Annotated in this window: 98 protein-coding genes, 1 tRNA gene, 2 pseudogenes and 1 riboswitch (2 of these 102 running past the window's edge); of the genes and pseudogenes, 52 read left to right on the top strand and 49 right to left on the bottom strand. The window is 50.5% G+C overall.

What is annotated here, in order from left to right:
* Positions 1 to 1,031 carry the final stretch of a hypothetical protein gene (locus P4D80_RS02690; protein WP_421657312.1) on the top strand. 2,557 nt of this gene lie to the left of the window's left edge, so the window shows 1,031 of its 3,588 coding nt (coding positions 2,558-3,588); its start codon lies off the left edge, out of view; it ends in the stop codon at positions 1,029 to 1,031.
* 134 nt (positions 1,032 to 1,165) lie between these two features.
* Positions 1,166 to 2,956 carry a hypothetical protein gene (locus P4D80_RS02685; RefSeq protein ID WP_421657311.1) on the top strand — a complete coding sequence of 597 codons (1,791 nt, stop codon included), beginning with the start codon at positions 1,166 to 1,168 and terminating at the stop codon, positions 2,954 to 2,956.
* 184 nt (positions 2,957 to 3,140) lie between these two features.
* On the opposite strand, the gene P4D80_RS02680 is transcribed toward P4D80_RS02685, so the two are convergent.
* Positions 3,141 to 4,475 (bottom strand): hypothetical protein, encoded by a 1,335-nt coding sequence (locus P4D80_RS02680; RefSeq protein WP_421657310.1) that lies wholly within the window; start codon positions 4,473 to 4,475, stop codon positions 3,141 to 3,143.
* A 281-nt stretch (positions 4,476 to 4,756) separates the two neighbouring features.
* Here P4D80_RS02680 and P4D80_RS02675 point away from each other — a divergent pair, with 281 nt between their 5' ends.
* Complete coding sequence (locus P4D80_RS02675) at positions 4,757 to 6,112, top strand: cytochrome P450 (RefSeq protein ID WP_421657309.1); 1,356 nt, start codon at positions 4,757 to 4,759, stop codon at positions 6,110 to 6,112.
* 204 nt (positions 6,113 to 6,316) lie between these two features.
* Here P4D80_RS02675 and P4D80_RS02670 read toward each other — a convergent pair whose 3' ends face one another.
* The 3 genes from P4D80_RS02670 to P4D80_RS02660 all read right to left on the bottom strand — a co-directional run bounded on the left by P4D80_RS02670 (position 6,317) and on the right by P4D80_RS02660 (position 9,956).
* Positions 6,317 to 6,916: a DUF4126 domain-containing protein gene (locus tag P4D80_RS02670; RefSeq protein ID WP_421657308.1), complete on the bottom strand. Its 600-nt coding sequence runs from the start codon at positions 6,914 to 6,916 to the stop codon at positions 6,317 to 6,319.
* 289 nt (positions 6,917 to 7,205) lie between these two features.
* Entirely contained in the window at positions 7,206 to 8,234 is a 1,029-nt protein-coding gene (locus P4D80_RS02665; protein ID WP_421657307.1) for an isochorismatase, read from the bottom strand.
* 108 nt (positions 8,235 to 8,342) lie between these two features.
* The gene (locus P4D80_RS02660) at positions 8,343 to 9,956 is read right to left on the bottom strand and encodes a B12-binding domain-containing radical SAM protein (protein ID WP_421657306.1); all 1,614 of its coding nucleotides are present in this window, start codon (positions 9,954 to 9,956) and stop codon (positions 8,343 to 8,345) included.
* Positions 9,957 to 10,883: 927 nt separating this feature from the next.
* Between P4D80_RS02660 and ilvC the strand changes: the two genes are divergently transcribed.
* Complete coding sequence (gene ilvC / locus P4D80_RS02655) at positions 10,884 to 11,879, top strand: ketol-acid reductoisomerase (protein WP_421657305.1); 996 nt, start codon at positions 10,884 to 10,886, stop codon at positions 11,877 to 11,879.
* Between the two features lie 276 nt (positions 11,880 to 12,155).
* On the opposite strand, the gene P4D80_RS02650 is transcribed toward ilvC, so the two are convergent.
* The gene (locus tag P4D80_RS02650; RefSeq protein ID WP_421657304.1) at positions 12,156 to 13,526 is read right to left on the bottom strand and encodes an HlyD family type I secretion periplasmic adaptor subunit; all 1,371 of its coding nucleotides are present in this window, start codon (positions 13,524 to 13,526) and stop codon (positions 12,156 to 12,158) included.
* Between the two features lie 339 nt (positions 13,527 to 13,865).
* On the opposite strand from P4D80_RS02650, the gene P4D80_RS02645 reads away from it, so the two are divergent.
* Both P4D80_RS02645 and P4D80_RS02640 read left to right on the top strand, forming a co-directional pair.
* Positions 13,866 to 14,180, top strand: coding sequence for a hypothetical protein (locus P4D80_RS02645; RefSeq protein WP_421657303.1), 315 nt, complete (start codon positions 13,866 to 13,868; stop codon positions 14,178 to 14,180).
* A gap of 9 nt (positions 14,181 to 14,189) precedes the next feature.
* Positions 14,190 to 14,552: a cupin domain-containing protein gene (locus tag P4D80_RS02640; protein WP_421657302.1), complete on the top strand. Its 363-nt coding sequence runs from the start codon at positions 14,190 to 14,192 to the stop codon at positions 14,550 to 14,552.
* A 148-nt stretch (positions 14,553 to 14,700) separates the two neighbouring features.
* Here the strand turns inward: P4D80_RS02640 and P4D80_RS02635 are convergent, their stop codons facing one another.
* Entirely contained in the window at positions 14,701 to 15,015 is a 315-nt protein-coding gene (locus tag P4D80_RS02635) for a DUF6679 family protein (RefSeq protein WP_421657301.1), read from the bottom strand.
* A gap of 623 nt (positions 15,016 to 15,638) precedes the next feature.
* Here P4D80_RS02635 and P4D80_RS02630 point away from each other — a divergent pair.
* The 3 genes from P4D80_RS02630 to P4D80_RS02620 all read left to right on the top strand — a co-directional run bounded on the left by P4D80_RS02630 (position 15,639) and on the right by P4D80_RS02620 (position 17,920).
* Entirely contained in the window at positions 15,639 to 16,385 is a 747-nt protein-coding gene (locus P4D80_RS02630) for a creatininase family protein (protein ID WP_421657300.1), read from the top strand.
* A gap of 134 nt (positions 16,386 to 16,519) precedes the next feature.
* Positions 16,520 to 17,101: a helix-turn-helix domain-containing protein gene (locus P4D80_RS02625; protein WP_421657299.1), complete on the top strand. Its 582-nt coding sequence runs from the start codon at positions 16,520 to 16,522 to the stop codon at positions 17,099 to 17,101.
* Positions 17,102 to 17,104: 3 nt separating this feature from the next.
* Entirely contained in the window at positions 17,105 to 17,920 is an 816-nt protein-coding gene (locus P4D80_RS02620; protein WP_421657298.1) for a transposase, read from the top strand.
* Positions 17,921 to 17,948: 28 nt separating this feature from the next.
* Here the strand turns inward: P4D80_RS02620 and P4D80_RS02615 are convergent, their stop codons facing one another.
* Together P4D80_RS02615 and radA are read right to left on the bottom strand one after the other, a co-directional pair.
* A complete protein-coding gene (locus P4D80_RS02615; protein WP_421657297.1) occupies positions 17,949 to 18,470 on the bottom strand; it encodes a DUF2141 domain-containing protein in 522 nt (173 codons plus the stop codon).
* 29 nt (positions 18,471 to 18,499) lie between these two features.
* Positions 18,500 to 19,984 carry a DNA repair protein RadA gene (radA, locus tag P4D80_RS02610; RefSeq protein WP_421657296.1) on the bottom strand — a complete coding sequence of 495 codons (1,485 nt, stop codon included), beginning with the start codon at positions 19,982 to 19,984 and terminating at the stop codon, positions 18,500 to 18,502.
* Between the two features lie 221 nt (positions 19,985 to 20,205).
* Here radA and rpaB point away from each other — a divergent pair, with 221 nt between their 5' ends.
* The 5 genes from rpaB (at position 20,206) to ftsH3 (ending at position 27,207) form a co-directional block, all read left to right on the top strand.
* Complete coding sequence (gene rpaB / locus P4D80_RS02605) at positions 20,206 to 20,943, top strand: response regulator transcription factor RpaB (RefSeq protein ID WP_421657294.1); 738 nt, start codon at positions 20,206 to 20,208, stop codon at positions 20,941 to 20,943.
* A 92-nt stretch (positions 20,944 to 21,035) separates the two neighbouring features.
* Entirely contained in the window at positions 21,036 to 22,217 is a 1,182-nt protein-coding gene (locus tag P4D80_RS02600) for a cysteine desulfurase family protein (protein WP_421657293.1), read from the top strand.
* 164 nt (positions 22,218 to 22,381) lie between these two features.
* Positions 22,382 to 23,620, top strand: a complete 1,239-nt coding sequence (locus P4D80_RS02595) for an efflux RND transporter periplasmic adaptor subunit (protein WP_421657292.1) — start codon at positions 22,382 to 22,384, stop codon at positions 23,618 to 23,620.
* Positions 23,621 to 23,933: 313 nt separating this feature from the next.
* Positions 23,934 to 25,109 (top strand): ABC transporter permease, encoded by a 1,176-nt coding sequence (locus P4D80_RS02590; protein ID WP_421657291.1) that lies wholly within the window; start codon positions 23,934 to 23,936, stop codon positions 25,107 to 25,109.
* A 256-nt stretch (positions 25,110 to 25,365) separates the two neighbouring features.
* Positions 25,366 to 27,207, top strand: coding sequence for an ATP-dependent zinc metalloprotease FtsH3 (gene ftsH3 / locus P4D80_RS02585; protein WP_421657290.1), 1,842 nt, complete (start codon positions 25,366 to 25,368; stop codon positions 27,205 to 27,207).
* Between the two features lie 312 nt (positions 27,208 to 27,519).
* On the opposite strand, the gene P4D80_RS02580 is transcribed toward ftsH3, so the two are convergent.
* Positions 27,520 to 27,756 (bottom strand): hypothetical protein, encoded by a 237-nt coding sequence (locus P4D80_RS02580; protein WP_421657288.1) that lies wholly within the window; start codon positions 27,754 to 27,756, stop codon positions 27,520 to 27,522.
* Positions 27,757 to 27,939: 183 nt separating this feature from the next.
* On the opposite strand from P4D80_RS02580, the gene P4D80_RS02575 reads away from it, so the two are divergent.
* Complete coding sequence (locus P4D80_RS02575; protein ID WP_421657287.1) at positions 27,940 to 28,461, top strand: hypothetical protein; 522 nt, start codon at positions 27,940 to 27,942, stop codon at positions 28,459 to 28,461.
* Positions 28,462 to 28,825: 364 nt separating this feature from the next.
* Here the strand turns inward: P4D80_RS02575 and P4D80_RS02570 are convergent, their stop codons facing one another.
* Positions 28,826 to 30,187 (bottom strand): efflux RND transporter periplasmic adaptor subunit, encoded by a 1,362-nt coding sequence (locus P4D80_RS02570; protein ID WP_421657286.1) that lies wholly within the window; start codon positions 30,185 to 30,187, stop codon positions 28,826 to 28,828.
* Between the two features lie 64 nt (positions 30,188 to 30,251).
* Entirely contained in the window at positions 30,252 to 31,040 is a 789-nt protein-coding gene (locus tag P4D80_RS02565) for a metal-binding protein (RefSeq protein ID WP_421657285.1), read from the bottom strand.
* A 150-nt stretch (positions 31,041 to 31,190) separates the two neighbouring features.
* Here P4D80_RS02565 and P4D80_RS02560 point away from each other — a divergent pair.
* A tRNA-Val gene (locus tag P4D80_RS02560) sits at positions 31,191 to 31,262 on the top strand.
* A complete protein-coding gene (locus P4D80_RS02555) occupies positions 31,262 to 32,683 on the top strand; it encodes an MFS transporter (protein ID WP_421657284.1) in 1,422 nt (473 codons plus the stop codon). Before P4D80_RS02560 ends, P4D80_RS02555 begins: the two co-directional genes overlap by 1 nt.
* Positions 32,684 to 32,855: 172 nt before the next feature.
* Here P4D80_RS02555 and P4D80_RS02550 read toward each other — a convergent pair whose 3' ends face one another.
* Together P4D80_RS02550 and P4D80_RS02545 are read right to left on the bottom strand one after the other, a co-directional pair.
* Complete coding sequence (locus P4D80_RS02550; protein ID WP_421657283.1) at positions 32,856 to 33,386, bottom strand: class I SAM-dependent methyltransferase; 531 nt, start codon at positions 33,384 to 33,386, stop codon at positions 32,856 to 32,858.
* Positions 33,298 to 34,002, bottom strand: coding sequence for a YidH family protein (locus P4D80_RS02545; protein ID WP_421657282.1), 705 nt, complete (start codon positions 34,000 to 34,002; stop codon positions 33,298 to 33,300). Before P4D80_RS02545 ends, P4D80_RS02550 begins: the two co-directional genes overlap by 89 nt.
* 164 nt (positions 34,003 to 34,166) lie before the next feature.
* Between P4D80_RS02545 and P4D80_RS02540 the strand changes: the two genes are divergently transcribed.
* Entirely contained in the window at positions 34,167 to 34,445 is a 279-nt protein-coding gene (locus P4D80_RS02540) for a hypothetical protein (RefSeq protein WP_421657281.1), read from the top strand.
* A gap of 2 nt (positions 34,446 to 34,447) precedes the next feature.
* Here the strand turns inward: P4D80_RS02540 and P4D80_RS02535 are convergent, their stop codons facing one another.
* Together P4D80_RS02535 and P4D80_RS02530 are read right to left on the bottom strand one after the other, a co-directional pair.
* Positions 34,448 to 34,699 (bottom strand): hypothetical protein, encoded by a 252-nt coding sequence (locus P4D80_RS02535; protein WP_421657280.1) that lies wholly within the window; start codon positions 34,697 to 34,699, stop codon positions 34,448 to 34,450.
* A gap of 388 nt (positions 34,700 to 35,087) precedes the next feature.
* Positions 35,088 to 36,464 carry a GH1 family beta-glucosidase gene (locus tag P4D80_RS02530; protein ID WP_421657279.1) on the bottom strand — a complete coding sequence of 459 codons (1,377 nt, stop codon included), beginning with the start codon at positions 36,462 to 36,464 and terminating at the stop codon, positions 35,088 to 35,090.
* Positions 36,465 to 36,800: 336 nt separating this feature from the next.
* Between P4D80_RS02530 and pip the strand changes: the two genes are divergently transcribed.
* The 3 genes from pip (at position 36,801) to P4D80_RS02515 (ending at position 39,221) form a co-directional block, all read left to right on the top strand.
* Positions 36,801 to 37,751: a prolyl aminopeptidase gene (pip, locus tag P4D80_RS02525; RefSeq protein ID WP_421657278.1), complete on the top strand. Its 951-nt coding sequence runs from the start codon at positions 36,801 to 36,803 to the stop codon at positions 37,749 to 37,751.
* A gap of 382 nt (positions 37,752 to 38,133) precedes the next feature.
* Positions 38,134 to 38,289: a hypothetical protein gene (locus P4D80_RS02520; RefSeq protein ID WP_421657277.1), complete on the top strand. Its 156-nt coding sequence runs from the start codon at positions 38,134 to 38,136 to the stop codon at positions 38,287 to 38,289.
* Positions 38,290 to 38,831: 542 nt separating this feature from the next.
* Entirely contained in the window at positions 38,832 to 39,221 is a 390-nt protein-coding gene (locus tag P4D80_RS02515) for a hypothetical protein (protein WP_421657276.1), read from the top strand.
* A 132-nt stretch (positions 39,222 to 39,353) separates the two neighbouring features.
* On the opposite strand, the gene P4D80_RS02510 is transcribed toward P4D80_RS02515, so the two are convergent.
* Positions 39,354 to 40,343: a glycosyltransferase gene (locus P4D80_RS02510; protein WP_421657275.1), complete on the bottom strand. Its 990-nt coding sequence runs from the start codon at positions 40,341 to 40,343 to the stop codon at positions 39,354 to 39,356.
* A gap of 249 nt (positions 40,344 to 40,592) precedes the next feature.
* Here P4D80_RS02510 and P4D80_RS02505 point away from each other — a divergent pair, with 249 nt between their 5' ends.
* From P4D80_RS02505 to P4D80_RS02480, 6 genes are all read left to right on the top strand, one after another.
* On the top strand, positions 40,593 to 42,230 hold the full coding sequence (locus P4D80_RS02505) for a cyclic peptide export ABC transporter (protein ID WP_421657274.1): 1,638 nt from the start codon (positions 40,593 to 40,595) through the stop codon (positions 42,228 to 42,230).
* 19 nt (positions 42,231 to 42,249) lie between these two features.
* On the top strand, positions 42,250 to 43,494 hold the full coding sequence (locus P4D80_RS02500) for a glycosyltransferase (protein ID WP_421657273.1): 1,245 nt from the start codon (positions 42,250 to 42,252) through the stop codon (positions 43,492 to 43,494).
* A gap of 1,016 nt (positions 43,495 to 44,510) precedes the next feature.
* Complete coding sequence (locus tag P4D80_RS02495; protein WP_421657272.1) at positions 44,511 to 46,583, top strand: BamA/TamA family outer membrane protein; 2,073 nt, start codon at positions 44,511 to 44,513, stop codon at positions 46,581 to 46,583.
* Positions 46,584 to 46,656: 73 nt separating this feature from the next.
* Positions 46,657 to 48,354: a serine/threonine protein kinase gene (locus P4D80_RS02490; RefSeq protein ID WP_421657271.1), complete on the top strand. Its 1,698-nt coding sequence runs from the start codon at positions 46,657 to 46,659 to the stop codon at positions 48,352 to 48,354.
* Positions 48,355 to 48,403: 49 nt separating this feature from the next.
* On the top strand, positions 48,404 to 49,228 hold the full coding sequence (tatC, locus tag P4D80_RS02485; protein WP_421657270.1) for a twin-arginine translocase subunit TatC: 825 nt from the start codon (positions 48,404 to 48,406) through the stop codon (positions 49,226 to 49,228).
* A 123-nt stretch (positions 49,229 to 49,351) separates the two neighbouring features.
* Positions 49,352 to 49,651: a hypothetical protein gene (locus P4D80_RS02480; protein WP_421659473.1), complete on the top strand. Its 300-nt coding sequence runs from the start codon at positions 49,352 to 49,354 to the stop codon at positions 49,649 to 49,651.
* Here P4D80_RS02480 and P4D80_RS02475 read toward each other — a convergent pair.
* The 4 genes from P4D80_RS02475 to P4D80_RS02460 all read right to left on the bottom strand — a co-directional run bounded on the left by P4D80_RS02475 (position 49,571) and on the right by P4D80_RS02460 (position 54,849).
* Positions 49,571 to 51,514 (bottom strand): hypothetical protein, encoded by a 1,944-nt coding sequence (locus P4D80_RS02475; protein ID WP_421657269.1) that lies wholly within the window; start codon positions 51,512 to 51,514, stop codon positions 49,571 to 49,573. The genes P4D80_RS02480 and P4D80_RS02475 overlap by 81 nt on opposite strands.
* A 324-nt stretch (positions 51,515 to 51,838) precedes the next feature.
* Entirely contained in the window at positions 51,839 to 52,441 is a 603-nt protein-coding gene (hemJ, locus tag P4D80_RS02470; protein WP_421657268.1) for a protoporphyrinogen oxidase HemJ, read from the bottom strand.
* A 104-nt stretch (positions 52,442 to 52,545) separates the two neighbouring features.
* A complete protein-coding gene (locus P4D80_RS02465; RefSeq protein ID WP_421657267.1) occupies positions 52,546 to 52,746 on the bottom strand; it encodes a DUF2811 domain-containing protein in 201 nt (66 codons plus the stop codon).
* Between the two features lie 537 nt (positions 52,747 to 53,283).
* On the bottom strand, positions 53,284 to 54,849 hold the full coding sequence (locus P4D80_RS02460) for a cryptochrome/photolyase family protein (protein ID WP_421657266.1): 1,566 nt from the start codon (positions 54,847 to 54,849) through the stop codon (positions 53,284 to 53,286).
* A 119-nt stretch (positions 54,850 to 54,968) separates the two neighbouring features.
* Here P4D80_RS02460 and P4D80_RS02455 point away from each other — a divergent pair, with 119 nt between their 5' ends.
* A complete protein-coding gene (locus P4D80_RS02455) occupies positions 54,969 to 56,315 on the top strand; it encodes a four-carbon acid sugar kinase family protein (RefSeq protein WP_421657265.1) in 1,347 nt (448 codons plus the stop codon).
* Between the two features lie 7 nt (positions 56,316 to 56,322).
* Here P4D80_RS02455 and P4D80_RS02450 read toward each other — a convergent pair whose 3' ends face one another.
* From P4D80_RS02450 to P4D80_RS02435, 4 genes are all read right to left on the bottom strand, one after another.
* Positions 56,323 to 58,074, bottom strand: a complete 1,752-nt coding sequence (locus P4D80_RS02450; protein ID WP_421657264.1) for a serine/threonine protein kinase — start codon at positions 58,072 to 58,074, stop codon at positions 56,323 to 56,325.
* Positions 58,075 to 58,304: 230 nt separating this feature from the next.
* On the bottom strand, positions 58,305 to 59,021 hold the full coding sequence (locus tag P4D80_RS02445) for a YdcF family protein (RefSeq protein ID WP_421657263.1): 717 nt from the start codon (positions 59,019 to 59,021) through the stop codon (positions 58,305 to 58,307).
* 47 nt (positions 59,022 to 59,068) lie between these two features.
* Entirely contained in the window at positions 59,069 to 61,315 is a 2,247-nt protein-coding gene (locus tag P4D80_RS02440; protein WP_421657262.1) for a GumC family protein, read from the bottom strand.
* Between the two features lie 147 nt (positions 61,316 to 61,462).
* On the bottom strand, positions 61,463 to 62,932 hold the full coding sequence (locus tag P4D80_RS02435) for a polysaccharide biosynthesis/export family protein (RefSeq protein ID WP_421657261.1): 1,470 nt from the start codon (positions 62,930 to 62,932) through the stop codon (positions 61,463 to 61,465).
* 503 nt (positions 62,933 to 63,435) lie between these two features.
* Here P4D80_RS02435 and P4D80_RS02430 point away from each other — a divergent pair.
* Positions 63,436 to 63,960: a GIY-YIG nuclease family protein gene (locus P4D80_RS02430; RefSeq protein ID WP_421657260.1), complete on the top strand. Its 525-nt coding sequence runs from the start codon at positions 63,436 to 63,438 to the stop codon at positions 63,958 to 63,960.
* 21 nt (positions 63,961 to 63,981) lie between these two features.
* Here P4D80_RS02430 and P4D80_RS02425 read toward each other — a convergent pair whose 3' ends face one another.
* The 4 genes from P4D80_RS02425 to P4D80_RS02410 all read right to left on the bottom strand — a co-directional run bounded on the left by P4D80_RS02425 (position 63,982) and on the right by P4D80_RS02410 (position 66,741).
* Complete coding sequence (locus tag P4D80_RS02425; RefSeq protein WP_421657259.1) at positions 63,982 to 64,401, bottom strand: pYEATS domain-containing protein; 420 nt, start codon at positions 64,399 to 64,401, stop codon at positions 63,982 to 63,984.
* A 399-nt stretch (positions 64,402 to 64,800) separates the two neighbouring features.
* The gene (locus tag P4D80_RS02420) at positions 64,801 to 65,775 is read right to left on the bottom strand and encodes a cysteine synthase A (protein ID WP_421657258.1); all 975 of its coding nucleotides are present in this window, start codon (positions 65,773 to 65,775) and stop codon (positions 64,801 to 64,803) included.
* A gap of 125 nt (positions 65,776 to 65,900) precedes the next feature.
* Complete coding sequence (locus tag P4D80_RS02415) at positions 65,901 to 66,071, bottom strand: hypothetical protein (protein WP_421657257.1); 171 nt, start codon at positions 66,069 to 66,071, stop codon at positions 65,901 to 65,903.
* A 34-nt stretch (positions 66,072 to 66,105) separates the two neighbouring features.
* Positions 66,106 to 66,741, bottom strand: a complete 636-nt coding sequence (locus tag P4D80_RS02410) for a peroxiredoxin (RefSeq protein ID WP_421657256.1) — start codon at positions 66,739 to 66,741, stop codon at positions 66,106 to 66,108.
* A gap of 421 nt (positions 66,742 to 67,162) precedes the next feature.
* On the opposite strand from P4D80_RS02410, the gene P4D80_RS02405 reads away from it, so the two are divergent.
* From P4D80_RS02405 to P4D80_RS02395, 3 genes are all read left to right on the top strand, one after another.
* On the top strand, positions 67,163 to 67,933 hold the full coding sequence (locus tag P4D80_RS02405) for a peptidyl-prolyl cis-trans isomerase (RefSeq protein ID WP_421657255.1): 771 nt from the start codon (positions 67,163 to 67,165) through the stop codon (positions 67,931 to 67,933).
* Positions 67,934 to 68,047: 114 nt separating this feature from the next.
* A complete protein-coding gene (locus tag P4D80_RS02400) occupies positions 68,048 to 70,621 on the top strand; it encodes a peptidase domain-containing ABC transporter (RefSeq protein ID WP_421657254.1) in 2,574 nt (857 codons plus the stop codon).
* 127 nt (positions 70,622 to 70,748) lie between these two features.
* On the top strand, positions 70,749 to 70,982 hold the full coding sequence (locus P4D80_RS02395) for a helix-turn-helix domain-containing protein (protein ID WP_421657253.1): 234 nt from the start codon (positions 70,749 to 70,751) through the stop codon (positions 70,980 to 70,982).
* A 989-nt stretch (positions 70,983 to 71,971) separates the two neighbouring features.
* Here P4D80_RS02395 and P4D80_RS02390 read toward each other — a convergent pair.
* Together P4D80_RS02390 and P4D80_RS02385 are read right to left on the bottom strand one after the other, a co-directional pair.
* Complete coding sequence (locus P4D80_RS02390) at positions 71,972 to 80,200, bottom strand: cadherin-like domain-containing protein (protein WP_421657252.1); 8,229 nt, start codon at positions 80,198 to 80,200, stop codon at positions 71,972 to 71,974.
* 360 nt (positions 80,201 to 80,560) lie between these two features.
* The gene (locus P4D80_RS02385) at positions 80,561 to 82,015 is read right to left on the bottom strand and encodes a DUF3370 domain-containing protein (protein WP_421657251.1); all 1,455 of its coding nucleotides are present in this window, start codon (positions 82,013 to 82,015) and stop codon (positions 80,561 to 80,563) included.
* A 451-nt stretch (positions 82,016 to 82,466) separates the two neighbouring features.
* On the opposite strand from P4D80_RS02385, the gene P4D80_RS02380 reads away from it, so the two are divergent.
* The 5 genes from P4D80_RS02380 to P4D80_RS02360 all read left to right on the top strand — a co-directional run bounded on the left by P4D80_RS02380 (position 82,467) and on the right by P4D80_RS02360 (position 85,670).
* Positions 82,467 to 83,213, top strand: coding sequence for an MORN repeat-containing protein (locus P4D80_RS02380; protein ID WP_421657250.1), 747 nt, complete (start codon positions 82,467 to 82,469; stop codon positions 83,211 to 83,213).
* Positions 83,214 to 83,227: 14 nt separating this feature from the next.
* Entirely contained in the window at positions 83,228 to 83,662 is a 435-nt protein-coding gene (locus P4D80_RS02375; protein WP_421657249.1) for a DUF1036 domain-containing protein, read from the top strand.
* Between the two features lie 247 nt (positions 83,663 to 83,909).
* Positions 83,910 to 84,191, top strand: coding sequence for a hypothetical protein (locus P4D80_RS02370; RefSeq protein WP_421657248.1), 282 nt, complete (start codon positions 83,910 to 83,912; stop codon positions 84,189 to 84,191).
* Entirely contained in the window at positions 84,148 to 84,855 is a 708-nt protein-coding gene (locus P4D80_RS02365; protein WP_421657247.1) for a phosphodiester glycosidase family protein, read from the top strand. Before P4D80_RS02370 ends, P4D80_RS02365 begins: the two co-directional genes overlap by 44 nt.
* Positions 84,856 to 85,175: 320 nt before the next feature.
* The gene (locus tag P4D80_RS02360; RefSeq protein WP_421657246.1) at positions 85,176 to 85,670 is read left to right on the top strand and encodes a (2Fe-2S) ferredoxin domain-containing protein; all 495 of its coding nucleotides are present in this window, start codon (positions 85,176 to 85,178) and stop codon (positions 85,668 to 85,670) included.
* Between the two features lie 64 nt (positions 85,671 to 85,734).
* Here the strand turns inward: P4D80_RS02360 and P4D80_RS02355 are convergent.
* A pseudogene (locus P4D80_RS02355) lies at positions 85,735 to 86,310 on the bottom strand (transposase); the annotation flags it as partial.
* Positions 86,311 to 86,343: 33 nt separating this feature from the next.
* Positions 86,344 to 86,934, bottom strand: a complete 591-nt coding sequence (locus P4D80_RS02350) for a helix-turn-helix domain-containing protein (protein WP_421657245.1) — start codon at positions 86,932 to 86,934, stop codon at positions 86,344 to 86,346.
* Between the two features lie 311 nt (positions 86,935 to 87,245).
* Between P4D80_RS02350 and larB the strand changes: the two genes are divergently transcribed.
* The 3 genes from larB to P4D80_RS02335 all read left to right on the top strand — a co-directional run bounded on the left by larB (position 87,246) and on the right by P4D80_RS02335 (position 89,240).
* Positions 87,246 to 88,040 carry a nickel pincer cofactor biosynthesis protein LarB gene (gene larB, locus P4D80_RS02345; protein ID WP_421657244.1) on the top strand — a complete coding sequence of 265 codons (795 nt, stop codon included), beginning with the start codon at positions 87,246 to 87,248 and terminating at the stop codon, positions 88,038 to 88,040.
* Positions 88,041 to 88,294: 254 nt separating this feature from the next.
* Positions 88,295 to 88,636: a photosystem II reaction center protein Psb28 gene (psb28, locus tag P4D80_RS02340; protein ID WP_421657243.1), complete on the top strand. Its 342-nt coding sequence runs from the start codon at positions 88,295 to 88,297 to the stop codon at positions 88,634 to 88,636.
* 97 nt (positions 88,637 to 88,733) lie between these two features.
* A complete protein-coding gene (locus P4D80_RS02335; protein WP_421657242.1) occupies positions 88,734 to 89,240 on the top strand; it encodes a MogA/MoaB family molybdenum cofactor biosynthesis protein in 507 nt (168 codons plus the stop codon).
* Between the two features lie 86 nt (positions 89,241 to 89,326).
* On the opposite strand, the gene rsmD is transcribed toward P4D80_RS02335, so the two are convergent.
* Positions 89,327 to 89,878, bottom strand: coding sequence for a 16S rRNA (guanine(966)-N(2))-methyltransferase RsmD (rsmD, locus tag P4D80_RS02330; protein ID WP_421657241.1), 552 nt, complete (start codon positions 89,876 to 89,878; stop codon positions 89,327 to 89,329).
* Positions 89,878 to 90,522, bottom strand: coding sequence for an imidazole glycerol phosphate synthase subunit HisH (gene hisH / locus P4D80_RS02325; RefSeq protein WP_421657240.1), 645 nt, complete (start codon positions 90,520 to 90,522; stop codon positions 89,878 to 89,880). Before hisH ends, rsmD begins: the two co-directional genes overlap by 1 nt.
* 410 nt (positions 90,523 to 90,932) lie before the next feature.
* Between hisH and P4D80_RS02320 the strand changes: the two genes are divergently transcribed.
* From P4D80_RS02320 to P4D80_RS02295, 6 genes are all read left to right on the top strand, one after another.
* Positions 90,933 to 91,439 (top strand): peptidase C15, encoded by a 507-nt coding sequence (locus tag P4D80_RS02320; protein WP_421657238.1) that lies wholly within the window; start codon positions 90,933 to 90,935, stop codon positions 91,437 to 91,439.
* 205 nt (positions 91,440 to 91,644) lie between these two features.
* Entirely contained in the window at positions 91,645 to 91,824 is a 180-nt protein-coding gene (locus P4D80_RS02315) for a hypothetical protein (RefSeq protein ID WP_421657237.1), read from the top strand.
* The gene (locus P4D80_RS02310; protein WP_421657236.1) at positions 91,802 to 92,095 is read left to right on the top strand and encodes a DUF3370 family protein; all 294 of its coding nucleotides are present in this window, start codon (positions 91,802 to 91,804) and stop codon (positions 92,093 to 92,095) included. The genes P4D80_RS02315 and P4D80_RS02310 overlap by 23 nt, the downstream gene beginning before the upstream one ends.
* Positions 92,092 to 92,748: a DUF3370 family protein gene (locus tag P4D80_RS02305; protein ID WP_421657235.1), complete on the top strand. Its 657-nt coding sequence runs from the start codon at positions 92,092 to 92,094 to the stop codon at positions 92,746 to 92,748. The genes P4D80_RS02310 and P4D80_RS02305 overlap by 4 nt, the downstream gene beginning before the upstream one ends.
* Positions 92,699 to 92,890, top strand: coding sequence for a hypothetical protein (locus P4D80_RS02300; RefSeq protein ID WP_421657234.1), 192 nt, complete (start codon positions 92,699 to 92,701; stop codon positions 92,888 to 92,890). The genes P4D80_RS02305 and P4D80_RS02300 overlap by 50 nt, the downstream gene beginning before the upstream one ends.
* Entirely contained in the window at positions 92,829 to 93,278 is a 450-nt protein-coding gene (locus P4D80_RS02295; protein WP_421657233.1) for a DUF3370 family protein, read from the top strand. The genes P4D80_RS02300 and P4D80_RS02295 overlap by 62 nt, the downstream gene beginning before the upstream one ends.
* Here the strand turns inward: P4D80_RS02295 and P4D80_RS02290 are convergent.
* The 12 genes and pseudogenes from P4D80_RS02290 to P4D80_RS02235 all read right to left on the bottom strand — a co-directional run bounded on the left by P4D80_RS02290 (position 93,275) and on the right by P4D80_RS02235 (position 104,631).
* The gene (locus P4D80_RS02290) at positions 93,275 to 95,266 is read right to left on the bottom strand and encodes an FG-GAP-like repeat-containing protein (RefSeq protein ID WP_421657232.1); all 1,992 of its coding nucleotides are present in this window, start codon (positions 95,264 to 95,266) and stop codon (positions 93,275 to 93,277) included. The two genes, P4D80_RS02295 and P4D80_RS02290, sit on opposite strands and share 4 nt — an antisense overlap.
* Positions 95,267 to 95,467: 201 nt before the next feature.
* Positions 95,468 to 95,719, bottom strand: coding sequence for a hypothetical protein (locus P4D80_RS02285; protein WP_421657231.1), 252 nt, complete (start codon positions 95,717 to 95,719; stop codon positions 95,468 to 95,470).
* A gap of 640 nt (positions 95,720 to 96,359) precedes the next feature.
* Positions 96,360 to 96,707: a ribulose bisphosphate carboxylase small subunit gene (locus P4D80_RS02280; RefSeq protein WP_421657230.1), complete on the bottom strand. Its 348-nt coding sequence runs from the start codon at positions 96,705 to 96,707 to the stop codon at positions 96,360 to 96,362.
* 95 nt (positions 96,708 to 96,802) lie between these two features.
* A complete protein-coding gene (rcbX, locus tag P4D80_RS02275) occupies positions 96,803 to 97,192 on the bottom strand; it encodes a RuBisCO chaperone RbcX (RefSeq protein ID WP_421657229.1) in 390 nt (129 codons plus the stop codon).
* A gap of 87 nt (positions 97,193 to 97,279) precedes the next feature.
* Entirely contained in the window at positions 97,280 to 98,710 is a 1,431-nt protein-coding gene (locus tag P4D80_RS02270; RefSeq protein WP_421657228.1) for a form I ribulose bisphosphate carboxylase large subunit, read from the bottom strand.
* A gap of 472 nt (positions 98,711 to 99,182) precedes the next feature.
* Complete coding sequence (locus P4D80_RS02265; protein ID WP_421659472.1) at positions 99,183 to 100,625, bottom strand: WD40 repeat domain-containing protein; 1,443 nt, start codon at positions 100,623 to 100,625, stop codon at positions 99,183 to 99,185.
* A pseudogene (locus tag P4D80_RS02260) lies at positions 100,620 to 100,688 on the bottom strand (hypothetical protein); the annotation flags it as partial. The pseudogene P4D80_RS02260 and the gene P4D80_RS02265, both read right to left, overlap by 6 nt.
* Positions 100,689 to 100,692: 4 nt before the next feature.
* Entirely contained in the window at positions 100,693 to 100,899 is a 207-nt protein-coding gene (locus P4D80_RS02255; protein ID WP_421659471.1) for a WD40 repeat domain-containing protein, read from the bottom strand.
* Between the two features lies 1 nt (position 100,900).
* Entirely contained in the window at positions 100,901 to 102,469 is a 1,569-nt protein-coding gene (locus tag P4D80_RS02250; RefSeq protein WP_421659470.1) for a TIR domain-containing protein, read from the bottom strand.
* 7 nt (positions 102,470 to 102,476) lie between these two features.
* Positions 102,477 to 102,656: a toll/interleukin-1 receptor domain-containing protein gene (locus P4D80_RS02245; protein WP_421657227.1), complete on the bottom strand. Its 180-nt coding sequence runs from the start codon at positions 102,654 to 102,656 to the stop codon at positions 102,477 to 102,479.
* Positions 102,657 to 102,790: 134 nt separating this feature from the next.
* The gene (gene thiC / locus P4D80_RS02240) at positions 102,791 to 104,164 is read right to left on the bottom strand and encodes a phosphomethylpyrimidine synthase (protein WP_421657226.1); all 1,374 of its coding nucleotides are present in this window, start codon (positions 104,162 to 104,164) and stop codon (positions 102,791 to 102,793) included.
* Positions 104,165 to 104,171: 7 nt separating this feature from the next.
* A riboswitch (TPP riboswitch) is annotated at positions 104,172 to 104,293 on the bottom strand.
* A 152-nt stretch (positions 104,294 to 104,445) separates the two neighbouring features.
* On the bottom strand, positions 104,446 to 104,631 hold the full coding sequence (locus tag P4D80_RS02235; protein ID WP_421657225.1) for a PCP reductase family protein: 186 nt from the start codon (positions 104,629 to 104,631) through the stop codon (positions 104,446 to 104,448).
* Between the two features lie 48 nt (positions 104,632 to 104,679).
* Here P4D80_RS02235 and P4D80_RS02230 point away from each other — a divergent pair, with 48 nt between their 5' ends.
* From P4D80_RS02230 to P4D80_RS02205, 6 genes are all read left to right on the top strand, one after another.
* A complete protein-coding gene (locus tag P4D80_RS02230) occupies positions 104,680 to 104,919 on the top strand; it encodes a TIGR02450 family Trp-rich protein (protein ID WP_421657224.1) in 240 nt (79 codons plus the stop codon).
* A 227-nt stretch (positions 104,920 to 105,146) separates the two neighbouring features.
* Positions 105,147 to 105,944, top strand: coding sequence for a pentapeptide repeat-containing protein (locus tag P4D80_RS02225; RefSeq protein ID WP_421657223.1), 798 nt, complete (start codon positions 105,147 to 105,149; stop codon positions 105,942 to 105,944).
* A 484-nt stretch (positions 105,945 to 106,428) separates the two neighbouring features.
* The gene (locus P4D80_RS02220; protein WP_421657222.1) at positions 106,429 to 106,737 is read left to right on the top strand and encodes a hypothetical protein; all 309 of its coding nucleotides are present in this window, start codon (positions 106,429 to 106,431) and stop codon (positions 106,735 to 106,737) included.
* Positions 106,738 to 107,133: 396 nt separating this feature from the next.
* Positions 107,134 to 111,138, top strand: coding sequence for a GAF domain-containing protein (locus tag P4D80_RS02215; RefSeq protein ID WP_421657221.1), 4,005 nt, complete (start codon positions 107,134 to 107,136; stop codon positions 111,136 to 111,138).
* 38 nt (positions 111,139 to 111,176) lie between these two features.
* Positions 111,177 to 112,061, top strand: coding sequence for a 2-hydroxy-3-oxopropionate reductase (locus tag P4D80_RS02210; protein ID WP_421657220.1), 885 nt, complete (start codon positions 111,177 to 111,179; stop codon positions 112,059 to 112,061).
* Positions 112,062 to 112,441: 380 nt separating this feature from the next.
* Positions 112,442 to 112,681, top strand: a complete 240-nt coding sequence (locus P4D80_RS02205) for a hypothetical protein (RefSeq protein WP_421657219.1) — start codon at positions 112,442 to 112,444, stop codon at positions 112,679 to 112,681.
* A gap of 9 nt (positions 112,682 to 112,690) precedes the next feature.
* Here the strand turns inward: P4D80_RS02205 and P4D80_RS02200 are convergent, their stop codons facing one another.
* The 3 genes from P4D80_RS02200 to P4D80_RS02190 all read right to left on the bottom strand — a co-directional run.
* Entirely contained in the window at positions 112,691 to 113,566 is an 876-nt protein-coding gene (locus P4D80_RS02200) for an ABC transporter permease (protein ID WP_421657218.1), read from the bottom strand.
* A gap of 66 nt (positions 113,567 to 113,632) precedes the next feature.
* A complete protein-coding gene (locus P4D80_RS02195) occupies positions 113,633 to 114,652 on the bottom strand; it encodes an ATP-binding cassette domain-containing protein (RefSeq protein ID WP_421657217.1) in 1,020 nt (339 codons plus the stop codon).
* 36 nt (positions 114,653 to 114,688) lie between these two features.
* Positions 114,689 to 115,343, bottom strand: partial view of a heme o synthase gene (locus tag P4D80_RS02190; RefSeq protein ID WP_421657216.1) — the 3' portion only. 461 nt of this gene lie beyond the right edge of the window; only the last 655 of its 1,116 coding nucleotides appear in the window; its start codon lies off the right edge, out of view; its stop codon occupies positions 114,689 to 114,691.

Raw genomic sequence — 115,343 nt, 5'->3', positions numbered from 1 at the left:
TAGAAGGTATGGATGACTTGTTTGGGGATGTGCCCACCACACCATCCGTCAGCCCGACTTCCCCACCTGCTGTACCTGCCGATCAGACACCTTTCACGTTAGAGGGTATGAGTGACCTATTTGCAGACATGCCGCCTGCTCCAACGGTCAGCCCAGCATCCCCCCCCAGCTCAGTCGCTTCAACCGATTCACCCATCATCGCAGACTTCTCCGAAAGTCTAGGGTTGCCCCCACCTGATTTGCCTCCGCTGGCAGAATCGTCCGCTCAAATGCCTGTTGCTGCCCCAACTGAACCCCTCCCCTTTACCCTGGAGGGGATGGATGATCTGTTTGAAGATGTTCCACCAGTAGAGCCTCCCCTGGCTTCCGTCGAACCGGCGCTAACCTCTTCTTCATCCGTTTCTTCATCCGTCGCCTTTACCCTGGAGGGTATGGGTGATTTGTTTACAGACGCACCACCGTTGGGGGGTTCCCCCCCTGCTGAATCAGTTGAATTAGCGGATCAGCCTGTTGCACCGCTGGCGGAGCAGCCAACTCCATCGGATGAGCTTTCACCCTTTACCCTGGAGCAGGTAGGAGACATACTGATGGAAGTACCCGCAGGTGCAATGATTGAGCCGCCTGCTATGGACGTGGAAGCTAAACAACCAGAAGCCTTTACACTGGAGCAAATGGGAGATGTATTTATGGAGGTGCCGTTAGGAGGCACCTCCTCCCCAGCAGGGCCAATGATTCCAGCTTCACCCCCAGCCGTAGAACAGTCAGAAGCTTTCACTCTAGAGCAAATCGGTGATCTGTTCGTCGAGGTTCCATCGGTTGCAGAATCGTCAGAAGACTCCTCGTCTGTAGAACCGCCAGCTCCTGAACCGGAAGCTGCGGTGGAGCAACCGATCACCTTCAGCCTGGAGCAGATTGGGGATCTGTTCATGGAGGTGCCAACAGATACGTCTTCCCCTGCTGAAACCTCCCCTTCGTCTTCTGAACCTTCAGGATTTGCATCTGAGGCTCTCGAAAAAAAAAAGACGAACTAATCGAAAGTCCTCCGGTAGATCAACTCAGAGAAGTTCAAGATGAGCGCCCAGAAATTCCGGAGGAAGCCCCCCCTCCTGAGCTGGAAGAGGCGACAGCAACTGCCAGGGGCGCAGGAGGGATTTCTGCCTATCCTGTGGAAGGGGTTGCAGAGAATCAGCGCTGGTATATGGGGATTGACCTGGGAAGCGTGGGAATTTCAGCCGCGTTGCTAGACCGGGAGACAAACCAGCAATATCCGATTTTTTGGCAGGGAACCGCGCCAGATGGAACACCTATAACAGTGCTGCGATCGCCGACGATTGTCTATCTTTCGGCTGAACAGTTGAATGGTATCCCCGAAACCCCAATGGCTGTAGGTGAGCTGGCGCTTAAAGTGCGATCGGCTATGGCCGACCATCCTTCATCAGGATTGCTACTTAGCAACCTGCGCCACCTGCTAACGGTTGCAGTTCCATATATTGCCCCGCAGAAGCAAACCTGGGAACCTGTTGTGCAGTGGTCTGATACTCAATCCATCTCTCTGGCCTGGGTGAAGCAATCGGTTACGGCTCTGCTGTCAACCCTGAAACCCGATCCCTTAACCGTTTCGGCTCAGGGTCTATCCTCCGATGAATTGCAGACTGCTCTTTCCAGGCTGGCAGGGGTGATTCTGGGGTGCTCGACGGGTTGGTCAGATGCCTACCGCTTCAACCTGCGAGAGGCCGTGCTATCCGCAGGGCTGGTGACAAAACCTGAACAAATTTTCTTCATTGAGGATGCGATCGCCGCCCTTCTGTCGGAACTGCCAGGTGGAAGTGATCCTATTTCTGCATCAAAACCCGTTGCACCTGCTTCACCTATCCAGAAACCTCAATCGGTTTTCCAGGGAAGCACCTTCATTTTAAGCGCCGGAGCTTTGTTCACGGAATTGTTACTGGTAGACCTGCCGCCCGACCCCCATACCCTAAGCCGAGAAAATCTCTGCCTTCGCAGTACTGCCTACGGAGGAAACGCGGTTGATCAGGACATCATTTGTCAGCTTCTCTACCCCTCGGTGTGGGGCTGGCGAAACCTAGGATCGCCCAATTTGGACTTACCATTGCCGGGGGAACCGGATCTGGCTGCCCGCTATCGGTTTCAACAGCGCCTCCGCAGTAATGATCTGGGGCAGAACCTGCTCAGAATAGCGAAGCAGATAAAACTGGCATTTCAGCGGGAAGAGAGTGTCACCTTTACTCTCCATGAGCGGCAATGGACGATGACTCAGCAAGACTTTCATAGCCGTGTGATGGCTCCTTACATCCAGCTCATCAACCGGGAAATTAACACCCTGCTGACCCAAACCGGAATCGGGGTACAGGCCGTGCGGCAAATTCTCTGCACGGGTGGAACGGCTTCCAATGTGGCGATCGCTCACTGGCTCAAACAAAAATTCCCGAATGCAGCTCTGGGTCAAGACCCCAGTAACTCAATGGCGTTTAGCAGTCGAACCGCTTTTGGCCTGGCAAAACTACCCCTCTACCCCCAGCTTTTAGAAGCCGCCCGCCATCAATACAGCGACTATTTCCTGCTACGAGAACTGTTACAAACGCTGCCCAATGAACCCCTTCCCCTGCGGCATATCTTGCAACTTCTGGAAGCCCAGGGGATCAACACTCAGGCATGCCAGCAGGCCATCTTTAACCTGGTGGAAGGTCAACTCCCAATTGGATTAGTGCCCTCTAAGGCAGATCGTGCCTTGCTGACACCGGAGTCCAGACAAAATCCAGAGTATCAGGTATTGGCTGCATCCCCAATTTTCCTCCGAGAAAGCAATCAGGTTTATCGTCTCAATCCAGACCTGCGCGATTACCTCTGGCAATACCTCTCTGCAATCCTGGATGGCACCCACCAGACTCTAGAAGAGCCGCTGCCGCTCGATTTAGGCGTTCAGGTTGCGATTTGAAGGAATTGGGATCAGGAGTTAGGAGTCAGGAGCCAGGAGTTAAGAGACGGGGATTGGGGACTGGAGGGTGTTCTAGAAACGGGGCTCTGACTCCTCGAAACCCTGATTCCCTCGCCCCCCTTTCCAGGATTGCCACAAAAAATTTGACAAACCCTCCACCCACTCATCCACTCATCCACCCCTCTCACCTGCTAGATCTCAACCTTTTTTCGGCTGATTTCAACATGAACTGGGCGTCGGCATAAACGGTGGTACCTGGTTTTACTTTTTCCAGAGTGCTGACAATTCTTTGCAGCATTCCAACTTGCGCGGGGGTGAGGGATTTGGCGTTGTCAGGAATAGAGGCATAGAGGCTATCTTTCAACCGTTGGGCTTCCTGGTAGGCTTGCACAGACTCTTGCTCTTCATGGGTACGAACACGGATGATGGCGAGATGCTGCTCATAGGTTGCCATCAGGCTTTGCGCTTTGTTGTAATTCGGATCGGTTTCTTTTATCTGTTTCAGGCGATCGCTCGCCATTTCCCAGAGATTCTGAATTTCTCGCCATTTGGCAACATTGTGAGCTGTTCCCTTCTCAAGCTCTTGCGCTCTCCGGGCATATTCCTGAGCAACGGCCATCAGGGTTCCGGTACGGGTAGTGCCTGTTGTCAAGCCGGATACTTGTTGAAAATCTCGTTCGTAGGCTGCCAGTTTGGGCTGAGCCATTCGTCCGGCCAGGGTTTCGGGTGGAAGTTGGCGCATCTGATCGAGACCCTGTTGCCATTGGGCGATCGCAGCGGATTTCCTGGCCGGGTCAGCCGCCTGCTGGTACTGCTGTTTCGCTGTCACAAGGATTTGTTCAGCCTGGTTAAGTTGGTTCTGGGCATTGGTTTCCTGAAATAACCGGGCTTCCATGCGTCCAATCCGTTTGCGGGCACTCTGGAACTCATCCAGCGTAAATCTCCAATAGCACCGGAACCAGCTACAGTAGAAGCTTGGGTAGTAGCCCAAAAACCATACAGGCAGGGCATCGAGGCTTTTTTGTGCTCCTTTGACCTTCTCGGCTCCAAGCTCCAGGTCGGCGGGACTGGTAGCCCGGTTCACCAACTGGTCTGCCTGCTCGGTCAGGGTAATGGCCTTGCGGTAGTGGTTATCCATGCTGATATAGCTGGGCAGCAGAACAAAAGGAATCGTCCGCGCAACGGGGTAGCGAATCATAGGAAATGGTAGATTCAAAAACCAGATGGTACCAGCCGTTCCAGCGATCGCGATCGCGCCAAGCTTCAACAGGCTCCAGGCTGGAGAAGCTGGACGGTTGGCGCGAGCCGCTGCCTTCAACACCTTTTCGCTGAAGTCAGGAAACAAGTCATCTACCGTATCACGAAGTTCTTCAAACGTGAGGGGAGTTCCCTGCTGGTTGCGTAGTTTCTCCCATCGCTTAAGGGCAATTTCCCGCTGAACCTGAACCGCAAAGTCATTGCCGTATTTCAAAACTTCGGCTTTTAAGATTTCAAATGCGCGTTTGTTAAGTCGATACATTGTTTGTGGGTTAGTCGCAAACCTGGGTAGCAGAGAGTTCAAAATGCTAAGTGAAAAAGTGGAAAAGCCTTACAGTCAGCCGTTTTTAAGCTTCCAATTTCTCACTCATGTCTATTCCTTAGTATGCCCCAGTCGTTTTCGTAGACAACTGAATAGATACAGAGAGAGGAATTGTTTCTCCGGAGCGATCGCCCCCACCCTGTTAAATTGCTTAATTTTTATTCATAATCCTGAAAGGACAGTTTTTATCCTGAAAGGACAGTTTTTTGAGTACGGCACCTATGGCTTCCCTTCCTCCCGGCAATATGGGATTTCCTTTGATTGGGGAAACCCTGCAACTGCTGTTTGATCCCAACTTTGCGATTAAGCGATTCCAGAAATACGGTCCCATTTTCAAGACTCGAATTTTGGGTAAACGGGCTGTATTTATGTCGGGACCAGAAGCCGCAGAGTTTATCCTTTCCAGCCACATGGACTGCTTCACCTGGCGAGATGGCTGGCCCGAAACCTTCAAAGTTCTTTTGGGACAGTCCCTTTTTGTTCAGGAAGGAGACGAACATCGTCGCAACCGTAAGTTGATGATGCCAGCCTTTCACGGTCCGGCTCTGGCACGATATGTTGCCACCATGACCACCATTACCGAAAGCTACCTGAAGCGATGGGAAGAAAAGCGCGAATTTATCTGGTATAGCGAGTTCAAACAGTTGACCTTTGATATTGCCAGCCAGATCTTTTTGGGCAGCCATCCGGGTGAAGATACGGCTCGCCTGAGTCAGTTATTTACAACGTTGACCAACGGATTGTTTGGGTTGGGTTTGAGGAAGGCGATCGCCGCCCGCAATGAAATTCTCGATCACCTCACTCAGGTCATCCGCGATCGCCAGACAAGACCTACCAACGATGCACTCAGTCTCCTCATCCAGGCGCGAGACGAAAACGGTGACTCCCTCTCCCTGGAAGAGATTCGTGCCCAGGCAATGCTGCTCCTCTTCGCCGGGCACGAGACAACGACTGCCATGCTTACCTGGATCTGCTTGGAACTCGCCCGTCATCCAGAGATGCTTGAACGAGCGCGAATTGAGCAGTCTCGGCTCCTTCAACAAACCATAACGCCGATGCAAACAGGGCGAACCCAAAATATTATCCCGACCTCAGTCTCCCCTACCCGTCCATGTCTCACCCTCGAACAATTGGGCAACATGCCCTATCTGGAGCAAATTTTGAGTGAAACGGAGCGCCTCCACCCTCCCGTGGCAGGTGGGTTTCGTGGGGCTGTTAAACCCTTCGAGTTCCGGGGTTATCAAATTCCCGCTGGCTGGTTAGTGCAATATTCCATTTTGCAAACGCAGCGATCGCCTGAAGTCTACACCCATCCAGAGCAATTTGACCCGGATCGCTTCAGTCCCGAACGGCAAGAATCCAAACAGACCCCATTTAGCCTGATTGGCTTTGGTGGCGGTCCCCGGATCTGTCTTGGGATCGCTTTTGCCAAACTTGAAATGAAGGTTGTAATGGCCTATCTGCTGCGAGACTATGTCTGGGAACTGTTACCCGCTCAAAGCCTGGAGCCAGTCATTGTTCCAACCAGACGTCCCAAGGATGGCTTGAAAGTGAGGTTCGGACGTAGACCGATATAACCATAGCCATTGGGTTTAGAACGGGTTGCAGGGGTGAAAACCCCACCCCCCCTTAAATCCAGTGTCCTAAGCAATCTGGCGACAGCTACAGCTTTACGTGGATGCGTTAGGACATTGGAATTAGAGAGGGAGTGGGGGCTTCGCCCCCAGCCAGGGGTGGAACCCCTGCACCCCGTCCTAACCATAAGGACTACCGCTATATTACTAATCCGGATCTCGCTTATACTTCCGTGGATTTCCCCTCTGTCCAGGCACAGCCTGCGCCTGATACCAGCGGTGCCATTCCTTAGAACTGCGAATGGCTAGCCAGAGTAGCAATAGAGCAATCAATCCACCCTGCCGGGGAGCATCCAGCGCAAACAAAACGAGCAAAACACAGAGCGTATCCTGGGCAAAGATCACCCACAGGGGAATGTTGTTGCTCAGACGATAAGACCAGCCCACTTGCACCAGTTGCAGCACCAATGCCAGTAAGCCACCCACTCCTCCCAGCAACCCAACCAGCCAGCGAGGAGCCCCCATTGCCTGGGCAACCGCCATTCCCAAAATAGCCCCTACCAGAGGGCTGAAGGCAAGCTGGACAAGCAGCAACACTCGCCGCCCCAACCGATCCTTGGACAAAACTACCTCTACCAAAGACCAGCTAACCAATACACCCAGGAGTACAGGTGGAGCAATGCGAGAAAGAAGTGGCACCTTTGACCAGAGATTGCCGCCATACAGTAACCCAATAACCAGCAGAGGCAAAGCAATTCTCATCCCCGCAGCAGCGGAAGCAGAGAGCGCAGCCAGAAGTTCAATCATAGAAATTGTCTATTGAGATTCGCACCCTTTGCTGCCAGGATAGGTGAATCCTTTGAACAAATCCTCAACTTCTTACACAGTTTTAGCTAAGAAGTTGGGGATCTGGCCTGGTTTGAGTAGCCCCCCAACCTCTTGCACTGTTTCAGCCCAGCGATCGCCGCTTAGCCAAAAGTCGGAGCTCTCAGTTGGTCACCTTTCAAGTTGGCGTTGCTGAATTTGGGTATGAAATAGGTGCTGTATGCTCGAAACTTCGTTTCGATTCATACTGCTTTTCAGCAACGCCTTCAAGTTAGATAAAATCATCCGTTGATCTCACAATATGCATCCCGGCATCGGCGAACTGCTGGAATGCAACCTCAGCCTGTTCAGTAAAGTCAATCACACCGGGCACCACCACTGGGGAAGTGCAATCTTCTAGCAAATAAACCTTCCGTGCCAGGTTGGGATCGACCATCTGAATCTCGGTCAACAGGTCATCAATAGTCCAGGCGACACAATGGCTCTTAGCTTGACCCGCAATAATTACCTTGTCAAAGTTCAGTACTTCTTGAATCAGCACCGTATTTTTTTGGGCGATCGCCCCCCCCTCAGCCCCATCCAGCACCTCAGGACGCAGCACCGAATAGTTTTCAGTCAAAGGATTGCTCCCCTTGATCTCAAAGTTTGTCTGGCTGCTGCGAGCAATGCAGTGAAAAAACATGGCTTCTTCAACCGCAGAGACCAGCGCATGACCAATGCCCCCTAACATCGAGTGATAAGGCCAGATCGTCAGGGGATATTTGCCATCCTCAGTTAGGCGGCGGGTGTAGTGCAAAGCGTGACGTTCGAGGGCAGAATAGTTACCCTGGGTCAGACTATAAGCAATATTTGGATTCACCTTCCATACCCCCTGCTGCACGTCTTCCAGGGTAATCATGGTGGCAGCCGGAGTCGGATGGTCTCCAGCCTCATTCACCCAAAAAATGGGGTGAAAAATCTGCATGGCTGTGTGAGTATCCATAGTTGGGATGATCTCGGTAATTTCCCCCAGATTGCGGTAAATAAACTCGCACAGGCGCACATTATCCTCTACAGCTCCCATTCCCGACCGACCACCCACAAAGAGTTCAAAGTCGGGAATGCAAAAGGTATTCTGTACATCAATGGCCAGCAAACAGATGCGCTCCCTATCCTCCGCGGCAGGTGGAATATGATACTGCGCTGCCCAGGCTTCGGCCTCGGCGGCCCTTTGCTGATAGGGCACCCGCCATACCTCACCAACCCTGGCAGGATCGAAGTGAGATGGAATGGGTAGCCGCTGGGTAGTGTGCGTCTTCATGATTCACCTCCATCAAGAGGGGGACAGAAAATCAGCCAACCCCTTGAATCAGAGCATAGCTTGAATCCTCAAAGAATAGAACTTCTGCCACCACTACGGGCAATGTCCCTATTTCAAAGCGACTTCAGGTGATCTTTCCAGTTCAGCAACCGAAGAGTCTCTGTCGTCAGCAACTTCCTTGCCCAGTTCTTCCAACCTTTGCTGCTTCAGTAGCTCCAATTGGTGGCGGAGTTGTTTCCTGACAATGTAGCGATAGCTGAAGAAGTGTTCGCCGATCGCCAGTGTTGCCAGATACTCTTCTACCAGGTTGGGTTTTAACAGCGCGATAATGAGCAAATTCCACCAGAAGCGAAAACGGGTGGAACGCTTGACACCCTGCCGCCACATGATGGCTCTAAACGCCCGCCATTGCTCTTGATCCAGTTTACGATCAGACTTGCCCCGCCAGCCGTTCATCATCATGAAATGGCGGAACGTGCGGTCCAAATAGGTGACTGGATCGTAGATTTCCCAGAATGCTTCAATGTATTCCTCGGTGATTTCTTCCACCGGACGGGTTGGCACAAAGTTCATAATCGCTCCCTGGTGGAAGGTTGCGAGACCTTCGATCAGCCGCCCTTCCCGCTTCAGGCGGTTCCACATGGCCGTATTTTGTAAGGCCTGCAACATGCTGAACTGTCCCTGGGGGATCCCCGTTTCCATAATGAAGTCTTTAATGCGTTGTCCGGCACCGGGGCGCTCATTGTCGAAGCCCATAATAAAGCCCGACATGATCTGCAATCCCATGCGGGTGATTTTGTGGCAGGAATCAATCAGGGACTGACGGGTATTTTGTACTTTGTTGATTCCAATCAAACTATCGGTATCCGGTGTTTCAATCCCCATGAAGACCAGAACAAACCCGGCTTTCACCATCAGTTCAATCAGTTCATCATCTTCGGCCAGGTTAAGGGAAGCTTCTGTAATCAGTTTGAAGGGATATTTGTGCTGTTCCATCCAGGGGATCAATTCTCGCAGGAAGACTTTGGCATTGCGCTTGTTGCCAATGAAGTTGTCATCCACCACAAAGATGTAGCGTCGCCAGCCCAGGTTGTAAAGAGTTTCAAACTCCTTCAACATTTGCTCTGGTGTTTTAGTGCGAGGCTTGCGACCGTAAAGGTTAATAATGTCGCAAAACTCGCACTGGAAAGGACAGCCGCGGGAGAATTGAACCGTCACAGCCAGATAGGCGTTGAGGTCAAGCAGGTCATAACGAGCGATCGGTATTTGGGTGACATCGGGCTTTTCGGGCGATCGAAAAATACCAGTTTCTTCGCCGCGCTCCAATGCCTCCAAAAACAGAGGAATGGTGCATTCACCCTCATCCAGAATTAGATAGTGCGCTCCTGCTTCCAGAGCCGCCTCTGGATAAGAGGTGGGGTAGGGACCACCTACAGCAACTTTTTTACCCAGCGACAGCCCTTTATGGATCAAATCCCGGAAGTCTAGTTTTTGAATAATCATTGAGGAAATGATGACCAAATCGCACCATTCCCAATCCTCATCGGTTTCAAACCGAATGTTCCGGTCTACAAGGCGAAGTTCCCAGTGGGGTGGGAGGAGTGCTGCAACAGTAATCAGACCCAGAGGTGGATTTGTGGAGCGTAAACCCGCCAGATCCAGCGTCTCCTGGTAGGACCAGAAGGAGTTGGGCATCACAGGCCAGAGCAGCAAAGCTTTCATAAGCGACTCCTCAAATTAAGGATTGTTATTGCTTTCCGGTGAGGTGAACTACATTTAACGCAATGAAGATCGTTTCACATTACCAATAAGGATTAGAAAGACTAAATTTGAGCTTTCCTTCCAAGGTTTGTAAATTTCTTTAGAAGAAGTTCATTGCAGTCTACAACATATGAAGGGTGGGGCAGGAACAGAACTTAACCTTTCGTAAGCTAGAACTTCCGGGTTCTTTGCTTTGCAATTATTGGGGAAGTACCCGGTATCAGGTTTCATTTCCTTTGAAGTCCTGTATCACCTGTTCAACCTGATTGGCATGTTGTGTATGCCCCAAGATTGGAAGGATTGGGGAAACCCTTAAAGTTTAAACTTAGGGAAAAGGGGGAAGACCAGGTCTATTATTACCAGGTCCATTATTAATCGTTAGGGAATCAGACAAAATTGCGGTAAGGATGTTTAACATAGCAATAATGGTTTGATGTTTAAGAGATGGGATTGCGATCGCTACAAATCCTTCAAACTCTTTGACGTCATAACTTTGACGTCATAACCTGTGTTTCTCACAGAAGAAGCCGCTCAAGAAACAGTCCCTCAGATTATAAAAATGTTCAGTCTAGCCAGGTTGTAAGCTTCCATCCCCCTCCCTACTAGACACTGTCCTGATGAAAATTGACAAATCTCTACCTTCCTGGGTTGTGGCAGAAACCCCCTTACGCAGGTCAGGCAAGGCCCACCCTACCTAGGTTTAAGCTGTCCTGGTAAAAATTGGCTGTCCTGGTAAAAATTGAGAAATCTGTATCTTCCTGGGTAATGGAAGTTCCCCTGAAAGTGGAAAAAGCAAAAAACTAAAATCTCTCCAGGAACGGGGGATTTTACTTCTGGTATCATGAAGAGTTCGCACGGACTTCACGCTTGCTAAGGAGAAACCCAATCATGGCTCGGATGTATTATGACGCAGATGCCAATCTAGATTTGCTTGCCGGAAAGACGATCGCCATCATCGGCTACGGTTCTCAGGGGCACGCTCACGCCCTTAACTTGAAGGATAGTGGCATGAACGTGATCGTCGGTCTGTATCCGGGTAGCAAGTCGGCAATTAAGGCGAAGGAGTCCGGGCTGACCGTACATAGTGTGAACGATGCGGCAAAACTGGCAGATTTCATCATGATTCTGCTGCCCGATGAAGTGCAAAAAACGGTGTACAAAAATGAGATTGAACCTCATTTAACTGAGGGTAAAACGCTGGCATTTGCCCATGGCTTTAATATTCATTTCGCCCAGATCGTGCCGCCCAACACTATTGATGTGGTGATGGTGGCCCCGAAAGGACCAGGACATCTGGTTCGCCGTACCTACGAACAGGGGGAAGGGGTTCCCGCTTTGTTTGCAGTGTTTCAAGACGCAACAGGGCAAGCCCGCGATCTCGCCATGGCCTACGCCAAAGGTATTGGCGGCACCCGTGCCGGAATCCTGGAAACCACTTTTCGGGAAGAGACCGAAACGGACCTGTTTGGCGAACAGGTTGTCCTCTGTGGCGGCTTGACGGCCCTCATTAAGGCTGGATTTGAAACCCTGGTAGAAGCGGGTTACCAACCCGAACTGGCTTACTTCGAGTGCCTGCACGAAGTGAAGCTTATCGTTGACCTGATTGTGGAAGGCGGACTTGCCAAAATGCGTGACAGCATTTCCAATACGGCAGAATACGGCGACCTCACCCGCGGTCCTCGGATTGTCACCGACCAGACCCGCGTTGAGATGAAGAAAATTCTGCATGAAATTCAAACTGGACAATTTGCCCGCGAATTTGTGCTAGAGAACCAGGCAGGCAAGCCCGGATTCACCGCTATGCGTCGCCGTGAAGCCGAACATCCCATTGAAGAAGTGGGCAAGGACCTGCGGGCCATGTTTAGCTGGCTTAAAAAAGCCTGAACAATTTGCAGCCATTGAGGTGTCGGACAACTAAACGGCAGCAGGCTGTGGGTGGATGAGTGACTGAAGATGGAGGATTCGGATATCCCCTATCATGCTATTTACTCATCTACTCTAACTTCATCTAATTCCTCATAAGAAGATGGAATCAGGCTTTGCCTCCAGGCAAGGAGTTCTACTCCTCCACCCCCGAATCTATTCTTCAATTTACTATTTTTCAGTCTAATTTTGTCCAGTTACTCATCTGTTACATGCTACCAATAACAACCCAACACCCTACCTCACAGAGAATGCCTCGCTGAAGCGGCGAGTAACAGGTTCAATCAGGAATGTGAGGATGGACTTCTGGCGGGTAACAATTTCGGCGGTGGCTGCCATACCAGGTGTGAGTTCAACTTCTTTACCTCGAACGTTGATCGCTTGCTTATTTAGCTGGATTCTGACAGGAAATACAAGACCTACATCTTTTTCAAGAATGGCGTTGGGACTTACTTTTTCCACCACTCCATCCACAATGCCAAATTCTTGATAGGGGAATGTCGCCAGCTTCACCTTCGCTCGCATTCCTTCACGGATAAAGCCAATATCCCGATTCAGCACTTTAGTATCCAGTACAAGCCGTTCTCCTTTAGGCAGCATGGAAAGTAGCTCTTCCCCAGACTGCACAGGTCCTCTGGTTGCTTTAATATTGTAGACTGTACCATCAAAGGGCGCTTCAAGGATTTCCTTGTCACGCTGTTTTTTAGCTGACGCCAGTTTACCTGTAATATCGGTCAGTTCTTCCCTCCGCTTCGCCAGTTGAGTCAGAATTTCACTCTGGCGCTGGGAACCTAATCCAGTGGCAGTGCTTTTGGCTCCTTGAAAAGCCTCTTCAGCCTGAGCAACTCGCTCACGCTGGGCATCGATTTCCTTTTCAATTGAGACTACTCTGTCTCGCGCGTTGATCACTTCATCCTGAGCCCGAATGTAGTCTAACTGGGGCACTGCACCGCTGCCCTTGAGGCTGCTAAGTGCCTGCTCCCGCGTTTGGGCATTCTTGAGGCTGTCCCTGGCGGACACCAGATTCTCCTGTAGGCGGGAAAGGCGGGCGATCGCTTCCTGGCGAGTTGCATACTGGCGCTCCACTTCAGCATTTGCAGTTGCCTGCTTCGTGTCAAACTCTCTCAGGCGAGCTTCCAGGAGCTGATCCTGGAGAGGAGCGCCAGTTTTATGTTCACCCCGACTTTCGGCTTCCAGACGGGCAATGTCCTGACGAATGAGTTCTGCTGATTTCTCCAGTCGGTCTACATCGGTCTGGGTTAGCTCAGAATCCATTTCCAGCAACACGGTACCCTTACTGACGTTCTCACCTTCCTTGACGTTGATTTTTTTAATGCTGCCATTGCTGGATGCCCGGAATGGACGGACTTCTGCCGAAGCAACAACCTGGCCATTGGCTGGAGCAACCTCATCTACCTGACTGAGCGCTGCCCAGGCGATCGTCCCAAATACCAGGGCACTAATACTTCCGGCCAGGAGGCGCGTGTAGAGGGGTGGCAACTCTTGAACCGCTTTACCCAATTCGTAGGAAAGCGACTCCTCCGGGTTTGCCAGCCTTTGTTTGACCTGGCGTGATTGAGCAGGAGTGGAGGATATGGAAACTCGCATCGAGGATAAGACCTCCCAATTCTAGCGGCGGGGCAAAAGTTTAGACTCTTTCACTATAGTGCCCGAATCGCACTATCGCTCCCCAGACTGAGGAAAGAGTCATTCATCGGAGTGGGGCTTAAAAGTTGATCAGTTGCTAAGCTGAATCTAAGCCCTGTATAACCTAATTAAGCGGGTATCAACTACTAAATAAATTGCCGAATCTATTGAAGAGTTCGGAGTTGTATTGCACAGATTTTATATTTCTTAGCAATTCTTAGGCTTTTTACCAAAGCGCTGAGTTCCTTCCAGGATTAACACTGAATATTGATCATTCCCTTTTCACTTCTTTGACTCGCCGTGTTTCAACTGTTGCAACTTCTGATTCATACCATCCAACTATTACTGGTTCCGATTTGTTTTGTCAGCGCCTGGGTAATCGTATTTCTGATTGGTTGGAGTCTCTGGGCAGCAACCCGTGATACCGTTGCCCGTTCTCGCCAGATGCACCAAATTCCCTGCTCCGAGTGTCGTTTTTTCACTAGCGACTATCATTTGAAATGTACGGTTCATCCCTCTACAGCGTTGACTGAGGCCGCAATCAACTGTCCCGATTTTGAGTCAGGGAAACGACAACCCTTGATGCCAGAAATGCAGGAAAGTATTCATCGATAAATTGTGTCTATGCTAATCCGAAAACTGAGTGCCTGCGAAGAATTTGTCGCAGGAGATGGTACTTTACTGCGAGAACTCCTGCATCCTGATAAGCAGCCATTGGAATTGCGTTATAGCTTAGCCCATGCGATCGTGCCAGTTGGGCAGACCTCCATTCCCCATTCCTTAAAAACCACTGAGGTTTACTACATCCTCAGTGGCACAGGTGAAATGCATATCAATGAAGAAACTTATCCGGTTGAACCGGGGGATGCTATCTACATTCCACCTGACGCCAGGCAGTACATCGAAAATAAGGGCACAGAGCCACTTGTCTTCATATGTATTGTTGACCCTGCCTGGCGTCAAGAAGACGAAACCGTTTACGCCTAAGTGTTTTTGGAACCCCGTACCGAATTTGGCTGGCAAACTACCAGTACTTTAAAACTTTCACCGAAAGACGAATAGGGCTCACCTTAAACCGGGCAGGATGGGCAATGCCCACCCTACATTCCTACATCAGAGGTCTGCGGATAGTCGCTTAGTCCCCGGTAGAGTCGGGAAAACGATTGTTTGGAATTTGTTCAGCTTCTGGGCAATCGTCAGACACAACAGGTTCTGCATTTCCTCGGGGAACAGAGGCCAGTTTTTGAGTCACAGCCCCAATACTTTCCAAACGAACCATTTCCTCCCAGGAACTAATTTCATCGTCTTCTTCCATTTCGTAGCGCAGAGTAACCAGGTCTCCTTCAATCTCAAGGATTCGTGCCCGCTCTATCCAGCGCTGTTGGTCCCGCAAGAAGATCCAGACTTCGCGACCGTCGCAGCACAGTTGATAGATCTTGCGGTGTAGCATGGTTGCTTCTCCTGAGCAATAAAATTGGTCAAATACTTCATGTGACACCCCGATAGGTATCGCTTCTTAAACCTTCAGTCAGCGTTGAAATCTTAGACCCATCGATAAAAGAATAGAAATCCCTATCTAAGCCCATGACCATCCCCTGGCTCAGCCTGAAAAAGGTCTTCAGATACAACTGGCTTTATAGTAGACCAAGAGCAAAACTCGTAAACCTTGCCTTGAGTCAATGGGTCAACCGCTATAGAAGACTTCTTTTGCGAAAAAACAACGGCTGCTGAGGTCATTATTCAGACAATATTCAGACAATGCGAAAAAGGGCAGTGTGAAACTCACTCAGAGCGGATAATGGTCAGGTGATTTTAGAGAAAAATGTTTTGGCTCAGAGGCTAGACAGATCAAGAGCGATCTGTGGAAAGAATATAGTTTAAAGCCATCTGTAAGATCAGCCATCGTGCTTGGTGTTCTCCCTTTTCTGCAACTGCAACGGGCTGGGCTAATTCTGCATCTGAAAATATGCGTTCTTAAGTATCGGATTGTACCAACTATTCTAGCGATTGTTAAGCGCAGTTAGGGTGAGTATTGCGAAGATGATGTGAAATTCAGAATTGGAGGGGACTGGAATGTTATTGCATTTGAGCACCTGGCTTGAGGTAGAAGCTTATCTGGAGCAATCCAGGGGAATCATTTTTCCGATCGGTTCAACGGAGCAGCATGGGCCAACAGGGCTAATTGGGACGGATGCGATTTGCGCGGAGGCGATCGCCCGCGCGGTGGGAGACACGACTCAGGCACTGGTGGGTCCTACGATCAATGTGGGAATGGCCCTACACCACACGGCATTTCCCGGCAGCATCAGCCTGCGACCCAGTACCCTGATTCTGGTTATCCGGGATTACATTACGAGCCTGGCACGGGCAGGCTTCACCCGGTTTTTCTTCATTAACGGGCATGGAGGCAATGTAGCCACGTTGAAGGCTGCCTTTTCGGAGGTTTATGCTACGCTGGCTGACCTGAATCTACCCAGGGCTGACCAGGTACGATGTCAGGTTAATAACTGGTATATGGGGAGCTCTGTGTACAAGCTGGCAAAAGAGCTTTATGGCGATCAGGAAGGCTCCCATGCCACACCCAGCGAAGTTGCTGTGACTCAATACGTCTATCCAGAAGCAATCAAGCAGGCGACCTTAAGCCCAGAGGTTTCTAAAGACCACCGCATCTACACTGCGACGGATTTTCGCCGCCGCTACCCGGATGGGCGGATGGGGTCCAATCCCGCATTAGCCACCCCAGAACACGGTAAGCAGTTCTATGAACTCGCAGTGAAAGAGTTGAGCAGTTCCTACCTGGAATTCCTCAACGCAGAATAAGTGACGGGTGTGTGCTAAACCAGTGGTTAGGGACTCGCCGAGAAATAACATCCCACTTTCATCCACCCATCCACCCCGTTCAACTTGGGATTTTATTTGTACGCTGATCCCTTAACTCTCTGTAGGGACACTCCGTGGAACGTCTCTACTATAGCTGTCGCCAGGTTGCTCAGGAAATTAGCTTTGAAGGGGGTGTAGGGGCTTCGCTCCCAGCCAGGGGTGGAACCTCTGCACCCTGTCCTAAGCCTGGTGGCTATAGCTATAGTGTTGCAAACACTAGTACCGCGCGGCGGAAATGGGCATATCCTGAAGGAGTCGGTGTTGGAGAATTGAGTCTGATGCCTGGTCCTGCCCTTCCCGCCCTGATTGTGAGTGAATCCGAGCGTCGCGAACTAGAGCAGTTGGTGAAGCGACCGAGTACACCCCAACAACTGGCATTGCGAGCGCAGATCATTCTGCGTGCCAGCCAGGGAGACAGCCAAGGTCAGATTGCTCGAGAGCTCGGCATCGGGGAGCAGATGAGTCGCTGTTGGCGGCGCTGCTGGCAAGCGCTACAGACCTGTGAGTTGCCAGTGTCGGAGCGCTTAGCCGATGCCCCCCGTCCCGGTGCCCCCGCCACGTTTACCTTGGAGCAAATCACTCAACTCTATGCCCTCGCATGTACCCCGCCCGAGCACTCTGGACGCCCCATCAGTCACTGGACCCTCCAGAGTTAGCCGATGAACTGGTCAAACAAGCGCCTTGTGGCGCGGATCAGTGGTCGCCCTGTCAGGCGTTTGTTAGCCGAAGCCGAACTGAAACCGTACCAGAGTCCCTACTGGCTTCATCCCCCGACCCGGACTTTGCCACCAAAGTCCAAGACATCTGCCAGGTCTACGAATGCGGCTGCGCGGGCCGAACGTGGGGAGATGACCTACAGTCTTGATGAAATGACGGGCATCCAAGCCTTGGAGCGCGTGATGCCGGATATTGAGATGAAACCCGGACGCTGTGTGCGGGTGGAATTTGAGTACCAGCGTCATGGCACCCAAAGCCTGATTGCCACCTTGAATGTCGCCACTGGACGCATTGACCAGGCGACTGTGGGCGACACCCGAACCGAGCAAGATTTAGCGGCTCATCTCGACGCCCTACTCGCCCAAGTCACCGATGCCCCTAAAATTCATCTGGTCATGGACTGTCTCAACACCCACCAATCGGTAGCTCTGGTGCCACTGGCGGTCGCCCTGGAACCCGAACCACCGCCGTTAGGGTGCAAAGGCAAATCCGGCATCCTGAAATCGATGGCCACCCGGGCTGCTTTCTTGAGCAATCCACAGCACCGCCTGGTCATATATTTCACCCCAAAGCATTGCTCCTGGCTCAACCCAATCCAAATCTGGTTCTCCATTCTCAGGCGCAAGTGGCTGCGACGGGCCAGTTTCACTAGTCAAGCTCAGCTCAGCGCCAAGATTCTTGACTTCATCGACTACTTCAATCGCACCATGGCCAAACCTTTCAAGTGGAACTATACGGGCAAGCCTCTGACCTCATGACAGCTATGTGTTGTTATGCCGCTGGGTACTAGTTTCCATACCGCATCCGGATCCTGACGTTGGTATTAGAACCTGCCAGCAAGAAGGTGGCTTCTCCATATTTAGGAGGACCTGTGCGGGAATAGACCGGGTTATTGGAAAATCCGTAGCCTTCGGTCGGCATTCCCAGAGAGTTGCGATTGAGCTTGCCATCGCCATTAGAATCATGGAAAACCGCTACCGCGTAGTTACCGGAGGGGAGGTTATTGAAGGTGAAAGTCATCGGATTGTCTGTGATTTTGCTGCACTGACGCCTGGCACCACTGGTACTGCCTTCAGGGAAGCCTTGACTACGGGAGAACAATCGGATACAGAGCTGCCCCCGTTGGTTGCGGATGCCGTCAACCTGAACGGTCAGGTTTCCTTTGAAGGCGGCTTCTACGCTGTGTGTAAAGGGGAAAGCCGCCAAGAATGCCAGCAAAACTCCACCCGTTCTGAAATATCCCTGCATACCAGTGCCCAACTCATAGTGATTGTTGAATTTGGAATGATGGTGACCAGCGTCGCTCATCTTCACCTTTTGAGGTTTCCCCCCTCGCATCAAACTTCTCCCGATCCTGATTCTTCAGTTTCCTGTTGTCTGCGCCCGGCCAGGGCGATCGCGATCGCGTCCACCACTCTAGAGACCTCCGTAATCTCCATTCCCAGGTCTGGAACCGATTGCCCTTTTGGAATAATGGCTTGCTTGAAACCCAGTTTGGCTGCTTCCTTAAGCCGCAATTCCATCTGAGAAACGGGACGTACCTGCCCACCCAGACCGACCTCCCCGATCAGTACCGTGTGTGGGTCAACGACGCGATCGCGGAAACTGGCAACTATAGCAACAGCGACGCCCAAATCTGCCGCAGGTTCCCCAACATTTAGCCCACCTGAGGAGGCGACATAGGCATCTAGCTTGGAGAGGGGAATACCCACACGCTTTTCCAGGACAGCCAAAATTTGTAACAGGCGATTATATTCAATACCTGTTGTGGAGCGGCGTGGAGAACTATAGCTGGTGGGGCTGACCAGAGCTTGCAACTCAACCACAATCGGGCGGGTCCCCTCACAGGCAACAATCGTCGCACTACCAGGCGAATATTCTTCCGGGTTGCCTAAAAACAGTTCTGAAGGGTTCAGTACTTCCTGTAAGCCCTGATCTGCCATCTCAAACACACCAATCTCATGGGTTGCCCCAAACCGATTCTTGACCGATCGCAGGAGGCGGTGGCTGGCAAAGCGATCGCCTTCGAAATAGAGCACTGTATCCACCAGATGTTCAAGGACTTTGGGACCGGCGATCGCCCCCTCCTTCGTCACATGCCCCACAATAAACAGCGTAATATTCTGCCGTTTTGCCATCTGCATCAACACAGAAGTACATTCCCGCACCTGCGCTACCGACCCCGGAGCTGACGAAAGCGCACTGAAATAGAGAGCCTGAATACTGTCAATCACAGTGACATGAGGTTTTAATGACTCCAGTTCTGCCAGGATGACATCTAGATCGGTTTCGGGAAGCAAGTACAGGTTAACAGGAGTGGGGGTAGGGGGTGGGGAATGGGGAGTAGGGGTGTTTGCTCCAACTCCTAGCCTTTGGGCTCTCAGTTTCACCTGCTGGACTGACTCTTCCGCACAGACATAGAGGGTTCGATACTGAAGAGACAGGGAATTGGCCATTTGCAACAATAGCGTAGATTTACCGATGCCAGGGTCACCACCAATGAGTACGAGGGAACCAGGAACAATTCCGCCTCCCAACACGCGATCCAACTCGCTGTAGCCGGAAGGGAAGCGAGTTTGGGGATGATCTACGACCTGATTGAAGGTGAGGGATGCTTTGGGTTGAGGAGGAAGTTGGAGTTGGAACTTGCTTCGGCTACGAGATGCTGCGGCGACCGAGGCACGGGCAGTCATTGGAGTTGCAGGAGTTAACACCTGCTCTTCCAGGGTATTCCAGGAACCGCAGGCAGGACATTTTCCAAAGTATTGGGAGGACTCTGCGCCACATTGATTACAAACATAGTGCGATCGAGTTTTAGGCATTTATTCTGATCAGAACCTTGACGTTCTTATGGTTGAGGAAAAAAGTCGTGCCAACAAATCTTAAGAAAGCAGGAAATTGCGATCTCCCAAATCTTAAGAAAGTTTGAAACGCAACCAGGATAGGAATTTTAAGGCTTTGAATCTGTATAAATAAAGTATTATCTTTAATGATAAGGTACAGAAATTAATCATTCAAAAATTACTTAGGGAGCCTGATCAAATTGGAAAATCACAAGGAAAAAATACTTGTCGTTGATGACGAAGCAAGTATTCGCCGAATTCTTGAAACTCGTCTGTCAATGATTGGTTATGACGTAGTGACCGCGGCTGATGGTGAAGAAGCCCTCGACACGTTTCGCAATGCCGATCCTGATCTGGTGGTTTTGGATGTAATGATGCCAAAGCTTGACGGTTATGGAGTTTGTCAGGAACTACGAAAAGAATCTGATGTTCCCATTATCATGCTAACGGCGTTAGGGGATGTGGCAGACCGGATTACGGGTCTAGAGTTGGGGGCAGATGATTATGTGGTTAAACCGTTCTCGCCTAAGGAACTGGAGGCTCGCATTCGCTCTGTTCTACGCCGAGTAGAAAAGACGGGAACCTCTGGCATTCCTAGTTCTGGTGTTATCCATATCAATAACATCCGGATTGATACGAATAAGCGTCAGGTCTACAAAGGGGATGAGCGGATTCGGTTGACCGGCATGGAATTTAGCTTACTGGAATTGTTGGTTAGTCGTTCTGGTGAGGCATTTTCTCGCTCTGAGATTCTTCAAGAAGTTTGGGGTTATACACCAGAGCGTCATGTGGATACTCGTGTGGTAGATGTTCACATTTCTCGTTTGCGAGCCAAGTTAGAAGACGACCCCAGCAACCCAGAGCTGATACTGACTGCTCGTGGGACTGGCTATTTATTCCAGCGAATCATTGAACCGGGCGAAAACGAAAAGGTTTAGTGGTTTGCCATCGGTTTGCGTTCCTTCCAGCATTTTTTTGACAGGTCGGCTGCTGATGGTCGGGGGGTACTATCCTGGAAGAGAGAACGTTTATGCCCGATGCCATGCAGATTTACCTGGATTACAGCGCTACTACTCCGGTTCGTCCAGAAGCGATCGCAGCGATGCAGGAGGTCCTGACTGCCCAGTGGGGCAATCCCTCCAGTCTGCACGCCTGGGGGCAGCGGTCAGCCACGGTTGTCGAGCGAGCACGCGTTCAGGTTGCCCGACTGATTAACGCCCCAGAGGAGTCGATTATCTTTACAGCGGGTGGCACCGAAGCAGACAACCTGGCTATTACGGGTGTAGCACGTTTGTTCGATCGCCCGCAACACCTGATTATTTCTAGTGTCGAGCATTCGGCGATTGCAGAACCAGCTCGCTGGTTAGAGCAACTGGGCTGGCAGGTGACTCGTTTACCTGTGGACTCTATGGGGCGGGTATGTCCTCGTGACCTGCGAGCAGCATTACAGCCCAATACAGCTCTGGTTTCTGTAATCTATGGTCAGAGCGAGGTCGGAACGATGCAGCCAGTTGAGTCTCTCGCTGCGATCGCCCGTGCGCATGGGACCCTGTTCCATACCGATGCAGTACAGGTCGTCGGACGGTTGCCCGTTGATGTGCAACAGTTTCCCGTCGATTTGCTCTCCCTCTCCAGTCACAAGATGTATGGTCCTCAGGGGGCAGGGGCGCTCTACATCCGTCCAGGCGTTCAGATTGCCCCCATTCTGGGGGGAGGTGGGCAGGAGTCTAAGCTGCGGTCGGGAACTCAGGCGGTTCCTGTGATTGCAGGATTTGGGGTGGCGGCAGAGTTGGCCGCCCAGGAGATGGCTACCGAGACTTCCCGTCTGGTTCAACTGCGCGATCGCCTGTTCGATTTGTTGTCAGACGTGCCTGGATTAGTGCCAACCGGCGATCGTGTCCATCGCCTCCCACACCATGTCAGCTTCTGCCTCCAGCATGCTGATGGAGAAACCCTAACGGGTAAAACATTTGTGCGCCAGATGAACCTGGCGGGAATTGGCATCAGTGCTGGTTCTGCCTGTCACAGTGGCAAGGTCACTCCCAGTCCAATTCTGCTGGCGATGGGGTACGGCGATCGCGTCGCCAAATCCGGCATTCGCCTCACCCTGGGACGTGACACCAGCGAAGCCGATATTGATTGGACGGCGATGGTTTTGAAGCAAGTCTTAGAACGTTTGGCTCCAAAACCTATCATTCTCACCGGGGTTTAGATGGCAAGCATGGCAGATGGTCACTGGAATACAGTACGTCTTTCTCCCTACTATTTGTCCCAATTTCATCTAGAGATGAGCACTTGTTGAAGATTTCTCTACCTTGACGGGCAGACTTTTGGCTGGGCTATACTGCGGATGACCTGACTGAGCATAAACCCCCTATGCTTGAGCTTTCGAGCGTGAAGAAGCTCAAACCCAGTATTCAATGGTTTCTACTTCCCGGTATTTTGACGCTAATTGGCACCTCAGGAGCCGCCCTTTATTTCTGGATTGTGAACCGACCGGCTGATCCGGTTCCGGTGTCGCTGGTCACAGTTGAGGAAGGCAATGTCGAAAGCACAGTAAACGAGAGCGGTATCGTTGAACTGCGCGGGCAGAAAACACTCAAATCCCCCACAGAAGGAGCCGTCGAAAATGTGCTGGTGAAACCAGGTCAGCGAGTGCGGACGGGGCAGATTTTATTGACATTGCGTTATCCAGAGCGACAGACTGCACTGGCAAACCAGCAACTGCTGATTCGCCAGCAAGAGTTGACGCTGGAGCAGAACCGCCAGCGCGTTCAGGATGCAAAGGAGAAGCTGGCCATTGAAGAACGCAAGCTAAAGAATCTGGTGGATTTGGTTTCTCAGGGGGCGATTACTCAGCAACTATTCCAGGATCAGGAAGACCGGGTCCGTACAGCGCGAATTACTCTACGAGAGGCTGAGTCAACAGTTGCAATGTCTAAATTTGAGCTGGAGCGAACGCAACTGGAACGCCAGAGAATTCTGCAACAACTCCAAAACAGTGTCATCGTCTCCCCCATTGATGCGATCGTGCTGGATGTCAAAGTCAAAGATGGGGATGGTGTCGAACTCCGTACTGAATTGCTAACCCTGGGCGACCCCAACCAGGAATATGTTCAAACCCGGCTATCTACATTAGATGCTAAACGGGTACGGCTGAATCAGCTTGCCAGAATCAGCATTTTGGGTCCAAACCCGGAAATGTTTACTGGAAGAGTTCGGAGTATTTATCCCCAGGCAGTTTACCCGGAACAGCCCAAACAGGGAACGAACCGCTTATCGGAGCAGGCGACTGTTCCCGCTGTGATCAAACTAGACAAGCCGACCCGCAAACTGCTTCCAGGTTCCCAGGTGAATGTGGAAATTGTGTTAGCACAGGGGAAAAATGTCGTTACCCTCAACCCTGAAGCCATCCAGCGCTCTCAAGAAGAAACCTTTGTTTGGGTTCGTGACAGCAACAACAAAGCCCAAAAGCGCCAGATAGCGACCGGAATAGAGGGCCTGTTAGAGGTTGAAATCACCTCCGGTTTACGCCCTGGCGAACAGGTAATCCTTCCACCCGCAGAGCCCACCCTCCAGCCAGGAATGTTTGTGACGATTGAGAGGAGGCTTTAGGTAATTGTTTAATCGTTGGTTGTTATAGCGGTAGTCATTATGGTTAGGACGGGGTGCAGGGGTGGAACCCCTGGCTGGGGGCGAAGCCCCCACTCCCTCTCTAATTCCAATGTCCTAACGCACCTGCGTAGAGCTATAGTTGCTAGACGAGGTGAGGGGTGAGGGTGTCGATGGGGCGATGGGGCGATGAGTAGATGGCTAAAGGGGTTACTCATTCATCATCTACCCTCCCACTCATCCACTCATCCACCCTCCCACTCCATTACTCCATCACTCCCCAACTCACCCACCTTTCTACCCTCCTACCTCTCCCATGGGTTTAAGCATTTCCGATCTCCTCGCCACGACTTATCAGTCTCTTCGAAGCAATCTGCTGCGATCGGGACTGACGACGCTCAGTATGTTTATGGGGGTGGCAACGGTGACGGCAACGATGCATGTCAAAAGTATCAGCGAGGCCATGATCGCAGCAGAACTGGCAAAACGGGACGCTCCTCAGGTAGGGATTGGGGTTTCGTGGAGCCCCCGCCGCGATCGCATGCCTCTGAAATTGGAAGAAATGGACGTTTTGCGGCAACGGCTTAATGGTTTGCGAGCGATTACCGCTGTCAATTGGATGGGCATCGTGCCGGTCATCTTTCAAGGTGAAGAAGCGGATCCCTCGATAATTGCCATATCCAAAGACTTTTTCGTGACCGATGGCCAGCAGCTTCTAAAGGGTCGCTTCTTCACAGAGGCTGACTACCAGTCCTACCATCGTGTCGCCGTTATTGATCAGTTTTTGGTGGACCGGTTGTTTAAGGGCAAGAATCCCTTAGGGCAGCGAATTTATCTTAGAGGGAAACTATTTGTAGTAGTCGGAGTTGTGCCGACCAAGGAAAGTAGCAACAGCGAACCACGAGGGCTGGTATACATTCCATTGGCAATCTATAGTGCTATGACTGGAGATCGGACCCTCGATGCCATTCAGGTCAGTCCATACCATATCAGAAACCTGGAAAAACTGGGTAAACAAGCCGAGAAGCTACTGAAGCGACCGGGCAGACAATTGTGGAACTTTAACAACGCTGAGGACATTCTGGAGCAGCAAAAAACGCTGGATATGGCGGCTCGGGCATTGACTATCGTTGCAGTTATCTCTTTGCTCATTGGTGGTGTTGGAATTGCCAACGTGATGATTGGGTCTGTTACAGAACGAATTCCCGAAATTGGTTTACGACGAGCCATTGGCGCCACCAAACCGGATGTGATGCTGCAATTCATTCTGGAGGCAGCAATCCTGAGCCTGATTGGAGGCACATCTGCTTTGGGCACCGTGCATGGGCTGACCGTTCTAGCCGCAGACACATTCAAGCTGCCCTATCAATTTGAAGTCAGTACAGCAGCGATCGCCCTTGGCTCAGCCCTCATTGTTGGTGTTGGCGCAGGGCTACCCCCTGCCCTACACGCCAGCCATATTGACCCAGTTAAGGCACTACGTTCAGAGTAGGAGCTAAGAGAAAGAGAAGGGGGCAGAGGGGCAGGGGAGCAGAGGGGGCAGAAGTGAAGGAGTGAAGCGATAAAAAGGTAAGGGTAAAGGAGAGCAACTCAAAACTCTCTACCTCCTCTCCCCTTTGCCTGTCGCCCTTCGCTTTCACCAGAACTCAAAAATTCGCTATTTCTGAGAGTATGTTAAGTTAAGTTAAGACTGTTAGAATCATTAGAATAGAAGAAATCTCCGCACCTTGAGAAGGAGGACAGCCCCGGTGAATAAGCGGTGGAGAAATGTTGGACTTTATACGCTGCTGGCGATCGTTGTAGTTTCGCTAGCAACCGCGTTTTTTGATAAACAACCCCAAAGAGGGGAAACCTTGCGCTATAGCGAGTTTATAACGCAAGTTCAGGAAGGAAAGATTGAAAAGGTTCAGATCAGCGCTGACCGAAGTGTGGCGCGAGTTCGGAACCCAAACGGGAATACCTATTCAATCGTTAACCTGCCCAGTGACCCGGATTTGATTAACATCCTGACTGCAAACAAAGTGGATATCTCCGTTTTGCCCCAGTCAGATGATGGAATTCTCCTTAAGGCTCTGAGTAGTCTTCTCTTCCCGGTTCTGCTTCTGGTTGGCTTGTTCTTTCTGCTGCGACGAGCCCAAAACGGCCCCGGCAGTCAAGCGATGAACTTTGGCAAATCCAGAGCCAGAGTCCAGATGGAGCCACAAACTCAAGTGACTTTTGGAGATGTTGCAGGTATTGACCAGGCAAAGCTCGAGCTCAGCGAAGTGGTGGATTTCTTAAAAAATGCAGACCGCTTCACCGCTGTGGGTGCCAAGATTCCCAAAGGGGTGCTACTGGTGGGTCCTCCGGGAACGGGTAAAACTCTGCTGGCTCGTGCTGTGGCTGGTGAAGCAGGGGTGCCTTTTTTCTCCATTTCTGGCTCTGAGTTTGTAGAAATGTTTGTTGGGGTGGGTGCTTCCCGTGTACGTGACCTGTTTGAGCAGGCGAAGGCCAATGCACCCTGCATCGTATTCATTGATGAAATTGATGCGGTTGGTCGTCAGCGGGGCGCTGGTTTGGGCGGTGGTAACGATGAGCGTGAACAGACCCTGAACCAGTTGCTGACCGAGATGGATGGGTTTGAGGGCAATACTGGAATCATCATTATTGCGGCCACCAACCGTCCAGATGTCTTGGATGCAGCACTACTTCGCCCTGGTCGCTTTGACCGTCAGGTAGTAGTTGACCGTCCTGACTATGCGGGTCGGCTTGAGATTCTAAACGTCCATGCCCGTGGTAAAACCCTGGCAAAGGATGTGGATTTAGAGAAGATTGCCCGTCGGACACCTGGCTTTACAGGGGCTGACCTGTCAAATCTGCTGAATGAAGCAGCGATTTTGGCGGCTCGTCGCAACCTGACTGAAATCTCGATGGATGAGGTCAATGATGCGATTGATCGCGTCCTTGCTGGTCCTGAGAAGAAAGATCGGGTGATGAGCGAGAAGCGTAAAGAGCTGGTTGCCTATCACGAAGCCGGGCATGCCCTGGTTGGAGCCCTAATGCCAGATTATGACCCGGTTCAAAAGATCAGTATCATTCCTCGCGGGCGTGCTGGAGGTCTGACCTGGTTCACTCCCAGTGAAGACCGGATGGATTCTGGGTTGTATTCTCGTTCCTACCTGCAAAACCAGATGGCAGTTGCCCTGGGTGGTCGCATTGCTGAAGAAATCATCTTTGGTGAAGAGGAAGTGACGACAGGTGCTTCTAATGACCTGCAACAGGTTGCTCGTGTTGCTCGCCAGATGGTGACTCGATTTGGGATGAGCGATCGCCTCGGCCCTGTTGCGTTGGGCCGTCAGCAGGGCAATATGTTTCTGGGCCGCGACATTGCCGCTGAACGGGATTTCTCTGAAGAAACGGCAGCCGCAATTGATGACGAGGTTCGTAACCTGGTTGAGCAGGCCTACCGTCGTGCTAAGGCTGTACTAACCAGCAACCGTCATGTTCTGGATCAGTTAGCTGCAATGTTGATTGAGAAAGAGACGGTTGATGCAGAGGAACTGCAAGAACTGTTAGCCAACAACGATGTCAAAGTCGCTGCCATTGCTTAATTTAAGTCTCTTGGTAGCCCTGCGCATTCTGGTTAGGATAAGGGGTTGGGGGGCAATGCTCCCACAGCAGGGGTTTCACCCCTGCACCACCCCATCACAATCTAAGTGTTTTATGACAGTCGGATAGCGAATTCGTTGCGGATGAGGTTGACCTAGACTAACCGGGGGACTTTCCGCATGATTGAGGATTTGGAGCAGGAGTGCCAATAAGCATTGAGACTTGTGCAAAGGCATTGGCAACTCGATTGGATAAGAGGTGAGGGGCAGATTTTTGCCAGGGCAGTGGAGTATTTTGCTTAATGTAGAACCGTATCAGCTTTGCCTGGGGTGGAGCACTGTCCTGCGCTGCCTCATACAAACTTGACCACCGACGACGAAAAATCGTGAGAGCCAGAATTCCGCAAACGATGAGACGCCTGGATTGACAATACTGCGTCCATGACAGCAGCCTGCGGCTTCACCCACATAAATCGAGGCAACAAAGCTGTGAGGGTGTCCGGGTTGATAATCAATTGTGATTTTTCCAGCATGACAATCACTAATAGCCACTAATAGCCTGGTTGGTTTGCTCCACATCAACCCCAGGCAGTCACCAGCGATTCCTAACCAGGACGAAACAACGCACTACCCGCCTTTTGCCCAATATAACTTTTGCCGAAATCAAAATATTCTCCCTACAAACCAACTGAAAGATTGTTATCACTAAAGTATTGAATGCAGGTGGCAAGGGTAATGTGGGGAAAAGATATCAACGCTCCAAGACGAATTGGCTTGCTGGTAGCACTGGGCGGTTCAGGAATCATTCTGGCGTGTTTTGTCCTGGTCACCCATCGCTGGTTTTCAACCACCCCTTCCGCAGATGAGCTTTTAGGGGAAACACCAGCAGCACCGGCTGAATCACCAAAACCCCCGACTGCCGTACCCCCAGCGGCTGTTTCCCCTTCTCCTACTGTTTCAGCTAAATCAAAAATTGACAGTTCTGCGATCGCCAGTCCTCCTTCAACTTCTGGCGTCGCTTCAACCAACGCAGCCAGTACCAACCGTCAAGGAATTTTACGAATTAGCAATCCCACCGAATATCCCATCAGAGTAGTGTTACTGGCAAAACGCTCTCAAGCTACTCCTCCATCCGCCGCTGAAAAGTCCTCCACCTATGAGCTTCCTGCCCATTGGGATTTTGCTCCGCAAGAAGGGAGCACAAAGGGGCTGGTAGTATCGTTGCCAAACCGAAACCTCAGGGTGAAAAAAAGGTGATATTCTGATTGCCTTTGCTCAGGATGGTTCCCGTCGCTACTGGGGGCCCTACGTGGTGGGAGAGACAGAATTTCCAACCTGGAATCCCAAGGGAGGAGAGTGGTTACTGGTCTTACCACCCTGAGGAAGGTATAGCAGGGGAGCAGAATATCCGTGATGCGATAGGGCGAAGTTAGGTTTTTATAGCAATACTCCTTTTATAGGAATACTCCTATAGATCAGGACGGGGTGCAGGGGTGGAACCCCTGGCTGGGGGCGCAGCCCCCCACTCCCTCTCTAATTCCAACGTCCTAACGCACTTGCGTAAAGCTATCTGGCGGTGTCTCCTGAGACAACCAGCGAATCTCAGTAATTTGGCAGACCACTACTGCTCTGATAAGATACTCAACTTAACCGTTTCACCGTCCTTGAGGGGTTTGCTGCTACGAGCGACGAAGCGTTCACCTGGCTTTAAGCCGGATAAAATTTCGACTCTTCCATCAGCTTGTTTGCCTAATTTCACCGATCGCGCCTGAACTGTCGGCTGTTTTCCTGCACCAGTGATGACAAACAGCATGCCTTCTGTTCGCGGTGTCTTTTCCTGTCTTCTAGAACCAGGGACTGCCGCCAAATTTGGCATCGCTTGCTTGGGCGATCGCTCCTCCTGGAGTGCTGTTACAGGAACCACAACGTTTAAGACATTGCGTGGCTTAAAACTGAGCCGAGCCAGCAAGCCACTTCCTACCTTGCCTGCGGGGTTGGCGATTGTGACTTCAATTGGCACCAGGCGAGAGGTGGGGTCGGCGGCTGGAGAAATGCGTGTGATCGTTCCAACCAACTTTTCTCTGGGAAAAGCATCCAGCCTGACCTGAGCGGGTGCGCCAAGGCGAAGGTTCCCCAAATCCAGTTCCGATACTTGAACAGTGACTTTGGCTTTGCTAAAGTCGCCCAGTTTCAGCAATTCACTGCCAGGCTGCACCAGGTTACCAATTTCGGTCGTGCGGGCAATGACCAAACCGTTAATGGGGGATCGGACAATGGTGAAAGAGCGACGCTGCTGAGCCTGGGTGACCAGTGCCCGTTGGGCAAGAACCCGCCGTTCTGCAGCCACGATCGCTTCCTGCTGATTGCGTACCTGCTCCTGGGACGATCGCAAAACCTGGGCAGCCGTCCTTGCTTCTGTTTCAGCCTGTTCTGCCTGTTGTCGGCTAGAAGCTCCATCCTGGGCCAGTTGGGTCAGCCGATTAGCATCTGCTTCTGCCTGTTGCAACTGAAGTTTTGCCTGCTCTACACGGGTCTTTGCCTCACTCACCTGGGATTTCAAGCGAGAAACCTCTGACTGGCGGGCGGCGAGTTCTGCTTCGGCGTTAGCAACCGTTGCTCGCAACAAAGCATCATCAATCTGAGCCAGTACTTGGCCTTGCTGGACGCGATCACCCACATCCACATTCAACCGCAGCACCTGCCCTTCAATTTGAGCCCGTAGGGAAACTTCGCGCAGGGGGCGGGTGGTGCCTGTGTATTCCCTTAACTCATCAAGGGACGCCGTTTTCGCGATCGCCCCATCTACTGTGGTTGCTCCCTGGCTGCGGGCAGAACCAGGTGGTTGGGGATCGGCAGTTCCCCTGAGTGAGCTACAACCCGCAATGGCCAGCAATAGAAATACCCAACTGGGCAACAAAATGAAATGAGCTCTCGCTTTCAGCGACGCAGATAGGCTTAGTTTGGAAGGCTTAAAAGGGGGCATGGGATGATCTTCAGAATCAGGGAACACTTACATCCGTTTGCAAACCGGAGTCTACAAAGCAGTATCATGGCCTCCGCTGCCGAACAAATGGAGGAAGTTGGGGGACTTTTTTAAGGTGGGGAGGAGAAGGGGGAGATTGCGCCGATGAGGATAGGGGTTTTTCTTGAAAATAGTTCTGAATTCGAGAGGAGACAGTTTTGATGAAACGATTGGGGGGTGGAGTCTCTAATTTTGGCGGCTTCAGGTTAAACGATGCCTGGAACGATTCAGGTGGGCGATCGCGAAAATAGGTCGTTTTTGAGCGAGGATCTGCCTGCTTGGCAAAATGGCGCTTGTAAACCGATTCACCCCAATCACAGAAGGAATGGCTCAGTGCTCCCAGTTCCAGCCCAATTCCCAGCGCAAGACTCTCAGCGGGATATTTTTGCAGGAGTTGTCCAATCGATATAGTACTGACTTCCAGCCAATGGTAAGCAGAGCGCTGCCACTGGTCAGTGAAACCCAGCCACTGAGCAGCGATCGCACCCAGCAAGATGGTGATTAGCCCAAATGCCCCCACCCAACTCAGCAGATACAGTATCCGCACCACCGTTCCCACTAAAGGACCGTGGGACAGAATCGAACGATGGCGCATTCCCTGGCGATAGGGTAGCCAGATCCAGCGGAGGGGACCCCAACGGCAGTACTGTCGCGAATAGATATCCAGATCCGGACCAAACATGAGACCGCTAAACAAAAAACCACCCGATACCATCAGGGTCAGATTACTACTCTGAGTGCGCTCAAAGGTTAACCCAGCAACCAGTGGCAGGCTCCAGAGGGTAATGCTGTCGTGGGTTCGACCAGAGGGCATAGGTGGCGGGGTGCAGGGGTGGATGGGTAGATGGGTGGATGGGTAGATGAAGTTGGAGAAGGCTGCCTTAATTCTCTCAGGATCGTAGCAGGAGTGCAGAAGACCTGTTACAATAGGTGCTTGTGTCAGATAACCAATCTGAATCTTTACGGGCGATTAACTCAGCGGTAGAGTATCTGCCTTACAAGCAGAGAGTCACTAGTTCGAATCTAGTATCGCCCATGATTCCACCCCAATCCTTCGAACAACGGCTGGATGAATCCAAAGTCACCCATGTGATGTGGTTGCTGTGGGTGTTGTCTGCTGGATTGATTGCCCTGGATGGCTTCGACTTTTTCATCATTGGCATTGCCATACCCTTTCTTCAGCAGGATTTTGGCCTTAGTTCTACGGAAATTGGGGCAGTGGCGGTGGCAGCCGTGGCTGGATCGCTTGTAGGGGCGTTGACACTCGGTCCCATTACGGACAAAGTAGGACGGCAACTCATGCTGGTTGTTGATATTGCCATCTTTGTTATTGCCACGGCAGGAACGGCGCTTGCCTGGGATGCCACTTCTTTGATTGGGTTTCGGTTTCTCGTCGGAGTAGGCATTGGTGCAGACTATCCCATCAGTGTGGCTTACGTAACCGAGAATGTCCCTTCTCGATCGCGCGGACAGATGGTCATTGGAGCCTTTGCGTTCCAGGCCGTGGGTGCGCTTCTGGGTGCAGTGACCGGGCTGATTGTGATTGGTGTATTCCAGGCACTCTCTCCCAATTCGACTCAACTGATGATTCAGTATGCGTGGCGCTGGATGCTGGGAGTTGGGCTGGTGCTGGCGATCGCCGTTGGCATTTTGCGTTTCAGCTTTTTGCTGGAAAGCCCCCGCTACTACATTGCCAGAGGAGATTATGAAGCGGCATCGAAGGCGGCATCTATGTTGCTGGGCGAACCGATTCACCTCAGTGCTGAAACCGATCCACCCGAACGGGAACCCAGCTTACCCTACAGCGCCCTATTCTCATCTCGCTATCGCCGCAGCACTGCGCTCACTTCCATTCCCTGGTTTTTGCAGGACATTGCAACCTACGGAATTGGAATTTTCACTCCCACCATTATTGGCGTGCTGGCATTTTCCAGTGAAGAGAATTTCATTACTAAAGAAATAGCCTCAGCAGCAGGTTCTGCCTTTGTTGATTTGTTTCTGATTGCCGGTTTTCTGATTGCGCTTGGATTGATTGAGCGAGTTGGGCGCATCCGCTTACAAGTCGCTGGCTTCCTGGGAATGGCGGCGGGTCTTGTGATTCTGGCTGTATCTGACCTGTTGCCAGTGGAGAAAGGACTGGCGATCGCTCTGGTTTTTATCGGCTTTTTCATTTTCAACCTGATGATGAACGCCGGTCCCAACTCGACCACTTTTCTCTTATCTGGAGAAGTGTTTCCAACCTCCATTCGAGCCAGCGGTGCTGGGTTTGCAGCGGCTGTGGCCAAAGCAGGGGCGGTGCTGGGCACATTTTCACTCCCCCTGTTGCAACGGTCCATCGGCGTTCCTGCCCTACTGTTGCTACTTGCTCTCATTTGTGTGGTGGCAGCGGTAATGACCTATCTGTTTCGAGTTGAAACGATGGGGCGATCGCTGGAAGAAGTCAGCGTGGATGGATGATAGGTGATATGACGATCCTTTTTGAATTTGAACGGGGTGCAGAGGTTCCCCCCTGCGTGGAAGCTTCACCCCCTTTTTCACAAACGATTTGTGAACGCTACAGGTGGTAGGTCGGTGGCAAGATAGCCACCACTGTTAACCACTCAAAAATGAGTATGATTGGACACCCTTCTTACTGGGAATGGGCCTTTTTTATGGCAACCCCTTTGGAGAGGTAACCGACGATTTTGGGAAAATTGTCTGCGTAAAATTGCTCTATTCTGACGGAATCAAACTGATTTTCAATTAACTGACGAATGTTTCGGTTGAGGTGGCAGCCATCGGCAATCACTTTTTGAATCGGGGTCAAACGATTCTGCCACACCTGAATTTTAGGGTCATTGCTCAATCCATGTTCAACGAAAAAGAATTGACCACCCGGTTTGAGTACCCGGTAAATTTCCTTCAAAGCCTGCTCCACGTTGGCAATGCTGCATAGCGTCCAGGTGCTGACGACGCTATCAAAGGAATGATCTGGCATTGGCAAATGTTCACTATTGAGTACCCGGTGGTCTACTGCGATCGCCGATGCCTGAATTCGCTTCTGCGCCAGCGAACGCATTCCAGGGTTGACATCAACGGTGGTAATTTTTTTGACGGAGTTGGGGTAGTAAGCCAGATTTAGTCCAGTGCCAAAGCCAATTTCCAGAACGTCGCCGGACACCCCTGCCAGAATTTCTGTGCGGTATTGCGCCATCTCTGGACCAGCCATTGCCCAGTCCAGCAGGTAAGGAAGAATTTTTTGTGCGTAGAATCCCATTTAAATTATTTCTGGAAAAAGCAGGGTTTGGAGCAGTTGGTAATTGAGGTACTTTGTTGCGCCATAACAGCAGCGGAATGCTCAAGATTCCCAATACTATGACAACTGCCGTCATGATCCAGATTACAAGACGATTTGCCTGGTAGTCTCCCCGTTCGATCTGCCAAAACACCTGGTTATAACGCCAGGCTGCAATCGCAATCACCCCAATCCCAAACACCACCAGGCTGACACCCAACGTTTCAGAGTTGAAAAAAGGATGGGTGGTCGATTCCTGCTGAGTTAGGCTGAGGTGAAGTTGCTGGAGAAAGATACCAAAACGGGCGATCGCAACCCCAAAACCAATGAGTGAAATCGATGTCCGCAACCAGGCCAGAAAGGTGCGCTCATTGGCCTGATGCTCCCGTTGGCGATCAATCTTTGGTTCCTTAGTCATAAGGGGAGGCAGAGTAAGTGAGGGGAGAAGCGTGAGGTGTGGAATGCCAGAAACCATCAGGAATGCCTGAGGTTCAGGAACCATTTCCGTAAAATCCTGGTCATTCAAGATACCGAACATTCCCATCTACCTGAGAGTGCTGCGAGGTCATTTGCAAAGCGGAAACCAGACTTCAAAGCATCCTGTTGAAACAGCGGCTAGAGTCACCCAAATCTGTTGTGACCACAGGGAACCAGGCATTCTCAATTATGAACATACAAGCCATGCAGCCCGGAAATCTCCGTGAAACGGATGCCAAAACGATGGAAATTCTCTCCAGCCCGGCTCCTACTGCAACCCCAACCCCCATTCAACCAAAACCAACCGCAAGGGTATCTGTAGAAATTCCCGCAGATCCAGGATTTAACCCCTTTGATCCCAATTGGGTCAAGTTGTGGGAACACGTTGGCCCCATTAGCTACCTTGTGCTGCTCTGCCTGCTTGTCTGGCTGTTAACCCGACTTGTGGAAGTCGTCAAGGGAAAATAATTTCAGAGTTGGTTTGTTGTATCGGGGGCGATAACCACTCCCAAATCCTGTTCACTTTCCAGAGGTTTAACCAGGTCATCAAAGCCGCGGAACTCTACTCCAATGGAATCGCAGGCTTGCTTCAGTGCCTGCTGAAACTCTTCTAAGCTGTGCCCATAGCCGCATCGCTCAGCCGCAACTTGAACGCCAAAGGTTCCGTTTGCTCTAGCACAATCAATCAGTTCTGCACCTTGAAGGGGGGTTGGTGTTGTCATAAAGAGGCTTCCTTAGCAGAGGTTAGTTTGAGTTGTTATACTAATGTTTTATGAAGCTGTACATTATCCCCCCCCGGCTGTCACCGTCTCCTTACCAAGGGGGACTACAGAGGGTTCTGATTCTACGCCTCCTCATATTAAATTAGTATTAGTTTTTAGTTGTTAGGTAGGTGCGGGGTGGATGGGTGATAGGGTGATGGGATGATAGGGTAATTGCTCTTTACATCCATCACTCCAGCACTCCCTTACTCCAACAACCCTTTCCCCTTACTGCTCTTACAGGCTGCGGTCGTTTCTGTTAATCCTAGTACAAAACGCCAGTTGCCTACTCCTTTAGGAGGTATAGAATGGCTAGAATCCTGGCTTCTGGCTCCTGACTTCTCACTCCTTATACCACTCGATTTTGCCGGATACACTCCTGATACCAACGGAAACTGGCTTTGGGGATGCGCTGTTGGGTGGCATAGTCGGTGTAGAGGATACCAAAGCGGCGATCGTACCCCCAGGACCATTCAAAGTTATCTAGCAAGCTCCAGAGGAAGTATCCTCGCACTGGATAGCCTTCATCCACAGCCCGATGAACAGCTTTCAGGTATTGCCGCAGAAACAAAATTCGCTCTAGATCGATGATTTCTCCTTGATTGCCTACGGTATCTGGTGCGGCACAACCATTTTCAGTGATGATGAGTGGCAAATCTGGTTTGTTCAGAGTTTCACTCACGTGACGAGCAGCCCAGTACAGGGCTTCGGGTAGCATCCAGAGCCAGGGCATGTGCAAGCGTGGATAGTTTTCACGGAAGTCGAGAAATTCGTAGCCGCGATCGCCCTCGCCTGCCCGCACATAGACCCCACTATAAATGTTGAGTCCCAGCCAGTCCAGCGGTTGATGAATCACCTCCAGATCCCCGTCTTGAATATCGGGAGCATCCGCACCTAACTGTTCCAGCATGGCCGGGCTATAGGCTCCAGTCAGCACTGGAAAAATAATTCCACCGTTGGAACCGCAGGTGTGAAATGCCCTTTGAGCCGCTACGATATTTTCAGATGATTCACTCACTGGAACTGTTACTGAGAAGTTGTCTACCAGGGCAACCTGGCAGGGACCTGGTGAAGCTGCCCGAATTGCCTGACAACCCATTCCATGCGCCAGAATAGCGTGGTGGGATGTTTGCCAGACCTCTTTGGGAGTGCGAACAGTGGTGCCAGGGGCGTGGAACGGAATCTCCTTAACGGCATAGCCCATGTGGGTGAAGCAGGGGATTTCATTGATCGTCATCCAGTTGGTAATGCGATCTCCCAATCGACTCACGGTTGCCGTTACATAATCGGCATAGTCCTTTGCCATTTCTCGACTACGCCAGGAACCATAGCGGTTTTCCAGAGCCTGGGGACTATCCCAATGAAACAGGGTGGCGTAGGGTGTAATCCCGTGATTATGCAGGCAATCGACTAATCGTTTGTAGAAATCCACCCCTGCTTCATTGACCATTCCCCGCCCATCGGGAATAATGCGAGGCCAGGCGATACTGAAGCGATAGTACTTAATGCCCAGGTCTGCCATCCACTTTACATCGGTTTCGTAAAGATGATAGTGGTCACAGGCGATCGCCCCAGTCTTGCCATCGCGGGTACGACCAGGGGTAGCACTAAAGGTATCCCATACACTGGGTTGGCGTCCATCTTCTGCTGTCGCCCCTTCAATCTGGTAGGAAGCAGTAGCTGTGCCCCACATAAAACCTTCGGGAAATTGATAGCTGGTAGTCATCGAATACTATCCTTTAACACGGATGGCTGCCCATTGTTCCGCTTTTGTTTCAGGTGAAGGCAGTTGTTTAGCCATCAAGCAAACTCATGTCAACCTGCCTGTTATAGCTGTTGTCAGGTTGCTTAGAAACTGGGTTTAAGGGAGTGTGGAAGCTTCGCCCCCAGCTAGAGGTTCTACCCCTGTAACCCGTCTCAGATGGCTATACAAGCTACAACAGATTGAAGCAATAATGGGTGCGGAGGTGCCATTGTTACACCATTTGATGGGATTCTGTTTTTGATGGGATTCTGTAGAGGCAGTTTCCTCCAATTATGAATCTAATCATCAATCTCACCCATGAGAGAACTTTATCCACCTATTGAACCTTATCAAACGGGGATGCTTCAGGTATCTGAATTGCACCAGATTTATTTTGAAGTATCTGGCAATCCAGTAGGCAAGCCTGTGGTGGTTTTGCATGGGGGCCCTGGTGGCGGTAGTCTTCCCTTTTACCGCCAGTATTTTGACCCAACCCGGTGGCGCATTGTGATGTTTGACCAGCGCGGTTGTGGGAAAAGTACACCTCATGCAGAATTACGAGAGAATACGACCTGGCATCTGGTGGCTGATATTGAGCGGCTGCGATCGCACCTCAATATTGACCAGTGGGTTGTTTTTGGGGGCAGTTGGGGCAGCACGCTGTCGCTTGCCTATAGCCAGACGCATCCAGAGCGCTGTTTGGGGCTGATTCTGCGGGGAATATTTATGTTGCGGCGCAAGGAACTTCACTGGTTTTATCAGGAGGGAGCGAGCTACATCTTCCCAGATGCCTGGGAAAACTACCTCAAACCGATTCCCCCCGAAGAACGGGATGATTTGATAAAAGCCTACTACACACGGCTGACCAGCCCAGACCCGCAAACCCGATTAGAAGCCGCTCGTGCCTGGTCTGTGTGGGAAGCCAGTACCAGTAAGTTGCTGCCAGACCCCACTCTCATCAGCCACTTTGGGGAAGATCAGTTTGCCGATGCCTTTGCCCGGATTGAATGTCACTACTTTGTCAACGGTGGTTTTTTGCAATCCGAAGACCAGTTGCTGAGACAGTGCGATCGCATCCGCCACTTACCCGCCATCATTGTTCAGGGACGTTACGATATCGTTTGCCCCATGATTACTGCCTGGGAATTACACCAAGTCTGGACCGAAGCCGAACTGATCGTCGTGCCTGACGCAGGACACTCCATGACTGAACCCGGCATTCGCAGCGTTTTAATTAAAGCAACAGATCGATTTGCGGTAAATAGCTAGTGGTCTGTTAAGGCTTATTGTGTAAGTTGAAAGTTCATACAATAACCACTCTTACTCGATCCAGAGGTTCAAAATTAAAACTGAAAAACCATTAGTACAGCAAAACAAAAGTTTTTTGGGGTGCAGGGAGTGAAACTCCTACTCTGCCGTGTTGCAAAATTTATGACTTGCGGCCTAATTGACTGACAAAACTTGAAAAGGAGGGAGGCTAAGCCCTTGGTAAAACGGCACTCGCAGATTAGTGTGAAAGTTACCACCCAAACACAACTGAACCATGCGAACCTCCCCAGCTATGGGACCTTCTGGGTCAATCCACTCAATGGGCTGATCAACGGCATCTGCAACCCCTGATTTGGATGGTGATTGGACTGATTTGTAGTGAATGCATCAGCCAAACCCAATGGGGTGTTTACATGCAGAGTCGAGCAAAATTCGCCCAAAGCCATCCACGCCGTTCAGTCGCTGGTTGCCCAATAGCCGCATCCATGTCCAACGAGCCTACTACAGTCCGCTGCTTGCAGCCGCATTAGCCCAGTGAGGCGTTTCTGAAATTACCTTAATTGAAGACACGACGATGTTGTGGGACGAGTTCTGCCCGATTCGCAGATCGATTCAGTACCGGGGATGTGCCATTCCCTTGATTGGGCGGGTACTACGCCACGGCAGTAGTAGTGTTCGCTTGGAGGTCTCTAGCGGTAGTCATTATGGTTAGGACGGGGTGCAGGGGTGGAACCCCTGGCTAGGGGCGAAGCCCCCATTCCCTCTCTAATTCCAATGCCCTAACGCACCTGCGTAGTGCTATAACTCTTGAAATAATAAATGTTGGCATACTAGCAGGCTAGCAACGCGCTGGAGCGGACGGGCGAAAGTCTCGGGTTGATGCAGAGGTTATCTACCGTCACTCAGCTAAGCCGATAGCTAGATGCGAGACCATCCACTTACAGGGGTATGTTAAGCAGGGGGCGGGAATCAGGAATGGAACGGTTTGTGTACCTGACATGCTTATCCAAATTCTTGTGGCTACTGCTTCCTCTTTACCAGTAGATTCTTCCCTTCCGCTCATAGAGAGTCACTCTGTCTATGCAGAATCAGTCCCTCACTTTGGTTCCGGTAACGGCGGTGATCGCGGCTAGTCTCGCGATCACCGGAAATACTCACCCTGCCCTGGCAGAGTCTCCCAATTCAAGCATTCTGCTGGTTACTCGCCCTGCCTCGGTCAACCAACCCGTTGCCGTGGTTGGCAGAAGACACCGTTCGCATCATACTCCCCAAAAACTGAGGGCTATTGCCGGTAGTATCTCTGCCAGACCTGTTAGAGCAAAGGAACCCTCTATTATCCCCGATGGGCTGATTCCCAAATCGGTGATGGAAGTGAATCAATCTCAATCCAATCGTCCCGTTGATCCGATTGATTTCTTCAAAGTGCCACCACTGGACTCTGGGGTCAAGATGCCAATTAAGCGGTATTAGGGTTAGAGAATAAGAAGGAAGAAAGAAGATAAGAGGCAGAGGGAGGAGGGGGGAGTGATGGAGTAGAAAACCTTAACTCTATCACCCCGTCACCCTATCACTCCCTCACCCATCCACCCCTTCACAACCCCTCTATACCTCACCCAGGATGCGATAGTAGGTTTTCAGCAGGTAGTCTGGTTTGAGGGCTGTGATTTTGTTTCCGGCGAAAATCAGCAAGACGGAAATAGCGGCGATCGGAATGGAGAGGGGCAGGTAAAGCAGGTGGCGCGGTTCGTTTTTCACCATGCGCTGGAGGCGTTCCAGGAATACATGCATTTTTCCGTGCAGCCCACCTAGTGGATCGCGGTATTTTTCCCTGTTGCCTGGTTCCTGATCCGGTTTGGATAGGAGGCGGTTTTGCCAGTAGTAGTCGTGACCAATCAGGAGAAAGCGCCAGAAAAAGTGAGACAGTCCATTGGGGGGAGCATGGGTGGCGCGGGCTTTGGGTTGCCTCCAGATGGTATGTCCATCCTTCAACAGGTTGTAGGCGTGGATCACGCAGTTACCTCGATAGAGCGGCAATTCTAAAGGAATGGGATTTTCCAGAAGAAATTGTCGTCGGAAGGCAACGTTATTCAGGAAGTATTGGGAAGAGGGTGTTAGGGCAGTCTCACCGGTGTACTGAGGAAAGATGTAGGTCAGTGCCATTGCGGTGCCGTAGGGACCGATGCCACGGGTGGTAGTTTCTCCGGCAACGGCCTGAATGGGTTCGCCTTGGGTGAAGGTGGTCAGGATGGTTCTCAGCCAGGTGGGTTCATAGATGCAGTCTGAGTCGCAGTAGACGATGATGTCTCCGGTCGCGACCTGGGCACCCAGCATTTTGGCTTTGTAGTAGCCTGTACCTGCTGGGGCGGGATGGATTTTGATCCAGGGGTAGCGATCGCACAATTGCTCTAACAGATCTGGGGGGGTGTCGCCGCTATCAATTAGCAGAACTTCGTTGGCCTGACTGGGGGAAACATCCTGGTTGACCAGGGAAGCGAGGGATCTGGACAGCCCTTCCAGATCGGCATTAGCCAGGTTCTCAGTTTCAAGGATGATCGAAAAGCTGGGCAGGGTTTTGTCGAAAGGCACATCCATAGGATTTAATCCGTCACTCCTCTTTTCACCAGTTGATGTGGAATTGGGTAGGGGCTTAATTGGGGACTGTTCTTAGTGAACGGGTTACGCTATTCCAACCCATCCTACAGTGGTTTTATATTTCATTGGTGCTACTGACTTATCTGCCAATTTATACCCTGAAATGCAAAGATAATAGGGCGACCATGTCTAAGTGTAAAGTTTTGGGTGGCTTCGGAAAATCCTCCCAGTGGGTCGCAGTCAGGTGATATGAATTTAATCCTCTTTCTTTTGCGATCCTCCTGGCGAATGGTGGCGATCGCGGTGTTCACGGGTTTCCTCAGTGGTGGCAGCAGTGCCGGGTTAATTGCCCTGATCAGTCGTGCCATCAGTCAGGAATCGGTGAATCTTGCTTCCATCGGCTGGGCCTTTGTGGGGCTGGCGGTCATTTCGCTGGTTACCAGTGTAATTTCCCAGATGATGCTGATCCGGCTGGCGCAACAGGCCATCTTTCAACTGCGCCTCAACCTCAGCCGCCAGATTCTTGCCTCAGAACTGGCACACCTGGAAAAACTGGGGGCTCCTCGTCTGCTGGCAACCTTGACGGATGACATCCAGGCGGTAGCTGATGCGGTACGGTTGGTGCCTTTTTTGTGTATTGATATGGCGATCGTGGCGGGCTGCCTGGTCTACATTACCTGGCTCTCGTGGCAGGTGTTTCTGGTCGTCTGCGTCATTACCTTTGTTGCCCTCAGTAGTTGCCAGTGGCTATTGAAGCGCGGCAAGAGGCTGCTGGCACGGGCACGGGAAGAGCAGGATCATCTGTTCGGGCACTTCAAAACGGTCACTGAGGGAACAAAAGAGTTAAAGCTGCACTACTGGCGACGGCAGGCCTTTTTGCGAGAAGATTTGCAGTCTACTGCGGCTACCTACCGCCGCTACAACGTGGGCGGGCTGACGATGTTTGCCATGACCTCCAGTTGGGGCAAGCTTATCTTCTTTTTTGCCGTGGGGTTTGTGTTGTTTGCCCTTCCAAAGTTTATGACCCTCAGTTTGGCTACCATTTCGGGCTATGTGCTGACCTTCACTTATCTAATGTTGCCGATGGATAGGTTAGTCAACCAGTTGCCGGTGATGAGCCGGGCGGGAATTGCCCTCAGCAAGATTGAATCTTTGGGGCTTTCCCTTGCCAGTCGGGCAGAAGTGGCAACGGTCCCCCAGGAGATTCAGCAGCACTGGCGATCGCTCACTCTCAAAGGTGTCACCTACACTTACCAGGTTGAACGGGAGGATGCCTGCTTTGTCTTAGGTCCAATTGACCTGACCCTCCACCCTGGAGAACTGGTCTTTATCGTCGGCGGCAATGGCAGTGGTAAGTCAACGCTGGCAAAACTGATTACCGGGCTCTACATCCCAGAAATGGGAGGAATTTATCTCGATAACCAGCCGATTGATGATCACCATCGAGAATGGTATCGTCAGCATTTTTCTGCCATATTTGCTGATTTTTACCTGTTTGATCGCCTGCTGGGTCTGGAGCGGGAAAACCTCGACGCTCAGGCTAGAGATTACCTGTGCAAGCTGCGCCTGGATCACAAAGTTTCCATAACTGCAGGAAAGTTCTCTACCACAGCTCTTTCGACCGGGCAACGAAAGCGACTGACACTCCTCACGGCCTATTTAGAAGACCGTCCCATTTACCTATTTGATGAGTGGGCAGCGGATCAGGACCCGATGTTTAAGGAGATGTTCTATACCGAATTCCTGCCCCAACTGCGAAACCAGGGTAAAACAGTCCTAGTTATTAGTCATGATGATCATTACTTCCATATCGGCGATCGCCTGATTAAACTAGACTACGGGCAAATTAAGTATGACAAACGCCCGGACCAGTGGATGGGTAGATGAGTGATGGAGTAAAGCCTGAATGATTATCTTGGAAATCCTCTTCACCTTTCTGATCCTTAGCTCCATCGCTTTCTACTTCACCTGTGCCTTTTTCACCTACCGATTCTTCTCTGCTCCTGAATTGGATGAAAAGTCGGAAGTTAGGAGTCAGGAAGGAGAGGTCAGGAAGAAGGAAGAAAAAGGAAAAAAGAAGAAAGAAGAAAGAAGTCAGGAATCTCAAGGAGTGGATGAATGGGAGAGTAACTTATCTACCCTCTCACCTGTTTCCCTGCTTGTTCCGGCCTGTGGGGTGGATGCGGGAGCCTGGGAAAATTGGTCTTCCCTCTGCACTCAGAACTATCCCAATTACGAAGTGCTCTTTGGAGTCACCGACTCACAAGACCCCTGCATTCCAGTATTGAAAGACCTGGAGGCAGCCTATCCTGACAAAGTTCGCCTTTTTGCTGGACTGGATCCGCGTGGGATTAACTACAAAGACAGCAACCTGAGCTACCTGCTGGAGCAGGCAAGGCATGAAGTGATCATTTTTGCCGATAGCGATATCCGGGTTCATCCAGATTACATTCGTGTGGTCACTGCTCCCTTAGAAGACGATCGCGTGGGGATGGTGACCTGTGCTTTCATTGGTTACGATCCCCAATATCTGGGAGCTGCACTGGCTTCTCTGGGGCGTTGTGTAGATTTTATTCCCAGCTTGCTGATTGCCTGCGCTATAGATGGGGGCCTGCGCTGTGCGGTAGGGGCCACGATCGCCACCCGTCGCTCTGCCCTGGAAGCCTACGGCGGCCTACAAATGAACCGTATCGGCTCCGATTACAATATGGGCAAACGCGCTGCTGAGGCTGGCTATCGGGTGGAGCTTTCTCCCTATGTGCTGGATTCAGACACGGGCAATGAAAGCGTGGGGCAGGTCTTTCAGCGAGAACTGCGCTGGGCCAGAACGATTCGCTTCAATCGGGGACCGCAGTACTACACAATGGTGTTTTGCTACGGCACGGTCTACAGCGTTGCGTTGCTGTTGGTATCCGGGTTTGCGGGATGGGCGATCTCGCTGACACTGCTTACCTATCTTGTCCGTTATCTACAAGCTCTGGTTGCCATTTCCAGTATGGGGGCACTTAAACTGATCCGCTGGCTCTGGCTATTGCCATTCCGGGATCTGTTCAGCTTTGCGGTTTGGTTCAAGGGAGCCTTTGGGCGCAGAGTGTATTGGCGGGGTCGGCAGTTGCGGATTGAAGGAGATGGGTTGATTACGCAGGAGTAGATGCAGGGTATGGGGAGCGGAGAGTACAGTGTGGGATTTTTGTATTTTTGTGGTTCAAAACTGAGAATTGCGGTTAACCTGTTTCCACGGGAAGCGATTGTCCATAGCAACAGCCATCTCTAAAGCTCTCGCTTTTCTCGTCTTTTCTCGTTGCCAGACTCTAGTACAGCATGGCGGGAATACGGATACTATTCTGGCTCCCTCCCGCTCCCCACTCCCCAGCCCAATGGTTACAGAACTGATACCATCGCCCACTAGTTTGGCGGTCTTATAACTGTCCCCAGGTTTCTTAGGACGTTGGTTTTAAGGGGGCTGCGCCCCAGTCAGGGGTTCATTCCTGTACCCCGTCTTAAGCCTGGTGGTTATAGCTATCATTGGAAGCTCCGGCTTCACCTCCTTTACTTTTTGAAAGAAGCTAGAGCTTTCACAGAAGAATTACAAAGTTAGAGCTTCGTAACCAGAATTCATCTTAACCAGAATCCATTTTAAGCAGAGTTTACCTTTGGGTTTCTCAACTTTAGAAATAAAGACAGACATTGTTCCGGGAATCTCTACCCGTAGTGGTTAGATCCGTCTATTTTAAAAAATAGTCACTAAATGTGGCGTATTCGCAAAATATCGTCTACACTCCAAACGTGTAAATCTCAATCGTTTAATTTCAGGGTTTTAGTTATAGCGGTAGTCATTGTGGTTAGGACGGGGTGCAGAGGTTCCACCCCTGGCTGGGGGCGAAGCCTCCACTCCCTCTCTAATTCCAATGTCCTAACGCACCTGCGTAGAGCTATAACCAGTAGGTTGGGTTTTGCATTTTTTTGTGAAGAAAACAGCAGTTGTTGTGCAGGTGTGCAAAATGGATGTGCCACTCTGGTACTTCTGCTTTTTCGCAAGACAGAACGCTTTCCAATGCTCAGTCAATTCGCTCCTTTCCTGCTTTGAATTCCTCCCTGACTACTTCTAGAAGGCGAACATTAGCGCTCTTTCCAGCGTTCATTGTTTTTGCTGCCGCGCCTCCGCTCATGGTTTCTGGTCTGTGGGGCGATCGCGCCTTTGCCCAGGATGCTTCCCCGCTGCCAGCCTCGTTTAACCAGAACTATCAGACCGTAGAGGTTGCTGGTCCAGGCTCGACCGCTTCGTCGCCGTCTAATCCAGAGACCAGCATCTCATCGGTTCCCGAAAATACCCTGCCTTCTTCCCTATCTGACCCGATTTGGGTCATGCCAGAGCAGCCAGCAGCGCCCCCGGCCAGCGTGACAGTTCCTGAAATTCGCAAGCCGCCCCCTACTCCCAGTAAACCAGCCGCAACTCCTGCTAAACCGGCAACGGCTCCGGCTACCAATACCTCACCAGATTTGGTGGTAACAGCAACCAGCGTTGCAGTGGAAGGGGCCGATGCCGAGCTGCAAGAGGTGGTTCGCAAAACGATCAAGACTCAGCCCGGCGGACAGACCAGCAAAGCCCAACTTCAACAAGATGTGGCAGAAATTCTGGATACGGGCTTTTTTGCGACGGCCAATGTCACCAGTCGTCCCAATCCAAATGGCATTAGCGTCGTTTTCCAGGTGACGCCGACGGTGGTTCAGTCAATTCAACTTTCGGGAGCCCAGGCTCTGACTCAGGACGTTGCGGAGGACTTGTTCAAGCCGCAATTGGGAGCGACGATTAATCCCACAGAACTAACCCAGGCGGTGCAGCGGATTAACCAGTGGTACGCCCAAAATGGCTATGTTCTGGCACGGGTGTTGAGCCTGGAACCGACTCGTGACGGAACGGTGATTGTGACCGTGGCTGAGGGGGCTGTGGGCGATGTACAGGTTCGCTTTGTGAATAAGGAAGGGAAGACAGTTGATGAGAAGGGGCAACCTCTGCGTCACCGCACCCAAACTGATTTTGTGCGACGGCAGATCAAACTTCAGCCGGGGCAGGTGTTTCAGGACAGCGTTGTGCGGGAAGATCTGAAACGGCTGAATGAGTTGGGCATTTTTGACAGCATCAGTGTCAGTTTTGAAGGGGATGCCCGGAGAACAACAGTTGTTTACAACGTAGTAGAAGGCAAGTCACGTGGTTTTAACTTTGGTGGCGGTTATAACACCGATTTGGGTGTGTTTGGCAGTGTCAGTTATCAAGATCGCAACTTTGGTGGGCTGGCCCAAACGGTAACGGGTAGCGTTCTGGTGGGCAGTCGGGATGTTCAGTTTGATGCCCGCTTTGTGAGCCCTTACCGTGATACGGATCCCAACACGCCTGGTTATGGGGTTGACCTGTTTCGACGGCAAGGACTTTCCCGCGTTTTTGATGACCCCTACCGGCTGCCAAATGGCGATCGCGTCCGAGAACGAAGACTAGGCGGCGGGGTGAACCTTAGCAAACCCCTGGGTCCGGGTTGGATGGGCACGCTGGGACTGAGTTATACCAATGTCAGCATTCGCGATCGCGAAGGAGACGCCTTCGCCACAGATTCTCAAGGGCGGCCCCTCACCCTCAGTGACAGTGGCATTGACGATCTCTACGCCCTCACCTTCAATGCAGTTCGGGATCAGCGAGATAATCCTGTCAACCCCAGCAGAGGATCTATTCTGAGCCTTAGCACCCAACAATATTTCCCAATTGGGCGTGGTCATGTTTTTGGAAACCGACTGGATGCCAACTATTCCCAGTATTTTCCTGTCAACCTCATCAGAGGGTTAAAGGGAGACCAGCCTCAGGTTCTGGCCTTCAATTTACAAGGAGGTACCTACCTTGGCGATCTGCCTCCCTACAACGCCTTCATTTTGGGTGGAGTGAATTCCGTTCGGGGCTACGAATTTGGTGAGGTGGCGACCAGCCGCAGCTATGTCCAGGGTTCAGTCGAATACCGCTTTCCCATCTACAAATTCATTGGTGGGGTTATCTTTGCAGATTTTGGCTCCAGTCTAGGCACCCAGGATGATGTGCCAGGAGAACCCGGCGAAGTCCGCGATTTACCCGGCAGTGGGTTTGGTGCTGGACTTGGTCTGCGCTTCAATTCGCCCATTGGCATCATTCGAACCGAGTTGGGGATCAATAATGAAGGAGGAACTCAGTTTCACTTCGGATTTGGTCTACCCTTTTAGACAGTTATGCGTTATGAGTTATGAGTTATGAGTTGATCAAACCAGACACTGAACTCAAAGCTCAGAATCGGTGATGGATGTATTAATTGGCACAAGACTCCAGAGTGGTAAGTACACTCTGGATCAGGAGTTAGGCCGGGGCGGCTTTGGGATCACGTTCAAAGCCACCCATCACCTGTTGGGTCAGGTGGTGGTCATCAAAACTCCCAATGAGGCATTTCGGAATGACCCCCACTATGCCGACTATCAGCGAAAGTTTCAAGATGAAGCTCGTCGGTTGGCGCTGTGTGTCCATCCCAACATTGTTCGGGTGAGTGACTTTTTCATTGAAGCGGGCCGGGCCTACATGGTGATGGACTATATTCCCGGTCCGACCCTGGAAGAGGTTGTTTTTCCGAATCACCCCCTGCCAGAAACCACAGCACTCCACTATATCCGGCAGATTGCTAACGCCCTCAAAGTTGTGCACCAGAATGGCTTACTGCACCGGGATGTGAAGCCACAAAATATCATTCTGCGCCAGGGTACCGATCAGGTGGTGCTGATTGACTTTGGGATTGCCCGCGAGTTTACACCCGGTTCTACCCAGACCCACACCAACCTGATTTCCTCCGGATATGCACCCATTGAGCAATACATGGCGAAGGAGAAGCGCACTCCTGCAACGGATGTGTATGGACTGGCCGCAACCCTCTATAGCCTTTTGACCGCTGAGATACCAGTGGCCTCGATCCTGCGCGATCGCCAGCCCATGCCCGAACCTCGCCATATCCGACCTGAGCTGAGTGCCGCCGTGAATCAGGCGGTGCTGCGGGGAATGGCGATCGAAGTTCGGCATCGTCCCGCCAGCATTGATGAATGGCTGTCACTTCTGCCCGATGGCTACTCTGGCCGCGGTTCACCCATCTCCCCATTGCCTCTCCCAACCAGTCCTCCCCCGCCCACAACCGAAGCCACCCTTCCCATTGCGCCCCGTCCACCAGCCCCCTGGCCGTCTTCTGCTCCCAATGAATACACAGCTCCAGATAAACACACCGCTGTTCAGCCGACCGTTGCTCCCCAAATCCCACGTCGCTCTGGCGGGTTCCACCCACTTTTGATTCTGTTCGGTCTCTCCGTTCTAACCCTGACCGGAGTCACTATAGGAGCATTCTGGTTCAGATCGATGAAGGCACCGGAAACCGTTGAAGTTGTTGAAGAACCCCGCCCTTCCCCCACTCCCTCTGTTGCGGAATCACCGAAACCGCGTCCCAGCCCTTCCCCCACTCCCAGTCCATCGCCGAAACCCACTACCCAAGCCGCCGAGGAATCCCCAGAACCCAAACCCTCAGAGGAGCCGAAACCTGATTCCGGTGAAACCTTGACGATAACCATTCCTGGATTTCCTACTGGCAGCTCGGAAAGCGAAATTAAGGCAGCCCTGGGAGAACCTACCCAGGAAAATAAAGGCTACTGGAAAAATACGCGCACTGCTCAATACAATCTGGTTCCAGATGCTGTGACGCTGGCCTATATTTACGACATCTCCAGTGGAAAAGTCCGCCAGACGGAAGCCTCTTTTGCCCAATCCGTGGACTTGATGCAAATGAAAGTTGCCCTCAACGGCATGATGGGTGGTAGCGCCCCTGAAGCATTGGATGAGTTGCAGCGGGTTTACCAGCGTCAGTCGAATGAATACTCCTTCTCTAAAGGCAATTTAAAAGGCACTATTCAACGCGACGAAAAAGATCGCATCTATATTTCTGTTTGGGAAGCGGATCTACACGATTGATGAGTTTGCTGCCATACAATAAGTGACAGATGCTTCGGAAGCCCGACCAATGACCGCCTCCCCGGAATTAGAGACTCCATCTGACCAGGAATTGGGCGCTGACTCAGCCAGTTCAGCCTCTAGTAATGCACCCTTTACGGCTTCATCTGCACTGATTGATGAGGATGAACTGCCTAACGACGTGGAAATGTCGTTGTTTGACCATCTGGAAGAACTGAGACAGCGAATTTTCTATGCGCTGATTGCAGTTGGGGTTGGTATTGTTGGTTGTTTTACTGTAGTTAAGCACATTGTCCAACTGCTGCAAGTGCCAGCCGGACCCGTTAAGTTTCTTCAGCTTGCACCTGGAGAGTACTTTTTTGTTTCCCTGAAAGTGGCCGCCTATAGTGGTGTTCTGGTAGCTAGCCCAGTCATTCTGTACCAGATTATTGCCTTCGTTCTGCCTGGTTTAACACGGAAAGAACGGCGGTTGCTGGGGCCGATTGTGTTTGGTTCTAGCATTCTATTCATTGCAGGGTTGGTATTTGCCTACGTCGCTCTGATTCCGGCTGCACTGAAATTTTTTATCTCTTACGGTGCAGACGTAGTGGAGCAACTCTGGTCGATCGATCGCTACTTTGAATTTGTTCTGCTGCTCATGTTCAGCACCGGGCTGGCCTTTCAGGTTCCTATTATTCAAGCGCTGCTGGGCTTGCTGGGCATTGTTTCCTCCAGCCAGATGCTGGCTGGTTGGCGCTTTATCTTAATTGGGGCTGCGGTAGTTGGAGCCGTTCTGACTCCATCTACAGACCCCCTGACCCAAAGCTTGTTGGGGGGAGCGATTGTAGCCCTGTACTTTAGCGGTATTGGTTTGGTAAAGCTATTGGGCAAATAAATCTAAATCCAATTACACTAATCACTCACGAAGATGTCGAAAAAGTTGAAATCTAGATAGACGAGGTTGTTAAAGCAGAGGCTTTTCCTGAAGCCAGCCAGGAAATCAGCCTACAAACTTTAGATTGATTTTGGAAAATATCATGTCAAAAAGTCGAGCGCTAAAATCACGAAGTTCTATACATTAGAGGAATTGATTGGCAAACAACTGCTGGCCGTGGCCAACTTCTCACCTCGACAAATTGCCAGCTTTATGTCTGAAGTGTTGGTGCTGGGTGTTGTCCTGGATGAAGGTGAGGTTGTTTTAATTCAGCCCGATTGCAGCGTTCCAGGTATTACCTACTTAACCCTTCATCAAAACATTTTTTTCATAACGAGTAGGAGCCAGAATAACCTGAATTCCCTTTTTCTGGCACTGGTTTGAAAGGTTGTTTAGTAAGTATTCCCTGGCTTCAGTAGAGAGCTCATTGTAGGGGGTTTCTCCAAGCTTTCCTTCTACATCCAATGTTCTCAAAAAATCTTTGAATCCCAGAAAAGCAAGTTTGTAGATAGCTTGCTGGCTGTAGATCCCATCGAAAAACCCACCATGAACATTAATTGACCTCAGCCAGCTAAAACGAGATGTTAACCAATTAAAAATAAACTGAATCCTGAACCAGCTAAAAATAAACCTGAACCAACCAAAGAAATAGGAAAAGCCAAGAAAAAAATAATCCCAAAAGCTCAAAGCTGATTTCCGGAGAGCATAGCTGACAACTCCCCTTTGCTTGCTGTTTGCCTCAGCTAAAGCGGGGTTTTTTTCGTACTCAACCGCATCTCCTTTATAATCAATATAATCGGTACAGTCAAAATAAGTGAACAGGTCTGAAACCAGAATATCTCCCGCTTCTTTTTGAGTCTCATCGGGATCTCTAATTTCGCTTAAATTTCTGTGATCATGGGCTGATGCTCGAATTTCAAGATAGTAGTACGGTAGCTCTACTGCATTTTCACGGCGGTTAACAATGCCATAATCGTTCTCTTCCAGTCGTCGGTTTTGATAGTCATTTTGGCCAGTAAACCGTTTCACCGTGATATTCCCTAGACGGTAACCGCCAAAACGCGTCTTGGCCGGGAAGCTGAAGTAATTAGCGGCAGTTGAGGCAAGTCTGACTGCCAGATCGGCTTCGTTGCTAAATACATAGGCTTCCTTACAGCGACGTAAAGAAGATTGTAAGAAATTGGCTCGTCTGGGCATGATCGCTTCTACGGGGATGTCTGGTGCAATCAGAATTAACCGATCCAGACAAAATACCTGACCAATTTCTGAGGTTGGTACCTTTGCCACTGCCAACTGATCAAAAACATCAGAAAGAATACGAATTGTATTGGTTACAATAAAGCAACCCATACTATGTCCAATGAAATTTAAGCTAATCCTTCTAAGTTTTAAGGCTATAGCGTCACTTAGGTTTTTCTGAATTTCTACTTTCTTCAAATCGCTAATTTGATCCCAGATTGCCAGTTTTCCTTGCCAGTCTTTAAGTTCCCATTCTTCTTTGTTGAGATTGATTTCCGCTGACAATTCTCCCTGAATATGCTCAAATTTTAAGTTGATAACTAAGTAAATTTCGTAAACGGCCTGATCGATCTGCCTGATTAGCTCAACCAGGTCTAACACTCCAAAATTAGTTGCTCGATAGTGATCTCGAAAATAAGTAGAGAGCCTGAAAAAGATGAGGGTCAGTATGAGTGAAAATAGAATAACAGCAATGATCAGGATTGGTATCAGTAACCGATTTGAAGATTGTAAGAAAAATAGCAGTACAACTGTTAAGAGCGTAACTAAGACTCCTCCTACAAAGATGATCCTTAATAGTTTTGGCAGAGCACTCCAAGTATTTCCAATCTTACTTTGACCTGAACCATCGGTATCGCTGATGGTGCGATCGCCCGTTGGTTTTTCAGAAGGCCAGAGGTAACCCAAAAAAACATGAGTTCTTGATTTGCAGATCTCGGCACCATATTTAAGAATTTTTTTGTACCGAGCCTTGGCATCAGCTCGTTCTGTACCGTAGCCGTGAATGGCAATAACAATCTCCGGGTCGTTGCTTTCTACTAAAAACTGAGCAATCTTCCGAATCTTCCCCTTAACTGGTTCAGCCGGTGGAGTGGGCTCTTTTTCCTCCACATTAATTGGGGCAGTGCTGGTTACAAAATAGCCAAGAATCGGCTCTGGTTGAGCAGCTTCAATTTGTTCCAGATCAAACTGATTAATCGTTGAGACGGAAGGAGTCGAAGCATTCATACTTAAGCCGCCTGTCTAAAAGTACAGTTGACATAGCAAAGAAAATACTTTCGAGGCAGCTTTTTAAACAAATTTTAAACAAAATGTTGAAAGGGTTATAGAAATTCAGAGCTAATTCAGTTATTACATCACCCCTATGGGCGAACAGCCCGCCCGGACAAAGAGTAATCATTTAAATGGATTCATATAGCGCTCCTTCTTAAAATTTGGACGGGGTGCAGGGGTTCACAAACTATTTGTGAACGCTATATCAGGCACAGGCAAGACAAAGGCCAGAGCGAATTTCAGCTTTGGCCTGTTCTGGTTTGTGGTGGTTATGCTAACTTACGCTGCTGAACCGCCAGAACTAGCGGTGCTAACCAGCTCATTCGCTTCGGCTTCGGCCCGTTCTTTGTCCAAACGCCGCTTACGGGCATAAAGCTGAATACTAACAGCAAAGGCAACAACCATTCCAGCGATTACGTAAGTAGTCAAGTCCGTTGGCAAATTGTTCTTGAAAATAGCCAGCATCACAATTACCACCAGAAAGATGGTTGGTGCTTCATTGAGCCAGCGAAACTGTTGAGCCGTGATTTTGCATTCCCCAGCAGCCAGTTGTTTCATAATCCGCTTGCAATAATGGTGATAGCCAATTAACAGCAGCACCAGCCCAATTTTGACGTGTAGCCAGGGTTGTCTCAGAATTTCTGTTTCAGTGCTAATCAACCCAATTGCCATCGCTACTGTTAACAACATCCCTGGCGTCGTAATGATGCTATACAGCCGCTTTTCCATCAGCTCATACTGTTCTTTCAGAATGCTGCGGGCGGGCTCAGGCTTATCATTGGCTTCTGCATGATAGACAAACAGACGAACGAGATAAAACAAACCTGCAAACCAGGTGACAAAACCAACGATGTGAAATGCTTTATACCAGTAATAGGCCATGAATAACCTCTTGTAGATTTTGGATTTGAGCGTTGGGATTCACTCTTAAAAATCTAGAATCTTTCAGCGCCGTAGTGCAAAAGAATCGCCAAAATCTAAAATCGCTACACGATCTGTTTGAACAAACTATCCAGGTAAACTCGCGCAGCCCGGCGATCGCATTCTCCATTCTGCAACAGAAAGAGAGACAGGGCAGCGGCAAACACACGATCCTGATCCCAATCCGGGTGGGTTTCCAAGTAATGGGTGAGGGCATTGTGGAGGTCTTCTGGAATATCTGCCAGGATGCTGACGGTCGTGTTCATGGAAACCTCAGGTGTTGCTTGGGCGAGTAGAAGCTGGAGCAAAAAGCTAATTTGCACCCTGTGGAAAGACGACAGACAGGCCATATTAAACCAGTGCCAAGGTAGCAAGAACCAGACGCAACCTTCTGATGGGTCAAGCAGCTACGTTTAGTTTTAGCTCAAAGCGCTCGCATTAGGGCGTAAGTGCTTCATTCTGTTCGTGGTTAGGCAGCCTTGTCAATGCTTCAAATTGTTTCAATCTGCTGCAACTCGAAAAGGTTCTGACGAACGAATGCAGGTTTGAGGCTGATCCCCGTTACGCAACTTTACAATTTCCGATACAAACGGGCCATTTCCAACTGGATTTGCAAAAATCCCTGGAAACATACAAAGAACCGATCCTGCCGTCAACTCTTGTGGAAAAGTCAGAAAATTCTGTGGAAAACTTTAGGGAAATCTGTGGAAACCATGTGGAAATTCTGTGGAATCTCTGGGGAAAACTCTAGTAAAAGATAAGAATTGCAAACAGTCAAAAAGTCAGGAATTGTTGAACGTCTGTTAAGAAAAGCGGTGCCACTCCGCTGCCTGCTGACGAATGGCGGCCAGTTCTTCGGGAGGCATTTTGTCCAGATTTTTTAGGATAAAGCTCATGCGTCCTTGAGAGCTGAGTTGACTGCGGTGGCGGTCCAGGAAGTCCCAGTAGAAAAAGTTGAAGGGGCAGGCGTCTTTTCCAGTACGGGCGATCGCCCGATAAACACACTGACCACAATAGTTGCTCATGCGATTGATATAGTTAGCGGAAGCCGCGTAGGGCTTGGATGCTAGCATGCCACCATCTGCAAATAGCCCCATCCCAATCACATTGGTTTGCATCACCCAATCATAGGCATCGATAAAGGCTGCATGAAACCAGGCTTCGACTTCCTGGGGAGAAAGCCCCGCAATCAGGGCAAAGTTGCTCAGGATCATCAGCCGCTGAATATGGTGAGCGTAACCTGTTTCCTTCACCTGGGTCAGGATCTGGTGCAGGCAATTCATATCCGTTTCTCCCGTCCAGAAGAATTCTGGAAGCGGATGGATATGGTTAAACTCGTTTCGCTGAGGATAGCTATTGTCTGTGTAGTGATAGACTCCGTGCATATACTCCCGCCAGCCCATCACCTGACGGATAAAGCCCTCTACGCTACTCAGATCCCAGGAATCCTGATTTTTCAGGTAAGCTTGCTCCGCTGCCTCCACCACTTCCAGAGGGTGAAGCAGCCCGATGTTGAGGTAAGGAGAGATCATGCTATGCCACATGGTGGGTTCCCCTGTAAGCATGGCATCCTGGTAGGGACCAAAACCGGGCAGGCGGGTGTGGATAAAAAAGTCCAATACCTGGAGAGCCTGCTGCCGGGTGACAGCCCAGCGAAAGGGTTCAATTTGCCAGTACTGATGATTCCGTTGAAACAGGTGACTCTGCTTTAACCAGTCAATCACTTCCTGAGTGATGGCATCGGGTTTAAACCACAGGGCTTTTGGGGTTTTTAAGCCACCTTTGGGAGGTTTGCGGTTTTCTTTGTCAAAGTTCCAGCGTCCACCCAGGGGGCGATCGCTCTCCATCAATACTCGAAAGCGGCGACGGCCTTCCCGGTAAAAGTCTTCCATCAGCAGACGCTTGCGACTACCCGCCCACTGGTTAAAGTCTTTTTCGCTCCAGAGGAAGCGATTACTGGGAACGAGGGTAATTTTGCAGGGCAGGTTCAGGCTCTGAATCAGTTGGGCAAAGGGACGGTCTGTGGGGGCCATAACCCTTAGCTCAGTAATTCGGTGTTGCACCACCCATTCCTGAAGCGGTGCCTGAAAATCCTTCGCTGCCCGGTAGTAGCTTACTGGCCATCCTGCCTGGCGCAATTCTTCGGCAAAGTGGCGCATGGCTGACCAGACCAGCACCAACTTTTGCAGGTGGTAAGGGATTGCTTGAACATGGTTGAGCGATTCGATGAAAATAACAGGGGTGTTAGATTTCTCTCGATTACAGGTTTGTAAAGCTGCCTGCCCCTCCCATAGCTGGTCGCCTAACACCCAAACGCCTATTGTCATCCCAATTTGCCCCGAAACACCAAACCCCTCCGAACCTAGCACATCTGAAGATTGAGTGTGGACGCTATCGAGTGAGGAATATAGACAGGGGTGGCATTTTTCAAAGGGACTTCCCTTCGAGATTCCGTATAATCGGCATAGATCGCGATTGCCCGCCGCCGATGACGAAACCCAAAATCATTGTTCTGGACGATGACCCAACGGGGTCGCAAACCGTTCACAGTTGTCTGCTATTGATGCAATGGGATGTGGAAACGCTGCGATTAGGGCTATCCGACCCGTCTCCCATCTTTTTCATCCTGACCAATACACGAGCTCTGACACCCGAAAAGGCGGCGATGGTGACACGAGAAGTGTGCCAAAACCTGAAGCAAGCCCTTTCTTTGGAAAACATCCATGATTTTCTGGTCGTCAGCCGCTCCGACTCTACACTCCGAGGGCACTATCCAATCGAAACGGACGTAATTGCCGCAGAACTGGGTCCCTTTGATGCCCACTTTCTCACCCCTGCTTTCTTTGAAGGCGGACGCATCACACGGGATAGCATTCATTACCTCAAAGTGAATGGGGTCGATACCCCTGTTCATGAAACTGAGTTTGCGCAAGACTCCGTATTTGGCTACCACCACAGCTATCTGCCAGATTACGTGGCCGAAAAGACCCGGGGGCGGATTGCCGCAGATAGCGTTGAGCGATTTCTACTGGCAGATATTCGTGCAGGCGTTTTGGAGCGATTGATGAATCTGCACGATAACCAGTGCTGTGTGGTGGATGCCGAGGTGCAGGCAGACCTGAACCGCTTTGCTGCAGAAGTGTTAATGGCGGCGTCCCAGGGCAAGCGGTTTCTATTTCGCAGTGCTGCCAGCCTGCTAACGGCCCTCGCAGACCTGCCCCCCCAACCGATCGCCGCCGAAGATATGGCAACCTATGTGCGCGCAGGCAAAGCCGGTGCTGTGATTGTCGGTTCCCACGTCAAGAAAACGACTGAGCAGCTAGAGTCGCTGCTGCAACAACCTGGTACAGTGGGCGTCATGGTAAACGTTGCCCGCCTGCTAGAAACCACGGGTGACCCACGGGGAGACTTGTTGAGTGCGATCGCCCAGCAGGTAAACGAAATCCATGCAACCGGAAAAACCCCCGTCATCTACACCAGTCGTCAGGAACTCACCTTCGACGATGTGCAGACGCGTTTGAATTTTGGCGAGGCTGTTTCTACTCTGCTGATGGATATCCTGCGTCATTTACCCGGCGATATCGGCTTTTTAATCAGCAAAGGAGGAATTACCTCCAACGATACCCTCAGCAAAGGATTGGCACTCAGAACTGCTAACCTTTTAGGTCAGGTTTTACCTGGCGTTTCAATGGTTCGAACTCCGGCAAACCATCCCCAATTTCCTCACTTGCCCGTCGTGTTGTTTCCAGGCAATGTGGGAGATATCCATGCTTTGGCAACCGTCTATCAACGCCTGAGCAAGCACAACAGTTACACCAGTGGTAGACCCAACTGACATCTGTTTACGGTTTGATAAAACGTCTTTCAAATTTGAGATGAGTTGCGATCGCATTCATTCGCTTGAAACTCAGATGCAGAATCAGAGTAACTAGCAATAAACCAGCCATGATCAAAATCGTAAGAACAGGTGGATTGGCAAAATTGACGGTTAAGCCTAAACCTAAACTGCTGCCCAAAATTACAGTTAGTAAGGAGGCGACAATTGCAAGCCCTTTCCCATGCCCCTTTGTCGTCAGTTTTTCCACCACTGTACCCAGTGCAATTCCAATCGTGGCTCCACCAATGACACCAACCCCCGCCCCTATGATAATGATCGGTCCAGTTGGAGCGATGGTACCTGACACGATCTTCATCAACACAGCGATCCCTACCCCAATTGCGGCTAGTGTACTGGCCGTAGATCCAACGCACCAGCCTGATGAACGCATTAACCAGGCAGCCAGTTCCAATCCAATACCAGCACCCAACAAACTCGCCAATCCCGCCATACCTGCTGACTCTGCGACCGTTCCTGCAACCAGGATTACCCAGGCCGCTAGCCAACTAATTCCTAATGAAAATAGGCCCAGGAGAGACAATAGTCCGTAGGGCAAGATGTTCGCATGGACCGGGGCAGCAGCCGTTTGAATGACGAGATGTAATGGGTAAGTCTTCGCTAAGGTGTTGGTATGGAGTAACAGCTTACGATGGTAAGTTTTGCCAGCCATCAGTTTCTGAGTATCCACTGTTATCTGGCACTCGATTTCGCTGCCTGTAAATGTGACTGGTTCTACAGCGATCCATTGATAAATCTCTGAGGGTGGATCGTGGGGTTGGGGGGCGATTTTCCACTCCCCTTCCAAAAGGGTTTCTGGAATAGGGTTTGTAATGACAACGGATTGGATGAGTTGCTCTCCTAACCGTGATGCCTTAAATTCCAGGTTCGATTGGCTAAATTGGGCTTCTGGGGGACGTAAAGGGGAGGTTGGTACGGCTGCCAGAGCGGTAACGGCGTTTGGAAAACGATCTTTCAAACGGGGCTCTACCATCTTTTCTAGCCAGTTCACCCAATGAACATTCAATTTGGGAACCAGGTGCTTAAAGCTAACCCGGTAGCTGATGTCAACCAGGTCCCCAATTCGATCAGACTTGGTATTAGTCAGAAGGCAGATGAGCGCCATGCCCAGTCCATAAAGGTCTGATGCTTCTGTAAGCTGACGATTAAAGAGTTGCTCTGGTGGCATGAAGCCGAGCGTTCCCTTGACCACGCTGCTAACGCCGACTTCCCCTTCACCCACATGGGCAAATCCAAAATCTACTAAATAAACATCACCTTCGTCATTGACCAGGATATTGGCAGGTTTGATGTCCCGATGAATGACGGGTGGAATTCGATTTTGGAGATAAACAAGGATTTCCAAAGCTGCGATCGCAATTTGCTTGATCTCTTCTGGATTAAAACTGCGAGATTCCACCAGGGAAACTGCATTTTTGTACTCTTGCACCATGCAAAAGCCATCATCGGTATGAAATGCATCAAGATAACGTGGAATGCCAGAGTGATTCAGTTCTTTCAAGAGTTGGATTTCGCGATCGTAAGCATCATAGCCTGACCAACTTGAACCCGATTTGGCAAACTGAAATTGCTTAATGACAACTTTTTGCTGGGTTTTGGTATCTGTTGCCAGATAAGTCACCCGACCACCTGCCCGGTTGTGTCCAAGTTCCTTCTCAACCCAATAGTGGTAGTGGGAGAAGTCGGGGAAATCATTCATAATTGTCGCCAAATGAAAGATTGGGTCGGCGGTACATCGATTATTCTCCAATAAAGTCTACGTGAAATTCAGGGAAATAGAAGAATTTTTGACATCAATTTTGTGAAGAAGGTTTTTGAGCGAAAGGACGAAACAGGTGTCAATTTTCATTGTGAAAGCCAGGCATTATACAGGAATTATTTTTTAAGGGTTTTCGACTCTTCAAGAAACGCTTCACAGAAGCATCTGTACTATTTTGCTTGAACTTTACAACCTGGATCGGAAAGTCTCTTTGAAGTTTTAGCGGGCACATGCTCCAATTCGTTAGTAGATCTTGGCTTAAATCGACCGGTAAGGGTGTATTGTGCCAATCCCAAATATTCTCGAGCAATTAAAGAAATTTGTTCTTGAGTACTCCACTGAGAGGGTAGTTGACTGGGATGAGGAATGACTTGAAATCCTGCTCTTTGGAATGAGAGTAGCGATCGCAGCATATGGGGTGAGTCTGTTACCAACAGAATTTTTTGAATACCCTGGGGGTACAAGATCGCACTGGAATATAGAGCATTTTCTTCTGTGCTTTCAGAGCAACGCTCACCGCTCAAGGCAGATTCTGATACCCCCCTGTCTTCTAATAAGTCAATAATTTCTCGAGCGTCTGACATACCACTGACAAAAATTTTGTCGGCTCGATGATTTTCCCACAGTTGATCTGCCACTTCGACACGCCAGTTACGTAATGCCTCGCCTCGCCCCAAAACAACAATCGAATCGACAGGTTCACCTGTGTCTGCTGGTAGTGAAAAAGTCAAGCTCCAGGTTGCAAGGGCAACCATTACTGGAGAAGTGATAATCAAGAAGCTCACGACCAAAATCGCAAAGGGACGGAGAAGCCAACGTCGCCACCGACGGGAGCTAACCAACCAGAGAATCCAGAGCAGGGCCAGCAGGATTAGTGCTTTTATCATGAACTCTGTCTTTAAATCTAAAAAATCTAAAAAGTTTTCCAGAAAACCTATTCACCTGAAGGTTTTCCTAAAGCCGTGGGTTCTTCATCAAGCAGTTGCCCACTTTGAGCTGATGCATAATACCGATGATAAGAATGATACAACCCGGTGGCATAATCTTTTGTACCATTGGCAACCAGCCCCAAGACTGGTACAGAGGATAGCTTTAACCCGTCCAGAGCCTGCCTCAATGCGAAACTCTTGGTCTTACCTAATCCTACGACCATGACAATTCCGTCAGTTTTTGCTGCAATCAACTTGGCGTCAGCAAGCCCCGTTAAAGGGGGGGTGTCATAAATTACCAAGTCGAAATGCTCCCTAAATTTTTCCATCAAGTCCTGCATCTTTTGGGAGGAAAGGACTTTGGTAGGATCAGGAGGTACAGGACCGGCCGTTAGAACAAACAAATTTTTCTCAAGGGGCGATCGCTGAATTACCTGTTCATACTCCAGATTCAAAGAAATTACACTACTCAGCCCATGAACATTGTCTAACTCCAGACGATTGTGCAGCTGAGGTAAACGCAGATCCGTATCGACCAGCAAAACCCGCTCTCCCAAAGCAGCAGCAGCCTGAGCCAGATAAATAGAAATAGTAGATTTTCCCTCTCCAGGTATCGATGAGCAGATGACAAAGGATCGGATACGAGTGTCAGAACTGAGCAGAAGGATATTGGTGTAGAGCGAGCGAAACGCTTCCAGGAAGGGAGAAGAGGTGTAATGAGTGGGTTTTGCATCGGGATCAAACCCGAACTTCTGGCGCACTTGCTGAACCAAACCTCCAACACTGGTAATAGTGGTTAGCTTTTCAAACTTTTCTAAGTCTGTGTTAAGTGGAATAGCACCCAGGATTGGTAGTTTGGTCTCTTTTAGTTCATCAGGGCTGTGAAGAATGTTGCTCAACCGATCAAGTAGCAATGCTAACCCTACGCCTAAGAGTAAACCTAGAATTGCCCCCAACATTGCCGTTTTCTTAACATTTGCAGCAGAAGGAATAGGGGCAGTTGGTGGAGTGAGAATTTGCCAGGGAACTTTCCTCTGCCCCGCATCAATCCGTAGTGCTTCGCGTTTTGCCAGAAACTGATTCAGGTTCTCCGTTGCAATTTTGAGTTCCCGTTGAATATCTGTAAATTGTCGGGAAATCACAGACAGTTGCTTGACGCGACGATTTAAGAGATCTTCAGTTTGGGCCAGGATATTGCTTCGAGCCTCTAACTCACGAATTCGGCTGGCAACATCCTTCTGCACATTCTGCCCTTCTTGACTGAGAAGGCTGAGGAGATTGCGTTGCTGATCTTGCAAAACTTTAATTTCAGGGGTATCTTCCCGAAACAAAGTTCCTTCTTTTGCAATCTGGCTCTGAACGTCCAATATCTGCCCTAATAAACTCTGATAACGATTGTTGTCTTTGAGGGCAGAACTGGCAGCCGATTCAGTTGCTTTTTGGGCCAGTTGATTATTCAAATCAACATAGAGGGCACGAGCTTCGTTTAATTTAATCTGAGTTTCAAGCCGCTGTTGTCCAATTGATGTGGCTTGCTCTGAAAGCTGCTTTCCTTGAGATTCGGGGTCAATCAGATTGTACTGCTGGCGAAAGCTTTGCAATTGGTCCTGAATGGTTTCAACACGTTGTTGCAATTGGGGAAGTTGGGCATCGACAAATTCAATCCCCTGACGGACATCTGCCAGACGTTCTTCCAAACTGTAGTCCAAATACGCTTTTGCTACCAGATCAAGGACTTCCTTCACCAACTCCGGGTCTTTATTCACATAGCTGACATTCAGGATCTCACTATTGGGAACTGGGGTTACAACCAGGCTAGCTGCGATCGCGCTGTAGCTAAAACCTGGGTACCGGGTTTTGAGCTTATCTGCAATTGGAGAAAGAAGCTTAGGGCTTACTAAAAGCTTGAGTTTCGTTTGGTCAATCCCTTTCTGAGCATCTTCCTGCTCTCGATTGCTCAGCGTTTGGGGAACCGAAGAAATTACCTGGGCTTCAACGGTAATGGGTTTGGTGAGAATTTCAAAACTCCCCTGGTACGTCGGAGTACTCGTTAGTGCCTTCAATGTAGCCGCAGATGTGACAACAATCGTAACCCCAGCAATAACCGGAATTTTGCGGCGAAGAGCGGCCACAATTTGACCCAGATTCAGTCCACCCTCATCCCCTTCTTGAGATTGATTAGCGTTGACCAGTGGCAGTGACTGGAACCGCCAGCCAATTAAGCCTTTAGATGATACTTCTTGACTCTCCATCTTGGTCTCTGTCCACGTGTCGAGGTTAATTGTGAAATGATCGAAGCCCTGTCTTTGATCCGCTACTTTCCCTGATTTATCTACATCTTACGCAAGTGATGAAATCGTTCAAGCTCTCCAAACTTGGATTGATTTTGGATTGAAGGATTATTGTCCAGTTATGATTCTGTAGATACTAAATAATGACAGAAATCCGTTAATTGGAGTCAACACCGAATTCAAATTGTCTGAAAATGTCGTTAGCGCAGAGCGGTTAACAATAATAATGTCATCGTTGTACAGCGGAGGATTTGTTTTCTCATTCAGCTCATTATCGAAATTCACATCAATTTTGCGCTTCGAAATCGTACCGTTTGGGTTTAATCGGATCAAATCAACCGAACTTTTGCGTGCTCGAGTAGTAAAGCCGCCTGCTGCTAAAACGGCTTGATTCAAAGGAGTATTGGGTGGAATTCTCACCAGTCCAGGATTCTTCACTTCTCCAACGATATTGACGCGGATACTGTCCGGAGAAAAGCTGGCAGCCGCAATTTGAATAGAGTCAGCAGGTGAAATCTCAGAAGCTGTTGGAATCACGATCGTGTCTCGATCTTGTAAGAAGAGATCCTGGCTCACATCTCCTTCTTTGAGCAATTTCCAAAGATCAATGCTGATTGTTTGCTCAGAACCTGTTCGGGTAAGGCGACGGACTTGGATGCGGCGGACATCGGCCTGGGGTCTAATCCCGCCAGCTACTTGAATGGCCCGTGTAACGGTGGGCGGAGTCGAGATTCCGCCTGTTCCCCCTGCTTGCCCTGTTTCACCAGCCGCACCAGTTCTAGCGGAAGCAGTCACGGTATGGGGTCCAGGTCTATAAACCTCCCCAACTACAGCAATATTGAGTCCCTGGCTTCTGTCTGAGGCAAAACTAGCAGAAGCAAGCTGGATCGATTCCGCTAAGTTGGGTTTGCTGATAGTGGGAACCAGAATCGAATCTCCTGCTCGTAGAACAATGTCTCGACGGGAATCGCCAGAGTTCAGAAACTCCCACAGGTCAACCTGAATAATTTGCTCTCCTGCCCTCCGGGAACGACGAACCTCTATTCGGCGCAGGTCGGCCATCTGAGTAATACCACCGGCCCGCTCTAGGGCGCGGGTTACGGTGGGTAACTGGGAAGCGGCATCACCTGCGGACACCGTATAGGCACCAGGACGGTTGACTTCACCCGAAATTCCAACCTGTACTGGGCGAGCTGCAAGCAGATTGAGATTAACAATAGGATATTTGAGTATCCTGGCATAGCGCCCAGAAATAGCATCAGCCGCTTCTTTAAGAGTCATGCCATCCACGGCAACACTGCCGACCTGGGGTAGGTTAAGAGAGCCATCGATCAGGACTTGATACTCCCCAGTAAACTGGGGCAGTTTGAAGACTTCGACCCTGACTCGATCGCCCGCCCCCAATGTATAGGCATCATCGATACTAGCACTTAAGCCTGGCGGCGCTGGATTCGCTCTAGCAGATTGCTGCGCAACCCCTGAAAGGGGATGGGCGATCGCAACACATACTGGCAAAGTTAAACCTGCAACTAGTAAACTGAGATGCTTGAGACGACCTTCAGGGGCTCGGATTGGCATAGATTTCTATTTAGTTGAAGGCAATTCCATATTATCGCCATCCTCATTATCTGTTCTCAGCATCACCTAATCTTTATCAAAGGGACCTTTGTATCGATGGAACCTATTTACGAAAAGCAAGCCCGGAACAGGATAGGATCTTGATTGCTCTATTTCTTTGTAATGCTGATTTTTCATAGGTCTCAGGATTATTGACAGCTTTGATGGCAGTTTCACCCTTGAACCGGATGCTCAAGCAATCCTGTTTGAATTGCTCAAGAGCGAGGCATTTCTACAGCAGGTGGCTGAGCAGTTGCAATGCTCGCAAGTTCAGTTCACCGGGCTTCTTTTTCAACCAGTTCCCTATAGCCACTCGACTCCTAAGGGAATGCCTGCCGAGTTCGAAAAGTATTATGCCTCCACGGATTACGCTATCATCAACGTCCCCCCAACTTTATGTTCAAGGCAGTGATCTTTAAGCCCAGCAGGTTATGTGCCATTTACCAGAAGGTGAGCCATTAGCGATGTCTACCTTGGCCAGCTTGGATTTTATTCCCTACCTCAAGGACAGTGGCGAACTTCCCGATCAGTTCTTGGGGAAAGTGGGTGTCTACGCAATTTTTGACCAGGCTCAGAAACTGCAATACATTGGCTACTCGCGGGATGTCTATCTTAGCCTCAAGCAGCATCTGGTTCGTCAGCCCCATTTGTGTTATTGGATTAAAGTGCAGATGATTGATCGTCCCAGTCGGGCGATTTTAGAGGAAATTCGCGATCGCTGGATTGCAGAAAATGGCTCTGTACCTCCAGGAAATAGGTCGGAGGTGGCACAGTGGAACCAGCCCATTGATGTCAAGCATCTGATGACTCCAGATGAGCAAACCAGCTACACCTCTGCCACTGATGAACTCGCCCAAACTAAAATATTGAAGCAGGTTGCCCGGCGGGTTGAAGCAGAGATTTTAGAAGTATTACAGGCTCGTGGGGTGCAGGAGGATGTTCGCTTTAACCCTAAGCTGAAGGAAGCAGGATTACTGGATTTGAAGTAGCAGTTGTGCAAGCATGCTCATCTATACCCCAGCCCCTTGTGGAAGCTCAATAAAGCAGGTTAGCCACAGGGGGTCTTTGGCTTCTCGTTCAACATAGGCAACTACTGTAAATTCTTCGCAAATTTCCATCCACAGTTCAAAATGCTTCTCTTTCGCCTCAGTTGCCACAATGGGATGTTTGAAGGACTCATGCAGGCGGTAGGTCAGGCGGGTGCAGGCGTTGAACTCAGTTTCGGTGTAGGTATCTAACCAAACTTTGACCCAGTAGCGTCCGGGTGCTGCGGTCCTGGAACTGCTCTCTCTGGCCGCATGAATTAGATAGAGGGTTTCCGCGATCGCGGTTGAATGCTTCTGGTAATCCACCACGGCCTCAGTGGCACCGAGTGACACCAGGATACCATTAACCCCCTCTGCCGTCACCGTTTCCATGCTTGGGTTCATCAGAGCTGGAGGGCTCCTAACTCAAAGTAACCTGCCCTCAGCGGAGAACCGGCCTCAATCCGCCTGACTAGCACAGTAAAGAGTCGATTAGTTCTGATTACGACGGTTACAAACACCCAAAAGGCAATCCACAGAATAGTTTGCAAAGAGGTACCAGGGCGGGGGCAATCAGATTACCTGAAGCGTAAGAGGGATGAGCATGAGAAGGAATCTGGGCGACTGGGCGATCGCCTCCTTCCGACAGTAACAGCCATCCCTCACTAGCCCATGCGGATGCTTGGGATGAAAAGATTGCTGGCTGCTTAAAACTTCGGTTCAAATCATTCTGCCTTGAGCAACGCCCCTCTGACGGCAAATGCCCATCGAACCATTTCAGATTTTTGCAAGAACAAGTACCTCCTATGTTGGTAGAAGCCCTTTCCCTGACAGCCATTCCCGGTTGAACAGCTTGGATTGGTAACGGTTACCACCGTCACACAAAATTGTCACAATCGTGTGTCCAGGTCCCATCTGTTTTGCCAGAGCAACGGCAGCTCCCACATTAATTCCCGTTGAGCCCCCCAAAAACAATCCATCTTTCTCCAGGAGCTGGTAGACAACCCGCACCGCTTCCACATCATCTACTTGAATTGCATCATCAGCGGGGGCTCCTTCCATATTGGCGGTCACCCGACTGTTTCCAATTCCTTCAGTAATGGAATTTCCCTCTATCTTGATCTCGCCCGTTTTGATGTAGCTGTAAAGCCCGCTCCCCATGGGATCGGCAACCACACACTGAATATCTGGGTTCTTCTCCTTCAAAAACATCGCCACTCCAGCATAGGTACCGCCCGTTCCAGTGGATGTGACCCAAGCATCTACCTTACCATCAGTTTGTGCCCAAATTTCGGGCCCAGTTGTTTCGTAATGGGCACGGCGATTTGCCAGATTGTCAAATTGGTTCGCCCAAATAGCATTTTCCATTTCCGAGGCCAACCTGCCAGAGAGTTTGACGTAGTTATTGGGATCTCGGTAAGGAACAGCAGGTACTGGACGAACTTCCGCGCCTAATGTTCGCAAAAGGTCCATCTTCTCCTGAGATTGGGTTTCGGGGATGATAATCAGGCAGCGATAGCCCTTGGCATTGCAAATATGGGCAAGCCCGATTCCCGTATTTCCGGCAGTCCCTTCAACCACAGTACCACCCCGCTTGAGAATACCTTTTTCTTCTGCATCCTGGATGATGTAGAGCGCTGCCCGGTCTTTGACGGAACCGCCTGGATTCAGAAACTCTGCTTTTCCCAGGATTTCGCATCCTGTCTCTTCGCTAAAGCTATTAAGCCGAATCAACGGAGTGTTACCTACAGTGCCAACAAATCCACATTTGATATCCATTCTGAAAAAATACTCTAGAAACGACCTGAATGATTCCTCTCTAAAATTTTCGCCTAATATAGCTGTTCTAAATGAATAGAGCTGTTCTAAATTTAGTTGTGAGATGGAGAGGCTTTGTATTTAATTCAAACTAAGTAGCCAGGCGCAATTAAATTGAGGATAATTTTGGGGGTGGAGAGGGCTGCGCCCCCAACTTCATCCTTGCCAATTATTTGCCAATTAATGATGGCTACCTGCTTCACAACAATGATGATATCCAGTGCCACGAATAAAAAAGAGAGGGTAGGTACTATCACTCACCCTCCTGCTAGTTATTAATGATTTAGCACTTTATTTGTTAGGTTGAGGAGTCAACCGTAGATAAGGCTTGACCTCTGTGACCCCTTTCGGAAACTTCTGCTTGGCTTCTTCCGTGGGAATGGAGGGAACTACCACCACATCATCGCCATCTTTCCAGTTAACCGGAGTGGCAACGCCATAGTTATCTGTCAATTGGAGAGAGTCAATCACCCGCAGGATCTCTTCAAAATTACGTCCAGTGCTGGGAGGATAGGTAATAGTCAGACGCAGTTTCTTCTGAGGGTCAATCACAAACACCGTGCGCACGGTCACCTTCTCGTTCGCATTAGGGTGAATCATCCCATACAGGTTGGATACCGACTTATCGGCATCTGCAATGATGGGGTAGTTAACGGTTGTGTTTTGGGTTTCATTGATGTCTTTGATCCAGCCCTTGTGAGAATCCGTATCATCAACGCTGAGGGCAATCACTTTTGTGTTGCGCTTTTCAAATTCGGACTTGAGTTTAGCCACTTCACCCAGTTCTGTGGTGCAAACGGGAGTGTAATCTGCCGGGTGAGAGAAGAAAACTACCCAGCTGTCACCTGCCCAGTCATAAAAATTAATTTCGCCTTCACTGCTCTGTTGAGTGAAGTTGGGGACGGTGTCGCCTAATTGGAGAACCATAAGCGAATTTCCTTCTGTTAATAGAATGAGAGTCTATCTTTTTACTCTGCGTTTACTCTAATGATCATGCCATAAAATCCGGTTTTCCGGTCGGAGTTTAGATCTATTTATGATTTCAATTTAAATCCAGGAGTCTTTGCCTTCCTGGTTCCATTGGGGCTTAATATGAAGCGGGTATGTATGCAGTGAATGCTGGCAAGCAAAATCCTGTAAAGAAGGTCCCCGGATTGTTTCTTGAAACGAAGGTAATCTGTAGCAATTCCTTATAATTACTTGGGCACTATTGATATGGATGATATGGAAAGATCTATCAGGATTCTTACGGTTTTCCGGATAAAGTTTGCATAAAATTTAATGCAGTGCCGGAAATGAACTTAAGGCAACACAGCACAGACTCTGAATTTCTAAGACTTGGTTATTCATGGAATCACAAGAATCAAAGGCCTTGCTTATCGTTGATGAACAGCCCCTTTCTCTAAGGCAGTGCTTAAGGTATTTGCAGTCAGCAGGTAAGCTTCAGCCCTTTATTGGAGATATTCTGCGTCAGTATGTCTTGGAGCGCGAACTAGCAAATCGACAGGATTTGGACATCAGCCCCGCCATGATTGAACAGGCGGTAGTTGATTTTCGTTTAAAGCAGAACTTGACCGATCCTCAGGTGTTTCAGGATTGGTTGATGCGCAACGGCATTAACTATGAGCAGTTCCACAGCCAAATTTCAAACAGCTTCAAATTGGAAAAATTAAAGGCGGTGGTTACTGAAGCGCGAATACAGGAGCACTTCATTGAGCGAAAATTGTTCTATGACCGGGTTGTACTGTCTCGCATTGTCGTCCCCAGCAAGGATATGGCAGACGAGCTTTACAGCCAGATTATGGAAGGTGCCAGTTTTGAGCAGCTTGCCCGGGAATACTCGATCGCCGATGAAAAAATCGCCAACGGCATGATGGGGCCGGTGAGCCGTGGAACAATGCCTGATGCCTTGAGAGCTGCGATTGACTCAGCCAGCCCTGGAGAATTGGTTGGTCCCATCCAGGTCGAAAACCATTGGGCCATTTTCCGAGTTGAGCAGTTTATTCCGGCAACCCTGGAAGATGCTCCTCTGCGTCAAGCTATGCAAAACGAATTGTTTGAGCGGTGGGTAGCGGAAAAAATTCAGACGATGACTGTCAAACTGCAAGTCAACGATTAGGGGCCCAATTGTCAATTTTTTGATACGAAAATCGACTCTCGTTGGGAGAAAGCACTAGTTTAAACATGCCATGCATCTTTCTATCTTTCTATCTATGCTTGTGCAGGTGATTCAATGATTGCCCAAGACCTTGCCAATCTGCCCTGGGATGTCCCCCCCCTCAGCTTTTTGAGCCCCTATCAGCAAGTTCAATTCAAACAAGCGGTGGATATTCGTCGCTTTAGTCTGGGAGAAATGCTCTGGTCAACAGAGGCACCTGGTAGCCAGATGCTGGTACTGGCGGGTAAAGTCCGCCTGATTCCAGAGGAAGGGCAGTCCATCATCCTGAAGCAGGGAGATTGGTTGGGAGATGCCCTGGAACTGCCTGGCTTCTGGCGGGCAAGGGCAGCGGACAAAGATGTAGTGGTAGCACTCTGGAAAGCGGATCTGTGGAGTAAAATTTCTTCCTCCGATCTGCAACAGTACTGGGCTTTACAGCGATTACGCTATCAACCTCAAACGGAAATCACTCCCCAGCCTGTTTCAGACTTCCCCTTTGTTTCAGGGGTCAATACGGCTGCTGCCTGTCTGACCATGGTAGCAAGTCATCTGCAAAATCCTGCCCAGTTGGAGTGGGTGCAGCGCCAGATCCGCAGCCAGCAACCGCCAGATGTGGTGGAGGCATCGGAAAAGCTAGGGCTCCAATTGCGTCGGGTTGAGACGACATGGAGCGATTTGCGCAAAGTCCCCCTCCCGGCTCTAATGCAATGGCGAGAGGGAGAAAGGGTTAATGGAGCCACTCCCAGCCTTCGCGATCGCAGCACCACTCCATTCCACTGGGTGCTGGTCTATGCTGTCCGGGGCGATCGCCTGATTATCGGAGATCCCCTCAACTCTGCCCGTACCTGCGAGAGTGTGCCTCGCGCGATGGTTGAGCCCGCCTGGGATGGGCAACTCTGGCTAGTGGAAGCCGTCCAGAAGCAGGAACGATTTAGCCTTGCCTGGTTCTTGCCTGCGGTGATGAAATACCGGGGGCTGCTGACGGAGGTGCTAATCGCATCCTTCACCCTACAAATCTTAGGACTGGCAACCCCGATCATTACTCAGGTGGTGATTGACAAGGTAATGGTGCAGGGTAGTATGCCAACCCTGCATGTGATGGCGATCGCGCTCCTTGGTGTTGCCTTCTTTGAAGGGCTCCTGGGTATTCTGCGCCTGTTCATCTTTACCCACACCGCCCGCCGATTAGATCTCAGCCTTTCTGCCCAGCTTTTTCGCCATTTAATGCGGTTACCCCTGTCCTACTTTGAGCAGCGCCGTGTTGGGGATACCGTCGCCCGCGTCCAGGAGTTGGAAAATATCCGGCAATTCCTGACTGGAACTGCGCTCACGGTTGTCCTGGATGCCTTCTTCGCGGTCGTATACCTGGCCATCATGATTTATTACAGTGCCATTCTGACTCTGGCGGCACTGGCGGTGATTCCGCTGTTTATCATCCTCACACTCACAGCGACCCCCATCCTGCGCAACTGGCTCAACGAAACCTTTAACCGCAGCGCAGATAGCCAGTCCTTCCTGGTGGAAACCGTGACTGGAATTCAGGCCGTGAAAGCCCACACAGCAGAAAAAGTGGCGCGCGATCGCTGGGAAGGTCTGTTTGCCCGCTTCATCCGCACCGGCTTTAAAGCCTCCACCACTCAAAATATCAGTAGCAACATAGCCGACTTCCTCACCAACCTTTCCTATCTGATTGTTCTCTGGGTGGGCGCAAGTTTGGTAATTGAACAAAAACTCACCATTGGTCAACTCGTCGCTTTCCAGATGCTTTCCGGCAGAATGACTGGTCCTCTGCTTCGACTGGTGCAACTCTGGCAAAACCTGCAACAGGTGCTGCTCTCGGTTGACCGGATTGGCGACATTCTTAACACGGCTCCCGAAGCCGAAGCGGGTTCTGGACTGGTACTCCCTCCCCTCAAAGGACAGGTCACCTTCGACCAGGTCTTCTTCCGCTACCATCCTACCCAGGAACCTGTTCTGCGGGGCATTTCCTTCAGTGTTGAGCCAGGAATGCTGGTCGGTGTGGTCGGGCGTAGCGGTTCTGGCAAGAGTACCCTCTCTAAACTGCTTCAACGCCTTTATCCAGTAGAGTCGGGGCGCATTTTAATTGATGGCTTCGATGTCAAAAGTGCTGATCTTGCCTCGCTCAGGCAACAAATTGGCGTTGTCCTGCAAGAAGACTTTATCTTTAACGGTTCTGTTCTGGAAAACATTAGCCTGGGTAATCCAGACATCACCGCCGAACAGGTTGTAGAAGCAGCTCGCCTGGCCGTTGCCCACGACTTCATCAGCGAACTGCCTCACGGTTATGAAACCAGCGTCGGTGAGCGAGGAACAGCCCTTTCGGGAGGGCAACGCCAGCGACTGGCTCTGGCCCGCCTATTCCTCTCCCAGGCACCCATACTAATTCTGGATGAAGCCACCAGCGCCCTTGATGCGGAGACTGAGCAACAGGTCTTACAGAACCTGCAACGAGTTTCTCAAAATCGCACAGTCTTTTTGATTGCCCACCGCTTTGCACCACTTAAGCGGGCGGACCTGATCGTGGTGCTGGAGAAAGGGGTTCTGGTTGAAAAAGGAACCCACACAGACCTGTTGCAAAGTAAAGGATTATATTGGTCGCTCTATCAACGACAACAGGCTTCTGTGTAAGTGCAAAAGGTGATAGTTGCTACCTATCATGAACTCAGCCCTAATGCGACTTCAGTGCACCGATTATGCAATTAGCAGGAGTCAAAGATCTTTTAGAGGAGACACTTTCCACTGGCTCATAACCCTGATGCTTCCCCCTCTATACGTGTGTCCCTTGAGTGAAACCCAACAACAAGCTGCCCTCAAACAAGGACTACGCTGCAAAGATGCTTTTACTCTGCGGCGCTGCCAAATCTTGCTGGCTAGGGCTAGACGTATCCAGCCCAGAGACATTGCCACCACGGTCGGTGGTAGTGTCCAAACTGTTTGCAAGGTGATTCGTGCCTTCGAGCAGCAGGGGTTAGCTTGTTTGCACGCCTGATCGAGTCGTCCTAAAACGGTCAAACTCATCTTGGATGAGGACAAGCGCGCCCAATTGCGACAGGTGCTCCATGCTAATCCTCTTTAATTTGTCCACATTTTGCTAAAACCTCGGAGGTTTAAGCGCCAAGGTGGTTCATGAGGTGCAGTTTTAGGTTAAAACCTCCGAGGTTTTTGTATAGCTCTACGCAGGTGCGTTAAGACATTGGAATTGGAAGGGGAGTGGGGGCTTCGCCTCCAGCCAGGGGTTCCACCCCTACCCCCCGTCCTAACCACAATGACTACCGCTATACCTGTAAAGAGTCCCTGCTTGAATGCGATTGAGCCGAAGTGGATTCATGCCAAGCAGGCCATTGTAGAACCATAACGGATACTGAACGCACAAGAAGTTAAGACCAGAGTCTATGACTATTTTGATTGTCTCTTGCTAGAACCCTTAGCAAAAAAGGTCTCTTGAAAATGCACTAGCCCCATCAAACAATGTGTTGAACGAATCAGTTGGATTACGGCATTGAAGGAGAACCGTGTGCTCGCTCCGATGACCTTTACTAGTGCTTGCAACCGTGACCGAGTTGAATGTGCAGGCGTACTTGTTCCCCCAATTGGAGCCAGGAAACAAGATTGAGAATTGGTGGCTTGCTGTAGAGACTTGGATACGGCAGAAAGGGGATGCATTTGATATCTTTCGTGATAGTGTGGATGCTGCCTTCAAAAGATGTCCCAACGTCTTTGCGTAAGGCTATAGAGACCAGCACCCAAAGCCTCTTAATCCCGCGTTGTTGAAAAGCAGTATGAATCAAAACGAAGTTTCGAGCATACTGCACCTACTTCATATCCAAATTCAGCAACGCCGCCTCTCAATCCCACGAATGATTTAGGACTGCTATAGCATTGGGGGAAGGTACGAAAAGCACCTTCCCCCAAATATCTCTTTTTACATTCTTGTATGAAGTTGGTTAGCAGAAGTAACCTGTTGTTTGGAGCAACGCCTTAGCTCTCCGGGTAGGAGAAGATAATGGTGAAGAACTCCGTCGGTAGAGTACCGCCTGGACCTCCATCCGAAACGCTGATCTGGAAGGTGTCTGTGGAACCACCGCCTAGTGATCGATAGACCACTCTTCCGGCATCAATATCTTCCTGAGTAAAGTTTTGACCACTAATCAGCGGCGTCCCATTTAACTCCAGTTGTCCAAAGGCAGCGTTGGGAGCAGCAACAAGTTGATAGATAATTTGGTTGGGCGTATTATCTACATCCGTTACTTGAAGTATTCCAGAGCTGATCTCCGTCAACGATGCCACATCACCCGGAACTTCGATAGTTGGGTTAGGTGTTAGCAATACTGGTGCATCATTTGTTGGCGTGACGTTAATTTCGAAGATTCGATTAAGCGTTGCAGCTCCATCGGTGACTGAATAGAAGAAGGAATCTTTATTCCCAGGCGTTTCATTACCATTGTGCTGGTAGGAAATCAAGCCTGTATCAATATCTGCCTGGGTAAAGGTCTGACCATTAACCAGCGCTACACCATTACGGAAGAGGGTACCAAACAGAGGTTGTGCCACCAGGGTATAGGTAAGCGGTTGGCTCTCTGGATCTGTTATTTGCAAGGTAGACCGGGTAATGGTCGTAATGGCCCCTTCAGAAATAGTCAGCGGTCCATTAGAAACCACCAGTGGTGGATCATTAACTGGGATAACACCAATGTTGAACACAGTCGAGCCAATGTTGCCGCCAGCACCGTCGCTTACAGTGAAGGTAAAGCTATCGCTGGTGGTTTCGCTGCCGTTATGGCGGTAAGTTACACGGTTAAGATTGACATCATTTTGAGTGAAGGTTTGACCCACGCTCAAGTTACTGCCATTTAACCGCACACTGCCGCTGGTTGGCAGATTGATTACCATGTACCGCAATTGGGAAGCAGTGTTATCCGGATCGGTAACTTGCAACAGGGTGCTGCTAATAGTGCCGCTCTGTCCCTCGGTGACTGATAGAGTCTGACGATTTGCCAGCACGGGGTTGTCGTTGATCGGGTTAACCCGGATGTTGAACTGGGCTGTCGTGGGCTGGGTCCCGCCATCGTTTACGGTAAAGGTGAAGCTGTCGAGAGTAGTTTCACTACCGTTATGGAGATACCGGATCAAGTTTAGCCCGATGTCTGTCTGAGTAAAGGTATTACCAGTCAAAAGGGTTGTACTATTTCTGAGCAGTACTCCGTTACTGGCGGCTGTACCGATAGTGTAGACGATTTCCGCTGTAGTATTGTCTACATCGGTGGTTCTCAATAAACCATTGCTGATCACCTGGCTTGCCCCTTCGTTAAGGGTTAGGGTGTTGTTAGTAACCAGAACTGGTGAGTCATTGAAGGCTGTAACGTTGATGTCAACAGTACGAGTGACAGGAGTCCCGGTTGCTGCTCCTGTGAAGCCGTTGTCGTTGAGGGTAATAGTCAATCGGTCGGAGCCGAAGTAGTTGGAGTTACCCCGGTAGACCAGGCTGGCGAGGGCAGTGGCGATCGCGTCAATCGTGCCTTCGTAAACTGCACTGGCAGTCCCGTTCGAGCCACTAATCGTGGTCAATCCAGCCGGATTCAGGTTCAGAGTCCCGTTATTAACGGACAGGGTCAGCCGCACGGGGTTAGGACCAGAATCCACATCAGTGACAACGATCGCCCTGGCCCCATCAAATGTCAGATCCGTATCTTCGACCACGGGCACTGTCCCTGTCGGGAGTGAGAGGAAGACAGGTGAGTCATTAACTGCCGTGACATTGATGCTGAGGGTCTTGGTATCGGTTAATGCACCGCCAATTCCGGTGTTCCCCAGATCATTGACCGTAATAGTGGCCTCATCCGGTCCGTTATAGTCTTGCAGCCCCTGGTAATGCAGAGTACTCAACGCCGAGTTAACCGATGTGCGGGTACCCGTGATGGTAATAGTGGAAGTGCCAGCCCCGCTGATAGTAGCAGGTGGAGTGCCAGTTCCAGCGGTAAGCGTTCCCTGGAGAACGGATACCGTCACCTCTAAATTGCCTGGAGTGGACTCCCCGGCATCCACATCCGTGACTGAGATGCCGGACAGGGTGATCAGTCCATCCTCTGGCCCCGTGCGGACGCCGGGCGTAATATTCAGGACGGGCGCATCGTTCACCGGGTTGATGTTAACGGTCAGGGTTTGGGTGACGGAGAGCGGATTACTGGGTGAATTGCCCTGATCGTTGACGGTGATCCGAATCTGATCTTGACCGTTGATATTGGGCTTGCCCTGATAGTTGAACGTACTCAACGTGGCGTTCAGGTCTGCCAGTCTACCCGTTAGGGTCACACTATTGCTGTTATTGCCAGTGACGACTACACTTCCGGTTGGGCTGAAGCCGAGGTTGCCCCCCGTTGCGGCTCCATTAGGACCTAAGGCCGTCAGGGTCACCCGCAGGGTGCCGTTCCCAGCATCCACATCGTTAATGCTGACGCCTGGGATGCCGATAGTGGCATCTTCATCAACCACTTGCGTACCTGGCAGTGTCAGCGTCGGTGGGTCGTTGATGGCCGTTACGTTGATTGTGAAAGTCTGGGTGGGTGAAGTGTTGACTCCACCATTATCGATGCCACCACTGTCGCGCAGTCCGACCGTCACAATAGCGGTGCCGTTAGCATCCTGGGCTAAGGCATAGCTGAGGGTGCCGTTCGGGGCGATCGTGGGTTGTCCGGTGGTAGTAAACAGAGATGGATTGTTGTTGGCAACGATGAAGCTAACGGTCTGGTTCGACTCATTGGGTGGCAGCGGTGTGCCGGGTCCTGGACTGATGTTCGTTGCCCAAAGTACCGACTGGGGTGGAGCATCTTCTGCCACTGTAATGTTGGAACCGGGGGTGAAGGTCGGCGCATCATTCACGGAGTTAACCGTGATGGTGAAGATGTAGTCATCCGAGGTGTCATCACCACCCAGGGTAGTTCCACCGCTATCCTGCAAGCTAACCGTTACCGTTGCTGTTCCAAAGGCATTGTCAGCCGGGGTGTAAATCAAATTACCTGTATTCGGGTCAATAGTGGGCTGTCCGGCGGTTGTGAACAGGTCAGGATTGGAGTTGCTGACAATGAAGCTGAGGCTCTGGCTAGATTCATTCGCTGGACCACGGGAAATGTTGGTCGCCCAACCGTTAATAGTCTGGGTTCCCGCATCCTCATTCACCACTTGGTTAGGACCGCCAGTAAAGGTGGGGGCATCATTTACTGGAAGCACGTTAACCGGGATCGTGCGGGTAACACTTTGGGCACCAGGAGCACCGGTTGCACCCTGATCGTTCACCGTGATGGTGATGGTGTCACTGCCGTTGTAGTCTGGATTGCCCCGGTAGACCAGGTTTGACAGGACGCTTCGGACGCTGGCGATCGCACCCTGAATCGTCAGGTTGCTGGCCCCGTTGGTGCTGCTAATGAATGTCACTCCTGCTGTCGAAGCCAGGCTCAGGGTACCGTTTTGGGCAGACAGAATGGCTCTCACCGGGCTACCGCCAGAATCGATATCGGTGGTTTCAATGCCGGTAATAGTTAGCGGCGTGTCTTCGATCACGGGCAAGGTGGTCGTTGGAACTGTTAGGGTCGGTCCATCGTTGACCGCAGCAACTGTGATATTGATCGTGCCGTTGGCTGTATTTGTACCGTCGCTGGCTGAAACAATCAGTGCATCGGGACCGCTGAATTCACTGGCTGGGGTGTAAATCAGGTTATCAAGTGCCGTTTCAACTGCCGTAGGCGAGCCAGTCACTGTCACACTCGAAGAATTGTTGTTGGTGACCCCTGCTCCGGAGTTCACTGTAATGATGCCATTGGCAACCGTCAGCGTCACGGTAATTGGATCATTCTCGGCATCGCTGAGGCGAATCCGGTTGGCATTGGAGAAGGTGAGCTGGGTGTCCTCATCTACGGTTTGAGCTCCGGGCAGCGTCAATGAAGGTGCGTCATTGACAGGAGTGACGTTGATGTTGAAGGTGGTGAGGGAAAGATTGCCCGTTGAACCATCGGAAGCGGTAAAGGCAAAGCTATCACTGGTGGTTTCGCCACCGTCATGGCGATAGGAAAGCTGCCCACTGTTGATGTCTCCCTGAGTAAAGGTTTGTCCAACTGCCAGTGGTGTGGTTCCCAACAACAGGGTGCCGCGATCGGGAAGATCGCCGAGGGTGTAGGTGACATCATTGGGACCATCCGGGTCAGTCACCAACAGAGCAGTGCTGGCGATCGCAGACGAAGCTCCTTCCGACAGAGTCAGGCCCATATTTAATGAAACTCTGGGTGGATCATTGACCGGAGTAATAGCGATATTGAAGGTATTAGGTCCAACCGCAGGGGAAACAACTCCATCCGAAAGAGTAAAGCTGAAGCTATCCGAAACAGTTTCGCTACCGTTATGGGAGTACCGCAGTTGCCCGCTGTTAATATCTGCCTGGGTGAACGTGGTGACAGCACTAATGCCTAGCAGCAGTGTGCCACTGGCAGGTGCCGAAGTGACGGAGTAGACCAGACTGGCTGGCAACGGATTGTCGTTGTCGGTCGCGAGTAGGGAACCGTTGCTAATTTGAATCAATCCCCCTTCCAGCAGGCTGACCCCGCCATTGTTAACCAATACGGGCGCGTCATTAACGGGCATTACATTGATGCTGAAGGTCGTCAGCGCCAGATTCCCTGTTGCGGTGCCATCAGAGGCGGTAAAGGTGAAGCTGTCGAGAGTAGTTTCACTGCCATCGTGAGTGTAGGAAAGCTGCCCGTTCGTAATGTCACTCTGCGTAAAGGTTCCTCCGGTTGCCAGTGGAGTGCTCCCCAGTAGTAAAGTGCCGCGTGCAGGCAGGCTACCGACTGTGTAAGTGACGGGGCTGGGACCATCGGGGTCCGTCACCAGCAGGGCGACATCGCTAATGGTTGAAGAAGTTCCCTCAGAAAGGGTCAAGCCGGTATTGAGGGAAACCCTGGGTGCATCGTTGACGGGAGCAATCGCAATATTAAAGACATTCGGACCCAGCGGTGCCCCAATCACTCCATCCGTAATCGTAAAGCTGAAGGTATCAGAAACCGACTCACCCCCATTGTGGGAATATCGCAGTTGACCGCTGTTCACATCGGCCTGGGTGAAGGTGGTGACCGGATTCACACCCAGGAACAGCGTGCCGTTAGTAGGTGCAGAGGTGACCGAGTACACCAGGCTGGCCGGTGGTGGATTGTCGTTGTCAGTAATTTGCAGAACACTATTGGTAATCAGGAATGTACCGCCTTCAGACAATGAGGCTCCAGTATTTGTCGCCAGCACGGGGGCATCATTGGCTGGTGTCACCGTGATGCTGAAGGTGGCTGTCGGAATTGCACTGCTAGAACCATCTGATGCCGTAAAGGTAAAGCTGTCCGTCAATGGTGACTCGGAACCATGGTGCTGATAAGTCATTCGACCCAGGTTATCAATATCATCCTGAGTAAAGGTTTGACCTACCGTTAGAGGCGTGCCAAACCGATTGAGACTGCCGTTGCTCGGCGTGCTCAGCAGCGTGTAAACAATTTGAGGCGGCGGGTTGTCCTGATCCGTAATGCGCAGCAGAGTATTGCCAATTACAGCGGTAGTGCCTTCGGTTAGGGTTAGTCCAGTATTCGTTGCCAGCACCGGCACAAAGTTAGTCCGGCTAATGGTGATATTGAAAGTGGCAGGATCTCCAGCAGGAATTGTATTGACTCCATCGGTCACTGTAAAGGTAAAGCTGTCGCTGTTGGTGTTGCTGCCATCATGGTCATAGGAAACAGTGCCGTTGTTAATGTCGGCCTGGGTGAAGGTGTTGGTTTGAGTGCCGTCGCGATAGAGGGTACCTCTAGTAGGTCCTGTCACGACGGTGTAGACCACCTGGTCTGGCAATGTGAGAAACTCAGCATCAGTGGCTGCCAGCAGAGTTGAGGTAATCCGAGCAGTCGCATCCTGGCTCACTGTCAGCCCCAGATTCGTTGTCAGCACAGGTGCATCGTTAACCGGAGTGACATTGATACTGAAGGTGGTTGTTGGTGGAGTCAGAGTACCGCCAGCACTATCTGAAACCGTAAATACGAAGGTGTCGTTAGTCGTTTCGCTGCCGTTGTGGCTATATTGCAACTGGGTACCACTATTGACATCGGCCTGGGTAAAGGTACTGCCAGCCGAGAGTGTTACTCCGTTTAATACCAAGTTGCCGTTAGCAGGCAGGCTATCGAGGTTGTAGACAATTTGCGAAGCCAGTTGTTGCTCAATATCAGTGACTAATAAGGTATTGCTGGTCAAAACAGCTCCCTGCCCTTCAGTGACCGCAAGGACAGCATTGCTGACCAGGGTAGGTGGGTCGTTGACCGGAACGGTATTGATGGTGAAAGTGGTGTTTCCAATTGTTCCACCTACACCATCGGAAACGCTAAAGATGAAATTATCAATCAGAGTTTCTGAACCATCCTGGGTATAGGACAGCCTGCCTGCATTAATATCAGCTTGGGTAAAGGTACTCCCCGTGGTGATGGCAGCACCACTCAGACTAAGGTTGCCGTGATCAGGGGGATCAACCAGTGTGTAGGTAACTTGATTGGCGGAATTGTTGTCATCGGTGACAAGCAGCAGCGTGCTAGCGATTGTCTGCGTGCCACCCTCGCTTAAAGTTAGATTACTTTTAGTTGCTAGAACGGGCAGGTTGTTTGCCACAATATTTAACTCATAGAAGCTGGCTTCATTTGTCTTGGGGAAGACTCGAATGAAGTAGTTGCCAGGATCGAGATTAGCTGAGATGGCTTCTGTGGCACCAGCTGGATTTGTCGATTGCAGCGGATTTCCACCAATGACAACGGGATTGCCTGCTGAGTCAAGAACTTGAATATCCAGATCCCCGTCCAAGTTCGAACCATTGAGTCCTGTGAGGGAAAGACTCAGACTGGTAGGGCTACCCAGGAAGAAGCGGTAAAAGTCTACTGGATCCGTACTATCAATGGAGTCTCGATAAAGACCATTGCCATTCAATGGACCGATGGAGAAGCCAGTGGCACCGGTATTGTCAGCAAGATCAACTCGGGTTGGCGGCAGGTAACGAATGAAGGGTGCAGTTGCCTGGTAGTTTAAATCGAGGACTGAGACAATATTGGTGAACCCAGCAAAGGTTGTGCCATTTAAGAACCAGACAACATTTTCACCCGTGGCGACATTACGGAAGAGAATGTCAGCTCTGCCATCGAAGTTGTAATCGCCTGTACCTTGAATTTGATACCTCAAGTCGGGTGCAGCAAGCAGTTCGACAGTTGACACTCGACCGGTTCCGTTCATCAACCAGATGATGTTACCACCACCACCGGGAGTGTAATCTCGGAATAAAAGGTCGGTGTTGCCATCATTGTTAAAATCAGCCGTCCCCTGAAGCCGGAAATTGGTGTTCGGTAAGGACTCAAGTTCGGCAAAGCCACCTGTGAATACCGGACCATTCATGAACCAGACCACATTTTGTCCAGTGGCATAGTTCCGCCAGACAAGGTCGTTTTTACCGTCTTTATTGAGGTCGGCGATACCGTTGATTTGCCAGTTGAGATCGCCATTGGGTGGCAGAATGACCGCCGAGGTTAACGCAGCTCCATTCATGAGCCAGATGCTGTTTTCTCCGGTGCGGTAGTTGCGCCAAACCACATCAGCGTAGCCGTCTCCATCCATATCTCCCGTCGCCTGAACCGTCCAGGCTAGGTCAGGGGCTGTGGTTGTAAAGGCAAACGATGCCAGATTTGCCCCCTCCATAAACCAGACAGAATTTTCACCGGTAGCATAGTTGCGCCAAAAAATGTCTGAGCGGGCGTTATTGTTTGCTGCAATGCTAAGGGAATAGTTAGTGCTGGGGGTTGTAAGCGGGTCTAATGGGTTGGTAGCGGGACCTGGAAAAACGTGAATATAATAGGTACCCGCATCCAGGACGGCACTAAGTGCTTCAGGGAGAGTTCCTGAGTTGAAGGAGCTGAGAGCAGCACCGCCTGCAAAAACTACGGACCCCGAACTATTGAGAACTTCAACGTTGGCGTTGGCGCTAAGCCCCCCTAAAACTAGAGTAAAGCTGCTGCTTCTGGCGAGCGTAAATCGGTAGTAGTCGCTCGAATCCAGAATGCTATTCTCTACACCAACAAATTCTTGGAAAGTCTGAGAACTAGCGATAGGAAATATTGTTTTCGCAGTCGCAAAAGTATTACCGACGGTATCAGGCATTGCTATGACCCCAACAATGGCATTTCTATAATGCCCATCGATACATAGCTACTAACAAATGTTTTAGAAGTTTACAAAAAAAAGTTTTGGTCTCTTCAAAAAATTCAGGGTAATTACGGTGATGAGATCGCAAGCAATCGTAGTTTCACTCTTATCACCGTCGCCAGGTTGCTTAGTGCATTTTCAGGAGACCTTTTTTGCTAGGGGTTCTAACAAGGGATAATCAAAATAGTCACAGACTCTGGTCTTAATTTCTTGTGCACTTAGTATTCGTTGTGGTTCTACAATGGCCCGCGCGGATTCCTAGCTAAGTTACCAGGAACCGCCGAAACTTGCGAATCAGGAACAACCAGCATTGGGTTACTGATTGTCTAAAGTCCTCACCGTTAATACCTGGGGGGGGGTGGAATCAGGAGGATAGAGAAAGTCGAGTTGAACCGTGCGGCGATCGCCCACAGGCATATTCAGGGTCACTAGTGGTTCTCCCTCCTGCCCCCGTTGCATAATCAAATGGATATAGCGGGTTTGGGAAACACCCTTGTCATCGGTGTATCGAATTCGTACCGGACCCCGGAAGAACACCCGATTCTCTGGTGGCTTAAAGAACAGCAACCCACCCTTGACTTTATCTTCCTTTAGAGGTGTTTGAAGGGTCACAGTTACCGTCTGCTTTTGCCCTGTTTTGTTATATAGCGGTAACGTCAGACTATATTGGATGCCATAGTTGCCATGAGCCTGGTATGCCGTATCTGGATAGCGCACCAGCAGCTTGGCACTCTGGATTTGACCAGTTCCAAAGGTGCCTCGGTAAAGCGTACTGAGTCCGTAGGAGAAAGCATGTCCCCGCTTGGGTACAGTGAGGTAGTCAACTTTGGGGTTATCCGTCACATTCGCTCGCCACTCCGACCCCACAGCCACACCCGCAACTCGACCGTAGACCACGTTGGCATATTCCTGCTGCATCGGAGTGGGTGGAATATCTCGCGGTCCAGCCAAACTGCCGTTAACCAAGAGGGCTTGCCATTCATCCAGCGTGGGAATTCGTTCCGATCCATCGGGGTTCAGCGGGGCATACATCGCCAGGCTGGCAACGTAGACCGTGCCACTGCTCCGTAAGCGAAACAGGCTGGAACGACCATTTGAAGAAGGGGTCAGGTTGCCAACCGGAATTGGCAGGTTCATCAACATCTGGCTGCCCCCTGGTGGAATGATCAGGCTTGGGGGAATGCTTCCGTGCCTGCGCCCCCGCAGAACATCATTCATCGCCCGACTCCCCGGTCCAGCATACACCTTGCCCAGCGGATCTTCCACATAGGGTGGCAGTTCTACAAATAGGGCGTCGGGGCGAGTTAAGTAAGTGGCTCCCTGAAGAACATTGACTTTGATCGGCTGGTCGGTTGGGTTATGTAAGATAATGCCCTGAAACAGGGTACGGGTCTGGCTGGAAGTTCTAGCTCTAGTGACGTGGTGCGAAAACACGTCAAACCTTCCTTTAAAGGGAAAGTTTAAGTGTGCGGATGGTGACCGCATTCCATTTGGTGGAAAGGTCGAGAGCAGAATTCCCTCGGTCTGGACCAGTTCTGGACTGTTACTATTAAAAACCGGAACGGTGTCAAGTTGCCCTGGTAGGGCACGCAGTTCCTGGGGCCGAAATATTTCCTGGATCTGAAGGGTTTCCTGAGGTTTTAACCGTTCCTGGGGTGGAATAATCTCCTGAGGTGGGGGTGTTTTGGGGGAAGGAGGAGATAGTGGGAGGGAAGGAAGGGGGGCGGATGCCGTTTGGGCAAGGGTAACAAAAGTGAACAACTGCAACATGAGCAAACTTTAGAAAGTCTTACGGCAAAAGTGTCAGTTAGCAAGAAAAGAATTAATAAGGGTTGCGGATTGAATGAAATTGGAAATTTAGTCTTCAATGATTGAAACAGCCGCCGAGTCCTAAGGGAAACCGTTGAGCTACACCCTCTAAGGCTGTTATCATGCCTGGGCTGAAGGCTGGAAGCAAACGAGTTGACATGATTAGAACCCACTCACAACGACTGAAACAGCATCGGGGAAGGCGACACGAACGCGGAATCGTCAGGATTACCGATTCACTGCCCATACCGACAACTACTGACTACATTTGTCTTTTCTTTTCATCAGGACTCCCCCAGATTTTGAAGGGGAGTCAGCAAGATGAGGAAGTTTGACCGAGTATGCATTTTAACTTGATATGAGGTTGCAGTTTTCCGAATCAATGAAGCACTTTGCACATCCTTCGACTGAGATGTTTTTTTTATCATTCCGCTTGACAGGGCAACTGAGAAGCATTGCGATCGCCGCGACCCTGATAAATGTGCTTTTTGATACCCATAATCTCCCCCCTACTTATGCAAACCCACCAATTCTAGTTGCCAGTAGTTACTGCGAGGGACCCCTGCGTGATGGACTAATTAATGGTAAGGGGATATGTGCATTTCCCAGTGGGAATCGCTACGAAGGCGACCTTCGAAATGGACGCCGTCAGGGTAAAGGAGTTTTTACCTTTGCGAATGGAACCCGCTGTGAAGGGGAATTTCGTAATGATTTGTTAAATGGCAAAGGAGTGTGTGTTTTTCCCAGTGGTAATCGCTACGTGGGTGAGTTTCGTGAGGGAAAACGAGAAGGGCAGGGGGTTTTCATCTTTGCTGATGGCACCCGCTGTGAAGGAACGTTTCAGAACGATTTGCTGAATGGTCAGGGTGTCTGCGCGTTTGCCAGTGGCAATCGCTATGAAGGAATGTTTAAGAATAGCCAGAAGCAGGGACAGGGAGTTTTTATCTTTGCCAATGGCATCCGTTGTGAAGGCGAGTTTCGTAATGATTTGCTGGATGGAGTGGCGGTGTGTACGTTTCCCAGCGGCAACCGCTATGAGGGTGAGTTTCGTGACGGTCGGCAAAACGGTCGAGGAACTTTTATCTTTGCCAACGGAATCCGTCTGGAGGGAGTTTGGCAAGATGGGCAATATGTCAACAAGAAGAGCAAGCACATGTGAGCGAAGAAGTCTTTATGGAAAAGTCCTGCAGCTGGGCAGTCCTGGCTGTTGCCGTGGCAACGGGAACTTTTTTAGCCAGAACCTCCCCGTCTGCGGCATCGCTGGACGTTTGTAACAACTCGTCTCAGGTGGCTTATGTGGCAGTTGGCTATAGTCTGGGGGAAAGCCGCTGGCGGTCCGAAGGCTGGTTATTGCTGGGACAGGGGCAATGTGGTACGGTCGTCCCTGGTGACCTTGCACCGGGCAGCTATTACTATCTGTATGCCTCAGATAGGGACGAAAACCGAATCTGGCAGGGAGACAAGGGAGACCAATGGTTTTGCATTAACCTCAAAGAAGACTTTCGGTTAACCTTTACTGGCGATCGCTGCCCGGAGGCCGAAAATGTCCGGCGAATTTTTTTGGGAAGTGCAGGTGAACGGAAAATCTCATACAGAAAATTTGGTTGATTAAGTAAGTAACTAGTGGTCTGTCAAGACTGTTTTGAGGGTTTTCAACCCCTCAAAACACCCTGAAAATGGATTTTATAGATTTCAGGGGTAGCTCAAATCTATCCTGGCGGATTACTAGGCGTAATTAAATTAAAGATAATTTTGGGGGTGGAGGGGGTTTCACCCCCTGCCTGGGGGCGCAGCCCCCACTCCCCCCTTTACAATTAATGATGGCTACCTGCTTAGTCACAGGGAACTGTGTACAATGCCACGAGTGAAAAAAGGGGGGCAGTTGACCCAATTGATCGCTGTGGTAATGGTCACGGGGGGATGTGCGCCGATGGTTTCCAGTCCGCCTGTCGCCATGCCACCTGCCCAGCCTTCCCCAGAGCTAGCAATTCAGTACCAGGCTCACTCCTTGCCACAGGCGACTGTACATAGCTTGCGAATTCCAGTTCAGGCGTTTCAGGTAACCCCCTGCTTTAGCAGACGGGGTCGCAGATTTGGATGTTTTCGCCCGCCAGTATGGGGCGATCGCCGCTATTAATGGTGGTTTCTTTGACCCCGTTAATCAAAAATCAACTTCTTACATTACCCGGCAAGGAAAGCTAGTAGCTGACCCTCACCACAATGAACGCCTGATAAAGAGCCCTGACTTAGCTCCTTACCTGGAAAAAATTCTGAACCGCTCTGAGTTTCGGCGTTATCGTTGCGGGTCAGGGTTCCGCTATGCAATTGCCCGCCATCGGGATCCATCCCCTCCCGACTGCCAGTTGATCGATGCCTTGGGAGGTGGTCCCCGTCTTTTGCCAGAAAACACCGCCGAGCAAGAGGGATTTATTGCTTCTGCCAACGGAACTTTGATTCGGGACGCGATTGGCAGCCATCAACTCAATGCCAGGAGTGCGATCGGCATTACTGACAGGGGAGACATTCTGCTGGTAATGGCAGCACAAAAGCCAGGGGGGACAGGCGTATCCTTACCAGACCTGGCAGCCTTCATGAAAACCCTGGGAGTCACTCAGGCAATGAATTTAGATGGCGGTACCTCCTCTGCCCTTTACTTCCAAAACAAAACCCTCTATGGCAAGCTCAGTGAACCCGGTAACCCGACGAGACGCCCGGTGAAATCTGTTTTGCTGGTTCACTCAATGGTTCAATCAAATGGTTCAATCAATAGGAAAGTGAGGAGTAGAAGGGTGGAGGGGTGATGGGGTGATGGGGTGATAGGGTAGTAGGGTGATTGCTCTTTACATCTATCATGAGGCGGTTCTAGAAATGGGGCGCTGACTCCCTGGGTATGTCTCAGAAATGGTGCTCTCACCCCTTGAAACCCTGACTCGCCTGACTCCCTTTCCACGGTTGACAAAAAAATTGACAGGCCCGACTCCTTGAAACCTGATTCCTTCGTCTTCCTTCCAGGATTGACACAAAAAAATTTGACAAACCCGACAGATCCTCCACTCCACCACTCCATCACTCCACCACTCCCTCCTCCCCATCCCCCTTATCACTCCATCACTTCCCTACCATGGCTTCTCAACTAAACTCTCCTCAATCTGAAATGGAAGAAACCTGTGAGTCAGGCGTTTTGGCTAACTGTGTCCGGGCATTGGGACTGGATCAGATCCAGCGCCACATTTTTATCTGTGCAGATCAAACAAAGCCTAAATGCTGCCCGAAGGATGTTGGGTTAGAAGCCTGGGAATATTTAAAGAATCGTTTGAAGGAACTTCACCTGGACCAGCCTACGGAAACAAACCCGGCTTGCATTTTCCGGACAAAAGCCAATTGTTTACGAGTTTGTACCCAGGGTCCTATCCTGGTCGTTTATCCTGATGGAGTGTGGTATCGTAACGCAACAACCAAAGTGATTGAACGGATTATTCAAGAACATCTTATTGATGGGCAGGTTGTGCAGGAGTATGCCTTTCTGATTCATCCGCTGCCTGAGAAATCCTCTTCGTCTGCTAAGGGGCTGAGTGTAGGGTGTGATAAAAAAGGGGACGCGATCGCCCTTCAGTAAATTGCGATCGCCATTTAATTGGAACCTCCAATCTAGTACCCAGCGGCATAACAACACATAGCTGTCATGAGGTCAGAGGCTTGCCCGTATAGTTCCACTTGAAAGGTTTGGCCATGGTGCGATTGAAGTAGTCGATGAAGTCAAGAATCTTGGCGCTGAGCTGAGCTTGACTAGTGAAACTGGCCCGTCGCAGCCACTTGCGCCTGAGAATGGAGAACCAGATTTGGATTGGGTTGAGCCAGGAGCAATGCTTTGGGGTGAAATGTATGACCAGGCGGTGCTGTGGATTGCTCAAGAAAGCAGCCCGGGTGGCCATCGATTTCAGGATGCCGGATTTGCCTTTGCGCCCTAACGGCGGTGGTTCGGGTTCCAGGGCGACCGCCAGTGGCACCAGAGCTACCGATTGGTGGGTGTTGAGACAGTCCATGACCAGATGAATTTTAGGGGCATCGGTGACTTGGGCGAGTAGGGCGTCGAGATGAGCCGCTAAATCTTGCTCGGTTCGGGTGTCGCCCACAGTCGCCTGGTCAATGCGTCCAGTGGCGACATTCAAGGTGGCAATCAGGCTTTGGGTGCCATGACGCTGGTACTCAAATTCCACCCGCACACAGCGTCCGGGTTTCATCTCAATATCGGCATCACGCGCTCCAAGGCTTGGATGCCCGTCATTTCATCAAGACTGTAGGTCATCTCCCCACGTTCGGCCCGCGCAGCCGCTTGTTCGTAGACCTGGCAGATGTCTTGGACTTTGGTGGCAAAGTCCGGGTCGGGGGGGATGAAGCCAGTAGGGACTCTGGTACGGTTTCAGTTCGGCTTCGGCTAACAAACGCCTGACATGGCGACCACTGATCCGCGCTACAACGCCTTGTTTGACCAGTTCATCGGCTAACTCTGGAGGGGTCCAGTGACTGATGGGGCGTCCAGAGTGCTCGGGCGGAGCACATGCGAGGGCATAGAGTTGAGTGATTTGCTCCAAGGTAAACGTGGCGGGGGCACCGGGACGGGGGGCATCGGCTAAGCGCTCCGACACTGGCAACTCACAGGTCTGTAGCGCTTGCCAGCACCGCCGCCAACAGCGACTCATCTGCTCCCCGATGCCGAGCTCTCGAGCAATCTGACCTTGGCTGTCTCCCTGGCTGGCACGCAGAATGATCTGCGCTCGCAATGCCAGTTGTTGGGGTGTACTCGGTCGCTTCACCAACTGCTCTAGTTCGCGACGCTCGGATTCACTCACAATCAGGGCGGGAAGGGCAGGACCAGGCATCAGACTCAATCCTCCAACACCGACTCCTTCAGGATATGCCCATTTCCGCCGCGCGGTACTAGTCTTCCAGGCAGATTTTGAAGGGTTGCGAACCCCTCAAAACCCCATAAATTGGTTTTTCTGGATTTAGATAACCAGGCAAAGTTCCACTAGTTGGTCAGCTTTAATTGTGTGTCCTGGATTGAGTTAGAGTGGTTATTTTGTGAGCTTTCAACTCACAAAATAAGTCTTGACAGACCACTACCTCCTCTCTTCTGTCTTTTATCTTTTGCCTTCCTTCTTTATCCTTTGTCTTCCCCCTTTTCCCTACCGTGACCCAACCTGAAGCACTCAAGCATCTCCTCCATTTAGTCGCTCAGGGCGAAATGAGCCCAGAAGTCGCTTTGAATAAGCTCAAGTATCTAAACTACGAGCCTGTTGAGGACTTTGCCCGGATTGACCACCATCGAACACTCCGAACAGGTTTTCCCGAAGTAATTTGGGGACCGGGCAAAACCGTAGACCAGATTGCCCAAATTATGCAAACGATGCGGCAACAGACGCCCATCGTAATGGCTACCCGCATTGAGCAAACTGTTTACGAGCAACTGCGGGAAAAGGTGGCAGGGCTGCACTACCACCCTCTTGCCCGGATTTGTTTTGTCATGAACCAGGATGAGGGCGATCGCCCTTCCCCTACCCATCCCGGCATCATCAGTGTGCTCTCCGCTGGCACTGCCGACCTACCCGTGGCTGAAGAAGCCGCACTCACGGCTGAATTGTGTAGGTTTCGAGTCAATCGTCTGTGGGACGTGGGCGTCGCAGGCATTCACCGACTGTTGAATAATCGACAGGCGATCGCCGATGCGGACGTTCTGATCGTGGTTGCTGGAATGGAGGGGGCTCTACCCAGTGTGGTTGCCGGATTGGCAGCTTGTCCGGTTATTGCCGTTCCCACCAGCGTTGGTTATGGAGCCAGCTTCAACGGATTGGCCCCGCTTCTGACAATGCTAAACTCCTGTGCTGCTGGCGTTGGCGTTGTCAACATCGACAACGGCTTTGGAGCCGCCATTTTAGCAGGGCAGATTTTGAGAACAGCCTATCGCCTGGCGGAGAGAGAAATGTAGATGGGGGGGATGGGGGGATTGCTCTTTATATCCCTTACTCCATCACACTCCTACGCCCCTACTCCACCACACTCCTACTCACCCACTCACCCACCCTTCCACTCCATCACTCCTTTCGCCTTTTGCCTTTCCCCTCTCTGACTTCTGACTGCTCACCCTACTTGCCACTTCGTATCCTGGTTTACCTATTTCACTCTGGTTCCGTATGATGGGAGGATAATGTCTTGCCCATCACTAAAATTTCATTGAGGAATATGACAGCTCGAATTCAGTTTTCAAGAGGAATTGATGAGGAAGTAGTGCCTGATGTCCGCGTAACGCGATCGCGCGATGGCAGTAATGGGACCGCAACCTTCTACTTTCAAAATCCAAAAGCGCTCAACCAGGATAGCACTGAAGAAATTACTGGGATGTATTTGATTGATGATGAAGGCGAGATTACTTCCCGTGAAGTAAAAGCTCGATTTGTCAACGGTCAGCCTGAAGCGATTGAAGCTGTTTTGCTCATGAAGTCAGCAGACGAGTTTGACCGTTTCATCCGTTTTATGAACCGCTATGCTGAAGAGCATGGGTTGGGGCTGAACAAATCTGAGTGATTTTATTTACCGAGTTGTCTGTCTCAGAAATGTTTGGGGGTGCACTGTTTGGTGTGCCCCCACCTATCAGAGCGTTCTTTGAAAATTTTGAAATTCCATGTCTACCATCCCCCATCCTGACCCAGTTGAACTTGTGGTTAGTTGTGCCGTGCTTACGGTGAGTGATACGCGCACCATTGAAACCGATAAAAGTGGGCAGCGAATTCAGCAACTTCTGGAAGCCGCAGGACATGGGGTGGTGGCATACGCCGTTGTGAAAGATGACCCCGATCAGATTCGATCGCACCTGGAAGCCCTTAGTCAACGCTCTGATTTAGATGCATTGATTTTCAATGGGGGGACTGGCATTGCCCCCAGAGATACCACCTATGATGCGATTGAGAGATTACTAGAAAAGACCTTGCCGGGATTTGGTGAGCTATTTCGCTGGCTGAGTTATCAAGAAATCGGTTCACGGGCGATCGCATCACGGGCGATCGCTGGAGTCTTTCAAACGAAACTGGTATTCTCCCTTCCCGGCTCTACCAACGCGGTTACCCTTGCCATGGAAAAGTTGATCCTGCCAGAACTCAAGCATCTGGTTAGCCAGCTTCGGCAAGGATAGGAGTGAGGGGGGTGGATGAGTGATGGAGTGAGGGGGTGGAGCCTTGGCTGGGGGCGAAGCCCCAACCCCCCCTTAAAACCAATGTTCTAAGCAACCTGGCGACAGCTATAAAATGTCAATGCGGTATTCCCATAAACCTTCTGACGGCAGATCTCAAATGAAACTGGAGTCGGGATGGCTGAATGGTTGGGAGCATGTTCCACAGCGAGTTCTCCTTGAGCAGCTAGGAGATGGTATTGGGCGATCGTAGCGATAACTGGCTCATACAATTCACTGGCATAGGGGGGGTCAAAGTAAATTCGGTCAAAGGACTGTCCTGCCAGGGTTTTAATCTGCCGAACAACATCGCCCTGGATTACCTGAAAGGCTTGCCCATCCTTTGCCACCTTTTGCCAGTTTTGCCGGATGACGGCACAGGCACGGGCTGATTGCTCGATCCCCACAACGTATCGGGCACCGCGGCAGAGAGCTTCTGCTCCCATAGCACCACTGCCTGCACAGAGGTCAAGCCAATGACAATTGGCGATCGTGCCCTGCCAGATGTTAAACAGAGCCTCCCGTACTCTTGAGGACGTTGGGCGGGTTGCCTGTCCGGGCAGTGTTTTGAGGGCACGATTGCCGTAGATTCTCAAACTCATCAAGAAACGGTAACCAGTTGCTTTGCTTTTACCAGACGAACAAAATTTGCCAGTATCTGGAGTCCCGCAGTGGAGGACTTCTCTGGGTGAAACTGGACAGCCATCAGATTGTCACGGGCAATAGCAGCGGTTACTGTTTGAGTTCCGTGGGTAATGGTCGCTGCCCGCACAGTTGGATCGATAGGATCAACATAATAAGAGTGGACGAAATACACCCAGGGATTGGGTGGCAACTGCTGCCACAACGAAAGATTGGGTTGGATAAACTGCAACTGGTTCCAGCCCATGTGGGGAATCGTTATTCCCGGCTCGTGGTGAAATCGTCTGACTGTTCCAGGAATGATACCTAATCCAGGTTCGTTGCCCTCTTCACTGGAATCAAACAGGATTTGCAGACCCAGGCAGATGCCGAGAAAGGGTTTGCCGGAGGCGATCGCCTGTTTAATTGGCTGCTCCAGATGGCGAGAACGCAAATGCTGGACTGCTGGGTCAAATGCTCCCACGCCAGGCAGCACAATTGCATCAGCACGCTCCAGCTCCACTGGAGAATCGGTCACTCTGGGAGTTGCCCCTGCATTTTCCAGTCCTTTACAGGCTGAATGGAGGTTTCCCATATCATAATCAACCACCGCAATTACAGGCATTGCCTTTACCCTCTCTGGTCTGTGCTATTTCAAATTGTATAGCTATAGTCACTAAGCTTTAGGACGGGGTGAAGGAGTTCCACCCCTGGCTGGGGGCGAGCCCCCCCTCTAAACCCAGTGTTCTAAGAGTAATACCGGTTTATAGCGGTAGTCATTTATGGTTAGGACGGGGTGCAGGGGTGGAACCCCTGGCTGGCGGCGAAGCCTCCACTCCCTCTCTAATTCCAATGTCCTAAAGCACCTGCGTAGAGCTATAAACAATTTTGACGGCAGATGCCTTAATGAAGAAGCCAGGAGCCAGAATAAATCTGACTTCTGGTTTCTGGCTTCTCAAAGCCTTGATCTGTCGCATTTAACAATCAAATTGCTATAACCTGGCGACAGCTATAGTTTGCAAATCACAACTTCCCATGAGCCAATCAATCTTGCTCACTTCTTTTGACATCTGGAAGCCACACCACGTCTCCAATTCCTCCGATGATTTGGTTGCCGAACTGCTTAACCGGAACTTGATGCCTGCCCATGTCCACTGCCTGCGCAAATTGCCAGTGGATTTTCAGCTTGCGCCTGAAACCGTAATTTCCAAAATCGACGAGCTACAGCCAGAAATGGTGATTTGTTGCGGTATGGCAGAGCAACGAAGGCTTTTGACTGCCGAATCCAACGGCCATTATGAGGGGGAAACCATTCCAACTACCATTAATGTCGAAGGGTTGGTCAAAAACCTCACTGTTTCCAGCGTGAGCCACAATGCAGGTCAATTCGTTTGCAACTTCCTCTACTATTCCGTTCTCAAGCATTTGCAGGAAAACCATCCGGATCGCCAATGTCTATTTGTCCATGTCCCTGTCTTAAATGAGTCCAATCTAGAATTGATTCTCGAAGACTTTTTAGCGATTCTTCAGCAAGTGGGTTAGCAACCTTGTTGCGTTCCAGGTTTTCTAATTTGGCTTGATCCGGCGCTAGAAACAGGAGCGTGTTTTGTAGTAACGGGGACTGCTGCCCTTATGAGTCAGAGCGTTCTCGACCCATTGGCGAGCGGGGCTGTCTTCAGTGCTTTTGTGATGGGGATGTTGGGAATAGAGCACCATTAACCAGACTCCCAGGGTGGAATCATCGGGAATGTCGGCAGTAGAATCGGGAGTAACATGGACAGCGCTGAATTCTCCCCAGTTTTTTGTCAGCTTTAAGGTGTCTGATGATTTCTTGCCAGATGGGGTAGCGATCGCTCAACAGTTGCTCAACCTGTTCCAGGGCAGTGTGGTTGACGTTGGGCTGAATGGAGTCCAAATTTTACGGTAAGGGTTTAGTCGTTGCCGTAAAGCCGGTATCATGGGAAGCCGCGATCGCTACGACAACTGTCTCTATGATGCCCTTCTTTCTAACTTCCGTTTTGGCACAAGCCTCTCCTGCCCCCACCCCTACCCCCACCCCTCAAGAATTCGTTGTTCCCCAAGAAGTGCGGGTGCTGCCAGGGAAACTGGACTCTATTCTGATGTTCAACAGCAATAGCCCCGAACTGGTTCAGGAAGAGGGGGGATTTTGCTCTCCACCTTTTCGCCTCAGGGCATGAGAACCCCTGCTGCTCACCTGAATGTGTTGTTTCAACAGCGGTTTGATGTCTTCGCCCACCACATTGCCAAAGCCAGAACTTCTGAAGATCTGCGGACTCTCTACCTGGGCATTCTGCTGCACAATCCAGGCACTCAACCGGTATCCGTCGCGATCTTGAGTGCCGCCAGCTACCTCAGTCAGCCCGATGCCCCTTTCATTGAGCTACCGCCCTACGTCGATAATCCTCTAGGAACAGTTTATGCTGGACCCGGTAGCCGCGCCATGAATGAGGTTTTGAGAGGAAAACGGCAGGAAGGCTTTCCGGCGCAAATAGTGATTCCGCCAGGAAAGAGTGAGTTATTGTTAAATCTGCCAATTCCAGTCAAAACGCTGACGCCTCCCATTAATGGACGTTCTACTTTGCTCCGGCTCTGGAGTAGTGGTCCAGTTTACGCAGCCAGCCTGGCAAAATTTGCAACGCAAAATACCGATGGTAGTGAACAGGCTCCCACTTTAGAAGAATGGCAGACACTATTGCAAACAGGTAACCTGGCAGGTCCACGCGACACCCCCCCCCCCCACTCCCCTAGAGCAGACCAAAGGACAAATCATCTATGGCCGTGTGGCTGGGGTTTCCAAAGGTTCCCAGTGGCAAACCCAAATTGTGGATGACCCCAAAGCACCCTTAGCAAACTGGTATCTCAGCATCCCCCCAGCCCGGCCAGGCTTTCTCCTACGGACTCAGCACTCTATTGAAGGGAACGCTGGGAACGAAGCAGGTGCAGACGGCTCCCATGATTGCTCGCTATTCTGATACAGCCTACCAGGCTCATGGAAACTATGCAGTAGAGTACAGCCTGACGTTGCCATTGCGAAATGCAACAGAGCAAACTCAAACGGTTGCGATCGCCCTTGAAACTCCCATCAAAGAAGATACACTCTCAAAAGATGGGCTTCGCTTCTTCGAACCATTACCCAGGCAGGTGTTTTTTCGGGGTACCGTTCGCCTCCGCTATACTGATGATCGGGGATTGCCACAGACCCGCTACGTTCATCTGGTACAGCGACGGGGACAGATGGGAGAACCCCTGGTATTAATGAAGATGGAAAAGGGCGATCGCCGCCTCATCCAGTTTGATTTCCTCTATCCACCCGATTCAACCCCACCTCAGGTTCTGACGATAAGAACCTTAAATCCCTAAGCATTAATACCATAGACGCGATAACCGCTATCTGCCAGCATGGCAAAATCGATCTGGCTGGGTTTAGGTAACCTGTAGAGGTATCGGTAGGACATGATGGAAGGAACCCTGGCAGCCGGGTGATAGAAGTCGCCTCCATCCTGAGAGCGTAGAGGAATGTATTCGCCAAATACCTGCCTGGAGTACTCACCCCGGAAAACTGCTGTTTCGGGATTAGTTTGATCAGTTTGCCTGTTGCCAATCCAGTTCAGCCCTACTAGCCCCAGGACATGTCCAATCTCGTGGGAAACAACCTGATAAAGTTCATTGTCAGGCCGATTGGCAAACACGGTTGGGCTGATGGCAATTTGCCCAACTCGTGGCATGAGGCCATAGAAAGTTGGTGAGGTGGGCCACCCCCCAAACTCATAATCCGGTCCACCCAGGCCAGCCTCCGCCCCTTCCCTATCCTGGAAGAGATTGACGAAGATCAGCAAATCATCAACAAAGCGCTTGCTAGTAAAACTGTAGGGCCGACCCGATGCCGTTTCTAACCGATTGAGGGAGTTGTTCAGCTGAAAGTCAGCCCATTCGTTTGCGATGGCGACTGCCCAGTCATTGGCGGCTCTTTGAGCAATCGCTCGCCGCGCTGGAGTCCAGAAACCAATTGAGTCATTGCGAAAGTCTAAATCGATATTGAATTGGGTGGGGTCAGGGGCGTAGGTATTCATAGAAGCACCCAGGTCATAAGTACCGCTACCAGACAAACCACCGCTTAACGAATAGGAAATCGTATTTCCCATCAGGCGATCGCGGCTGGAACCATCGACCTCAGCAATAAATGAAACCGTGCGGGGCAAGAACCAATCGGCAGATGTAAATGCAATTGAGTTTTGGGTACCGTTAGCGATCGTATTATCCGCATCCACGACCAGAAAGTTTCCTGTGAAAAACGTAAGGCTGGTAGTTCCCAGAGGAGCCTGGTTCAACCGGATTTGAAACTGTCCGTAATCCCCTTCTCTGCCACTAAAGGAAAGATTAGTGATACTGACCGGGCTATAGGTAGGAAGGTTTTGGAGACCAGTTTGCCAGTTAAGATCTGGCACTGCCGTCAGCGACCCGACTCCATTAAATGCCAGCCCATTCATGAACCAGACCACATTTTGCCCTGAAGCCGAATTGCGCCAGAGAATATCAACATTTCCATCATTATTGAAATCACTGGCTCCCCCAATTTGCCAGTTCAGGTCAGGAGCAGGCATTACATAGCCTGCACTCATAACCTCTAAACCATTCATCAACCAGACTAAATTCTCTCCAGATAGATAGTTTCGCCAAAGAATATCCGCCCTTCCATCCCGATTGAAATCTCCAGTTGCTTGAACTCTCAGATTAACCCCAGGTACATCAGTTAAGTAAGAGACTGAAGCCAGAGCCGTACCATTCATCGCCCAGACTACGTTTTGCCCGGTGGAATAGTTCCGCCACAAAATATCTACTCGGTTATCGCCCGTAAAGTCCGCAATCCCCTGAACTTGCCAGTTCAAATCTCCAACTGGAACTAAGTAAGTCACCGAAGCAAGCTGGGTGCCATTCATCACCCAAATAACATTCTCCCCTGTAACAGAATTGCGCCAGAGAATGTCTGTTTTGTTATCTCCGGTGAAATCCCCAGTTCCCTGAATGCGCCAATTCAGATCGCCTACGGGAGCCAGGTAGGCATAGCTAGTTAATTCCGTTCCGTTCAGAAACCAAACAACATTCTGACCCGTTGCATAGTTTCGCCACAGTATGTCGTCTTGTCCATTGTTATTGAAGTCGGCCCGCACCTGACTGGAGGATTGCGAAAGCCCAGAATAACCAGGAATTGGAGCAGACAAAGGGCCAGTTTGCTCTCCTGTTGGCGCAACTGCCTGAGCAGGCGGCGGTGGAGAATTCAAACCTGCATAGGAACTTTGCACATTGTACGGATTAGCACCGTGGTTACTGCTGGTGTAATCAGTAGACATTTGCTGGTGTAATCAGTAGACATTTAAGGAACTTCAAGTACATTGTTTTACCTTATACTGTTTTTTAGGTATCTACTGAAAAATTCCTGATGTTTTATTGATTACTTGAATCAACTTAAATTTTTAATGAAGCGACTGGGGGAAATTACGGATGGCGCGCCATTTGAAAGAATAAGTAAGGATCCGCTTCATTCCACCAGTTCATTCTGCCAGGATATAGCAGGTCAGGATACTCATAACCTCACCCGGATTGGGCCCTGGCATTAGAGGGCTCCATTCTCCGACTTCGGCAAAACGGAGCCGGTGGAGTGTTTGAACGGCACCAGTAACACCCCGACGAGAACCAATGACTAAGATTCGCAGTGATTCTCGCTCTGGCGGTGGTTCAACAGGTTCTTTGACAACAGATGGAGAAGTGGCTTCACTGGCATAAATGAGAAAATTAGTGGGCATTCGATCCTCAACAATTGAATTAACTGCTTTGACAGTATACACTTAAGCGTGTATACTGTCAAAGCTTAATGGTTAATACCTTAAGAAGGAGGGCGCAGTTCCAATCAGGGATTTCATCTCTGCATCCCACCTTAAGTCCAATGACTATGGCTATAGGGCACCTCGAAAAATATAGCGGTAGTCATTATGGTTAGGACAGGGTGCAGGGGTGGAACCCCTGGCTGGGGGAGCAGCCCCCACTCCCTCTCTAATTCCAATGTCCTAACGCACCCGCGTAGAGCTATAACAAACACTATCTCTATCCCACTTAAGAGAAATGGTTCACCTGCGAACCGTGATACTGTCTCTTTAAAACTAATGTCCTAAGCAACTTGGCGACAGCTATACTTGCCATGTTGAGGGCACCTTAATTCCTTTTGTGCCAGTTGCAAGTGCGGAATGGGGGCTGCAGCATGCTAACAAAATGATTCGAGAGGTTCAGTTGAGAATATTGCAAAGTGAAAAAGTGGTTAGGTGCCCCTTTACCCGCCATGAGCAGGTTGTAGAGCTTATCCTGGGTTTACTAATATTCCACAAAAAAATTGAGGGATCTTCGACCCCTCAAAATTCCTGTACCCGCCAGATTTAATTTGACAGACCACTAGTAGCGGTAGCTGCTGCCACCCTGATTGGGCTTGTGAACGATGAAGCTCATCACCTGGCACTGCTTGATATTGTCAAAGGCCACCACTCGGATGTAGCAGTGTCCATATTCCTGGCGGCACTGTTGCACTTCATTTAGCACTTCCTGGGGAGAAGAAACATTGAACAGGGGCAGTTTCCACATCGTCCAGTAGTAGGTTTCTGCATTGGAATCTTCATTGAATTCAACGCAGGGGTAATAACCCTGATCAATCACATATTGAATCTGCCGAGCAATTTGAGCATCGCTCAAAGGAGGCAAGTAGGAGAAAGTTTCGTAACGGCGCTCTTTTGGTAATGTCTTCATTGCTTCCTCGTAAGTTAACGACTAGTTACTTGTTTTCACAGGTTACAGATCGCTGGTTATTTGCTTATCTGATTGCAATAACCATGATCGAATGACTATTCTTCGGAATCAATTTCCTGTTCGGGATGTGTGCTGATTATGGTTGGATCAATTTGCGTCATGCGTTCCAGTTGCTGGGTGCGTTGTTGCAGATTAGCTTGTTGAATACCTGTCCGCAGCATTTCGGGAAGATAATCGGCAATTTCCTCTGCAATATGCTCTCGCACAGTTAGAAGGCGAAAAGCTAGCCATTGCTCTTCTTGAAACAAAGCTTTCAGGAATGCTTCCCCATCTTGAATACTGACCCGGTAGGAGAACTGGCGCAACCAGTAAGCCCGCTTCGGTTCAGTTTCATCTAACTGAGCCAGCACAACCTTTAACGCCTGATAGGTCATATAACTGATCAGCGTTTTGGTTGTATCCCTGGCAATCTGCTTCAGATCCATGGAGTTTTAAGTTTTGAGTTATGAGTTATGAGTTCTAAGTTTAATGACTTCACTCAAAACTCATAACTCATTACTCTCAACTCCTCATCAAACGGTATCAACAGCCTCGAACTCGAACTTGATTTCCTTCCACAATTCGCAAGCAGCAGCCAGTTCTGGGCTCCAGCGAGCCGCTTCACGAATGATGTCGCCACCTTCACGCATCAGGTCGCGGCCTTCATTGCGAGCCTGGACGCAGGCTTCCAGGGCTACCCGGTTGGCGGTTGCGCCAGGAGCATTCCCCCAGGGGTGACCCAGGGTGCCACCACCAAACTGAAGCACAGCATCATCACCGAAGATTTCTACCAAGGCGGGCATGTGCCAGACGTGGATACCACCGGAAGCAACTGCCATCACACCGGGCATGGAAGCCCAATCCTGGGTGAAGTAAATACCACGGGAGCGGTCTTGCTCGATGTAGTTTTCGCGCAACAGATCTACGAAGCCGAGGGTAACAGCCTTGTCGCCTTCCAGCTTACCTACCACGGTTCCAGTGTGGATGTGGTCACCACCAGACATCCGCAAGCACTTCGCCAACACCCGGAAGTGCATTCCGTGGTTCTTCTGACGGTCAATTACGGCGTGCATGGCGCGGTGGATGTGGAGCAGCAGACCGTTATCACGGCAGTATTTCGCCAGTGTGGTATTGGCGGTGAAGCCCGCGGTGAGGAAGTCATGCATGATGATGGGCATTTCGAGTTCTTTGGCAAACTCTGCCCGCTTCAGCATTTCTTCGCAGGTGGCAGCGGTACAGTTCAGGTAGTGACCTTTGATTTCGCCCGTTTCAGCTTGGGCTTTGTGAATGGCATCGGCTACAAACAGGAAACGATCGCGCCAGCGCTGGAATGGCTGAGAGTTGATATTTTCATCGTCTTTGGTAAAGTCCAGACCACCGCGCAGACACTCATAAACGGCACGACCGTAGTTCTTTGCCGACAGACCGAGCTTAGGCTTGATGGTGCAGCCCAGCAGAGGACGGCCATATTTGTTGAGCTTGTCCCGCTCAACCTGAATGCCGTGGGGAGGCCCCTGGAAAGTCTTCAGATAAGCAACGGGGATGCGCAGATCTTCCAAACGGAGCGCTTTGAGAGCTTTGAAACCAAACACATTCCCCACGATGGAGGTCAGCATGTTGGTGACAGAGCCTTCTTCAAACAGATCAAGAGGATAGGCAATGTAGGCGATGAACTGGTTGTCCTCACCAGGGACTGGTTCAATATCGTAGCAGCGACCCTTGTAGCGATCCAGGTCGGTCAACAGGTCGGTCCATACGGTCGTCCATGTCCCCGTTGAGGATTCCGCTGCTACGGCTGCACCTGCTTCTTCGTAAGGAACACCGGGTTGTGGCGTAACACGGAATGCGGCCAAGATATCGGTGTCCTTGGGCGTGTAGTCGGGGGTATAGTAGGTCAGCCGGTAGTCCTTTACCCCTGCTTGATACCCAGCTTTAGTCTGGGTTTTGGTCTGAGCGTATGACATATCTCCCTTCCTAGTTAACAACGTGGCAAAATTTTCCCGATCGCGTCTGCCAGAAAATCGCTCGAATGCCTTTCCGAGATGATTCTGGACTCTCGACAATAACCCTATGTCAATGGGGATGTAGCTACTGAAGTTCTACCCTGGGATTCCAGGAAACCTGAAGTGAACTCTGTTGAGCTTTGTTCACCCTATGCGTAAGGACGGGCTCACACAGAATAATATCAGCAATTCAATAAGCATCGCTTTAGAGATTCTGTATACTTCAATAAACTATGGTTATAAATTGAAACCTTAAGGCATGCTTTTGTAAAGGAAGGCTTAAGAATGCAACGTTTGACAACAGGATTGGGGATAGAGGAGCACTCGCTCTGGTTCAACCCTTGATGGCGCTTAGCATTGCCTGAATCATCATGTTTCCCAATGCCTTTTTCTAAAGGCAATAACCATTCCCGAATAGTGGAGTTCAAAATGGCTAAAACATTTGTTTGAGTTGTTCTGGAGTGAAGGGATTGTTGCCCTTTTTCAGTTCCTGAATCCATCGTTTGCGTTCTGCTTTGGTGCTTTCCCAATCGGGAGAATTTTCTTCTGTCGCATCCAGCCAATCAATAAAGGCTTGAAAATCGGCAATCGCCCCTTGAAAGTCCCCCAGTTGGGCTCTGACTACCCCACGACTGTCTCGATTATCCGCATTTTTAGGGTCCAGGGCAACGGCTTTTTCACAGGCAGTAAGAACTTCTGTGGTGTAGCCTTTCAAAGCACCAAACCAGCACAGATTATTCCACGAGTCGGCGGAAATGCTGACTTGCGGATCCAGGGTTTGGGCTCTAGTAAAGGTGGTCAATGCCTGTTCAATTTCGTGCCTGGACGTCAAACTTTCTGCTTCCTGAACGAGGGCGATCGCAGCACTTTGTTTTGCCTTCGCTACCGGGTCAAAGCCCAGGTTGGGATAAAGCTTCATTGCCCTGCGAAACTCTGCTGTCGCTTCCTCCAGTTTGCTTTTTGCTGCCAGTTGTTCACCCCGTTCCAGGGGAAGGGCGGCTGCAATCTGTTGGGCTTTGAGTTTGGGGTCAAAGTTCAACCCCTGATTTCGCTTGAGAACTTGCTGAAACCGGGCAGTGGCACTGTCAATCTCTCCTGTCCTGGCTAGCTCTTCGCCCTCAGCCATCCAGTCTCGTTCAACCCCATCACAGAGTGGGCGATCGCCTTCACGCACACTGCGGTTATGGGTCAAAAAATGTCTTAACCAGTGGCAACTATGAGTCAAAACCGTATCAAAATCAAGGCTCCATAAAATGGCCGTTGCATCTTCGCTAGAAGTAGCCAGCATATTGCCATCAGGACTGAAATTGAGACCAACCACCCAATTGTGGTGACCTTTCAAAGTTGCCATCTCCTGACCTTCCAGGCTCCAGAGCTTTACCGAGCCATCACTGCTACCAGAGGCAATCATTTTGCCATCGGGGCTAAAGGTAATGCTGCTCACCCCACTGGCATGGCCTTGAAACGTTTTGAGTGCCTCTCCCTTAAGGTTCCACAGCTTTACTGTCTTGTCTACGCTAGCAGAGGCAATCTGTTTGCCATCGGGGCTGAAACTGGCCGCCAGTACTTCAGCCGTATGCCCCTTTAAAGTGGCCAGGAGTTGACCAGAGCGATTCCAGAGCTTGACAGTGCTGTCCTGGCTGGGAGTTGCGATCATCTGTCCATCTGGACTGAAGCTGATTCGACGCACTCTGGCCTGATGCCCTTTAAGACTGGCAAGCAGTTTCCCATCCAGATTCCAAACCCGAACCGTGCCGTTTTCTCTACCTACAGCAAAGAACTGTCCATCAGGGCTAAAGCTAATGAATCGGCTCTCGATGCTGCTTGCTCCCGTTGTCCTCAGCGACTGCCCCAGTCGGTTCCACAATTTAATCATGCCACGTAGGCCAGCAGAAAAGAGGGTTTGTCCATCCGGGCTGAAACTGATTGATTCAATATTGTCACTATGCCCCCCTCAGCGTTTTGAGGTAGGTTCCTTCCAGACTCCAAAATTTAATCGTTTTGTCAAAACTGGCTGTAACAACAACCTGCTGATCCGGGCTAAAGCGAACATCTCTCACCACACCATTGTGTTTCGGGCGATCCAGGTTCCAGAGCCGGATGGTATTATCCAGGCTGCCCAGAGCAATTCTCTGTCCATCGGGGCTGATACTAACCCCCGATACTGGTGTAAAAAAAAGTGCCCAGGTTTTCCAGTTCCTTCCCTTCTAAATTCCAGCGCTTCACCGTTCTGTCGTTACTGGCAGAAATCAATTCCTGACTGTTGGGGCTGAACGCCAATCCCCAAATCGCACGGTCATGGCCTTTAATGGTTTGAAGTTCCTTGCCATCGGAACTCCAGAGTTTGATGACGCCATCAATGTCTGCTGAAGCGATGAGTTTGCCATCGGGGCTAAACAGAACTCGTTTGACATATTCGCGATGACCACTCAGGGTTGCCCGCAGTTCACCGGAACGGCTCCACAGTTTAATGGTTTTGTCATCTCCGCAGGATATGATCTGGGTGCCATCTGGACTAAAGCTGGCATTCAGAGCGCCGCCGGGGTGAGTCGCATCCAGACGTTTCAGTTCTTTGCCCTCCAGGTTCCAGATTCGGATGGTGCTGTCTTCTCCGGTTGAAATCAACTGCTTGCCATCTGGGCTGAAATTGACGCTGTAGACTTCACCCGTATGTCCCTTCAGGGTTTGGAGTTCCCGTCCGTCCTGGCTCCAGAGCCTAATGGTTTCGTCAAAGCTGCCTGTCGCAATCAGATTGCCATTGGGGCTAAAGCTCACCCAATCGACAGGCTCGGTATGTCCTTGCAGGGTTGCCAGTTCTTTGCCTTCCAGATTCCATAGTTTTACCGTGGTGTCTCTGCTGGCCGAGGCAATGGTTTTCCCATTCGGACTGAAGGCAAGATGCCAGACCTGATCTTGATGCCCTTCAAACCGATTGCGTTCCCGCATCTGGTTCAGTGCCCGTTGCAGAGCGGCGATGACCCGTAATTTGGTTTCGCGGCTGACCCCTTCAATTTGCTGGAGTTTGCGGGCTGCTTGCAATCCCTGCATTAAACCTTCCAATCCCTGGTTTGAACTTAAGAAAGCTTCGGCAGAGGTACTGAGGGTATCAATCTGGCTAAGTTCAATTTCTTTGCGATGGGCTTCGGCGGTTCGATACTGGGTAAAGGCAAGGAGTCCCAATCCGGTGGCCGCAATGAGTGCTACTGTAACAGCCCCCAGCCACACCCGCTGCTGCCGAATTTCCTGTTTTTGACGTTGAATTTCAGCTTCCTGGCGATCGCTCTCCGCTTTACGACTGGCATTGATGTAGTCCCGTTGAATCTGAGTCGATCGCGGTTCCTTCTCTGCGCTCTGGGTAATCCATTGAATGAGTGATTCCAGTTCGCTACCGCGCAACAGCAGGTCAGGATTTCGGTTTTTATGCTCCCACTCAATTGCCCTAACCAAAATGCGGGTGTGCTGTTTAACGTGGTCTAAGTCCGTGGCGATCGCCTCTAACAAGGAGCAAAACGCTGAATCAAAGTCATCGCTTTCTTGAAAAAAGAGCCAGTTGTGCTTTCTGAGAGAAGGATGGACCTGTTCAGTTTTAAAGTCATCCCGCCGCACAATGGGAACCAGCCGCTTGTTGTTCTTAACGGCATGTTCAATTTCCCGATAGCAGACTTTTGAAGCAACAGAGTCTGAACTGAGAACAAAGACAAATGTATCGGCTGACTCAATGCCGCGCTCAATCTCCTGCCACCAGTCTGCGGTGAGGGGGAATGTCTTGCCAATCGACCCAGGCTTCGCGATTGTGGTTAGCTAATGCCGTATGAAGGGTTTTGACAAAATCCTTGTCTTTTCGGGAATAGGAGATGAAGACATCAGTCATGCCTGGCTCTTCAGTGAAAGGAGCAACCAGTTTCACTGTACCAGGGCTTCTAGGCGACCGCCGTTACCCTTTGAGGTTAATTTATGACAGAGGGAAGGAGGGAGGGAGTAATAGAGTAATGGGGTGATAGGGTGAGGGTTCCTTCCCCCATCCCCCCTCCCCCTTCTTATTCAGGATTGGGCTACAGATTCCTTCGCCAGGAACTTTTCAAGTTCAGTCAGGGCATCCGCATCCACCTTTGTCTGCATCGGGCAGAACTTGGGACCGCACATTGAGCAGAACTCAGCCGTTTTGTAGATATCCGCTGGAAGCGTTTCATCGTGATATTCACGGGCGCGTTCCGGGTCAAGCGAAAGTTCAAACTGGCGGTTCCAGTCGAAATTGTAGCGGGCGCGGGAGAGTTCATCGTCGCGATCGCGGGCACCAGGGCGATGACGGGCAATATCCGCCGCGTGAGCCGCAATCTTATAGGCAATTAGACCATTCCGCACATCTTCAGCATTCGGTAAACCCAGGTGTTCCTTCGGGGTAACGTAACAAAGCATGGCGGTGCCATACCAGCCTGCCATTGCCGCCCCGATCGCACTGGTAATGTGGTCGTACCCTGGGGCAATATCCGTGACCAGCGGACCCAATACATAGAAGGGCGCTTCTGAACACTCCTCCATTTGCTTGCGCACATTAAACTCGATCTGATCCATCGGTACATGCCCCGGACCTTCCACCATCACCTGAACATCGTGTTCCCAGGCTTTGCGAGTGAGTTGTCCGAGAGTTTTCAGTTCAGCCAGTTGGGCTTCATCTGAAGCGTCATGCTGGCAACCAGGACGGAGGGAATCTCCCAGACTGAAAGAAACATCGTACTTCTTAAAGATTTCGATAATGTCACGGAAATGGGTGTAAAGCGGATTTTGCTTGTGATGATGCAACATCCAGCGGGCAATAATACCCCCGCCGCGAGAAACAATCCCAGTCAGCCGATTCCGTACCAGAGGCAAATATTCAATCAAAATTCCGGCATGGATGGTCATGTAATCAACACCCTGCTGGGCATGCTTCTCAATCACATGCAGGAAGTCATCCGGGGTTAGCTTTTCAATATTGCCGTGGACACTTTCCAATGCCTGATAGATGGGCACTGTCCCAATCGGTACGGGAGATACCTGAATAATAGCCGTGCGAATTTCATCCAGATTGCCGCCTCCGGTAGACAGATCCATCACCGTATCTGCCCCATACCTTACAGCTAAATGGAGTTTGTCTAATTCTTCCTGAATGTTAGAAGAGTTGGGCGATGCTCCAATATTGGCATTCACTTTGCATTTGGAGGCAATGCCGATCGCCATCGGTTCCAGATTCGTGTGATTAATATTAGCTGGAATGATCATGCGACCCCGCGCCACTTCTTCCCGAATCAGCTCAGCGGGGAGGTTTTCACGCTGCGCCACGTACTGCATTTCTTCGGTGATCATTCCCTGCCGGGCATAGTGCATTTGGGACACATTATCGTGTCCGCGTCGCTTAGCGACCCATTCTGTCCGCATATTGAACTCCTTGAATGAACAGCTTCCCTCCGCCGGTATGACCCGGACTCAGGTTCTAAGGGTGTAATCTCAGCCTGGAATCGGGTTTTCAAAAAGAAAACCTTAGCTCAGGCACCCCTAGCTTGTGTGTCATCATATCACCCTCAAAGAAGGAGGGTGGGGGAGTTCTAAAAAGTTGATAAGCGGTAGTCATTATGGTTAGGACGGGGTGCAGGGGTTCCACCCCTGCCTGGGGGCGAAGCCCCCATTCCTTCTTCTTACAATTAATTGGGTGGAGCTACTTACTGCCCAAACTCTGATCGAGCCTGATCGACGATCTCAGCTGTGACAATATCCAGGTTCGCTGCCCGTGCCAGGTGTTCAATGCGCTGAAGTGCCTGCGATCGCACAAAAAAGGGAATATTTTTGAGTTTATTTTTTGCTTCGGGAGTCCACTTGAGCCCGCCTGCCATATCAAAGTCAGCCATCGTATTAAAGTGTGAGATTAGACTTTAATTCTACCGAAGGTCGCAACCGTGGCACAAAAACAGAAGTTTCCCCACCTGGTTGGTTCCAAATGGACCGCCTGCCAACCCCTGGAAGGGTGGCGACACTTTCAAGTGGTTAACCGCAAGAACCAGGGAGATTGGGTGTTTGCCGAAATGGTGGCTGCCTGCGATCCCAATGTCCGGTTTTGGATCAATGCCAAACTGTTAAAGGAGCGATCGCTCTGGCTAGCTGGCTGGCAGTCTCTCCAGGAGGGGGGAAAGGGGTAATGGAGGAAAGAAACCTCACTCCTTTCCCCCATTACCCCCTAGCCCCCAGCCCCTGATCCCGACTCCCAACCCCCCAGCCTCCCCCAACCCTTAAGATTGTCGATATTAAACCTAAATCGGTATTAAGAACCTGCGCGATCGTGCTGCCATCCCAAAGTTGGGCTTAAATAGTGGAATCAACAGCGACTCAACCTAGTCGAACGCATTCAGTTACCTACAGACGGCTTATGAAACCTGAAGCACCGGCAATTCACAAGGTCATCCCTGCTGGAATGGCAACCCTGCTCACGACCTTAAGTGTGGCACCCCCAGTGCAGGCAGAAAACTTTGAACATACCCAACGACTACTATCGACCCGCAAATGTCCCCGTTGTGAGTTAAGTAATGCGGGATTGGTTTTTGCCAATCTTTCCAATGCCGAACTTAGCCAGGCAAACCTAGCTGGGGCGAACCTTAGCCGAGCAAATTTGCAGGGCGCCGATCTGAGAGGGGCAAACCTAGCTGGGGCAAGCCTGTATGGTGCAAACCTGGTCGGTGCCAGGCTGGATGGTGCCAATTTAACAGCGGTAGACCTGCGGGGAGCCTATCTGATGGGTGCCTCGCTGATGCAAACTGTGATGAATGGAGCTCTGTTGCAAGGAGCCGTGGGGCTTTCCCCTTCTACCGGCTCAGCTGAGGAGTTTTATCAGTGGGCCCTGCAAGATGAGCGGCGGCAGAACTTTCCTGGGGCGATTGATAACTTTACCCAGGCACTCGCGCGTAAGCCTGATTTTGCCCAGGCTTATCTAGGTCGAGGGGTCGTTTTCCTGCAAATTGGCGAGAACGCAGCCGGGTTAGCGGATGTCCAGCAGGCTGAGCGATTGTTTACAGCTCAGGGAAACCAGGAAGGAATGAAGATTACCCAGGAGTTGGTTAAACAACTCACTGCGCCTCCTCCTGCACCGCCCAAGGGCAATGGTATTGGTATTGCTCTACTGGGTTTGATCGGAACTGCGTTGCAGTTTCTACCGCTGTCGATTTTTTAAGGCGTTGCTATAGCGTCTTTCTTAAAATTTGAACGGTTGCAGGGGTTCCACCCCTGGGTGGGGGCGAAGCCCCGGTCCCCCTTGTTCACAAACGATTTGTGAACGCCATAGAAAGCTAAGGATCATGAATTTAATAACACCGCATTCTTTGAGTGAACTGACCTCTCTCCCTTCTTCTCTCCGAGTCGGAGAGGGGTGCCAAAAGCGGAGTGAGGTTTTTGGAGTTACTTAACTCTCATTCCTAAGGGGAATTGAAAAGATTCAAGCACTGTTTTTTCTTCATTCCCACCAATCACCCAGGCCAGTTTAGGGGGATGGTTGTTTGGCGGATTTTCCGGGTTGACGCTGGGGCACGATCGCAGCATACACAACAGAAATCGCTTCCATGTAATCACCCATTGTTCTCTGGGCGTTTCTGCTGTGGTTGAGAGGTTGCGACTCCTGATTTGTGGGAGAGTTCGAGTGAGAAATTGCCTGTGGTTTTATGCCCCGAGTCAAAACGGCGATTGAGCGGGCCAATCTTTGTCTTTTGAGCTGCTCAACTTGCTGGCTGGAGCCCTCTTTCCGAACCAATGGAGTGCGCTGGGATATTTGGGCGATCGACTGTTGGCTGGAAAACGTGGACAATGAGGCTACTGACACCATACTCACAACACTAAAGACGGTAAGCCAGCCTACTACCCTGCCGTTCTTTCTATTAGCAACTTTGTTTGGGAATGGAAATTTCAGTGAAACAGGTTTGAGTGTCATGGAGGTGGAGGAAGCCAGGCAAACTGACAGAAATATTTACTAATAGTGTGCCTATGACTACATCTACAAGTCTCTACTTTACGGAACTATGTCATCAAGTCTTATCAAATCCAGAGCAAGCTTCGACAAATCTTTATACAGAGGCGATACAGAGATGGTCGATGGGTATTTTACTAAACCCCGTTCCAGTTCCTACAGTTGATGATTTAATGCTATGCGCAGCACTTTCAAGTACGCTAGACTATGGGCTTCATTAAAGAATTCTGTTGCCCCTAGTTGAAGAGATCTTTTCGATTTAAGTAGCTAGGCGCAATTCAATTAAGAATAATTTCGGGGGGTAGAGGGACAAAGCCCCTAATCCCCCCCTTTACAAACAAATTAATAACAAATTAATTATGATCATAATTATTAATTATGATCATAATTATGATCACGCTACTTGGCTCTTTTTTACCTGAGGGGGGGTATTGCCCTCCTACTTCCAGTCAGAGGGTTACTGCTGAAGAAATTAATTGGGAACCTGGCAATGAACCCGGATGAGCCGAAAAGTTTTGGCTATGACGACACCTTTGAACAACCATCCTTAGATTTTTGGAAGGATTTCAGAGATAAACAATATCATCGTCTCGTACCGCCGTTGCAAGCAAAACTCGGTGAGATTTTAAACAGCGCGATCGCCTCTATCGGTAATTTTCGGGTGTTTGCAGATCACAACTGGGAATGTGAGTTTTATTCCACTGGCTGTGAACAACTGTTTGGGTACACCGCTGAAGAATTGATGGCTAATAAACGGTTGTGGATCGCTCAGGTGCCAGAAGAAGATTTGCGCCGCCCAGTTCTGTCAAGGATTGAGAACACCCCGCTTGAGCCGACAGGTACAGTTGAATTTCGATTTCGTCATAAAGATGGCAATATCCGCTGGATAGCGGGCATCTTCACGATTCACAGAAATGAAACCGAGGGTTGCTGGACTGTGACCATGCTGACCACCAATATTACGGAGCGCAAGCAGATAGAGATCGCCCTGCAAACAAGTGAGGAGCGATATAAACTGGCAATCCAGGCTGGCCGAGTGGGTGTCTGGGATTGGAACCTAAAAAACAATGAAACCTATGTGGACCCGAACCTGAAAACCATGTTGGGTTATGACGATGGCGAGATTTCCGACAGTATAAGTGATTGGCATCGGTTAATGCATCCAGAAGATTTGAAATTGGTTTTGACTGCCATAGATGCTTATCTGACAGGCGCTATGCCAGAGTATGAGATTGAACATCGGATGCAGCATAAGGATGGCAGTTTTCGCTGGTTTCTGTCGCGGGGAGTGGTTTTTCGTGATGAAAGGGGGGAACCTGAGCGGATGCTAGGAACCCGAACAGATATCACAGAACGTAGACAGGTAGAAGAAGCCCTACGCCAAAAAGCAGACTGGGAGGGGTTGCTGCGGTCAATCACGCAACGCATGCGACAGACTCTGGATCTGGAACAAATTCTGACAACTGCTGTAACCGAAGTGCGACAGACACTTCGGGCAGACCGGGCTTTGATCTTTCGGCTGCAACCCGATGGTTCGGGGCAGGTGATTAGTGAATCCGTTACACCGGAGTACCCTACGACTCAGAAAATGTCTTGGGTTGATGAATGCTTTCCCTCAGAATGTTATGAGTACTATTGCCAGGGGATACCGCGGATTATTCCGGATGTGGCAGCGGATGAGTGGGCTCATTGCCTGACCGGGTTTATGCAGGAAATTGGGGTCAAGTCTAAAGTGGTTGCCTCCATCACTCAAAATACTGAGGATGGCTCTGTGCGAGTTTGGGGATTGCTGATTGTGCATGCCTGCTCACACTATCGGCAATGGCAACCCGCCGAAGCTGAACTATTACAGCAAATTAGCCATCAACTGGCGATCGCCATTCAGCAGGCTGACCTTTACCAGCAGTTGCAGACAGAGCTAGCTGAGCGCAAACAGGCCCAGCTTGGGATGCGGCAGGCAATTGAGCAAGAGCAGCGAACCAGAGAGCGTGAACAATTTATCGCCACCATCGCTCAAAATATTCGCCAATCGCTCGATCTTGATGAAATCCTGACTACCACAGTGGAAGAGGTCCGCCGATTTCTTGAAGTAGAGCGGGTGATTATCTACCAATTTAATCCCAACTGGAGTGGCAAAGTCATTGCTGAATCGGTGGTTGATCCCTCCTTTTCAATTCGGGATCGCGAAATCTACGACCCCTGTTTTGCCAGCTCAATGGTTCGTCCCTATCGTCAGGGACGGATTCATGCTATCAGCGACGTTTCAGCAGTCAATTTACAACCTTGCTACAGGGATCTGTTAGTTGACCTAAATGTGCGGGCGCTCCTGGTTCTGCCAGTTTTAGTACAGCAGAATCTATGGGGGTTGCTGGTCGCTCATCAATGCACGGCCCCACGTGATTGGTACCAAGTAAGCTGGCATCTTCTGCGGCAACTGATCACCCAACTGGCAATTGGGATCTATCAGGCACAGTTGTATCAGCAGACCCAACAGCAGGCTGAAAAAGAGCGGGCAACTCACCGGGTCATCCAGGCTATTCGCAATTCATTAAATCTGGCAACTATCTTTACAACCGCCACTACTGAAATTGGCAAGTTGTTAAAAGTTGATCGGGCTGAGATTGTGCAGTATCGACCGGAGCAAGGGATCTGGCTTAATGTTGCCAGTTACCGTTGTACTCCCGACTTACCTGATGCTTTAGGGTTAGTTATTCCGGATAAAGATAACCAATTTGCAGCCCAACTTAAACGCCTGGAAATTGTGCAGATTAATGATTATCGTTTGGATGCGGATGAGGTTAATCAGCCCTTTACTCAAGCCTATCCTGGAGCCTGGCTGCTGGTTCCTCTGGAGGTGAGCTTTAGGATTTGGGGCAGCCTCAGCTTAAATCGCATTCATCCTCGTAGTTATTGGCAAACCTGGGAGGTGGAACTGGCCAGTACTGTCGCCGATCAACTGGCGATCGCCATTCAACAATCCGAGCTTTATCAGCAGGTGCAGCAACTCAATACAAACCTGGAAACTCAGGTGCAGGAACGCACCAACAAACTAAAACAGGCACTGGAATTTGAAGCCCTGCTAAAACGGATTACCGATCATGTGCGAGACAGTCTGGATGAAGCGCAAATCCTGGAAACGGTGGTACAAGAACTTGTCCAGGGTTTGGATGTTGTAGGTTGCGATGTTGCCTTACACGATTTGAATCGAAATGTATCCATCATTCGCTATGAGTACATTTCTAAAGGGGTTCCGTCTGCGCAGGGAAGTATTATTCCACTGGAAAACCCAGATGACATTATGTCTCAGATTTTGCAGGGAGAAACGTTTCAGTTTTGCCGAATAGAACCGGATCCTGTGCGTTCAATTGAGCGGCTATTTTCTATACTGAGTTGCCCCATTATTGATAATGAAGGGGTTTTAGGTGATTTATGGCTGTTGCGGGGGCACGAACAAAGCTTTAGCGATTTGGAAGTGAGGTTGGTGCAGCAGGTGGCCAATCAGTGTGCGATCGCCATTCGTCAGGCTCGGTTGTATCAGGCTGTCCAGGCACAGGTGACCGAACTAGAACGGTTGAACCGGCTTAAAGATGATTTTCTGAGCACCGTTTCCCATGAACTCCGAACTCCTGTCTCCAGCATTAAAATGGCCGCCCAAATGCTAGAAACGCTGCTGTTTAGAGATGAGCACGGTGAAATCCGCGATTCAACAAGTACCGCACCTCTAACCCTGGAAGCAAACTCGCTTCAGCCCCTGTCTCGCTACATCCAGATCTTACAGGATGAATGTCAGCGCGAAATTAGTTTAATCAACAACCTGCTGGACTTAACTCGCCTGGATGCGGAGGTCGAACCCCTTGTCCTCACCTCAATCAATCTCCAGGTTTGGATTCCTCACGTTGTTGAGTCTTTTGTAGAACGCCTGCAAAGCCATCAACAAATGCTTCGCTTTGATCTCCCGGCGAATCTCCCCCCCCTCACCACCGATCTTTCCTACTTACAGCGCATTCTGACTGAACTTCTAACGAACGCCTACAAGTACACTCCCTCAGGAGGAACGGTCACGATCGCGGCGAGATTTGTAAAGGGCACAGCAAGCAAAAAACGCCAAACCCCCTCCTCCCGTACGGCTCCCCCCCCTCACCTATCCACCCATCCACCCATCCACCCATCCACCCCCTCATTCCTTCTCATCAGCGTCACCAACACAGGCGTTGAAATTCCCGACCAGGAATTGTCCCGGATTTTTGATAAGTTCTACCGCATTCCAAACAATGACCCCTGGCGCTACGGTGGCACTGGGTTAGGGCTGGCACTGGTGCAAAAACTGGCACAGCATTTGGGAGCCACCATTGAAGTCGCTAGTGCCAACATGGAGACTCGGTTTACTTTGCGTTTTGTGTTGACTTAACAATATCCTATTCCCTATTAACTCTCGCCCCTGTTTCTATGGAACGGATTGGATTTATTGGACTCGGCATCATGGGCAAGCCAATGGCACGAAACTTGCTCAGGGCAGGCTATCGCCTGGTGGTCTACAATCGCAGCCGTCTGGCAATGGAAGAACTGGCGCAAGAAGGGGCGTTGATGGCTGCATCTCCAAAAGAAGTTGCGCAGCAAGTAGATGTTGTAATTACCTGTGTTTCTGACTCACCCGATGTGGAGGCTGTGGTGCTGGGGGCGGATGGCGTTATTGAAGGGGCGCGATCGCCCATGCTCTACATTGATATGTCCACTGTTGCCCCAACCACAGCCCGTAAAGTCTATCATGCCCTCAAGACGAAGGGTGTTGCTGCGTTAGATGCCCCCGTTTCTGGAGGAGACATTGGGGCACGGCAGGGGACCCTCTCAATTATGGTTGGTGGAGACGAGCCCGCCTTTCAACGAGCGTTACCCATTCTCAGGGTAATGGGAAAAAACATCGTTTATATCGGTGAAGCAGGGGCAGGACAGGTGACCAAAGCCTGCAACCAAATTGTAGTATCCCTGACCATCCAGGGAGTTGCGGAGGCACTCACCTTTGCAAAAAAATCGGGTGTCGATGCCGCGAAAGTCCGTGAAGCCTTGCTGGGTGGCTTTGCCCAGAGTCGCATTCTGGAAGTACATGGCAAACGAATGCTGGAAGGCAGTTTTCAGCCAGGGTTCAAGCTCAACCTGCACCGAAAGGATATGAACATTGTTCTGCAAACTGGACGGGAGCTCAACTTGCCCCTGTTGGGTTCGGCTCAGGTGACCAGTCTGATGGATGCGCTTCTGGCTCAAGGCCAGGGGGAACTTGATAATGCCGCCCTAATCACTCTGTACGACAGATTATGTGAGCCGCCTGGAAACTAATACTGGTTGCTCATTAACTCTCACAGCTTGCCAAATCCAGTGATGGGGGCAGCGTGGACGTAGGTTTTATAGCGGTAGTCATTGTGGTTAGGACGGGGTGCAGGGGGGGAACCCTTGGCTGGGGGCGAAGCCCCAACCCCCTCTCTAATTCCAATGTCCTAACGCACCCGTGTAGAGCTATAAGGCATTAGCAGAGGGTCAATCTTATGATCCAGTAGCCTAGATCGGCAAAAGATTTCGCCAAAACCCCTTAGTTTAGTCAGTATACTAATCTTCAGAGGTTAACCTCCTGGAGTTGCTGTTTCGTCAGACTTTGTTCACAGAATTTACGTTCACAGAATTTACCCCTGGTTTTACAAAATTCAGGCTACGAACTGGTCATGAATCAATCTAATCCAGTTGCACAGGAGAACTCTGGTTCAAAATCACCAATTCCAGAGGATCTCATTAGTAGTTATGAGATGGCAGTTCTTTCTACGCTTTTTGAGCAGGAAGATTCTCACAAAGTGACTGAGCTGGCTGAGCAATGGGGCTACCAACAGGAATTTTTATACTCTGTCTGGAAGGAAATCCATGCCAACATCATGAATCGGCGATCTCCCCCGCCTTCAGAGTCATAGCAATCTGGATCAGGCAAGGGATCGGCGCAGTCTGGGTTGAATGCTCAACAAAACCACTGCGGCAAAACCAAGCAGGATCAGTAAAGCTGCCCCCAATGTCACCTGGCCCCACGGTGCCTGCATTACGATGCTGTTCAGGGACCAATCATCGTGGAGATAGATGTAGCGAATCGGTTCGATCGCGTAACTCAAGGGATTCAACGTTGCCACCCACTGAAGCCACATTGGCATAAAAGACAAGGGAACCAGTGCTGTGCTGGCAAACAGAAGCGGCAGATTGGTGACAAAAATGACCGCAATCAACTCAATGTGTCCGGGAAGGAAAAAAGCTAAACCCAGACTCAATGCCGTTACCCCAACAACGAGGAGTAGCACAATCAGTGCTACCAGCCCCAACCCCAAAGCATCTGGAAGTCCTGCTCCCAGAAAAGCACTCATCGCGACGATCGCCGCCGTCTGAATCAAACTCATGGCTGTAATGAAGATAGCCGATGCCGCCACGATGGAATAACGGGAGGAGAGGGGTGCGACCAGCAGGCGATTAAGGAAACCAAACTCCCGGTCAAACATCACAGGCAGACCGGCGTTGAGCGCCCCTCCAAAGGCCGTGAACACAATCACCCCTGCCCCCAAAAATTGCCCATAGTTAACGTTATCGCCAAACAAACCCTGGGGAGCATTTTGAAACAGCGCACCAAACAGAATCAGCCACATCAGCGGCTGAATGATGCCTGCAATCAGGGTTGAGGGACGGCGCTGAAGCTGGATGAACAATCGTCGGGTGAGGGCGATCGTTTCCTGGAGAAAGTTGCCTACTGGGTTGGCATCAAGAGGCGTCTGGGCAACAGTAACTTTTCCATTGAGGCTGGCCTGGGGTGATGTCATGGTGCTACTCATAAAAGTCTCACAGCCCTCCGATCTGAAATTCAACGTTTCTAATGAATGGATTCTCTACCGCATACTCTTCTTGCGTTCTGCCTTTTCATCACGGGTTTCAGCAGCAGCAATTTCGGCATCCAGCAAGGTACGTCCGGTGGCTGCCAGGTAAACGTCATCCAAACTGGGGCGTGACTGGGCAATGCCAAAGGTGGGCAGCCCGGCCTCCTGGAGTACCTTCTGAACAGTTAGCAGGGCATCGCTCTGCGGCGAAACTACCAGGTTGAGGGAGTTGCCCTGGGAACTATTGATGATGACTTCCTGAACGGTTGGAATGCTTTGCAGCAGGGATTTTGCTTTCTCGGCTTCTTCTAAGGGAGCAAATTCACGGATGCGGAGGGTAATGCGATCGCCCCCCACCCGATCTTTCAATTCAGAAGGCCTGCCACAGGCGATGACGACACCCTGATCAATGATGGCAACCCGATCAGCCAGGGCATCGATCTCTTCCAGATAGTGACTGGTTAGCAGCACCGTTGTGCCCTGCTCTCGCAGGCGACGCAAAAAATCCCAGACGGCAATCCGGCTTTCAATATCCAACCCCACCGTGGGTTCATCTAAAACGAGAACATCGGGTTGGTGCAACAACCCTGCTGCCAGGTCAAGGCGCTTTTTCAAACCACCAGAATAGGTGCCAGTCTTCTTGTCGGCATAGTCTTGTAACCCAAACAGGCTAAGGACGCTCTCAATCCGATCGCGGGTAACTGCACGGGGGAGGTGATAGAGCGCTGCCTGAAGCTGGAGTAGTTCCCGCCCAGTCAGCACTTTATCCAGAGCAATTTCCTGGGCGACGTAGCCAAGCCGCTGGCGAGCCAGCCTGGGTTGTTCAACCACAGAAATTCCGGAGACCTCAATCCGCCCTGAGTCGGGTTCAGTTAATGTGCAGAGGCAGCGAAGAGTCGTTGTCTTGCCAGCACCGTTCGGTCCCAGCAAACCAAAGATTTCTCCCGGTTCCACTTGAAACGAAACGTCCTTAACGGCTTCGACTGTGCCATAGCGCTTTTGCAGCTTTTCGATTAAAACAGCAGGAGTCATACACACTCCCCATCAAATCGATACAAATCTCAACCTTTATTGTAGCGGGGCGATCGCGTTTACTGCTGAAATCGTACTTACCCAAGTTTGCCAGTTAGCTGCTACCAGCTTGACAACCTGGTGGGTGGCAGGCAAGCTGTCCAGTCCCATTCCGGCGCAGAGCAGCATCAGGTAAAGAATCGAGTATTTGAAGACGGAACGAGCCATGCCCAGGTCGGAAGGATTGCGCATCAATTGCCAGGCCTTCTTCACAAAGATGCCACCCAGGAGCAGGGCGATCGCCCCATAAATTGCTCCCATCACATGGAGAGGGAAAACCAGCAGCAACGTTACCGGAATCAATATCAGGGTGTAATGGAAAATTTGGCGGGCAGTGGGTTCTTCGCCCTCTACCACGGGCAACATTGGCACCCCCACCCTGGCGTAATCTTCCCTAATCATCATCGCCAGAGCCCAGAAATGGGGTGGTGTCCACAAGAAGATGATGGCAAACAACACCCAGGCCGCCCAACTCAGCTCACCCGTTACTGCAGCCCAACCGACCAGTGGCGGAATGGCTCCAGCGGCGCCTCCAATAACGATATTTTGAGTACTGTGGCGTTTTAACCAGTGGGTGTAAACCAGGACATACACCCCAATTCCTGCCATCGCCAGACAGGCGCTTAGCAAATTGGCAAATACGGCCAGCAGG

The organism is Leptothermofonsia sp. ETS-13, assembly GCF_049200465.1.
In the GTDB taxonomy this organism is placed as follows: domain Bacteria; phylum Cyanobacteriota; class Cyanobacteriia; order Leptolyngbyales; family Leptolyngbyaceae; genus Leptothermofonsia.
This window is presented reverse-complemented; position numbering and strand designations above follow the sequence as displayed.

Bases quoted from the DNA above. Each gene is read 5' to 3' on its own strand.
- P4D80_RS02205 (WP_421657219.1), top strand. From the start codon at position 112,442: ATGAATCAATCTAATCCAGTTGCACAGGAGAACTCTGGTTCAAAATCA.
- P4D80_RS02565 (WP_421657285.1), bottom strand. From the start codon at position 31,040: ATGCCCTCTGGTCGAACCCACGACAGCATTACCCTCTGGAGCCTGCCA.
- P4D80_RS02495 (WP_421657272.1), top strand. From the start codon at position 44,511: ATGGTTTCTGGTCTGTGGGGCGATCGCGCCTTTGCCCAGGATGCTTCC.
- P4D80_RS02675 (WP_421657309.1), top strand. From the start codon at position 4,757: ATGGCTTCCCTTCCTCCCGGCAATATGGGATTTCCTTTGATTGGGGAA.
- P4D80_RS02220 (WP_421657222.1), top strand. From the start codon at position 106,429: ATGCCCCGAGTCAAAACGGCGATTGAGCGGGCCAATCTTTGTCTTTTG.
- P4D80_RS02635 (WP_421657301.1), bottom strand. From the start codon at position 15,015: ATGCTACACCGCAAGATCTATCAACTGTGCTGCGACGGTCGCGAAGTC.
- P4D80_RS02210 (WP_421657220.1), top strand. From the start codon at position 111,177: ATGGAACGGATTGGATTTATTGGACTCGGCATCATGGGCAAGCCAATG.
- P4D80_RS02315 (WP_421657237.1), top strand. From the start codon at position 91,645: ATGTCGGCAGTAGAATCGGGAGTAACATGGACAGCGCTGAATTCTCCC.
- P4D80_RS02225 (WP_421657223.1), top strand. From the start codon at position 105,147: ATGAAACCTGAAGCACCGGCAATTCACAAGGTCATCCCTGCTGGAATG.
- P4D80_RS02530 (WP_421657279.1), bottom strand. From the start codon at position 36,464: ATGACTACCAGCTATCAATTTCCCGAAGGTTTTATGTGGGGCACAGCT.
- P4D80_RS02270 (WP_421657228.1), bottom strand. From the start codon at position 98,710: ATGTCATACGCTCAGACCAAAACCCAGACTAAAGCTGGGTATCAAGCA.
- P4D80_RS02535 (WP_421657280.1), bottom strand. From the start codon at position 34,699: ATGACAACACCAACCCCCCTTCAAGGTGCAGAACTGATTGATTGTGCT.
- P4D80_RS02465 (WP_421657267.1), bottom strand. From the start codon at position 52,746: ATGAACACGACCGTCAGCATCCTGGCAGATATTCCAGAAGACCTCCAC.
- P4D80_RS02595 (WP_421657292.1), top strand. From the start codon at position 22,382: ATGCTTGAGCTTTCGAGCGTGAAGAAGCTCAAACCCAGTATTCAATGG.
- P4D80_RS02620 (WP_421657298.1), top strand. From the start codon at position 17,105: ATGAACTGGTCAAACAAGCGCCTTGTGGCGCGGATCAGTGGTCGCCCT.
- P4D80_RS02390 (WP_421657252.1), bottom strand. From the start codon at position 80,200: ATGCCTGATACCGTCGGTAATACTTTTGCGACTGCGAAAACAATATTT.
- P4D80_RS02360 (WP_421657246.1), top strand. From the start codon at position 85,176: ATGGCTTCTCAACTAAACTCTCCTCAATCTGAAATGGAAGAAACCTGT.
- P4D80_RS02405 (WP_421657255.1), top strand. From the start codon at position 67,163: ATGGAATCACAAGAATCAAAGGCCTTGCTTATCGTTGATGAACAGCCC.
- P4D80_RS02430 (WP_421657260.1), top strand. From the start codon at position 63,436: ATGTCTACCTTGGCCAGCTTGGATTTTATTCCCTACCTCAAGGACAGT.
- hisH (WP_421657240.1), bottom strand. From the start codon at position 90,522: ATGCCTGTAATTGCGGTGGTTGATTATGATATGGGAAACCTCCATTCA.
- thiC (WP_421657226.1), bottom strand. From the start codon at position 104,164: ATGCGGACAGAATGGGTCGCTAAGCGACGCGGACACGATAATGTGTCC.
- P4D80_RS02320 (WP_421657238.1), top strand. From the start codon at position 90,933: ATGAGCCAATCAATCTTGCTCACTTCTTTTGACATCTGGAAGCCACAC.
- P4D80_RS02670 (WP_421657308.1), bottom strand. From the start codon at position 6,916: ATGATTGAACTTCTGGCTGCGCTCTCTGCTTCCGCTGCTGCGGGGATG.
- ilvC (WP_421657305.1), top strand. From the start codon at position 10,884: ATGGCTCGGATGTATTATGACGCAGATGCCAATCTAGATTTGCTTGCC.
- P4D80_RS02650 (WP_421657304.1), bottom strand. From the start codon at position 13,526: ATGCGAGTTTCCATATCCTCCACTCCTGCTCAATCACGCCAGGTCAAA.
- hemJ (WP_421657268.1), bottom strand. From the start codon at position 52,441: ATGGCCTATTACTGGTATAAAGCATTTCACATCGTTGGTTTTGTCACC.
- tatC (WP_421657270.1), top strand. From the start codon at position 48,404: ATGACCGCCTCCCCGGAATTAGAGACTCCATCTGACCAGGAATTGGGC.
- P4D80_RS02500 (WP_421657273.1), top strand. From the start codon at position 42,250: ATGATTATCTTGGAAATCCTCTTCACCTTTCTGATCCTTAGCTCCATC.
- P4D80_RS02660 (WP_421657306.1), bottom strand. From the start codon at position 9,956: ATGAAAGCTTTGCTGCTCTGGCCTGTGATGCCCAACTCCTTCTGGTCC.
- P4D80_RS02665 (WP_421657307.1), bottom strand. From the start codon at position 8,234: ATGAAGACGCACACTACCCAGCGGCTACCCATTCCATCTCACTTCGAT.
- P4D80_RS02540 (WP_421657281.1), top strand. From the start codon at position 34,167: ATGAACATACAAGCCATGCAGCCCGGAAATCTCCGTGAAACGGATGCC.
- P4D80_RS02195 (WP_421657217.1), bottom strand. From the start codon at position 114,652: ATGACTCCTGCTGTTTTAATCGAAAAGCTGCAAAAGCGCTATGGCACA.
- P4D80_RS02680 (WP_421657310.1), bottom strand. From the start codon at position 4,475: ATGTATCGACTTAACAAACGCGCATTTGAAATCTTAAAAGCCGAAGTT.
- P4D80_RS02400 (WP_421657254.1), top strand. From the start codon at position 68,048: ATGATTGCCCAAGACCTTGCCAATCTGCCCTGGGATGTCCCCCCCCTC.
- P4D80_RS02450 (WP_421657264.1), bottom strand. From the start codon at position 58,074: ATGAATGATTTCCCCGACTTCTCCCACTACCACTATTGGGTTGAGAAG.
- P4D80_RS02475 (WP_421657269.1), bottom strand. From the start codon at position 51,514: ATGAATGCTTCGACTCCTTCCGTCTCAACGATTAATCAGTTTGATCTG.
- P4D80_RS02570 (WP_421657286.1), bottom strand. From the start codon at position 30,187: ATGCCCCCTTTTAAGCCTTCCAAACTAAGCCTATCTGCGTCGCTGAAA.
- P4D80_RS02305 (WP_421657235.1), top strand. From the start codon at position 92,092: ATGAGAACCCCTGCTGCTCACCTGAATGTGTTGTTTCAACAGCGGTTT.
- P4D80_RS02310 (WP_421657236.1), top strand. From the start codon at position 91,802: ATGGAGTCCAAATTTTACGGTAAGGGTTTAGTCGTTGCCGTAAAGCCG.
- psb28 (WP_421657243.1), top strand. From the start codon at position 88,295: ATGACAGCTCGAATTCAGTTTTCAAGAGGAATTGATGAGGAAGTAGTG.
- P4D80_RS02630 (WP_421657300.1), top strand. From the start codon at position 15,639: ATGTTATTGCATTTGAGCACCTGGCTTGAGGTAGAAGCTTATCTGGAG.
- P4D80_RS02440 (WP_421657262.1), bottom strand. From the start codon at position 61,315: ATGGAGAGTCAAGAAGTATCATCTAAAGGCTTAATTGGCTGGCGGTTC.
- P4D80_RS02410 (WP_421657256.1), bottom strand. From the start codon at position 66,741: ATGGTTCTCCAATTAGGCGACACCGTCCCCAACTTCACTCAACAGAGC.
- P4D80_RS02375 (WP_421657249.1), top strand. From the start codon at position 83,228: ATGGAAAAGTCCTGCAGCTGGGCAGTCCTGGCTGTTGCCGTGGCAACG.
- P4D80_RS02350 (WP_421657245.1), bottom strand. From the start codon at position 86,934: ATGCCTGGTCCTGCCCTTCCCGCCCTGATTGTGAGTGAATCCGAGCGT.
- P4D80_RS02420 (WP_421657258.1), bottom strand. From the start codon at position 65,775: ATGGATATCAAATGTGGATTTGTTGGCACTGTAGGTAACACTCCGTTG.
- P4D80_RS02235 (WP_421657225.1), bottom strand. From the start codon at position 104,631: ATGGCTGACTTTGATATGGCAGGCGGGCTCAAGTGGACTCCCGAAGCA.
- P4D80_RS02515 (WP_421657276.1), top strand. From the start codon at position 38,832: ATGCAGAATCAGTCCCTCACTTTGGTTCCGGTAACGGCGGTGATCGCG.
- P4D80_RS02455 (WP_421657265.1), top strand. From the start codon at position 54,969: ATGACGAAACCCAAAATCATTGTTCTGGACGATGACCCAACGGGGTCG.
- P4D80_RS02370 (WP_421657248.1), top strand. From the start codon at position 83,910: ATGCCACGAGTGAAAAAAGGGGGGCAGTTGACCCAATTGATCGCTGTG.
- P4D80_RS02520 (WP_421657277.1), top strand. From the start codon at position 38,134: ATGCATCAGCCAAACCCAATGGGGTGTTTACATGCAGAGTCGAGCAAA.
- P4D80_RS02280 (WP_421657230.1), bottom strand. From the start codon at position 96,707: ATGAAGACATTACCAAAAGAGCGCCGTTACGAAACTTTCTCCTACTTG.
- P4D80_RS02575 (WP_421657287.1), top strand. From the start codon at position 27,940: ATGTGGGGAAAAGATATCAACGCTCCAAGACGAATTGGCTTGCTGGTA.
- radA (WP_421657296.1), bottom strand. From the start codon at position 19,984: ATGCCTAAAACTCGATCGCACTATGTTTGTAATCAATGTGGCGCAGAG.
- P4D80_RS02615 (WP_421657297.1), bottom strand. From the start codon at position 18,470: ATGAGCGACGCTGGTCACCATCATTCCAAATTCAACAATCACTATGAG.
- P4D80_RS02600 (WP_421657293.1), top strand. From the start codon at position 21,036: ATGCCCGATGCCATGCAGATTTACCTGGATTACAGCGCTACTACTCCG.
- P4D80_RS02545 (WP_421657282.1), bottom strand. From the start codon at position 34,002: ATGGTTCCTGAACCTCAGGCATTCCTGATGGTTTCTGGCATTCCACAC.
- P4D80_RS02555 (WP_421657284.1), top strand. From the start codon at position 31,262: ATGATTCCACCCCAATCCTTCGAACAACGGCTGGATGAATCCAAAGTC.
- P4D80_RS02290 (WP_421657232.1), bottom strand. From the start codon at position 95,266: ATGTCTACTGATTACACCAGCAGTAACCACGGTGCTAATCCGTACAAT.
- pip (WP_421657278.1), top strand. From the start codon at position 36,801: ATGAGAGAACTTTATCCACCTATTGAACCTTATCAAACGGGGATGCTT.
- rsmD (WP_421657241.1), bottom strand. From the start codon at position 89,878: ATGAGTTTGAGAATCTACGGCAATCGTGCCCTCAAAACACTGCCCGGA.
- P4D80_RS02385 (WP_421657251.1), bottom strand. From the start codon at position 82,015: ATGTTGCAGTTGTTCACTTTTGTTACCCTTGCCCAAACGGCATCCGCC.
- P4D80_RS02395 (WP_421657253.1), top strand. From the start codon at position 70,749: ATGCTTCCCCCTCTATACGTGTGTCCCTTGAGTGAAACCCAACAACAA.
- P4D80_RS02490 (WP_421657271.1), top strand. From the start codon at position 46,657: ATGGATGTATTAATTGGCACAAGACTCCAGAGTGGTAAGTACACTCTG.
- P4D80_RS02640 (WP_421657302.1), top strand. From the start codon at position 14,190: ATGCTAATCCGAAAACTGAGTGCCTGCGAAGAATTTGTCGCAGGAGAT.
- P4D80_RS02590 (WP_421657291.1), top strand. From the start codon at position 23,934: ATGGGTTTAAGCATTTCCGATCTCCTCGCCACGACTTATCAGTCTCTT.
- P4D80_RS02265 (WP_421659472.1), bottom strand. From the start codon at position 100,625: ATGATTAAATTGTGGAACCGACTGGGGCAGTCGCTGAGGACAACGGGA.
- P4D80_RS02200 (WP_421657218.1), bottom strand. From the start codon at position 113,566: ATGACATCACCCCAGGCCAGCCTCAATGGAAAAGTTACTGTTGCCCAG.
- P4D80_RS02445 (WP_421657263.1), bottom strand. From the start codon at position 59,021: ATGATAAAAGCACTAATCCTGCTGGCCCTGCTCTGGATTCTCTGGTTG.
- P4D80_RS02335 (WP_421657242.1), top strand. From the start codon at position 88,734: ATGTCTACCATCCCCCATCCTGACCCAGTTGAACTTGTGGTTAGTTGT.
- P4D80_RS02510 (WP_421657275.1), bottom strand. From the start codon at position 40,343: ATGGATGTGCCTTTCGACAAAACCCTGCCCAGCTTTTCGATCATCCTT.
- P4D80_RS02505 (WP_421657274.1), top strand. From the start codon at position 40,593: ATGAATTTAATCCTCTTTCTTTTGCGATCCTCCTGGCGAATGGTGGCG.
- P4D80_RS02425 (WP_421657259.1), bottom strand. From the start codon at position 64,401: ATGAACCCAAGCATGGAAACGGTGACGGCAGAGGGGGTTAATGGTATC.
- rcbX (WP_421657229.1), bottom strand. From the start codon at position 97,192: ATGGATCTGAAGCAGATTGCCAGGGATACAACCAAAACGCTGATCAGT.
- P4D80_RS02380 (WP_421657250.1), top strand. From the start codon at position 82,467: ATGTTTTTTTTATCATTCCGCTTGACAGGGCAACTGAGAAGCATTGCG.
- P4D80_RS02435 (WP_421657261.1), bottom strand. From the start codon at position 62,932: ATGCCAATCCGAGCCCCTGAAGGTCGTCTCAAGCATCTCAGTTTACTA.
- P4D80_RS02285 (WP_421657231.1), bottom strand. From the start codon at position 95,719: ATGCCCACTAATTTTCTCATTTATGCCAGTGAAGCCACTTCTCCATCT.